This is a genomic window from Massilia aquatica (assembly GCF_011682045.1).
GTDB lineage: Bacteria > Pseudomonadota > Gammaproteobacteria > Burkholderiales > Burkholderiaceae_D > Telluria_A > Telluria_A aquatica.
This window is the reverse complement of record NZ_VVIW01000002.1, coordinates 226,950-342,292: the sequence shown is the minus strand read 5'-3', so window position 1 is coordinate 342,292 and position 115,343 is coordinate 226,950. Positions and strand designations below refer to the sequence as shown.

Here is a 115,343-nt window from a genome sequence, read left to right as displayed (position 1 = left end):
AATATCGGCACGCCGGACGCCACCCTGGCTGCTGCCAAAGAGGCAGCCGTCAGCACGGCCGCGTCGAGCACCGAATGGACCTTCTGCGCCGACGAGAACGGCGAGTGCATCTTCACCGGCAACCAGACCGTGCGCTACGGCGCCGGCACCAGCTTCACCAGCAACAAGTTCGACTGGGCGGCCAGCTGCAATACGACGACCTTCGGCAGCGATCCGGCGCCGGGCGTGGCCAAGCACTGCGAAATCACCAGCAGCTTCGCCTTCTGCGCCAACGAAAACGGCCAGTGCGGCTTCGGCGACACCCAGACCGTGCGCTTCGGCGCCGGCAGCACCTACCTGACGCAAACCGTCACCGGCGGCGCCGCCTGCACCAGCGGCGTGTTCGGCGACCCGCTGCCGGGCAGCGCCAAGCACTGCGACCGCGCGCCCACCACCTGGACCCGCTGCGCCGCTGAAAACGGGCGCTGCAACTTCAGCGGCACGCAGGTGCTGCTGTACGGCGCCAACGGCAGCTTCGTCACCAAGAGCATGACCGGCGGCGCCGACTGCAACAGCGGCGTGTTCGGCGACCCGATCGCCGGCGTGGCCAAGCGCTGCTACCTGCCGGGGGTGCCGATGCCGTCAAGCTCCACCCCGCCGCCGCCCGAGCCGGGCACCTGGAACCAGCGGACCACCTTCAAGATGGTCAACGGCACGCGCGGGCAGTACGCGGACAGCCAGGTCTACTGGGCGATTATCGGCAAGGACTGGGGCAGCGGCAAATACGTGCACGTCGATGCGGGCGGGCGCTTCGTTCCAATGGCGCTGAGCGACAACGGTGCGCTCACCAAGAACGGCAAGCCGTATACCAACTACTTTCACACCCTGGCCCAGCTCAAATCGATCACCATCCCGCCGCTCAATTCGGCGCGCCTGTTCCTGAGCGTCGGCAGTCCGATGTACCTGCAGGTCAACGCGGACGCCAACGGCAACCTTGGTTACGCCGGCGCGAATATCGAAAATCCGTCCGATCCGAACATCGACGTCTACTTCGACTTCATCGAAATGTCGATCGGCGCGACCGACGGCTTCTTTGGCAATACGACCCGGGTCGACCACTTCGGCTTTCCCCTGACACTGCGTCTGCAGGGCCTGGGCGGCTACGACCAGACTGTGGGAGAAACCGAAACGCGCGCGGCCATCTTCTCGCAATTCGTCGCCAGCGTGCCGGACAAGTTCAAGGCCCTGGCCCAGGCGCCGTACGCGCCCTACCGCATCATCGCCCCGGCCCACGCCAGCTTCCAGGGCAATGGCGCCAACGCCGCCTATCTGGACGGCTATATCAACCATATCTGGAACAAGTACACCAGCCAGAAACTGGTCTTCACCAACCAGCAGGGAACGTTTTCCGGCCAGGTGGTGGGCGGCGTGTTCCAGTTCACCGACGGCGCCGGCACCTACAAGGTGCGCAAACCCACCACCGCCATGGCGCTGCTCGGCAACGGCGCGCTGGACGACCCGAGCGGCACCGTCGGCGGCACGCCCGCCTACCACAAGCAGTTGCAGATCCAGGCGCAGCTGTGCGCGGCCCTCAACCGCCATGTGGTGGAAGACCCGGCCCGCTGGAGCGATTCGGCGTATTTCTACCCGGCCGGCCAGCCGGCCAACTGGTATTCCAAGTTCTGGCATGACCACAGCATCAACAGGCTGGCCTACGGCTTCGCCTACGACGACGTGTGGAATTACAGCTCGTCGGTGCACTCCACCGCCCCGACCACGGCCACGGTGACCATCGGCTGGTAAGGCATCCCGGACCGCCGCGCGCGGTCCTTTCTCATTTATTCATCAGGAGTCGACATGAAAAAACTACTGAAATACCTGGGCATGGCCGCCATCGGCGGTGCCATCCTGGCCGGCTGCGGGGGCGGATCATCGGCCGGCGATGCGCCGGGCGCCGCACTGGCGCCACCGGCCGCCGCCGCCGCACCGTTGATGCAAGCCGGCGCCATCGAAGGCAGCGGCACCGATGCCGGATCGTCGGCCGCGCTGGCGCCCTGCGCCGCCGTCACCTGGCAAGCCGGCGTCAATTACCCGCTGGGCACCGTGGTGCTGTACGCGCCGAACGGGCTGTATTACAAGGTGGTGCAGGTGGCCGGCAACGGCAGCGATGGCACCACCCCGACCATCAGCACCTGGTACTGGGCGCAGACCACCTGCGCGCTCCCGGCGGCGAAAAAAATCGTCGGCGGCTACTATCCGAACTGGACGCCCTCCCCGATCCGCATCCGCGACGTCAACGCGCGCTACAACCTGATCTACCTGTTCCATGCGGTTCCGGTGGGCGGCTCGCCCGGCACCACCGGCGCGGTCACCTTCAGTTCGCCCGGCAACGGGCGCGGCGCGGCGACCAACCTGAAAGCCGACATCCAGTACGCGCGCACGACGCAGGGCCGCAAGATCATCTTGTCGGTGGGGGGCGCCGGCAATGGCATGAGTTTTCCGAACCGGACCAAATCGCAGACGTTTGTGAACAGCATCGCCGCCATCCACACGCAATTGGGCGGGATCGACGGCATGGACTGGAATACCTTCGAGGCGGACCAGCGGCCCGATACGGCTGAAATGATCTGGATCAGCCTGGAACTGAAAAAACGCTACCCTGGCTTTATCATCTCGGCGCCGCCGGCGCCCTGGAATGCCATCGACAAGGAGTTCTGCCGCGCCATGGTGGCCGCCGGGGCGATGGATTACGCCGCGCCGCAGTACTACGACGGGCCGGGCCTGAACGATCCGGCGTATGTGGCCGATAACGTGCGGCAGTGGGTCACCCTGCTGGGCGCGAACCGGGTGGTGGTGGGCTTCGGGATCAGTAACGCGGCCAACTACATGAGCCGCGAGCAGGCGGTAAGCGCGTGGAACCAGGTCAAGGCCAACCATCCGGATATTCGCGGTGGCTTCAACTGGCAGATCCACACCGATGAAGAACAGGGCTGGCCGTTCGCCAACCGCGTGGCGCCGCTGATTAACCCATGACCTGACCCAACAGCGGCAAGCCTGCCGGCCCCGGTCAACGGGCCGGCAGTGCCTGTTTTTGCCGGACTGGCGCTCGCCGCAGGTCGACCCGCGACAGCCACCACTGGCCCTGCTGGAACCTGTAGTCGAACGGGCCGCTGCGCGCCACCTTGCCTTGCCTGGCCGCGCCACGCGGGACCGGGAGTGGCAAGACACCCTTGTCGAAGTAGCTCAGGTAGAGCGTGCGCACCAGCAGCGGCAGGCGCGCGTCATTCTCTTTGTACGGCACGCATCCGCCCGTGGTATCGCATACGGTAAGCGGAAACGCCGCAAAGCGCGCAAACGATTGTGCCGACTCGCTTTGGACGAACGCGTTGACCCAGCGCGCCGCCTCGGCGACATCGAGCGCGTTGGCGTTAGCGTAGCGATTTTCGTCCACGATGTAACGGCGCAGGCCGTTTTTGGACGAATACGCACCCTTCTCTTCGTCGATCACGTCGTCGACGCGCCACTGGCCGTTTTCGCGCACCAGCAGATAGCGTACCGCTCGCTGCGACTCCGGCTCGTTGGGGAATACCCGAAAGGTCACGTCCACCGCAGCGGCACCGACGGCCTTGGCCGCAAAACCGGACGAGGCCAAAGTCAGCGCCGGGTCGCGCTCCTGCGTGTGCAAGAACTCGTCGCCGTCAACGTTCCAGCCGCATTTGCTGTCCTGGCGCCGGGTCTTAGCGCAGGCGGCGCGGTTGGCCGCCATCAGAGTCAGCAGGCCGCTCGAATAGAACGATCCACCGTCCACGTGGCGCTTCCTGGCCGCTGCCGGATCGGCAAAGTAATCGCGGTAGAAGGCGCCGATGAAGGCCGCCGGCGCGATATCCGGCGCCGGCGCGGCCGCGCATGGTGCAAGCGTGGCGCCCAGCACAGCCATCAACATCAAACCATGCCGGGCTGCCATCTCAGCGCGCCAGGTGACGGTCGAGCCAATCCTTGACCGTATGATGCCACAGCACCGAGTTGGCCGGTTTCAGCACCCAGTGGTTCTCGTCCGGGAACACCAGCAGCTTGCTTTCCACGCCCTGGCGCTGCAGCGCGGTGAAGGTGCCGAGCGCCTGCGAGGTCGGAATGCGGAAGTCCAGGTCGCCCTGCACCACCAGCATCGGCGTCTTCCAGTTCTTGACGAAATGGACCGGGTTGAACTTTTCGTACAGCGCGGCGTTGTCCACGTAGGTACCCTTGTTTTCCCATTCGGTGAACCAGAGTTCCTCGGTGGCGTAGGCCATGCCGCGCGTGTCGAACACGCCGTCGTGGTTGACCAGGCAACGGAAGCCGTCCGCCCAGTTACCGGCGATCCAGTTCATCATGTAGCCGCCGTACGAAGCACCGAGCGCGCAGCTGCGCTCACGGTCGAGCCACGAGTATTTTTTGACCGCCGCGTCCAGGCCCTTCTTCAGGTCTTCCAGCGGTGCCCCGCCCCAGTCGCCGCTGATCGAATCGGTGAAGCCCTGGCCGTAGCCGGTGGAGCCGTGGAAGTCGATGAACACGGTCGCGTAGCCGGCGCCGGCGTAGGTCTGCGGATTCCAGCGGTAGCTCCACGAATTGCCGAAGCTGCCCTGCGGACCGCCGTGGACCAGGAAGGCCACCGGATACTTCACGCCCGGTTTGGCGTCCCACGGCTTCATCACGTGGCCGTAGACGGTTTCGCCCTTGGCACCGGTGAAGGAAAACTGTTCCGATTCGCCGAAGCGCACGTCGGCCAGCAGTTCGCTGTTCAGCTGGGTCAGCTGGACCGGAGCGCCGCCGTTGACGCTCTTGAACAGCTGCGCGCCCGATTGCAGGTTGGCCTGGGCCATGACCACGGTCTTGCCGCGCGTGTCGAACGCGCTGACGTAGCCCTTCTCGCTCAATGGTACGACCTTGCCGCTGGCGGCGTCGATCGAAAACAGGCGGTGCTGGCCCAGGTCGTCGGCGGTGGCCAGCAGCGCCTTGCCATCGTCGCGCCATTTGTAGTCGCCGATCGAGCGGTCCCAGCTCTCGGCCACGACGCGCTTCTTGCCGCTGGAGACATCCATCAGCACCAGGCGGAAGCGGTCGGCCTCGAAGCCAGGGCGGCTCATGGCCAGATAAGCGAGCGTCTTGCCGTCGGGCGAAAACGCCGGCTTGCTGTCCCAGGCCGGATTGTCGGCGGTCAGGTTGCGCGGCGCGGCGGCGCCGCTGGCCGCAGTTTGATAGATATCGAAATTGGTCGACCAGGCTTCGGTCTTGCCGGCCACGCGCACGTTGAAGACGACGCTCTTGCCGTCCGGGCTGAAGCGGTATTCCTCGCGGTCGCCGAAGGGTTTCGAGGGCACGTCGCCGTCGATGCTGCCCGACAGGCTGACCGGGGCGGCAGTGACCTTGCCGGCGGCGTCGAGCGGGGCCGAGTACAGCACGTTGTTGCGGCCGTCCGACCAGGTATCCCAGTGGCGCACGAACAGGCGGTCGTAGACCTTGCCGCTCGATTTGTTTTTCGTTTTCTCGTCCAGGCGCGTCTTGGTGCAGGCCAGGTCGGTGCAATCGCGGAACACGGCCAGGCTCATGGCCAGGCGGTCGCCGGCCGGCGAGAGGCGGAAGTTATCGACGTCGAGCGGCAGGTCGGTGACCTTGACGGCTTCGCCTCCAGCCACCGGCTGGCGCCACACCTGCGACGAACCCGAGCGCGCCGACAGGAAATAGATGGCGTCGCCCTTGGGCGACCATTCCGGGTCGGTACTGTTCGATTCGCCTTCGGTCAGCCGGACCGGGGTCGGCTTGGCGCTGCGCAGATCGATCATCCACAGCTGGGTGTTGCCGCGGTTCTTCTCCATATTGGTGCTGCGCACCGTGTAGACCACGCGCGAAGCGTCCGGCGAGAGGGCCGGCGCGCCGACCCGTTCCATTTTCACCAGGTCTTCGATGGTGAAACCACGCGGCGCGGCCAGCGCGCTGCCGGCGGCCAGGGTGGCCGCTCCCAATATGAACAAACGTCCCATCATTGCAATGTCCCCAAGAGTCATAAAAGTGCCAGACGATACGAAATGGCCCCGGCATCATACCAAGTTCGTATCGCGAGAGCAGCCGAAAGATGGGGTTTGGGATAGATAGCAAGGCCGATGCCTGTATTGATTGCAAAAATGAAATGTACTATAATGCAACAATAAATGATTATTGGAATACTATGAAATATATCGCGACTGCACTAACGGCACTGGCATTATGCGCGCCGGCCCAGGCCAAGGTTCACGTCTTTGAATTTACGACGACGATTGAATCGGTACGAAACGTGTTTCAACAAACGGAAGAAGGCGTGAGCACTGGTAGCGTGCCCGGCAGCGTGGTCGCGGTCGATCAGCAAGTCGTGGGGCGCTTCTCTTACGATTCAGAGATGGCGTTCGATCCGAATTACAGCACGTATGGACAGCTCCCTGACGCCACCGCGCCGGGGGGGTATACCTACCAACCCGCGCCAGCTACGGCGGATAGGTTGACCTTTACCGTGTACGACAAAGGCGTTCCGACATCGTCCGAGTCACGCGCGCTGAGCCATATCCGTATCGAAAACGACATGTACTCCTGGGATCCATTGGACCGCTTCATGCTGGGCGCAGGCGGATGGCCATTTTCCACCTATATCATCCTCGACAACAGTGCTGGCACGTGGCTGCCGAATGGCGAACTGCCGCTGCGACTCTCGCTTGGCGATGTCAACCGCGCCGAGTTCTCGCATACCTGGCTGCGTACCAGCGACAACGCGCTGATGAGCATGACCGGGCGCCTGCACTCGCTGACCGAAATCGACGTCTCGCCCGTTCCCGAACCGGGCACCTGGGCCATGCTGCTGGGCGGCCTGGGCATCCTGGGCTTCAGCGCTCGCCGCAAGCGCGCCTGAATCGCGCGCGGCAACGCAAAAGCCGCTTTTTTACTTACATCAGCGATTTCCAGTGCATGCGGTCGACGATCTGGAACTGTTCCTGCGATAGCGACCACAACATCAAGCGGCCCGAGCCATCGCGCACGAACGTCATCGACGGCCAACTCATCCGCTTGACTTCGTTCAGCTCCGGCAAGGCGAGCGGCTTGAAGACCGAATAGCTGGCGATCTCACGCAGCTCGCCGTTGGTCAGGCTGGCGATATCGTGGAAGACCACATACCAGAGCTCGACCCGGCGCCCGCCATCATCGAAGGTGCCGCCGAATCCGACTGCCCGGCTGTGCTCATTGTCGATCAGGCGGCCGACGCTGATGCCCGGTTGCGCACCCTGCGATGGCGGCGCCAGCAGCGCCTGCTCCATGAAGTTGACCAGCGAACGGCCCTTTTTGCCGCCGTCGATGGAATTGCGGAAGGCCTCGTCCTTGGTCCGCTGGCGCAGTGCATCACTCTCCTCCGGGCTCAGGTCATGCGCCTGGATATTCTTCTCGATCTGCGCAAACAGCGCCTTCTTGTCGGCGATGAAGCGTACTTTCCACTCGCTGAACTCGCGCGCGTGCGGGGTCGCGTCGAAACCCTTCTGTTGGTACAAGCGTGGCGATACCGGCTGGTCGGAATCGCGCGGCAAGGACGGATCGACGCCGCTTGCGCTTGCCATGGCGGCGCTGGCGCCGAGGACGATGCCGATCGCCAGTCGGGCGAGCACGCGGGAGAATGTTTGCATAGGGATTGTTCTTTGGTAAACCGGGGTCAGAGCTTTAATTAGCAACATTTTTGTTGCTGATTAAAGCTCTGACCCCGGTTGTAGGTGGTTTCTGATTTTGATGGCTCAATCAAGCGCTATCGCAAACATGACTCCGTTTCGCTGTTATCGCTTGATGCCGGTCACTTCGACTTCGACCCGGCGGTTCGGTTGCAGGCAGCCGATCAGCGCGGCACGCGGCGCAACGCCCGTGCAGGCTTCGACCTGGTCCGCTTCGCCCTTGCCTTCGCTGACGATCTCGCCCGCAAAACCTTTGCTCACCAGGTAGGCGCGCACCGTCGCCGCGCGCTTTTCCGACAGCGGCTGGTTGTACGCTTCCGTACCCAGGCGATCGGTGTAGCCGGTCAGCTTGATGCTGGAAACCTGCGCATACACGCCGTCGAGCTTGATCATCATGCTGTCGATGCGCGCGCGGCCCGCAGGCAGCAGATCGGCCACGCCCGATTTGTCGAAACGGAACAGCGCATCGGCCGCCAGGGTCAATTTCTCGACCGACACCACCGGCGCCGCACCTGGCACTGGCGCCACCGCCACCGTCACCGGCGCACCGCCGCAGGCCGCAGCCGAAGCCTGCGCCGCCTGCAGATGGTCTTCGGCGATCTGGATGTACGGGTTGGCATGGCGCCAGCCCTGCTGCTTGAATTCGTTCCCGGCATGCACCAGCTCGACTTCGCCGCAGGCAACCTTCTGCGCCGCGCATGCAAATCCGGCACCGCCCTTGACGCCGCCGAAGCGCGCCCACAAGTCGTCGCGCAGCTTGGCAGCGTCGTTCACCAGCGGGGTCTGGTCGCCCGGATTGGGCGTGGCGCCCGTCTCCAGCGCGCCGACGATGGCGGCGCCCTGCTCCAGTGCCTGCTGCGGGAAAGCCGAACGGTCGTTGCGCGTATATTCGTGCAGCGACACGTCGAGCCAGCATTGCGCCTTCGACAGATAGTAATTGTTGACCGGAACGCCCTTGTCGTTGAGCGCCTTCACGCGCTGCTGCAAGGCCCTGTAGCCAGCCTGGTCGGCCACGATCGCCTGGTCGGAGATGCGCTGCGCCGGGGCATTGAGCGTCTGCGCACAGGCGCCTTGCACGGCCAGGGCCATCACGGCGAACAGCACGGTGCGCGGGCGGGAAATAATGGTTGGTTTCATCGTCATTCTCATTTCAGGAAATTAGCGGGCCAGCGTGCGATTCGCTTCTGGGTCCTTGCCTTTGAATACATTCTCGTCAAACTTGAAGCGCAGGCGCACGAACCATCCCTTGGAGGTGTAGTCCGATGCGCTCAGGTCGCGTTCGCGGAAGCCGCTGACGTTAAACCCGCTTGATAACCACAGGTTCTGCTTGACCAGGTAGCCAACTTCGACCCCGCGCGCATACTGGCTGCTGCCCTTGTTCTGCGGACTGTGCAGGTAGGCGGCGAGCACGCCGATGTCCCAGTTTTCGGTGATGTCGTACACCACGCGACCGGCCGCCATCCACGCGCTGTACTTCTGCTGCCCGAACGGCAGATTGCGCTCGCGGCTGGTCTTGGCGGCCAGGCGGCCGGTGCTCCACCACGGACGGCTCGGATGGTAGTCCAGGTGCGTCGAGACGATGTGGGCGGCGTAGTTCTCGCCATCGGCGCGGGCGCCGTCGCGCACGTTCTTGTACTCGTAGCGCGCCAACCCGTTGAACTGGTTGTGCTCGACCGGACGCCAGGCAAAGCCGAGCTGCGCGCGTTCCTGCAGGCTGTTGGCCAGGGGTTTACCGCTGATGTCGTCGTTGTTGCGCGACAGCAGGGCGTAGTTGCGGGCCAGCACGGTCCAGTCGCGGTCGAGCTTGCGCACGAAGGACAAGGTGTTCAACCACTGGTCCTGCGACTGGTTGCCGATGTCGCCGGGGCTGTCGAACAGGCGGCGCCATTCAAGCTTGGCCGAGGCTTTCCACAGCGGGTTGGCGGTGTAGTCGAGCGCCGTGGCCAGGGCCACGCCTTTTTGCTGGCGGCCGTCGAACACGTGCAGGTATTCGGCGTTGGTGCTGAGCGCCAGACCTTCGGACACGTTCCAGGTATTGCGCGCGCCGCTGGCCAGTTGCAGGTCGCGCCCGTCAGCCCGTTCGGTATCGAGCGCGTCGCGCAGGCGGTATTCCGAGAAAATGCTCGCGCCCGGCAGGTAGGTCGATTCGACACCCGCCACGAAGGCGTTGCTCTTCTCGGCCGGGTTGAGGGCGTAGCGCGATGCCAGGCCGGTCTGGTTTTCGTAGCGTGCATAGGCACGGCTGCGCTCGGACAATTGATACTGGGCACCGAGTTCATAACGCTTCTGGTTGCTGTCCGACACGCCATGTTCAACCACGGCGGTCAGGCTCAGCAAGTCGGTCGCCTTGTACTGGGCGCCGATGGCGACCGTATTGGCGTCCAGCGTGCCGCGCGTACCCGGCGCGGTGGTGGCGCCCACCGGTGCGAAGGTGGTAATCGCCCCGCCGTTGACCGGGCTGATGGCGCTATTGGTGTTACCGAAGCCAAAGAAACCGCCGCTAGGATTCAAGCCGTTGGCGTTCGACACCACGCCGGTGTTGCTGGCCATGCCGACCTGGTTGCGCAGTTCGCCTTCTTCCTTCATGTGTTGCAGCGAAAAGTCGAGGGTCAGGCGCGGATCGGCTTTCCACAGCATGCCGACGCGCACGGCGTCGCGCTGGGCAACAACCTGTTGATCCTTGCTTTGCAGCGCGCTGGCGTAGGCCGTGGTGGTGGACGTGAACCTGGCGCTGACATTCACGCCAGCGTCGCTGTGGCCGGGGCTGATGCCGGCCGCGGTATTGTTGAACTCGTCGTCGGCACGCTGCCAGTAAGCCCGCGCCTCGACCGTTTCGCCCTTGTGCGACACAGCCACGCGCGCCGCCTGGCCCGTTGCCGAACTCGACAACTCGCCAGCCTGCCCGCTCGGGGTGGTAAACACCTGGCCGTTGGCGCTGTAGGTGGTCGATTCGCTCTGGGCGAACTCGGCCACGAAACTGGTCGCTGGCGCCAGTTTCACGGTCGCGTTCACGCTGTGCAGGCGGTACGGCGACTGCGGATTCTTGTCGTCCACCGAGGCCATGCCGACGCTGATGCTGTCGTTCAGGCGGTATTCGCCGTTGATGCCCATGACCCAGAAGTCGTCGCCGCCCTGCTCCACCTCGTAGGTCACGCGGATCGATTGCGGGTCGCCTTCGGGCGTCAAGGATGGCACGGCCTGCTTGAACAGGATGCGGCCCGAAAACGGCTCGAAGCTGTAGTCTTCCAGGCGGCGCATCGGCGTCACTTGCTTGACCAGGTCGGTCTGGTTCTTGTCGCGCACAATCAGTTCGACGCGCTCGGAATTGGTCAGCGCGCCATTGTTGCGCACCGCGAAAGGACCGGAGCTGCCGTTGGCGCGGTATTCTTCAATCACCTGCTTGGCGTTGTCGTGGAAGGCAAAGCCGCCCAGGTTGCCGCGCTTGCCGTCCCAGTTGCCGCGCAGGCCGGTGGCGGTGCGCTGGTACTGGCCGAGCTTGCGCGCTTCCAGGCCCACGTTCGGACCCAGCACCGACGACATATTGCCTTCGCTGGTCGAAAAGTCGCCGTACAGCACATAGCTTTTCTGGTCGTCCACGCGCACGTACAGGCGGCCGGCCGAGCGGGCGTCGAACGCGGTCGTGGCGCTGTCGCCGTAGACCGGGTAGAACTCGTTCGGATTGATGTCGCGCTGCAACTTTTCCTTGGTTTGCTGGTCCGAATCGTAGGCGGCCGTCAACAGCTTGCTGCCGAGGATGGTGCCTTTGACGAAGAATGCGGAACGGGCGCTGCCGTTGGCCTTGCCGCTGTTGAACTGGCGGCTCCAGCGCGTGATGTCTTGCTCAAAACCATCGTTAAAGCGCGCAGGTGCCAGGTCGCCGGCGTTCAGCTTACGCTTGGAAATCACGCCTTCAATCAGGCCCACGGCCAGCATCTGGCGCAGTTCCGGGACAAAGGTGATCACGCCTTGGGTGCTGATCTTGCCGCCGTCCACGCGCAGCAAGACTTCCTGCGCGGCGGCCGGGGCCAGCAGGCGGAACTGCGCCTTGCCGTTACGAACGCGCAGCTGCATGCCGGGCGTGACCTTGTTGGCGTCGCCGTTTTGCGGACCCAGGGCGTCGGTGGCGGCGCCGTCGAGCAGAATGCGGCCGGCCGATGCTTCCAGGGTCAGCAGCACGTCGTCCGCCAGCGGCTGGCCGTCTTCGCCCAGCACCTGCACGCTCACGCGCACAGGCGACTGGCCGTCGGCCGGCACGCCGTCGCGGTCGGTTTCGACCAGGATGCGCGCGACTTTGGCGCTGGCGTCTAACCGCCCGCTCCACAGTTGCGGCGCGGCCATCTGGGCGCGCAGGCCGGCATCAAGCGGGGCCGACGGCAACACCTGCGCACCGGCGTTCGGGAAAGCGCAGGCCACTGCCAGCGCGCCCGCCAGCAGGCGACCGGTGCCGCGGCGTTGAATTTGAAGAAGTTTTTTGTTCGTCATGATGTTCATCTGTGCCAGGCGGGATGGTTGCTTATTGCGCACGGGCTTCTCCCGCGCCGGCAGGGATTGCTCCCTGGCGTGGCTTGACCAGTTCCTGGTTGGCGCTGTCGGTCGCCTGCCGCGGCGCGGCAGGTGCTTTGCTGTCGAACTTCAGGCCTGGCAGGCGCGCAGCTTCCGTTTCCGGAGCACGCGTGCCACCCTGGCTGCGGCGGGCTTTCAACTGCTCGATGACCGGCGCCGAGCACGAACCTTCGGCAAAGTCGGCGCGCAGCAGCTCGCCATTCTTCGCGTCCAGCCAGATGCTGTTGGCGTCGCCCAGGTTGCGGTTGCTGGTCGTCGTCAAACGGCTGCCGCGTGGCAGGGTCAGACTGTCGGCCTTGATCACGTGCGACTTCGGCGTCAAGCCGCAGAAGCTGTACTTGCCTTCCACATCAGTGGTGAACGAGGTGCCGTCTTCCATGTACAGGCGCACACCCGGAATGCCCAGCTCTTCGCTGTCCTGCACCGAGTTACCGTTGCAGTCGACGAATACCTTGCCGGCCACGCAGGCTTGTTCTGTGAACACGCCGCCGGTCAGGCGCACCTTGTACTCGGCGCGGTTGGACGGGTAAGCATCCGGCACCGGCTGGTACGAGCCCGGCGTGACGCAGCCGCTGGCCACGTTGCACGCATACGCAATCGCGCGGTTGATGCCGTCGCCTTGCAGGCTGCCGACGCCGGCACGCAGGCGGTAGGTCAGTACCGCTTGCTTGTTGCTGGCCAAAGGACCCAGGTTGAAGGCCAGTACCGGGCCCACCACCACGGCCGGATCGGCCACCGATTTGCCATCGACCTTGACGGTGCCCGGCACCAGCGAGAAGCCGGCCGGCAGGCTGTCGCGCACGGTTGCCTGCGCCACAGCGGTGCCGCTGGTCTGGCGCACGGTCAAGGTGTACAGCAGGCTTTCGCCGAACTCGAGCTGCTGCTTGTCGCCGGTTTTGGTCAGCGCCAGGCCAGCCGCTTCGACCTTGTCGATCGGCAGGTGGTTATTCACCACCGGCGCACCGTTCGGGCCCACCGTGAACGTGTAGTAATACTGGGTGGTGTCCGCACCGCCCGGCACCAGGCCGACGCACGCGTTCGGCTTGTGCAGGTTGACGCCCGTTGCCGGCGCGTTATTGGACTTCTGTACCAGCCCCACATTGGCGTTGGCCGCAACAAGCAGTGCACCCTGGCACGACGCAATCCTGGCCGATTCGGCCGGCACGTAGCCCACCGGATAGGTGCTGATCGCCAGCTTGTAGGTACCGGCCGGCGCGCCGTTTTGCAGGAAGAACTGGTACACGCCATCAACGCCGGTGGTCTGGTTGACAGCGGCTACGCCGCCCAGCAGATGACGGGCCGGGTCGAAGCCAGCCGGACCGCTCACGCTCACGACCGCGCCACGCACCGGTTGACGCGTTACGCTGTCGTACACCACGCCCGATGGGTTGAGCGGCAGGTTCTGCTCGGTGATGTCGCTGTTGTCCGTCAGGACGATGTCGCGGATCACGCCAGCGGCCGGCTTGCCTGCGTTACCGGCCGAGGTCGGAACGTTCGGCATGCCATTGCCATCCTTGGTGAAGCTGATTTCAAAGCCGGGACCGGTCGGCAAACCGGTGCCTTGGTAGCCAGGGCAACGCAGGTTGTCGAACTGGTAGAAACCGGCCGCATCGCTCTTGACGGTGCAGATTGGTTTACCGTTCTGTGTCAACGTCACGGTCCAGTCCTTCACGCCTTCATGGTCGTTCGGACGGGTGCGGGTGTGGCCGCGGTCCATCCAGACGTAACCACTGATGATCGGGGCCTTGACTTCCGGACCCGGACGCACGCGCTCGCCAAACAGGTTGCCGCCGATCACGCCGTTGTTGGCCGCCAGCTTCTCGCTGGTGACATCGATCTGCGCGATCGTGTTTTGCGACGGCGCGGTGCCGAAGCTGCTGTTGTCCACCACGCCGCCTGCGACGCCGGCGGTTTCCTTGCCATCCATGTACTTCGAGGTCGGCAGGTCGGTTTGCGACTCGACCAGGGTGTAGCGGCCGGGAACCAGGTTCTCGAACACATACTTGCCGTCGGCGCCGGTGACTGCCACGCAGCCCTGCGCGCAGCTCTCGCCCCCCGTCATGGTCACGTGTACGCCCGGCAACGGGGTTTCGCCCGCGTCCATCTGGCCGTTGTTGTTGGCATCCACATACACATAGCCTTCCAGGCGTGCGCGGCGTTCGCCGAACAGGTAGTCCACGCCGTTTTGCGCCACGCCCAGCTTGATCGCGCCGATGCTGTTCTTCGGTGCGCTGGTGTCGAAGCCGCTGTTGTCGACCGTGCCGACAACCGTAGCGTCGATCTTGCCGGCGGTTTCCTTGCCGTCGATATAGGCGGCCGGATGGGTTTCCACCAGGCTGTAGGTATCCGCTGGCAAGCCAACGATCACAAAGCGGCCATCGTCGCCGGTGGTGGCGCGTCCTGCTTCGCCCTTGCTGCCCACCGCGCTGAGCGGCACGCCGGCAATGCCTGGCTCGCCGGCGTCTTGTACGCCGTTATGGTTGTCGTCGCGATACACCACGCCCGCCAGGCTGCCGCCCACTTCGCGGAAATCGTAGTCCTTGGCATCGGTACCGCTGGCGATCACGATGGCCGTGGTCTTGTTCGGACCCGCGTCCAGGGTGCCGCCGGCGGTGCCGACCGCGCTGCCGGTGTTGGTCGGGAACTCGCCATAGCCCGCTGGCTGAGTTTCGACGACGGTGTAGGTGCCCGGAACCAGGTTCTCGAACAGATAGCTGCCGTCGGCGCCGGTCTGGGTGGTGCGTGCGGGAATTGCCACGCCTTTGGCATCGACACCGGTCAGGGTGACGGTCACGCCGGCCAGGGGTTCACCCGGCTCGCGCTTGCCATTCTTGTTGATGTCGACGTACACATGACCGCCGAGTTTGGCCGGACCGACCACCACCACCGGATCGAACTCGCGGAAGTCGTAGCCGAGCGCGTCGCCGCCAGCGGCCGGAATCACGATCGAGGTGACCTTGTTCAGGCCGGCCGCGCCGCCGCCCAGGGTGCCGATCTTGGTGCCGGTGGCGGCATCGAAGTCGGACAGGTTGGATGGCTGGGTTTCGGCCAGATCGTAGCTGCCAGGCGGCAGCAGCGCGAACAGGTAGTTGCCTTTGCCGTCGGTCTGGGTAGTGCGGGTAAATGGCACGCCGTTGGCGTCGATGCCTTTCAGGGTCAGGGTCACGCCGGCGAGCAATTGCTCGCCGCTGTCGCGCTTGCCGTCCCTGTTGGCGTCGACATACACGGTGCCGGCCAGCGAACCGCCCACCGACGTTGCAGCGCGTTCGCCGAACAGGTAGTTCACGCCGGCCGCGCCTGGCGCCAGGGTGATGTTGCCGATGCTGTTTTTCGGTGCATTGATGGTGCCGCCGAGCGAACCTGCCGCATCGACGCCATCGTCCACGCCGCCCGGCTGGGTTTCGACGATGCTGTAGTTACCCGCCATCAGGCCGGTGAAGACAAACGTGCCGTCGGCGCCGGTGACCACGGTGCGTGGGGTCGGGCCGACCAGGCGCACGGTGACGCCAGGGAATGGCGGCTCGCCGCTGTCGCGCAGGCCGTTGCTGTTGGCGTCGAAATACACCGCGCCACGGATGCTGGCGCCGATTTCGCGGAAGTTGTAGTTCACGGCGGCGTCACCCTGCACCAGTTGCAGGCCGCTGATGCTGTTCGGCACGGCTACGCCGGCCGCGACGGCGCCAATGGTGCCTGGCAGCGAGCCGGTATTGCCAGGAAAATCGTTAAAGCCGGCCGGATGGGTTTCGGTCACGCTGTAACCGGCGCCGCTGCCCGGACGCAGCTTGTCGAAACGGTAGCTGCCATCGGCCGCAGTGGTTGTGGTCAGGTTCACGGCCGTGCCGCGATCGTCCGTACCGGTCAGGGTGACGGTCACGCCGGCAATCTGTTCGTCCTTGTCGAGCGCGCTATTCTGGTTGCTGTCTGCATACACCACACCGCTGACGCTGGCCGGCAGCAGTTCGCCGAAGTTGAAGTCGCTGTGGGTCTTTTCCACCGCGTAAGCGATGGTGCCGATCACGTTGGCCACATTGTCGACGCAGGCCGCGCAGGCGACGCCGCCGACATGTCCCTTGCGGGTGATGCCGTCGAGGTAAGCGGCAGGCTGGGTTTCGGTGACGGTGTAGCCGGCGCCGTTGGCGTTGCGCAGGAAGCTGAAGCTGTACGAACCGTCCGGATTGGTGGTGGTCGTGCAGGTCGGCGCGCCGCAGGCGCTGCCGCCGCTGGCCGCCGTGCCGCTCAGAACCAGCGAGACGCCGCCGATGCCGCTTTCGCCGGCATCCATGACGCCATTGTTGTTTTTGTCGGCATACACAAAACCGCTCAGTTTGCCGGTGGCTTCGCCGAACAGGTAGTCGATGCCCTTCTGGCCGGCGGTGAGCACCACGCCATTGAAGGCGCTGTCGCCGATCACGCCCAGGTTGCCGGGCACGGTCGCGCCGGTGCCGAGCGTGTTGGTGGCATCCATGAAATCGACCGGCTGGGTTTCGACGACGCTGTAGCCGCCGCCATTGCTGGCCGGCAGACCGGTGAAGCTGTAGTGACCGTTGGCGTCGGTCTTGCCGACGCAGGTGCTGATGATGGTGCAGACATTCGCGCCGCTCGCGGTGGTGCCCGACAGGGTCACGGTCACGTTCGGCAACGGCGAGTCGGCGCCATTGAAGGTGTCGCTGCGGTCGGCGTCCAGATAGACCTTGCCCGACAGGCTGGCCGTCGATTCGCCGAAGTTGTAGTTGCTGCCGAACTGGCCGGTGCCGATCACGATGGCGCTGAACTTGTCGTTCGACATGCTGCCGCGCACCACGCCATTGACGGTGCCGACCGCGTCGATGCCGTCGGCGTAGTTCGACAGCGGCGCGCTGGCCTGGCTCTGCTCGGTGAGCATGTAGCCGGTGGCGTCGCTCGATGGCAGGCCGGTGAAGCTGTAGCTGCCGTTGGCGTCGGTGAGGATGGTGCACGGGTTCGGCGAAATCGCCACGCACACGCTGGTGCCGGTCGTGGTATTGCCCGACAGGGTGACCGACACGCCCGGAATGCCGGGTTCGCCCGCATCCTTGATGCCATTGTTGTTCAGGTCGGCATACACGGCGCCGCCCAGGCCCTGGCCGGTTTCGCCGAAGTTGTTGTTGACCGCATTCTCGCCGGAAGCGAGCACGACGTTGCTGATGGTGCGCTTGGTCAAGCCCAGTACCGGGGTATTCGGGGCCAGCACGGCGGCGCCGTCATTGCCGCCCTTGCTGCCGATGGTCATGCCGGTGTGGGTCACGCCGGACAAGGTCTGCTGCACCACCTGGTAAGTACCGGGACGCAGGTTGGCGAAGCTGTAGGCACCATTGGCGCCGGTCGGCACGGTGGCGTTCACCGGGCCCAGGTCGTCGGTGCCCGACAGCGTCATGGTCACGCTGGTCACGCCGGCGCTCTCGTCGGTGGCCGGCACGCCGGTCAGGTCGCGCACGGCGTCCTTGTCGAGGTCGATAAACACGTAGCCCGACAGGACCGCCGGTTTGACTTCACCGAACAGGTAGCCGGTGGCGTTGGTGTTGGCAGGCAGGACGATGTTGCCGATCTCGTCGGCCGTGGCGTCGCTGGCGCTGCCGCCAACGGTGCCGGCGGCATCCTTGCCGTCCAGATGCGTGGCCGGCTGGACTTCGGTCACTTTGTAGGTGCCTGGCGTGAGGTTATTGAATGCATAGCCGCCGCCCGCGCTGGTGACGGTGGTGACGTTGCTCACGGTATTGCCGTAGATATCGGTGCCGTCCAGGCGCAGGGTGACGCCGCTGATGCCGGTCTCGCCCGCTGCCTTGGCGGCGTCGTTGTTGCTGTCTTCGTACACGAAGCCGGCGATCGAAGAAGGCTGCACGGCGATGGTGGCGCAGCCGCGGTTGTCGGGCGCGCTGCGCTCGACGTCGCTGGTGCTGGCGGTGCCGCAGTTTTCCACGGCCGGATTGGCGCTGGTGGCGATGACCGGAATGCGCACGGTGGCGGACTTGCCGACTTCCAGCAGGCCGACCGAGCAGCTGATCGTGGCGCCGCCGCTGCAGCTGCCATTGCTCGGCGCTGCGTTGTTGGTGCTCCAGGTCAGGCCGGCGTTGTATGGCGCCGCGTTGTAAGGCGCGGCCGCGCCGCCGGTGTAGACCGTCAGGCCGGCCGGCAGGGCGTCGTTGATGACGGTGCCGTTACTGTTGCCCGGACCGGTGTTGTCCAGGGTCAGGACCCAGAAGAATGGCTGGCGCAATTGCACTGCCGTGGCGGGCGCGTTGGCGTTGCCGTTCCAGGCAAAAGCGGCCTTGGTCAGCTTCAGGTCGACGCGCATCTTGATGGTGGTGCTCTGGTCGGCCGTATTGTTCGGCGTGAGCGCTTCAGGCTCGCGCGACGAGACGGTGACCGTCGACTGGTAGGTGTCGCCCGAGCCGGTTGGCTGGGTAGCGACGCGGAAGTCGAGGTACAGGTCGATGCTGGCGTTGTTGCCCATCAGGATCTGCGAGGTCGGGAAGTTACAGGTGACGCTCATTTGGGCCGGCCCCGTGACCGAGTTGCCGAGCTGGTTACAGTAATTCGAATAGGCTTGACCATCCGGCAACAGTTTGTCGCCGAGGAAGATCATGGTCTTGCCGACAGGCGGCTTCATCACATAGGTCAGCATCACATGGGTGGCGACCGACGGACCGCGATTGGTGATGGTGTTGCGGTAGGTGACGACGTTGTCCGGGAATATGGGATTGCCGCCGGGCACGTAGCCCATCGGATCGACGTTGTCGATGTTGTTGACCAGCAGGTCGAGCGTGGCCGGGGTGACGATCAGCGCATTGGTATCGCTGTTGTTGCCCATGTTGCTCTCGCTGGTGGTGGTGGACACCGTGGCGATGCTGCCGATGGTGCGCGGATTCGGCTGGTTGTCCATGTAGTCCGGACGCATGGTGACGGTGACGGTGCGGGTCGCGCCGGACGCCAGCACGCCGAAAGTGCAATTGAGGGTCTTCGGCGCATTGAAGACGCAGGTGCCGCCATTGCTGGCCACGGACTCGATGTGGGTCATCGAGCCTTCCGGAATCGTGAACACCTGGGTGACCGCGACGCCGTTCGCCGTCGACGGGCCATTGTTGTTGATGGTCAGGACGTAGGTGGCATTGGTGCCGGCCGGAACCGAGCCTGGGGTGACCGTGTTGGTCACGCTCACGTCGGCGATCGGATCGACCTGCACATCGGCGCTGGCGGTATTGTTGGCGGGCAGCGGATCGCCCTGGTCGATCGAACGCACGGTGGCGGTGTTGGTCCAGCGATTGTTCGGCTGGTTGCTGCTGTCGAGCAGCGGACGGGTCACCGTCACCGTGAAGATGGCGGTGCTGCCGAGGGCCATGCTGCCGCCGTTCTGGGTACAGGTGACGGTGGCGCCCGTGGTGCAAGTGAAGGTGGCCGGGCTGGAGCCGCCGCTCTTGGCTGCGACGACGCCCGTCTTGCCTGCGATAAAGCCAGGAATCGGATCGGCCAGCACCACGCCGGTGGCGGCGCCGGGACCGTCGTTGGTCACGGTCATGGTGTAGGTGATGACGTCGGCGTTCCAGTCCAGGCTGGTCGGGCTGGCGTTCTTGGCCAGTCGCAGGTCGACCGACGACGGCGTGACCGTCGAGACCGACGTGGCGCTGGCGCAGTTGTTCGGCTCGACCGGGTCGGTGGCGACGCCACCGGTGTCGGTGTAGACCGCGCAGGCCTGGTTGGTGAGGTTGCCGGTACCGCCGGCGTTGGTGGTCAGGAACAAATCGGGCGAGGTCGTATTCAGCGCCAGCGGGGCGTTCAAGGTACACGTGATGACGTTGCCGACGGGGGCAGCGCAATTCCAGTTGGTGCCGCCGCCGCTGACCCAGGTCTCGCCCGCTTGCAAGGTTTCGACCACTTTGACTTCGTCGGCCAGCGCCGCGCGCGGACCGAGGTTGCGCACACGGATGGTGCTGATCATGTTGCTGCCCTGCGCCACCGGGTTCGGCGACTTGCCTTTGGTCAGGAACAGATCGACGCCATCGGGAACCACGCTCACATTCGCGGAAGCGTTGTTATTGGTGGTGTCGCCGTCCGGCGTGGCGCTGGTGATGTTGGTGATGTTGGTGGCGTCGGTCTGGGCGATGACGGTCGGCGCGGTGGCCGTGATGACGATATCGAACGCCGCGCCGGCCGCGTAGCTCGGACGGGTGCAGCTGACGTTCTGGCCGTTGACGGTGCAGGTCCAGCCGGCGCCGCTGGCGCTGACGATCGCGAAGCCGGCGGGCATGCTGTCGTTGACGGTCACGTTGTTGGCCGTCATCGGACCGAGGTTGCGTGGCGTGAGCGTGAAGCTGAGCGCCTGGCCGCTGCCGACCAGCGCTTTCGACACGGTCTTGCCGATACTCAGGTCGGTGCCGGCGGTGATGATGGTGTTGACCGAGGAGGCATCGTTGCTGTTGTTAAAGTCGGTGGCGCTGCCGCTGATGGTCACCACGCCGGTGGTGGTGATGGTGCCGGTGGTGGTGCCGGTGGCCTTGGTGTTGATGGTAATGACCGGCAAGTCGCCGACGACCGCGCTCGGCCGGGTACATGTCACTACCTGCCCTGCCGCGCCGCATGACCAGCCGGACCCGGCCGCGCTCTGGTAGCTCAGGTTCGGGCTCAGGGTGAAGGTGGCCTTGGTCGCGCCCGCCGTATTCGGACCGTTGTTGGTCAGGTTGGCGGTGTACACCAGGGTGCCGCTGGCCATCAGGCTGCCCGGCGAGCCGGTCAGCACCAGGGCCAGGTCGGCGCCGTTATCGATGGTGGTCAACTGCGACAGCGAGTTGTTGCCGGCGTTGCTGTCCGGATCGCTCGTCGTCACGGCAGTCAGCAGGCTCACTGTCTGGCCGGCTCCCGCCAGGGTGCGCACTGTCAGGTCGATATTCTTGATGTCGGCGGTTCCCGCGCCGGCGCCATCGCCCGCCACCGTGGTGTAGCTGCACGTGACCTTGTTGGCCCCCCCATCGTGCACGCACGCCTGGTCGGTGACCGACACGAAGCTGGTCTGCGAATCGAGCGTGAAGACGATCTTGACGTCGTTGGCGATGTCGCTGGTGTTGTTGGTCACCGACGCCGAATACAGGATCGTGCCGCCGCGCACGGCCGGATCCGGCGTGTCGGTCAGGCGCGATACCAGCATATCGACCGCGGCGGCCTGCAAAGGCAGGCCGAGCAAGGCGAGCGCCGCCACCCGGAGCAGGCAGGCAAACACTGTCGATGATCGGGACTTCAACACGGGTAAGGCACGTTTAAACATGATTGGCTTCATCAATTGAGAATGCGGGCAATAAATCGCCCGCAATGCACGCGGCATCGCTTAATGCGATTGGGAAATTGAACGGGAACGGTGCGGTGGAAAGGCGGACTGCGGAGCTACAACATGGATGCATCGACAACACTTTTCTTGCGCGACGTTATTATATTCATATATACAACATCTTACAAAGTGCTTAATGGAAATGATACAAATATGCAACACCGACAACTGCGTGCACAAGAAATCAACGTTCTGGATATTTTCACAAGAGAATTATTGAAGGGATTTTGCTTCCTCATGGGGTGCGCGGGCGTCGTCTCCAGCGGTGGATGCATGGTGTTTCTCCAGCAAGCCGAAGATCGGCTTATTAGCAAGCCCAGGAGTGAAATATTTGGCAGTGCATCCTTCAGGGATGCTTTGATGCCTGCAACGGCTGATTGTCGGTGCTTGTTTCGCCATAGCATCAAGTAGGTCCGATAATCCGACAACGACCGGTCTTCAGGTGTAAACTATCCACTTCTTGCTTGCATAGCTCGCAGGCCGAGCTGTTAAGCTGCCCTGCTCCCATCTTCGCGCAACTTTTCCCGCCCTCGCCTTGATACAGCAAAGTGCTGTGTTGCCTTTACGTCGGTAACGGGGTAATGCGGCGAGCCGCGGCGCGTGGTGCCATATCATTTATCCCCAGCGTCCCTGCATCCCGTTCCACATCACAAGGCCCAGATGAACCATTCCGATCAGCTCGACGTTACTGCCAATCCCCTGGCCTTTCTGATGGGGGGTGGTGAAATGGGCCGCTTGATCCGGTCGATCGACTGGGCAAAAACCGCCCTGGGGCCGGTTGCGACGTGGCCGCAGAGCCTGCGAACGACGGTCAGCATCTGCCTGGCCTCGGATCTGCCGATCTGCGTCATCTGGGGAGCGGGACTTGTACAGCTCTACAACGATGCCTACCGGGTCATCTGCGGAAGCAAGCATCCGCGCTCAATGGGACAGAATTTCGCGGAATGCTGGAGCGAGGCCTGGCCTGTCATTGGCACAGCGCACGACTCGGCCCTGGCGGGCAACACGGCCTTCCTCGAAAACCAGCAAATTTTCCTGGAACGGCATGGCTACGTCGAGGAGTGTTTCTTTACATTCTCGTTTAGTCCGATTCGTGACGAGGACGGGCGGGTGGGCGGCCTGTTCCACCCGGTTATCGAAATGACTGCCCAAACGCTCAGCGAACGCCGAACCCGGACGCTGCGCGACCTGACTGCGCAGGCCAGCAAAGGAAAGTCGGTCAACGAAGTGCTTTCCTTGTGTGCGCACACGCTCGCGCAATTCGACCTTGACCTGCCCTTTGCCCTGGTATACGCGGTCGGGCCCGACGCCTCGGGACGGTTGGTGCGGGCGGGCGAGCGCAACGCGCAGCCCGGCATGTCGGCCGATGCCGTCGATGTGGCTGCCAATGAAGCAATCCCCTGGCCCCTGGAAGACGTTTATCGTTCCGGCCTGGCGGTAACGGTGGACGATCTTGCCCCAAGAATCGACCTGGCCGCCCTGGGTCCTTACAGGGAGCCGCCCACCCAGGCGCTGGCGCTACCGATTATCGCGCCCGGCACGAGTCGTCCTGTCGCGGTGTTGATCGCCGGCGTCAGTTCGCGCCTGCAACTGGACGAGGCGTACCGCAGCTTCTACGACCTGCTTGTTGCGGCAGTCAACGCGGGCGTGGCCAACGCACGCGCCTATGATGAAGAGCGGCGCCGGGCACAGGCACTGGCAGATCTCGACCGCGCAAAGATCTCGTTCTTCTCCAACGTCAGTCACGAGTTCCGCACCCCGTTGACGCTGATACTCGGCCCCATCGAAGACGCACTTCGGGCGCCGGGGGCGCATCCACCCCAGCTTGGGCCGGAGCAGCTGGAAGTTGTCTACCGCAACGGCCTGCGACTTCAGCGCCTGGTCAACAGCTTGCTGGAGTTTTCAAGGATCGAGGCCGGGAGGGCGCGCGCGGTATTCGAGCCAACCGCGCTGGCCGAGCTCACCGCTGATCTGGCAAGCAACTTTCGCTCGGCCTGCGAAAAGGCCGGCCTGGAACTGCGCGTCGATTGCGCCCCGCTCGGCGAACCCGTGTTCGTCGATCGCGCCATGTGGGAGACCGTGGTTCTTAATCTGTTGTCGAACGCCTTCAAATTCACCTTCGAGGGCAACATTACTGTCGCGCTTCGGCAAACGGAGGGCGCCGCCGAACTGCGCGTGAGCGACACCGGCACGGGCGTTCCCGCAGATGAAGTTCCTCTGCTGTTCGAGCGCTTCCACCGCGTTGAAAGTGCGAGGGGGCGCACGCATGAGGGCAGCGGGATCGGGCTCGCGCTTGTCCACGAGCTGGTCAAGCTGCACGGGGGCACAGTCACCATCGATAGCGAATGGGGGCGAGGGACGACGTTTGCCGTGTCGATTCCCCTTGGCTCGCAGCACCTGCCCGAAGACCAGGTCGGCGATGGAACGGCCGCCGCGCAGCGAACCACGGCGCTCAACGCGTTTGCCGAGGAAGCGTTCAGATGGCTCCCCGACGCCGGAGAGGCGTCCCCTTCCGCCACCGAATTGCCGGCATTGCAAGATCGTTCGGCGGACGATCTCCCGGCACGCCGGCAAGGCGATGAAGAACGCCCCACCGTGCTGATCGCGGACGACAATACCGACATGCGACATTACCTTGTCCGTATGCTGGAGCCGCTTTACCGCACCGTAGCGGTAGCGGACGGCGAAGCGGCGCTGGCCGCCGCCCTGGAGCGCACGCCGGATCTGATCCTGACCGACGTGATGATGCCGCGCCTGGACGGCTTCGGGCTGCTGCAGGCGCTGCGCGCCGACCCGCGCACGGCAAGCGTGCCGGTCATCATGCTCTCGGCGCGTGCCGGGGAAGAGAGCCGCATCGAAGGACTGCAGGAAGGCGCCGGCGACTATCTCGTCAAACCGTTCAGCGGACGGGAACTGCTGGCACGCGTGGCGGCGCACCTCCAGATGGCCCGCATGCGGCGCGACAGTATCGAAGCGATCCGCGCCAGCGAGGCACAGTTCCGGGCGCTTGTCAGTGCCAGTTCGGATGTCGTGTATCGGATGAACGCCGACTGGACCGAGATGCGTCATCTCCAGGGCCGGGAATTCATTGTCGACACCCACGCGCCGAACCGTTCATGGCTCGACAAATACATTCATCCCGACGATCAGCAACGCGTGATGGACGCAATCGGCGAGGCCGTTGATTCCAAGGGCAACTTTGAACTGGAACACCAGGTTGTGCGCGTGGACGGTACCTTGGGATGGACTTTCTCTAGAGCAATTCCACTATTCGACAAGGACGGCACTATCTCCGAGTGGTTCGGCATGGCCAGCGATGTGACAGCGCGCAGGCAGGTGCAGGAGGCGCTGGCGAAAAGCGAACAAAAGTATCGCACCTTGTTCGAGTCGATGGACGAGGGTTACTGCGTGATCGAAATGCTGTTTGATGCGGCAAGCCGGCCCATTGACTTCCGGTACCTGGAGATCAACCCCGCGTTTGACAAGCACACGGGACTGCGCAATGTCCAGGGCAAGCGCATGCAGGAAATTGCGCCGGATGATGACGGACATTGGTGCCACAGCTTCGGACGCGTCGCCGCCACGGGCGAACCGGCCAGCTTTATCCACCATGCTCCCATGCTCGATGGAAGGTGGCTCGACATTTACGCATTCCGCCTGGACGGCCAGGGGACGCCCCGGGTTGCGGTTCTATTCAATGACATCAGCGCCCGCAAGCGCGACGAGGAGGAACGCGAGCGCCTGGTCGCCCGGCTGCGCGAGGAAGACCAGCGCAAGGATGAATTTCTCGCCACGCTCGCCCATGAGCTGCGCAATCCGCTGGCGCCCATTCGCAGCGGCCTGCAAATCATGCGCGTGGCGCAAGGCGACGCAGCTGCTACCGAGCGCGTGCGCGCGATGATGGAGCGCCAGGTGACGCAGATGGTGCACCTGATTGATGACCTGCTGGACTTGAGCCGCATCAGCCATGGAAAGATCGACCTGCGTATCGAGCGCATCGAACTGGCAGCGGCCATTCAGCAGGCCATCGAGGCGAGCCGGCCCGCTATCGCCCAGGCTGATCACGAGTTGCTTATCAAGTTTCCTCCCGACCCTATCTACGTCGATGCCGACCTCACCCGCATGGCCCAGGTATTTTCCAACCTTCTCAACAATGCAGCGAAATTTACGGATCGTGGCGGGCGAATCCGGGTCGCCATGCACGAGGTCGACGGGCAAGCCGTGGTATCGGTCCAGGACAGTGGAATCGGCATCCCTCCCCATATGCTGTCGCACGTGTTTGACATGTTCAAACAGATTGACGGCAGCATGGGACGGTCCAAGGGAGGCTTGGGTATCGGCCTGTTCATCGTCAAGCGCCTGGTCGAGATGCACGGCGGCTCCATCGAGGTCCTCAGCGATGGCAAGGGCAATGGCAGCGAATTCGTGGTGCGCCTGCCTCTGGCGACCTCGCTCGCCGCCCAGCAGCCAGGCACCTTGCCCGAGCCGCACATGCGCGCGCCGCACCACCATATTCTGGTGGTGGACGACAACGCGGATGCCGCCGAAACCTTGAGCATGTTACTTGCCATCATGGGTAACCAGACGCTGACAGCGCACGACGGCCCCAGCGGGCTGGAAATGGCGGCGCAGTTCAAGCCGCAGGTGATTTTTCTGGATATCGGCATGCCTACGCTCAATGGCTACGAAGTTGCCCGCCAAATTCGGCTGCATGCCTGGGGCGCGGACATGGTGCTGATCGCCTTGACCGGGTGGGGCCAGGATGAGGACAAACGGCTGGCACGCGAAGCGGGTTTTAACTTTCACTTGACCAAGCCCGTATTGCCTGCGGACCTGGAAGCGCTGTTGGGGGAAATTACTGCTGGGAAGGCTGGCCGGCCTTCAGATTGAGGCGATCCGGCATGCCCGGCCTATTTTTGCCTTCCAGCAAAAGCGTCCGGATGTCGTTCAGCACCACGCCGGGCTGCAGAAAGGAAGTGGAGTAGATTTCGCGCACCGTACCGCCGCTATCGATCAGATACACCTTGAGCAGATGCGACAAGGTCGGCACCCGCTGCCCCGGCGCGCGCGCGGCGGCCACCGAGACATCCTGGCCGAAGCCGTCCAGGACCGGCGCCAGCTCGGCGCTGGAGCGGCTGGTAAGAAAACGCCACTCCACCCCGCCGTGTTCGCGCGCGTCAATTCCGCCGTAGCTGCGCATGGCCGGCGGCGTGTCGTAGGTAGGATCGAAACTCATGCTCACAAAACGCACCTTGTCGCGCGTGCGCGGTTCCTTGCCCAGGGTTTTCTTCAGGCTGTGCAAGGTCTCGTACGCCAGCGGGCAGCCCTTGGCGTCGGTGCAGTAGGTGTAGATCAGGGAAAACAGCGTGACTTTACCAGTGGTAAATTCCGACAGCCGATGGCGGCTGCCATCGCTGTCGAGGACGATGCCCTCGGGCGCCTTGAGGATGCGCTCGAGCCGGTAGGCGCCGGGCGCCGGCAGTGCGAACGGCGCCGGCGCCGCCGCCGCCAGCGGCCCGAGCACGATCAGCGCCAGCGCGCAGGCGGGCCAGCGAGCCAAGTCAGCGCCCCGCAACGCGCATGGCGGACTGCGGCGCTTCCTGCCCGGCAGCGGCAGCGGCACTGTAGCGGCCGGGAGCGGCGCCAAACTTCATGTGATGCGCGCGGCCGAGTTTGAGTTTGGTGAAGTCGACCTTGAAGGTTTCTTTCAGTTCCTTGCCATCCCACGCGAACAGCTTGACGAACTGCTCGTCGTCGGCGCCCTTCTTGTCCCAGTTGGCCAGCAGCGAGCTGCTCAGGTACACGCGCTTGCCGTCCCAGCTTTGCGAGACCATGTTCACCTGCGAACCGGTGCGCTTGGAGTAGGTTTCCTTCGGCGCTTCCGGATTGCTGATGTCGAAGTAGCGCGTGGTGCCATCCATGAAGGTGTTCACCCACAAGCCCTTGCCATCGGCCGTGATCGACAGGTCGACCGGCAGCGGCACCTTGGCCGGGTCGCCGATCGTGGCCACGTCCCTGGCCTGCCAGGCGCCGGACGCATCTTTCTTGACCAGCCAGATCTTCGAGGTCAGCGCGGTGGCGGTGATGGCCCACTCGTCGCCCTCTTTCAGCGACCAGCGGATTTCGAGCGGCGCGCCGGGCACGTTCAGCACTTTTTCGGGCTGCATCGATTTCAGGTTCCACATGACCATGGTGTTGCCGAACTGCTTCATGGCCGCCGGGTCCTTGATCAGCTTGCCCAAGTCGGTCATGTAGTTGACCGCCCCCGTAAAGCTCGAGGTCAGCATCGCATTCTTGCTCGGGCTGATAGCCACATCGTAGCCGTAGCCGTCGCCGCCCTGGGTGGTCGGCATGTCGTGCTTTGCGATGAAGTCGCCCTTGCTGTTGTAGACCGCCATGCCGGTCACGCCGCCACGGTCCTTGTCGTTCGACAGCGCGCCGATCAGCATGCGGCCCGGCAGCGCGTAGAAGGTGTGCGGGCCGACGTAGCCCGAGCGCCTGGCAAAATCATCGATCGTTTTCACCAGCTTCGGCCTGGCCGGATCGGTGTGCACGTCGAACACGTAAATCTTGCTGTCGTCCAGCCCGCCGGCCCAGAGGAAGCGGCGGTCGTCGGTGAAGCCCATGTGATGGGCCTCGCCGCGCTTGCCGACCGAGACCTGGGCAATCACCTGGCCGAATTTTTTCGAGGCCGGATTGACGTCCAGCGTGACCATCTTGTCGAAGCCGTCGCCCACGCCCTTCACGCCCAGGGTCCAGACGTACAGGTAATCTTCCTGCCCCTTGATCAGGCCCGACATGTACGGCGAATTGCACGTTTCGTCGGCGCGCACCGCCGCGGGAATGCCGCCCACACCGAAGGCGACAGCGGCAAGCAAACTCAAGCGTAAAAATTTACTGGAACCCATTGCTGATCTCCTGATCAAGCTTGTGAAGACGCTAATGTACGCCTGTTTGACCTTGCTCCGCAATGGGTGAAAAATTGTTTGGCTGAGTTTGCGCCAGATCATTATGCGGCCAGCGTTTTACTATATGCGTAAAAGATATCGTCGCGCTTCCAGCCCAGCCCGGTGTACAGGCACTGGGCCGGCAAATTGGTCTTGGCGGTGGTCAGATCGAGCCGCACGGCGCCGTTGCGCAGGGCGTGCGCTTCGGCCGCCAGCATCAGGGCGCGGCCGGCGCCGAACTTGCGCGCCTCGGGCGCCACGAACAGGTCATACAGCGCGTAGATGGGCGCGGCGGCCAGCGAACAGAAGGTCGGGTACATCTGGCAAAAGCCGGCTGGCGCGCCGGTTTCATCTTCGGCCAGGATCAGCACCGATTCGTTGCCCAGCATGCGGTCGAGAATGTACTGGCGCGCCAGGGCCAGGTCCTGGGGCAGTTCGTAGAACTGGCGGTAGGCGTCGAACAAGGCGGCAAGCTGGTCGATGTCGTCCAGCGTCGCCAGCCGGGTGGTGATGTTTTTCATTGTTGGTCTTATCGAAGGTTGATGCGCAATCGGAGCCAGGGTTCCCGGGCTCGCACGCCATCATAACCACGAACGCGCCACCCGTGTTTTTGTTGACGCCCTGCCCCGCCGGCGTCAGTCCAGTGCGCGCAATTGCCAGCCTTCCCCGCTCCACGCCAGGCTGTGCGTCAGTTCCAGATTGGCCAGGAAGCGCGCATCGTGCGACACCACCGCCAGCGCGCCCCGGTATGCTTGCAGCGCAGCTTCGAGCGCCTGCACCGAGGCCAGGTCGAGGTGGTTGGTGGGCTCGTCGAGCAGCAGCAGGCGCGCCGGTTCGCGCCGCCACAGCGCGCACGCCAGCGCCGCCTTGAGCCGCTCGCCGCCGCTCAGGCTCGACAGAGGCGCAGCGGCCTGCGCCGCGCCCAATCCCAGCAAGGCCAGCTTGCTGCGCAGCGCGCTGAGCGGAAGCGCCGACTCCAGCGCTGCCAGGTGATCGAGCACGCTGCGCTCTTGCGCCAGGCACGCACCGGCGTGCTGGCCCAGCCAGGCGTGCGGCGCCAGTGCGCGGCAGGTGCCCGACAGGGGCGCCAGCGCGCCCGCGAACATGCGCAGCAAGCTGGTCTTGCCGCAGCCGTTCGGACCGGTGACGGCAAGGCGCATGGCGCCGCTCACCACCAGGTCGAGCGGCCGGGCGTGCGCGGGATAGGGCGCCAGCGCGGCATCGAGTTCAAGCACGCGGCGCGGCGCAGATGCCCCTCCCTGCGCCAGGATCAGCGCGACCGGTGCGCGTTCGCGCACCCGGCCAGCGGCCTCGCGCAGCGCGCCGTCGAGCGCCTTGCGCGCGGCGCCGTGCCGCTTTGCCTCGCGCCCGGCATGGGCCTCGGCGTCGCTCTTCGACTTGCCGCGCGCGATGGCCGGCATGTTGGCCTGCTGGCCGGCGCGGGCGTTGCGCGAGGCGCGCGCGAGGTTGTCGTCGTGCTGCTGGCGCAACTGGCGCAGGCTGCTTTTGCGTTCGGCACGGGCATGCTCCAGCGCCGCGCCCGCCGCCGCCGCTTCGCTATCGCGCTGCGCCTGATAAAACGCGACATTGCCGCCGTAGCTGCGCAGCGTGCCGGCATCGAGTTCGACGATCCGGTCCATGTCGCCCAGCAGTTCGCGGTCGTGGCTGACCACCAGCGCGCCGCCGCGCCAGGCCTGCAACTGCGCGCCCAGCCAGCGGCGGCCGTCGCGGTCGAGGTGGTTCGACGGCTCGTCCAGCACCAGCCAATCGGCTCCCGACAAAAAGGCCCCGATCAGCGCCACCCGCATCAGTTCACCGCCACTCAGGCCGCCGGCGGCGTCGTCCACATGCAGGCGCGCCAGCCCCGCCGCCGCCAGCGCGGCATGGAAATCGGCACCGATGCGCCAGCGCCCGTCCAGCAGGTCGATATCCGCCGACGCGCCACGGCCGGCCTCGACCCGCTGCAAGGCGGCCAGCAGCGGCGCCAGCCCGGCCACCGCCGCCACGCTGGCGCCGGCCGCCGGCATGACTTCCTGCGCGACAGCGGCCAGCCTGCCCTCGCGCACGACGGCGCCGCTGTCCGGCGCAAGCTGCCCGGCCAGCACGCGCGCCAGCACGCTCTTGCCGGCGCCGTTGGCGCCCACCAGCCCGGTCAGGCCGGGGTGCAAGGTCAGGCTCACATCATCGAGTAAAAGACGGTCGGGCGAGAGCGCGAGCGAAACGCGCCGAAGTGCAATGGTCGCGGCGCACGCCGCGGGAGAATGAATGGCCAGCATAGAGCTCCTGTCAGGATCAAGGTGACGCAACACGAGGCCGGCGCGCAAAGGCGGCCAGGGCAGGTGTTGCGAACGAAGATGAAGGAACTCAGATGGTCATTTGGGGGAGGTACTCCAGGTCAGGACATAATGGCCGCAAAGGATGCGGCCGTCATAGTTTAATGGAAAATCGGCGCGCCTGTCCAGCGACGCACGCGCCCCACCAGCAGGCCCAGCCCGATCAGCAGCAAGGCCATCGCGCCCGGTTCCGGCACCGCCGCACGGTCGCTGCCCAAGGCCACGTTGGTGATGCCGGCCAGGTAGCCCTCGCCCATGCTGCGCAGTTCGAACCCCGTAAAATACTCGCCGCCGGTAGCCTGGAAGCCCAGGAAGTCCAGGCCCGCCAGTCCATCGCGCAGGCTGAGGCCGTCGAAAAGATAGCTGCCCAGGTTGGTCGCCAGGATGACGTCGACGCTGCCGCCGGTGACCGCCGCGTCGAAGCCGAACAGGGTGTAAGGCACATCGGTGGCAATGCTGCCCTCGATCGGCGACCAGTACTCGTTCGACATCACCGGGCGCGACTGGCCGATGGACATGCCGGTGCTTGCGCCCACGATCAGGTTCTCCGCCGAGTTGTACTGCACGCCGCCGCGCGTGAATCCGCCTCCGGGGAAATGATAGCCCGCGCCGAAGTCATCGAAATCGCTGGTCTGGAGGATCTGGCCCGCCTGCGCCATTTCACTACGCTGGTCGAGACGCAGCACGCCCGCGTTGGCGCCGGCGGCGCAGGCGGCCAGCAAGGTGATGGCCAGGGCCGTCTGTTTGAAGCGCTTGAACATGGTGGTTGGTACGGTAAAGTAAACATCAGGCGACGTTAATCGTCAGCGGCCCGCCCAGCGCGCCGTAGCCGTCGTTGTAGAGCAGCCAGGCGCTGTAGGTGCCGGGGGTCAGGCTGTTGCTGTCGAAAGTGACCGTGGCGCCGGCCTGCCCCGCGTACTGCCAGATGGCCGAGCCGCCCGCCCCCGGCGAGGTGCCGGCGCGGTAGATGCCGATCCAGTTCTTGGCGGCCACGCGGCTGGCCGGAATGGCGAACGTGAACACCAGCGGCGCGCCGCGCTTGATGGCCGGCGTGCTGGTGACAAACTGCGTCACGCTCACGGTCACCGCGTCACCCAGGGCGGTGTAGCCGCCCTGGTAAAAATACCAGAGCGCATAGTCGCCCACCGCCAGGTTGGCCGTGCTGAACGACTGCGTGCCATTCGCGGCCGCTACATATGCCCATTGCAGCGCGGGCTGGCCTGCGGCGGGCGTCACGCCCGACGGATACAGGCCGATCCAGTTTTTCGGATCGAGCTTGCCGGCCGGCGCCGCGTAGGTCACGCTCAGGTTCGCCCCGCGCGCCACCACCGACGCGCCAGCCGTCAAGACCACGCGGCGGCGGTTGGCGCCGATAGCCGGATCGGTGCGGCCCGGCGCGCCGTTATCGACGTGGCCGGCCACGCGCCGCAGATATTGCGGATCGGCGTCGCAGCCGATGCTGTAGTCGTACCAGCCGAAGCTGCCGGCCAGCAGGCACTGCACCTGTTGCTGCTGCCCGGCCGCCACCACATAGGTGGACGCGGCGGCGCCGTAGGCGTTGTCGGTCATGGTGAAGGTGCAGGCAGCCGTGCCGCCCGCGTTCGACAGCAGCAGTTGCAAGTTGCCGCCGGCCAGGTCGTAGCTGGCCTGCACTTCCGGCCTGGCGCCGATTGGCGCGGTGCTGCCCGCCAGTTCGCGCAGGAAGCCATTGGGGCCGGTCACGCTCAGGTGATAGCGCGCCCCGCTCCAGTTCCACACTTCGCGCTCGATGCGCTTGCCCGCTTCGACCGTGTAGTACCACGGCCCATCGGTGCGCGCGCCCGAATACACGATGAACGCCGCGCCAGCCTTGCCGCTGTTGACGAACGCCAGTTCGACCTGCTTGCCGGCGCCCGCCGTCGCGTGCGCGCCCAGCACATACGGCAGCGCGCAGGCGTAGCGCGTGCGCGTGACGGTCTTGCACGGCTCCTGCAGCGGCAAGGTTTGCTGCGCCGGCGGGGCCGGATACGGCTTGCCGGACACCAGCGCATACTCGGTCGACTTGGGCACGCTGGCCGGCCACGCGCTGTTGGGGGTCTTGAAATCGAAGGCCGATGTCAAATCGCCGCACACCACGCGCCGCCACGGCGAGATATTTTCCAGGGTGGCGCTGGCGCGGTTCTTTTTCAGGCCGAGCGTGAGCCACTCTTCCAAAAAGCGCAGCTTGGAGGTGTGGTCGAACACCTGCGAACACACGCGCCCACCCCGGCTCCATGGCGAAATGACCAGCATCGGCACGCGCGGGCCGAGGCCCACCGGCACCCCGGCCAGGTTTTCGTCGGCGCCAATGTCAGGCAGCGTGGTGCGGCCCATGCCGGTGTCGAGCGGCGGGATATTCGGCGGCACATGGTCGAAGAAGCCGTCGTTTTCGTCGTACGTGAGCAGGAACACGGTCTTGGACCAGACCACCGGATTGGCCACCAGCGCGGCCAGCAGGCGTGCTGTCAGGTTTTCGCCGGCGTTGGGCGAATTGGGCGAGTGCTCGGTGTAGTCGTTGGGCGCGACGATCCACGACACCCTGGGCAGGCGGTTGTAGCGCACGTCGTCGGCAAAATCGGCCACCAGCGAATCGCCTTTGGTGCCGCGCGAATTGGCTTCGGTCGAGCCGGGTGCCAGGGTGCGGCCCTTTTTGTAGAGGGCGCTGTCGGGCGAGAGGCGGCTGCCGTCCGGGTTCACGCGGAACTGCTTGAAGTAGGCCAGGTAGTTGTCGCCGTAGTTGTCCCATTCCTGATAGACCTTCCAGCTGACGTCGTTCGCTTCCAGCACCTCGGCGTAGGTGCGCCAGGTCGGCGCGCTGGCGCTGGTGGCCGCCGACACATTGTCGTACTTCGGATCGTTGTTGTAGTAGCCGGCCGCGCTGATGTTGTACAGGCTGCCGAGCGAGGTCATGCGCTTGCGGCTGGTGCCCGACAGCGAATAGAAACGGTTCGGATCGGTGGGGCCGAAAATCGAGCAGTGGTAAGCGTCGCAGATGGAAAAGGCGTCCGCCAGCGCGTAGTAGAACGGCAGGTCGCCACGGTCGAAGTAACCCATGCTTTGCGGCGACTTTTTCTTGACCCAGGCATCCCAGCCCTGCCATGTGGCTTGCGAGCCCTTCCACGAATGGTCGGTGCCGAGCGAGAGCGCGCTGGTGTTCTTGGCGTCGAAGTGGAACGGCAGCACGTGGCTGCCGGCGGCGTCCGGCTGGTACCACACCGGTTTGCCGCTCGGCAGCGTGATGGCGCGCGGATCGTCGAAGCCGCGCACGCCCGGAAAGCTGCCGAAGTAGTGATCAAAGGAGCGGTTTTCCTGCATGAAGATGACCACGTGCTCGACATCGGCAATGGTGCCGGTGACGTTATTGGCCGGTACCGCCAGCGCGTCGCGGATCAGGTCGGGAAACAGGGTACTGGCGGCGCCGGCCGAAGCCAGGCTGAGAAAGGTGCGGCGGCTGGTGGACATCGGTGCTCCCGGGATGCGCTGGAAAGTTGTCGATCATATATGTGAAATATGACCACAGCGTGTCAGCGCGTCCCGGCGTTTACACCTGCGCCAGCTCCGCAATGCGGCTGCCGGCCAGCGCCATGACGATGGTTTCCAGCGCGGCCGGCTTGACGACATGGGTATCGAAACCGGCGCGCCGGGTGCGTTCGCGCATGTGCGGGTCGCCCCAGGCCGTCAAGGCCACCACCCGGGTCTGTTTGAATTTCGCCTGCCCGCGCAATGTTGCGGCTACGGTCAGGCCGTCCATGCCCGGCATGCCGATATCAAGAAGGATGGCGTCCGGCTGGAAGCGGTGCGCCACTTCCAGCGCGGACGCGCCGTCGTAGGCGGGCATGGCTTCGTAGCCGCACAAGCCCAGCATTTCTGCAAGAATATCGGCCGCTTCGCGGTTGTCGTCGACCACCAGCACGCGTTTGAGGGGATTTTGCTGCGCCATATGCGCTCCTGACTTGACTGCGATCCGGCGAGTGCCATGGCCGGTGTTGTCAAAGTTCGCGGGGGTGGGGCGAGCGTTGAAGGTGTATGGACCCATGCTACACCAACTCGCCGAGCATTGCCACAAGAAAACATTTCAATAGCGTTCTGACACTCCTATGCACCCCTTGATGGCGCGGTGCGCAAGGCCGCCATCCACAACGCCAACATCAGCTACGTGGTGCAGGCGACGGTGGGCCCACGTGATAGCTTCACTGGGCAGCACCACCCCAACGATGCGCGCCCTTTAAAAAAGATTTGAACTTTTTTTTGAAGCGCCAGGTCTATATGCACTTTCGTGTAATGTGCGACGTAGTCCGGCGATCACGCCCCATCGGCATTTTTCAAAACGCGACGCACGAACATGGACCAGGCATTGACGCCGCTCAGCGGCGATAAGGCAGCATGGCGGCCGCGCCATCCACCTTGGGCAGTGCCGGTGAGATGGAGGCCGGGTTGAATATCGCACCCATACGTATCGAAGTTATCGAGGCCCGCCGCAGCCGCAAAAATGGCGCCATCGTGCTGGCGCGTCCGGTGCCGGTGAAGGTGGCGGCGGCCTGCGGCGCCACCATCGTGCTCGCTCTCGCGCTGTTGCTCATCTTCGGCGAATACAGCAGCAAGGTGCGGGTGACTGGCCAACTGGTCTATGCCGGCGGCGCCATCAAAGCCGTATCCCCCCAATTTGGCCGCATCGTCGCGCGCCATGTGCGTGAGGGCGAGCCGGTCAAGACAGGGCAGGTGCTGTTCGACCTGTCGGCCGAGCGGATGGGCGGCGCCGGCTCGATTGATGCGCGCATTGCCACCTCGCTGGCCATGCGACGCGAACAGATAATGCAGCGACGCGGGGCGACGCTCCAGCAGTTGGCCCTGCGTGCCGCCGCCCTGGCCGATCAGGAGCGGTTGGCGGGATCAGAGATTGCTGCGCATCTTGGCGGCATCGCCATCGGCGACGAACTGGTCAGGAGCGCCCAAGCTTCCGTCGAACGCAACAGTACGCTTGCCCGGCAGGGATTCGTGTCCGTGGCCGGGCTGGCGCAGCATAAAAACAGCCTGAACATCGAGCGCGCCCGGCGCAATGCGCTCATGGTCAACTTGGGCAACGCACGCGCGTCATTGCTCCAGGTGCAGGACGAAAGAGCGTCACTAGGCGCGCGCGAAAAAATCGCGATTGCCGAGGCCGACCAAAGTCTTGCAGCAATAGAACAAGAGGCTGCCGAGCACGAGGGGCGCCGCACGCTACGGGTCACGGCGCCCGCTGCGGGCACCATTACCGCCCTGGGTTACGACGTAGGGCAGTCAGTGCCGGCCGGAACAGTGCTCGCCACCGTCCTTCCAATGGGCAGCGCACTTGAGGCAACGCTGCTGGTTCCCTCGCAAGCGATGCGCATAATTTTTCGGCTATGCGGCCAGGGCCGCTTTAGGTTGTCCCGGAGTGGAGTAATTTCAAGCGGTTTCGTCCGGCCGTGTCGGCTCAGGCATTTTCGCCGTAGCGGTTCTTGTACCAGTTGTCTATAGCTACTTGGATGTCGGGGCATCTACTTTGAGCGTCATCGACGATATCAGCCCCAGTTTCTGGGCAAGTTATCCTAAGCTCCTGTTCAAGCCAGTCCCGAAAATTGGCGGCTGACTCGGGGTGTTCCGGAGGTTCATCCACATTGTCAAATCCAAGCTCATCGTAGCCAATGCCGAACAAGCGCAAGAATGAGCGAAAGTCGGCAGCCAGGACGGCGTTGTTACTTCCCTCTGATCCGAGGTGAACGACCGGTGCGAAAGTGGCGTCTCTGTCATTTAATAACCAGAAAGCAAGTATTGAGCCGTCCGGACCAGCACCGAAATAGGCAAAATTGGATGCCATTACATCATCGTCACCAAACCATGCACGAACCCCACCGAAGTCGTCAGGCCTAAGCTTCATACAGCCACTAATCGGATAGCCGCTGCTGTCCAAGTAGTCACAGACTTGGCGGAGTTCACCAGGAAGGATCGTTCCTTGCGGTACGTTCGCGCAAATACGCTCAAACTTCGTCATAGGAACGGAATGCCTAACGTGAAGCTGTGCGGCTGGCCGCCAGCCGATTAACAATACATTGAGTATACTGTAGTTTGAAGGCAACAAAGCCATTGTGTTTCATAAACACGATTCGGACAGAATAGTACGCAAAGGATTTTCCTTTAACTCTCGCGTCGCTTGTGGTGTTCAGCACATCTCGAACGCCATGCACTGTTCTTCACTGGCACAAGCTCAAAGAAGACCAGTGGGCAATCTTCTGCAACCGGACCGGCTCCTTCGAAGATTGATTTGATTCCCATCATCCAACTAATCGATCGTTGGCCCCCGCCTTGAAAAACAAGCCAACAGGTCTCACTGATCGGATCAACGTCGACAATAGAAGGCATTATTAAAAGAACTTTGCTCGCATGTTCGGCTTCGATTCACTCGACAATACCAGCCATTGAGAAATCGTCGGCTTCTACATCTTCCTGAATACCTTGTTGTTGCCGATAATCCTCAAATCCTTTGATGATTCCGCAGCCGATTCAACATTTGCGCCACGGTTGTTGCCTACAACTCGTCGCGGCCAGTGTTGCCCCTGCCGATCAACTAAGGCGTCGCCGAACCACCTCGCCAGGTGGCGTGTCGCCGCCGGCCCAACAACCGCAGAGAGGCACGTGCGCTGCCCGGCCCACGGCGGCCATGGCGGCCCAAGATGAGATAATGCCAATCTTACCAACCAGACAGGATTGTCAACATGAACACGGCACTGCAAGCACTGTTAAGCGAGATCGAACACTTCGGGCAAGCCAACGACGCCGTCCATGACGAGCGCGGGCGCCGTATGCTCAACATCACGCGCGGCACCGGCGAGTTCCTGGCCCACGTGATCGCTTCGCTCGGCGCGCGCGACATCCTGGAAGTGGGCACCTCGAACGGCTATTCGACGCTGTGGCTGGCCGACGCCGTCGCCACCAGAGGCGGCAAGGTCACCACCATCGAGATGGCGCCCGACAAGGTGGCAATGGCGCGCAAAAATTTTGCGGCAGCGGGCCTGGACGGCGTGATCACCCAGCGCGAAGGCGAAGCCGGACAGGTCCTGGCGCAGGCGCCCGACGGCGCCTACGACCTGGTGTTCCTCGATTCGGAGCGCGCCGCCTATCCCGGCTGGTGGCTTGACCTCAAGCGCATCCTGAGGCCGCACGGCTTGCTTATCGTCGACAACGCCACCTCGCACACAGCCGAGATGGCGCCGTTCGTGCAGGTGGTGAGCGCCGATGGCGCCTTTTCCACCAGCCTGGTCCACGTCGGCAAGGGCGAATTCGTGGCCGGACGCGATGCCGGCCTGGCGCGCCACTGGGCAAACTGGCGCGAAAGCTGACGCCAGCGAGCTACTGCTGCGCACCCTGCTTGCCGGAGCGCAGCTCAGCGCCGCGCTGATCGCGCAGGAACGCGTCGACGATCTCGCGCACCAGCCGCTGCGTGGGCGCGGGCAGGGAAACGATGTCCTTGATCAGGGCCAGGTCGGCGGTCGAGAGCAACGCTTCCGGAATCGTCGACAGCGGCAGGTCGGCGTTTTCGGCGTCGCCATAGCGCAACCAGGCGGCGTGCACGCCGAGCCAGTTGGCGAGGATCAGGATCTTTTCATGGGTGGGAATAGACTCGCCGACGAGCCATTTGCGCCCCGCATGGGGTGTCACGGCCGAGCCATCGGCGCGCAGGTTAAAGGCGCGCACGAACGGCCCCGGCTGGATCGGCAGCCCGGACGCCAGCAACGCCGATTTGAGCCGGTCGCTGAAGTTAACGCGTTCGTCATCGGCAATCATGGAGGTCATGCAATATCGTATCTGAACATGGTGCAAGGGCGCGCACGAATCGCGCACCACAAATTCACGCAGCGCGGGAACCCGGCCCGCCATGCGCTGTCCAAGATGGTAACCACGTCCGCTGCGCCAACTGGTCCGGCTTGCACTACCGCCGTGGCCGATACATTTTTCATCGAGCCGCCGGGCTACCATGACACCCATGCCGACCTCCTTCCCTGCGCCCTATTCTTATGCGGCGATCACCGCTCACTGCGCCGCTCAGATCGCGCAGTTCATGGCCGAGTCGCGCCGCAAGAGCGGCGCCGAAGCATGTTACCGGCGCGAGCGCGCCTACGGTGTCTATATCGGCTGGCGCGCCCTGGTCGGCGGCCATGCCGACCAGGCTCTGTTCTTGCGCGACGATCTGCGTCTCGAAGCCCTGCTGAACTACACGCCGCCGTGTCAGCCATAGCGTGTTACTCGATGCCGGACCGGACGAAAAGCCGGTTTGGCCGAATCCCGCCGCGGATCCGGCCCGCCGTCCCGGCCAACTGGTCGAGCCAGTCGAACACGCGCGGCCACACCAGCAAATGCGCGCCGGTGCCCACCAGCGGGGCGACATGCTGGATCGCCACCCCCACATCGCCCAGGTACGGCAGCAGCACCTTGCGGGCGCTGCCGGCGGCTTGGTGAAAGCCGAGCACGGTGGCGGGTGGCGCCAGCGCGCTCACTGGCCGGTACAAGCTCAGCAGCGGCGCGCGCACCTGGCCCGGATCGAGCCGCTTGCCGTTCAATACCAGGTCACCGCGCATGAAGCTGTTCTGCGCGAACAGCAGAGCGACCGCGTCTTCGAACAGCGCCCGCGCCATGGGCAATTCGTCGAGCGTCCAGCGCTGCACGCGCAGATGGGTCGCGAGCAGCCCGGGAAACGCTGCGCTGGCGGCAAAATCGACTGCGGGAGCGGCGTAGAAAGCGTTTGGCGCGGCGTTGGCGAAGATGGCGCTCAGGAGCGAGCCGGCCAGCGGGCGGTTGCGCTCGGGCGGCAAGGCGGCCAGCACGGCGTTGCCGAGCAGGCGCCGCAACACGGGCGCCATGCCGTCGAAGTTGACGGGTGCTTCGAACAGGGCCAGCGCCGCCACGTGCTCGGGGCGCCAGGCGCTGTGCAGCGCGGCCAGGATGCCGCCCAGCGAATGGCCGAACAGCGACACCTGCACGCAGGCATTCGCACGCTGGATGTGCTTGACGCAGGCGTCGATCAGCGCTCCCGCGTAATCGGCCAGCCCGGGGCCGGCGCTGCCCTGCGGCGGATCGGTCCATTCGATCAGATACACGCCAAAGCCGCGCGCCAGCGCCTGGCGCACCACGCTGCGCTCCGGGGCCAGGTCCCAGATGGTCCAGCGCTTGATGGGCGCCGGCACGATCAGCAGCGGCGGGCGGCGCCGCGTTCCCGCACCGTAGCAGCGCAGCCGCAAACCTGGCGCGCTCAACACCACGCGCGAGGGCGTCAGCAGCGGGCCCAGGCCTGCCAGGTCGAGGGCGTTGCCCCCGCGCTGGCGCAGGCGGTCGATGCTGTCGAACCAGTCCGATGCGCTCATGCTTGCCCTCCTTTCCAAAGAACTTGTCATGGCGCTGGCTTGAGCAGGCCGCGCTGGAACACGTAGTCGGCCACCCGGCGCCCGACCTGATGCCCGCCAGTGCGGTCGAAGTCCCAGTGCACGCCGAGGTAGATGCGGCTGCGGCCGTTGTCGTATTCGGCCTGCGAGAGCGACGCGTAAGCGCGCACCAGGCGCGGACGCACGCTGCCGTCGTTGTCGCGCGTGATACCGTTGAATTCGTCCGAAACGAAGGAAAACGCGATCGCATCGGTCCCGTAAAAGTGCCGCAGGGTCTGGAACAGCGCGCTGCCGAAGCTGGCGTGGCCGGACGGATAGGAGGGAAACGGCGGCGTAAAATCGGGCTCGCTGGTGTTGCTGGCCTGCGCGCCCAGCGGGGTCCAGTGCGGATCGGCGCGGGTGGCGGGGTTGCCGTCACCGAGGCCGGTCGGGCTGGTGCCGGGCGAGGCTTCGCGAATGCCGGTCACCGGGCGCCAGAACTGCTCGGCGTATTTGGTCTTCCACACCACCAGGCAGGTATCGGCCATGGCCACGTTGACCAGCGCCAGCATGCGCGCCATCTGCATGCCGGACAGGTTGCGGCGCGAACCGATGTGCAGCGCGATCTGGTTGTACAGGCGCGGCGCGGCGCCGATCAGCGGCGTGCCCTCGTACGACCAGTAGATACCGGACACGGTTTGCGCCGCCGTGCGCTCGGTGGGCGTGCGCACGCCGTCGCCGCCGAGCCGGCGCACGTCGTCGAAGGCGGCGGCATAGGCCGCGCTGGTCAGGGCCGGCGGCGGCGGCGGGCGGAACTGCTGGAGCGAGGGCAGCACGAACGGGGTCGCAGTGTGCCACAGGGCGCCGAGCGCGCGCGGATCGCGGCTCACGGGATCGGGGCGCCATTTACCCGGCGCATTGCTCGGAAAGAAGCTGACGCCGACCACCAGGTCTTCCGGGCCGCCCTGGGGAGCGTGCATGGCCAGCACGGCGGCGGCGGCGCGGCGGCCGGTCTCGACCCCGTTATCGCGGGCGCGGCCGGGACCAACCCGCAGCATGTCGCGCTGGTATGTTTGCTCGGCGGCGCGCGCCTGCCCGGGATACAGCGCCCGCAGCGCATCGCGCGCCGCCGTGGCCAGCGCGGCGTCGGGCGAACTGTCGGCCGGCGCCTCGGCCATGCCGGTGTAGCTGGGATAGCTGCGCAGCACGGCGTTGAGGGCTTCGAACAGGGCCAGGTGGTAGATCGCCAGCGCCCGGCTGGAGCGCGCCGGGCCGTACTGCTCGTAATAGGGCCGGGCCGAGCCGGGCGGCGGCGGAGTATGGTCGAGCGCGTTGGCGCGCAGCGCCGCTTCGCTCCAGTAGCGCACGGCGAGCATCAGGCTGGCGGGCGGGCGCGTGGCCTCCTGCCAGGACGCGGCGGGGGCGGCCATGCCGGTTTGCGCGTGGGCGGGCAGGAAACAGCAGCCGGACAGGGTGACGAGCAAAGCCAGCCGGACCGTCTTGCGCAGCGGTTTCATGGTGTTCTCCTCGGAAAGTTGGACGCTGCGGACAGCGCGACGACTCCGACGATAGCGCTGCCGGCGGCGCGCGTCCCACGATCCGCTCAAGCCGGCGCGGCCGCCCTCACCGTAAAAATGTTGCCGCATTCACGGAACTTTTTTGCGGCGTATTTGTCAAAGCTAGCTGGATCAACTGCGATTTTCCAACAAACATGCCAGCCGACGTCCCCCAGGCGCGCATCGCGCGCTTTATCCGCTGCAACATGCCTGCCATCCTGCAACACTGGGATGCGTTTGCGCGCAGCATTCCCGCGGCGCGCCACATGCTGCCCGAACGCCTGCGCGACCATGCGGCCGGCATCCTGAACGCCATCGCCCACGACCTCGACCAGCCGCAGTCGCCGTCCGAGCAGGCCGACAAGGCGGGCGGGCGGGCGCCGCCGGGCGCGCACGATACCCAGGCCGAGATGCACGGCGCCGACCGCCTCGGCGCCGGTTTCACCGCCAACGATACCGTGGCCGAATTTCGCGCCTTGCGCGCCAGCGTGATGCGCCTGTGGGCCGACCGCGGCGACGACGGCGCCGAACTCGCCAACGAAGACCTGGTGCGCTTCAACGAAGCCGTCGACCAGGCCCTGAGCGAGTCGCTGCAAGCCTATTTCGTCGAAAAAGAGCACATCACGCACCGCTTCGACACCCTGCTCTCGGCCACCCCCGACCTGCATTTCATTGTCAATGCAAAAGGCGATATTTTGTACGGCAACGAGGCCCTGGCACGCCTGCTCGGCAAGCCGGCCGAGTCGGTCTGCGAGCAGCGCCTGTACGATTTCTGTCCCGTCCATGCCGCCCAGCTCCGGCGCGACCTGCGCGCCGTGGCCGAGACGCGCGCCGTCGGCCGCGGCGAGCTGCGCTGCATCGCCGCCGACGGCGCCGCCCACACCTACCGCTACGTCATCATGCCGGTCCTGGCCGCCGACGGCAGCGTCGATTCGCTCACCGGCACGGCGCGCAATATTTCCGAACTAAAGGCCTCGGAAGCGAAGATCTTGCGCAATGCCTACTACGACAGCCTGACCAGCCTGCCGAACCGCACCCTGTTCCGCGAGCGCCTCGAACACGACGTGCGGCACGCGGCGCGCACCGAGTTCGCGCTGGCGCTGCTGTTCATCGACCTGGACGGCTTCAAGGAAGTCAACGACCGCCTCGGCCACGATGCCGGCGACCTGCTGCTGCAGCAATGCGCGCGCCGCCTGCAGGACTGCGTGCGCGCCACCGACACCGTGGCGCGCATCGGCGGCGACGAATTCACAGTGATCCTCAACGAGGTCAACAAGATCGCCTTCATCGAGGTGCTGGTGTGCGAAATCCTGGCCGAGCTGGCGCGCCCGTTCTTCATCCTCGGCAAGCAGGTGACGGTGTCGGGCAGCATCGGCATCAGCCTGTGCCCGCAGGACGGACGCCAGCCGGACGAGCTGCTGCGCAATGCCGACCAGGCCATGTTCGTGGCCAAGCATGCCGGCCGCAACCGCTTTGCCTACTTCACGCCCGCCATCCGCGATTCGGCCTGGGCCAGGCTGAAAGTGATCGACGAACTGCGCCAGGCGCTGGCGCGGCACGAGCTGCTGGTGTACTACCAGCCCATCGTCGAGCTGGCCACCGAAGCGATCGTCAAGGCCGAGGCGCTGGTGCGCTGGCGCCATCCGGACGGCTCGCTGGTGCTGCCCGAGCGCTTCATCGGGATCGCCGAAGAAACCGGCCTGATCGGTGAAATCGATGCCTGGGTGCTGTCGCAGGCGGTGCCGTGCGCGGTGCGCCTGGGCGAGCTGACCGGCATACCGTTCCAGATCAGCGTCAACAAATCGCCGGTCGAGTTCATGAGCCGGCTGGTGAAAAACACCTGGGATGAGGACCTGGAGCTGCTCGGGCGCGCCGGGCCGCGCATCGCGGTCGAAATCACCGAAGGCGTGCTGCTCGACGATTCGCCCGGCGTGCGCGACAAGCTGGCCCGGCTGCACCAGGCGGGGGTGCAGCTGACCATCGACGACTTCGGCATCGGCTACTCGTCGATGGCTTACCTGAACAAGTTCAAGGTCGACTTCCTGAAAATCGACCAGTCCTTTGTGAAAGACATGCTCACCACCAATCCGAACAACCAGATCTTCGCCGAGACCATCATTGCCATGGCGCACAAGCTGGGCCTGAAGGTGATCGCCGAGGGGGTGGAGACGAGCGCCCAGCGCGACTGGCTGCGCCAGGCCGGCTGCGACTATGCGCAAGGTTTCCTGTTTTCACAGGCGACCAGCGAAGAAGGCTTCGCGCAACTGTTGCGCGAAGCACCGGCGCATTGGGCTTGACCCGACGCGGCCTGGCGCTACCTGGCGTTGCCGGCGGCGGCGATAAAGCGCGTCACCGCATCCGAGGCAACCAGCGCCAGCAAGGCGTCGATATCGATCGGCTTGACCACGTACTGGCCGAAGCCGGCGCCGATGGCGCGCGTGCTCTCTTCCTGCCGCCCATAGCCCGAAATGGCGATGGCGAAGGGAATGTGGGCGCCAGCGGTGCGCCGCAGCTGGGTGATCAGCTCGTAGCCGTTCAGGCCGGGCAAGTTGATGTCGCAGATCAGCACGTCGAACACCTGGGTGCGCGCCAGCGCCAGCCCGGCGATGCCGTCGTAGGCGGCCGTGACGCTATGGCCTTCGCCCAGCAGCAACTGGCCGAGGGTATCGTTGGCGTCCAGGTTGTCTTCGACCAGCAGGATGCGCCGGCTTGGCGGCAAGGCCCCGGGCGCCAGCGCTGCCTGGGCGCCGTCCGCGGCCAGCAGCGGCAGCGAGACGGTGAACACGCTGCCGCGGCCGTGGCCGTCGCTGGCGCCGATGACCTTGCCGCCATGCAGCTCGACAATATTGCGCACCACGTTCAAACCGACCCCCAGTCCGCCTTCGACCCGGACCGTGGCACGGGTGCCGCGTGTAAACAGGTCGAACATGCCGGCCAGCTCATCCTTGTCCATGCCGGCGCCGTTGTCGGCCACCGTGAGCACGGCACGGCCCTCGTGGGCGCGCGCCGCCACCCGGATGATGCCGCCGTCGGCGGTGTACCTGGAGGCATTGGCCAGCAGGTTGGCGAATACCTGTGCCAGGCGCGCCGCATCGCCATGCACCGACAAGTCTTCCGGCAGGTCCATGTGCAGCTGCTGGTGGCGTTCGAGGATGCGCACCTGCACCGTTTGCAGGGCGCGCCGCAGCACCGCGCCCAGCTCCACCGGCGCGCGCGCCAGCACCAGCTGGCCACTGTCGATGCTGGCCGCGTCGAGCAGCTCGTCGAGCAGGCGCGTCAGGTGCTGGAGCTGGCGATGGATAACCGAGTGCAGGTTGAGCAGCCCGGATGACGGCTCGGGCAGCTTGGCCAGCATGATGTTGGCCAGGCTGATGGGCGCCAGCGGATTGCGCAGTTCATGTGCCAGCATGCTGAGAAAATCGTTCTGGCGCTGCTTGGCGCGGGCGGCGTCGTCGCGCAGGCGCGCCAGTTCGGCGTCTTTTTCGGCCAGCAACTGGCGCAAGCCCGCCGCCTCGGCGGCGAGATCGTTGTTCGCTGGTGGGGGCGATCCTGTGGTGCTGTTCTGGTTCGCCATGGCGTCCTTTCGTCGGGCTCCCCCGAAGTATGGCGGCAAAACGCCCTGCGTGTTGACTTAATTCAACAGAACGCCCTCATGCGGGCCGTCTGCCCGGCGGCCAGGGGCGGCCGGTGGACGCCGCGTATGGTATAAAAGGCGCACATCAAAAGCGAACAAGGAACCCACATGGGATGGGCGGCACATTATATTGCAGCACTCAAGGGCGGCCAGAGCGTGCAATTTCGGCCGCGCGGGGCCTCGATGGTCGGACGCATCGCGTCGGGCCAGCTGGTCACCGTGGAACCGATCGGCGCGGTCTTGCCGGTCAAGGACGAGATCGTCCTGTGCAAGGTCAACGGCAACGAATACCTGCATCTGGTCAAGGCGGTCAATGGCAAGCGCTTTCAGATCGGCAACAACCGCGGCGGCATCAACGGCTGGACCACCTTGGTCCAGGTGTTCGGGCGCTGCGTCAAGGTCGAGCCGTAATGAGGCATCAGTGAGCCATCAACGCGCCTCGCAACGCCTGACAACACCCCTCAACATACCGCCGCCAGGCGAGTGGACAAGCGAAAGAAACGGGTGGTCAATGTCAGCCCGCCGTGACAGCAATCCCCGCCGGCGCGACTTGATCACTCATGCGTGGGCAAGCGCCTTTCAGGAACGCCCATCTACCGGACGCTGAGCCCAAGCTTGCAACCGCTCGGCAAAAAAGGGAATCCCAGCGATGCATGCCTGGACGCTTCTGGCCGAAGGTGCCCAACGGACCGGTTTTGTTAAGGGTTATCCGGTGCGCTTTTTCCTCGGCAGGCCCTCGCTACCGCTCCGGACCGCCTTTATTGTTTACCGACCGACCCTGTTGCTTCGGGTCACGCGCACGCCGGTAACACTTTGCCCAGCGAAACGGGACGACTCGGACGGCTAGTAAGACAATAACAAAATACAAAGCAATGTCCAGGAACAAAGCGCCTGGGACCAGCTTGTCCTCGGGGCCGAGTTGGCGCTCCACCGAGGTGCCAGGGGAGTCAAATAAGTATGCTATCGGAAAGCCTCCCTTTAGCTGAGGTTCGTAGCAGAGATCGTCATGACGGGGCCCACACAAGTTGCCATAGGGAGCGAGTTCAGGACCTTTGCGCTGGAGGGAGACCGATAGCAGTGTCAGCGCGATCGCCGACATGAGCGCGAGGCCAGCTAGACCCAACTTACCGCGAGCCGACATATATTCCTCATGTTTCAAGCTGAACTTCAACTGTCCGCTTCCGGCCGAATAGTACCAACGATGCCATACATTCTACATCTCCGGTCGCGGCAGAACAAATTCGCAAGGGCCAGCTGCCGCGCGATCGGTGCCCAGCCTGCCACCGGCGCATAGTTAAGCGCCTACTATGGCGGTGATCATGAACACGAAAACCGCATCGAACCCATCCGGCCGGCCCGTTTGGAACAAAGGCTTGCATTGCGACCAGTTTGCCTGTGTAGCCGGTAGCACCGTACATCAGGACAATTGGGGTCGTGGGATAACGTTCTGAACAGATGATGGCTGCCTGTGTTGCCAACTCTTGTAGACGACTTCGATGCTGTAACCGTCCAGGTCGAAAATATTGGCTGCATAGTAGCGCGGGTCGTAGTGCAGGCGGGCGCCTGGCGCGCCGTTGTCGGCGCCGCCGGCCCGTCGTGCTGCCGCGTAAAAGGCATCGACGGCGGCGGCGCTGTCGGCCACGAAGCCAATGTGGACGGCGCGCGCATCCGCAGTGCCCTCGCGCAGCCAAAAGTAAATGCGGTTAGCGCTGCCGAAGCCTTTCAGGTCCGGATGACCAGGTGGCCCATCAGAACCCTTATAGTCATGGACGTGAGCGATGCCGAGCGGCGCCAGGGCGCGCTCGTAGAAGGCGATTGCGGCCGGCATGTCGGCGACGGAGAGAAACAGGTGGTCCAGCATGGCAGATCCTTGTCAGGTTGTTGATCGTTCAGTGTACTTGCATTGGAATCAACGCCTTTACCAGCTTGCGAAGGGTCCACACCACTCATGGGCGCCTTTGTTGACTAAATGATGTAACCGCCTCCAACTTCAATGGTTTGGGCGTTTACCCAAGCAGTTTCCGGAGACAGCAATGTGGCAATGACACGTGCTACATCTTCCGGTTCGCCGACGCGTCCCAGCGCTGTTTGCCCAGCCAGCATGGCCTCGAATTCATCGTTCAAGCCGCCGCCGAGTTCGGTACGGATTGCGCCGGGCGACACGGCGTTAACCCGGATGCCGCGTGCGCCGAATTCCTTGGCCATGTAGCGTGACAGCACTTCCAGGCCACCTTTACAGGCCGCATAGGGCGCCACGCCGGCAGTGGCCACCCGGGTTGTCGCACTGGTCAGGTTGACGATGGCGGCGCCGCTTGCCAGCAGCGGCAGCAGCGCCTGGGTCAAAAAGAAAGGCCCCTTCAGATGCACGTTCATCAGGCCATCGAACTGCGCTGCGGTCACGGCCTCGATCGGATTGAACAGGCCATAGCCGGCGTTATTGACCAGACCGTGCAGGACCATGGCTTCCCATGTGCTTGCCAGTACCCGGATGACGGCCTCCTTGAAGCGGCCAAAGCTGTCCGCGTCGCCGACGTCGAGTGGCAGCGCCACGGCTTTGCCGCCGGCCGCTTCGATGGCGGCAACTACGCTGTCGGCGGCGGCGGCATTCGTGTTGTAAGTGAGGATGACGCCCATGCCGCGCTTGGCCGCTTCGATGGCGGCAGCGGCGCCGATGCCCCGGCTGCCGCCGGTGATGAGGATGATATTCATGTAAGTCTCCGGTGCTTGAAAGTGAGGCGTTCACTGTACCGGCGCCAAGATGTCGGGGCATACCCAATCCTGCCTGAAACCTGCCTGATCCTGCTTTAGCCTTGCGCGAGAGCCTTCGTTCAGGTCCAATGGATCATGGACAAAAAAATCAATGAACAGATGGATCGTTTGCGCGCGATGGCCTCGCTGAACTGGAATGGCCGCCGGGAGACGGGCATTGCGCGCGTGGCGATGGTGCAGGGAGCAATTCCTGAGCATGAACTGGCGACCGTGTATGAGCCGATGATCAACCTGATCCTGCAGGGCGGTAAATCGATGACAGTGGGCGAGCAGACATTCGACTATGATCCGGCGACCTATTTCGTCATGTCGGTCGAACTCCCGGCGGTGGGCGTCATCCGTCCCGATGCGGCCGGTGCGCCCTACATGGCTGTGGCCCTGACGCTGGTGCCATCCATTCTGGCCGAACTGATCGCGGACCTGCCGCCAGGCTGCGCCGAAAACCGCGGCAACGCCTTTTCGGTCGCGGCCGTGACGTCCGAACTGCTCGATGCCTGGACGCGCATGCTGGACTTGATGACCCATCCTGACGATATCGCCGCATTGGCACCGGCGTACGAGCGCGAAATACTGTACCGCGTCCTGCAAGGGCCGCATGGCGCCATGTTGCGCGCAATCGCCGCGCCCGACAGCGCCATGGCGCGCCTGGCCGCAGCCATCGCATGGATTCGCCGCGATTTCAATCTGCCCCTGCGCATCGAGGACCTGGCGGCCAAGGCCGCGATGAGCGTCTCGGCGTTCCACCGCCATTTCAAGGCGGCGACGTCCTTGAGTCCGGTTCAGTACCAGAAGCGCATCCGCCTGATGCACGCACGCACCCTGATGGTGGCCAAGGGAAGCAGCGTGGCGGCGGCCGCTTACGATGTCGGCTACGAGAGCGCCACCCAGTTCAGCCGGGAATATGCGCGCCTGTTCGGGATGGCGCCGCTGCGTGACGCCGCACGGATGCTGGCCCACACGCGCAATTGCTGATCAGGCGATGTCGCCCGCCAGCCCGCCAAGCAACGCGGCGCACCGCCGATGCGTCAATACCGATCAAATGGAGCCACACATGAGTATTGTCCGAAACACGGCCAGCCTGCGCAAGATCGCCGGCGCTTTTATCGCCGCCACCAATGCCTGTGACGTTGACGCCGTGTTGACACTGTTCGCATCGGATGCAGTAATCGATGACCCGTCGACCGGACACCGTTTCGATGGGCATGCCGGCATTCGCGCTTACATCGGGCAGTTTTTCGTCGGCTATCACACCGTGACGCGATTGATCTCGCTGGAGAACCTCAGCACCGGCCTGGTGCGGGCGCGGGTCGATTTCACTGGCGATTTTGGACACGAAATCGGTTTGCTGGACATCTCTGTCGACGCAGCGGGAACCATCGTACGTATCGACGCCAGTCTCGAGTGAAGCGGCGGCCGATGGCAGCGATGGCTGGCGCAAGGCGGCACCGTGCGCGATCTTGCATCATCGCCGGGACGTCGTCTCTGGTCCGGCCCCTGATTCCGGTCCCGCTGACAAGGAAACAGTGGGAGGAACGCGCGGGGCCTTGAAACGCGCCACATCGCGCGCCGGCGGCATGCCGAACATGCGCGCATATTCACGGCTGAACTGCGATGCGCTTTCATAACCAACGGAAAACGCGACCGAGGCGGCGTTGTGCGGCTCGAACAGCAATTGACGCCGTGCCTTCAGCAGACGCAGCCGCTTTTGATACTGGATCGGCGTCATCGCCGTCACTGCCCGGAAGTGCCGGTAGAACGTCGCAACACTCATCCCCGCCATCGCCGCCAGCGGTTCGACCCGGAACGGTTCGACGACATGCCCGCGAATCCAGTCAATCGCACGGCGCACCTGGGACAGCCGGGTGTCGGGGTGCGCGAGCTGGCGCAGCATGTTGCCCTGCGCTCCCTGCAAGACCCGCAACAGAATCTCGCGCTCGATCATCGGCGCCAGCAATGCGACTTCCCGCGGCGGCCGGCCGATCAGCCGCATCATGCGCAGCCAGGCGTCGATCAGCTCAGGGCCAGCCGCACTCACCATGAACGATTTGCCGTCGCCGGCGTCATCGGTTTCGCCCAGGTCGGCCAGCACCGCCGCGATGACGCCGGGGTCCAGTGCCAGGCTCAGCGCAAGATAGGTCTCGCCGGGCGCATCGCCGCTTACCTGCCCGAGAGCCGGCAAGTCGACCGGGACGACGAAATACGTGGCCGGTACGAAGCGCAGGATCTGCTCGCCGATCGACAGGCTCTTGAACCCTTGCAGGACCAGGTGCACCATCGGATGGTAGACCTGGTCCGAACACGCCTCGGCCCGCACCATCGCCACGCGTGGCAAGCCGGTGGCGGTCCATGTGTCGTCCGCGCGCATGACGATCGCGCGCAGCTCCTTGAGCGCTTTTTCCATGCCCCAATATAGCACCGGCGCCACCGCCGCACCTTCCGATGAGAACAATAGGCAAGCATGCGCGAGGAACCGGCACGTCGGTTGTGGCAGTTGCGCGTACGCTGACGCCTTGTCAACGAGCCCATGTGGTCTCGGACATACATCGCCAGGCGAGAGGAAATACCATGACCACCCAACTGAAACTGCAGGGAAAAATCGCCATCGTGACGGGCGCATCGAGCGGCATCGGCGCCGGCATCGCCAAAGCGATGGGCGCCGAGGGCGCGCTCGTGATCGTCAACTATGCAAGCAGCCAGGGCGGCGCTGATGCGGTCGTCGCATCGATTTGCGCAGCGGGCGGCAGCGCCGTCGCCATCCGGGCCGACATGAGTCATGCCGCCGACGTGGCGCGCATGTTCGACCAGGTCAAGGCTGACCACGGCAAGGTGGACGTGCTGGTCAACAATGCCGGCGTCGCCGTCTTTGAAATGATCGATGGCCTGACCGAGGAGGCCTTCCACAAGCAGTTCAACGTCAACGTGCTGGGCTACTTCCTGGCCATTCGCGAAGCCGTGAAACACTTTCCGGACACGGGCGGCAGCATCATCAACATCAGCTCGATCCTCAGCACCGATCCGTACCTGGCATCGAGCGTCTACGCCGCAACCAAGGGCGCGGTTGACACGATGACCTTGGCGCTGGCGCGGGAGCTCGGAGCGCGCAAGATCCGCGTCAATTCGATCTTGCCAGGCCATACGAATACGCCTGCTACCAATGGCAACTTCGCCGGCGACCTGGGTGAGAAGATCCTGGCCGGCACCCCATTGGGACGCTTCGGCGAGCCCGAAGATATCGCACCGGTAGCCGTCTTCCTCGCTTCCGAAGACGCGCACTGGGTGACCGGCGAATCGCTGCGCGCAGCAGGTGGCGTACGCGGCGTCGGCTATTGACTCAGACCACCACGCTCGCCAGCGGATCATGCCCGCGCTCCTGCGCGTGCAGCAAGGCCAGGTCGAGTGCCTCCATGAACTCGGCGATCTGGATCGGCTTGGTCAGATAGTGGAAAAAACCCGCTTCCAGGCCGCGTGCGATATCGCGCGGCATGGCGTTGGCCGACAGCGCCAGCACCGGAATCTGCGCCGTCTCGGGGTAGCCGCGCAGCAGGCGCAGGGCGCCGAAACCGCTCAGGGTGGGCAGGTTGATGTCCATCAGGATCACGGCGGGCTGGTAGGCGCGCGCCAGGGCGATGCCCAGGTGGGCGTCGATGGCGGTGAGCAGCTTGAATTCCGGACGCCGCTCCATTAGTTGCTCGACCAGCAGCAGGTTGGCGGGATTGTCTTCCACATACAGCAAGGTGTGCTGGGCGGCGCCGGACGCCGGACGCGCGCGCGCCAGTGCGGCCGCGTCGGCCACCGACAGCGGCGCCGGCTGGGCCGGGGCCGCGCAGGACGCAAATTCGACCCAGAAACGCGAACCGCGTCCCGGCTCGCTTTCGACCCCGATCGTTCCACCCATCAATTCGACCAGTTGCTTGGTGACCACCAGGCCGATGCCGGTACCCTCCTCCACCCCGTTTTCCCGGCCCAGCCGGTTAAACGGCTGGAACAGTTGCGCCACCTGCTCGCGCCCCAGTCCGGCGCCGGTATCGGTTACCGCGACCCGCACCATGCCGCCCGGGCGCGAGGAACAGGCCACATGCACCGACCCTTCGACACTGTTGTACTTGATGGCGTTCGACAGCAGGTTGATCAGCACCTGCTTGACGCGCACCCGGTCGGCGTGGATGTAGAACGGCGTGCCGGGCGTGGGAAACAGCAGGAAGATGCCGCGCGCATTCGCCTGCGGCCCGACCAGCTCGTTGCAATCGTCGAGCACGTCGGTGAGCGACATCGGCTCGGTCGACATCGACACCTTGCCCGACTCGATCTGGGCCAGGTCGAGGATTTCATTGATCAGGCGCAGCAGATACCAGCCACCCTTGAGGATCTGGTTGATCGAGCGCTGCTGCTTGAGCGTGGGCGGCGGATCTTCCGAGGCCATCAGCTGGGCGAAGCCGAGCACGCCGTTGAGCGGAGTGCGCAGTTCGTGGCTCATGCTCGACAGGAAGTCGGATTTGGCCTGGTTGGCCTTTTCGGCGACGGCGCGCGCGGCGACCAGTTCGACATTATTGGCCTGCAAGGTTTGTTCGAACTGCTGGCGTTCGGTGACGTCGCGCGCGGCGGCAAACACGCCGCGCAGATTGCGGTCGCGGTCGTAAAAGGTGGTGGCGTTGTAGGACACCACGGTTTGCCTGCCGTCGCGGGCGCGCGCGGTCAGCTCGTAGTTGGTGACCTTGCCGGCCGCCAGCACCCGCTTGATACCGGCTTCGGCGCGCGCCGAATCGGTAAAGTAATTCTTGAACGGCGCGCCGATCAGTTCATCGCGGGTGCAGCCGGTCAGCGCTTCCATCTGCTGGTTGACATCGCTGATGATGCCGTGCGGATCGGTCGTCATCAGCGCGTCGATATTCGATTCGATCAGCGAGCGGGTGTAGAACTGCTGGTCGCGCAGGCTCTGGTCGAGCAGCGCCTGTTCCGCCTCGACCCGCTTGCGCGCGGTATTGTCGGTGCCGATCAGCAGGTAGCCGATGATGGCGCCCTCGGCGTCGCGCAGGGCGGTCACCGACACCAGCGCCGGGAAGCGGCTGCCATCCTTGCGGATGTAGGTCAGCTCGTAGATGTCTTCGATCCCGCGCGAGGCCTTGAACACCAGCGCTTCGAAACCGGGCGCGATCGGCGTGTCCAGTTCGTCGCTGAGGCTGGCGGCGCGCGCCACCACTTCGTCCGGCTCGGAAATATCGGCCGGGGTGATGCGGTCGATGACGTCGGCGGCGGCGTAACCGAGCATTTTTTCGGCGCCGACGTTGAAAATCTGGATCACGCCGCGCGCGTCGGTGGCGATGCTGGAAAAATTGGCGCTGTTGAAGATGGCGGCCTGCAAGGCCCCGGCCCGCACCAGCGCCTGTTCGGCATTCTTGCGCGCGGTGTTGTCGGTGCCAATCAGCAAGTAGCCGATGATGGCGCCGCCGGCGTCGCGCAGGGCCGTGACCGACACCACGGCCGGCTGGCGGTTGCCGTTCTTGCAGATATAGGTCAGCTCGTAAATATCTTCGATGCCGCGCGAGGCCTTGAACACCAGCGCCTCGAAGCCGGGCGCGATCGGTGTGTCGAGCTCGGCGCTCAGGGCGGCGGCGCGCGCGATCACTTCTTGCGGATCGGAAAACGCGGCCGGGGTGATCAGGTCGACCACGTCGGCCGCCGCATAGCCCAGCATGCGCTCGGCGCCGACGTTGAAGATCTGGATCACGCCCTGGGCGTCGGTGGCGATGCTGGAAAAATTGGCGCTGTTAAAAATCGCGTCCTGCAGCGCTTCCGACTTGATCAGGCGCTGCACCGGCACGCGCCGGCTGTCGGGCTCGTGCTTGAAACCGCGCAGCACGACGCGCGCCGGCCGGTTGCACAGCCACAGGCAGAGCGGGGCCAGCAGCGCGGCCGCGCCGAACACCAGCGCCAGCGGGATCGAGCGGCTCGGACTGGCCAGGGCCAGCGCCCCGGTGGTGTACAGGGTCAGCAGCGCGAGCACCAGGCCGGCAAGCGCCAGCTGGCGCGGCCACGCGGGATGAAGAGTCAACATGATAAAACCTTGAGTAACGACAATGAGCGCAAAACCCGGCCCAGCAAGGTTGCGGCGAAGCCGCGCAGATGTGTGACGGCGCCGCGACCTAGCCTGGACGCGCGGCGGCGGCGATGAAGCGGGTGACGGCGCTCGATGCCACCAGCGCCAGCAGGGCGTCGGCGTCGAGCGGCTTGACCAGGTACTGGCCGAAGCCGGCCGCGATGGCGCGCGTGCGGTCTTCCACCTGCCCGTAGCCGGAAATGGCGATGGCGAAGGGAATGTGCGCGCCCGAGGTCTTGCGCAATTGCGTGATCAGCTGGTAGCCGTCCAGCCCGGGCAAGCCGATGTCGCAGATCAGCACGTCGAAGGCGCGGGCGCGCGCCTGCGCCAGCCCGGTCACGCCGTCGTAGACCGAGGTCACCAGATGGCCCTCGCCCTGGAGCAGTCGGGTGAGCGTTTCGTTGGCGTCCAGATTGTCTTCGACCAGCAGGATGCGGCGGCTGGCGGCCACCGCATTCGGCCGCGGCAACGCCGCCGCCACCGCGGCGCCGTCCGCGAGCGGCAAGGTCACGGTAAACACGCTGCCCAGGCCCAGGCCATCGCTGCTGCCGGTCACCTTGCCTCCGTGCAGCTCGACGATGTTGCGCACCACGTTCAGGCCGACCCCGAGGCCGCCTTCGGCGCGCGCCAGCGCGCGCGGTCCCTGGGTGAACAGGTCGAACACGCTGGCCAGCACATCCGGATCCATGCCGGCGCCGTTGTCGCTCACGGTGACCAGCGCAACGCCGTCGTGCGCGCGCGCGGCCACCCGGATCAGGCCATGGTCGCCGGTGTACTTGGAGGCGTTGACCAGCAGGTTGGCGAACACCTGGGCCAGGCGCACCGCGTCGCCATCGACGATCAGCTCTTCGGGCAGGTCGAGCTGCACCTGCTGATGCCGTTCCTGCAGCCGCACCTGGACCGTTTGCACAGAACGGCGCAACAGATCGACCAGCGGCATCGGGTGGCGCAGCAGCGAAATCTTGCCGCTGCTGATGCGCGCCGCGTCGAGCAGGTCGTCCAGCAGCCGGGTCAGGTGCAAGACCTGGCGGTGGATGATCGCGTGCAGGTTCAGCAGTTCGATGGACGGGTCGGGCAGGCGCACCAGCATGGCATTGGCCAGGCTGATGGGCGCGAGCGGATTGCGCAGCTCGTGCGCAAGCATGGCCAGAAATTCGTTCTGGCGCCGGTGCGCGCCCTCGGCCGCGTCGCGCGGCTTGCGTGCGTCGAGCGTGGCCAGCACCAGGTTGCCGTTGGCCTCGCGCAGCTCATCGCCCTGGGTCGCCTGCACCACGGCGGCGGCGCGCAGGGCGGCCACCTCGCCGGACAGTTGCGCCAGCATGGCGCGCAAGGTGGCGGGGTCGGCGCAATCGTCCGGCGGCGCCGCGTCAACGGTGGGCGTCAAGGCCGGCGATCCTTCGGTATTGTCGTCAATCGCCACGGCGTCCCCTATCTTGGCGGCAAGATTGCCGCCGCGCAGCCGGACAACAGGCCGCTGTACGGCACCGCGCGCGGCTCGATGCGCAGGCCGCCGGCGTCGATCGTGTAGCGGCGCAGGTCGGTGCTGTGCGCGCTGCCGCGCACCTTGACCACGGTGATCACCTTGGCCAGGGTGCCGTCGAGCTCCACGTAGCGCATGGCGACGATGGCGTCGGCCAGGAAACCGGTGTCGGCCTGGCTGAAACGCAGCTCGGTGAAGCGGTCGTCCAGGCCCATGGTCACCACCACCGTCACGCCGAGGCGCGCCAGTCCGGCCAGGATGCGGAACACTGAGGACCGGTAGTCACTCTGGAACTCGGGCGCCAGGTACAGGCTGACCTCGGACAAGGAATCGATCACGACGCGGGTGGCGCCGCTGCGTTCGACAGCGGCGATCAGGTCGTCGAGCACTTCCTCGACCGACAGGTCGAGCGAGCGGCTCTGGACCAGGATCACGTCATCGTTGCGGATCAGGGTATCGAGTTCGGCGTTGCGCAAGTGCGCCGCGTCTTTCTGGAAGCAGGCGATCACGCCGCGTTCGCCCTGGCGCGCGCCCTCGGCCAGGAACGCCGTGCCGAGGATGGTCTTGCCCGAGCCGGACGGACCGACCACCATCGCCGCATGCCCGCGCGGCAGGCCGCCCCCGAGCATGGCGTCGAGTTCGGCGCTGCCCATGGCAATCCGCACCAAGGGGCCGGCCCGATGCGGGGCGAGCGCCAGCGGCGGCAGCATGCGCGGATAGATCTTGACGCCGTGCTCGTCGATGCGGAAGGTATGCGAGCCCAGCAAATGGGCCTGGCCGCGCATCTTGACCACGCGCATCTTGCGCACCGAGGAATTGGCAACCACATCGTTCGTCAGCGAGAGCATGCCGTCGGCCACCGTCATGATCGGATTGGCCTCGATCTCGGCGTTGGCGTATTCGCCGATGAGGAAGGTGGTTGCCTGCCAGCTGGTCATGCGGGTGCCGAGTTCCTGGATGAAATACTGAAGGTCGCTCACGCCCTCGTTGCCGTTTTTCGCCGTCTGCACCACCGAGCGGAACGAATCGACGAACACCAGGCCGGGCGAAAACGCCTCGACTTCGCGCGTGATACGTTCGAGCACGCCGCTGAAGTCGCCCGCGCGCAAGTCGTCGGCCAGGTTGACGTAGCGGATGCTGTCGTCGACCTTGTCGATATCGAAAAACCGGTACTGCTGCTGGTAGCGCAGCATTTTCAGGGGCGGCTCGCCGAGCACGGTGAAGAACAGGGCTTTTTTGTGCGGGCCGGCCAGCGCGAACATGATCTGGTGCGCCAGCGTGGTTTTGCCGCTCCCCGGCGAGCCGGCGATGACGTTGAAGGAAAACTCGCTCAGGCCGCCGCCCAGCAAGGTATCGAGCCCGGGCACGCCGGTTGGCTGGAGGCCCAGCTGCACTTTGAGGTTCATGTACTCTTTCCGCCGGACCGCTGGGCCCATGCTGTATTCATCAGACGGACCGTGAGGGCCTCGCCTATCAGGCCCGACAGCAGCCTGGTAAAACTCTGGAGCAGCGCCCGGTTGAAGGTGTCGGCCGCCTGCGCGTCCATGGTGGCCAGCTCACTGGCCAGGCGCTCGAGCAACTGTGCGCTCGAACGCAGGTCGCCTCTGGCCGGGTGGGCGGGCAGATCGGGAAAGGACACGTGCCGGGCGCGGGCAACCATGGCGCACAGCGCGGCTTCCCCTATCAAGGGGCTGAGGTGATTTGCCAGCCGCTCCCAGGCGCGCAAGGCAAGCTCGTTGGCTGCGCCATCGCCTTGCGGCGGCGCGGCAAGCACCTCGTCGATCAGTTTTTGCCGCATCGCGTCGCTGGTTTCCATCAAAGGGCCAAGTAAGTAGTGGTTATGTGCACATTTACAACTGGGCGTAGCGCAGTATGGACGCTTATCGGTTTTGGCGCAGGTTTAATTAAGTTTCATATGCTAGCTTCATAAATACAACATTCTGTTGCTCGGGCGTACGGTATGGGCTGCGCAGATGCTGTGTGCTACGCTAGGACGGGCACCCGGATGCCCGCCCGGCGGCAATGTGTGCAGTGTGCGCATGCGGTGCCATGGCGGCGGCGCGACGGGATTGCCTTCACGATTGACTGAAAGGACTCCCCATGAACCGTCTTCCCCCTGCACAGCAAGCGCTTGCCAGCGCCATCCTTTCCGGCGCGGCCGACCTGACCCTGGCATCGATCCGCGACGACGGCACCCCGCACGCGTCCACGGTCAGCTTCGCCGCCGACGGCCTGGTACTGTACGTCGCCATTGCGCTCGACAGCCACAAGGCGCACGACCTGCGCACCCATCCGCGCGTGGCGCTGACCGTCAACGCGCCGTACCGCACCTGGAACGAGATCCGGGGCATGTCGGTCGACGCGGTGGCCGAGATGATCCACGAACCGGTCGAAGCGCAGCGCGCGGCGTCGGCCCTGCTGGCAAAGTTTCCCGCGTTTGCGCAGGTGGTGGCCGATACCAGCGCGCTGCCATGGCCGGGCATGCTGTTTGTGCGGATCACGCCGCTGACTGTGTCCCTGCTCGACTACACCCAGGGATTCGGCCACACGGAAACCTTCAACCTGCGCGCGGATGGCGCCGAGCGCGTGGCGTGACCACCCCGGTGTCAGGTCAGACATCCGGACACGAGCCCAGTTGACCCCGGCGGTGGATGGCGGGGCCGATCAGGGCGTTTTTTTGGCCGGGCTGAGCTGTGGAAACAGCTTGCCGAAAATGCCGTTCAAGACCTGGTCCGCGCCCATGTCTTCGGCGGCGTTGGCCACCACCAGCGCGCCGCTGCCCTGCTCGGGAAACAGCACCGCGATGGCGAGCCAGTTGCCGTCCGAGCCCTGGTGCACCAGCGCCGGCCCCGCGCGCCCGGCAATCGACGCTTGCACGCCCCAGTCCAGGCCGGCCGGACTGCCCGGCTGCGCTGTCTGCATCAGCTTGTAGGACGCGGGCGTGAGCAGCTTGCCCTTGCCCTGGCTTCCGGCCAGCTGGTCGAGATTGAAGCGCGCCCAGTCGGCCAGGCTCATGTGCAGAAATCCCGCCGGCGCGAACATGGCCGGCGCGCCGTCGTCGAACTTGACCATCTTGAGCATCGGCTTGCCATGCTGGTGGCCGCGATTCTGGCCGTCGCCCGTGTTGCCGAAACCGACGCGCGCCATCGCCAGCGGCGCGAACACTTCCTTGCGCATCAGCACTTCGTAGCTCTCGCCGGTGACTTTTTCGGCGACCGCGGCGGCGATCAGGAAGCCGGTATTGCTGTAAGCGAAGGCGGTGCCGGGCGCGACCTCGGGCTTGTCCTTGAGCGCTGCGGCAATGTAGGCCAGGCGCTGCGGTCCGGTCGGCCCCTTGTCGCTGAAGAAGTGTTCGGCGCCCTTGAGGTCGAGCAGGTCGCGCGGCAGGCCGGCGCGGTGCGACAGCAGTTGCAATAGCGTGAGCTGGCGGTAATCGGGCAGCATGCCGGCGGCCAGCTCGGGCAGCATCTTCTCGAGCGGCGCGTCCCAGGCCAGCACGCCGCGCTCGGCCAGGCGCGCGATCAGGGCGACGGTCATGACCTTGCCGGTCGAGCCGATCAGCCAGACATCGTCGGCCCCGGCGCGCTGCGGCTGGTCGTTGCGCCGCCTGCCCTGCACCGTTCGGGCGGCAATGGCGCCGTCGCGCATGATCACCGCGCCCACCGCCGGCACCTTGCTGCCGGCCATGGCTGCCTTGACGATGGCGTCGAGCTGGTCGGGGGCGGCCAGGGCGCTGGCCGTGCTGGCGAGGGTCAGTGCGGCGATAACTGCAATTCGGCGAAACAGCATGAGAGACTCCGGGATCAAGCTTACGGTGATGGACACTGCCTGCAGCGCAGGATGAGCTTGCAGAATACGTTGACTGCCGAAAAACAGGCGGGATCTTGCGACAGGCGGTGCATTGGGTGGAATGGAGCGTCGATACCGGGCTGCGGCAAATCATGCCGCGGACCAATGGCGCAGGCCGCCATCGGTTAAACTTCGGACATGAAAAATTTTGAACTGCGGCGCGACCGCTATGACGTCTTCCGCCAATTCGCCAATCCCCTCGTGAATATCAGCCTGACCCTGGAACTGCCCGACTTCCGGCCGTTCTGCAAGCAGCGCCAGCTGCCGCCATTTCATTTCTTCCTGTATTGCGTACTGTCGGCGATTGAAACGATCGACAATTTCATGTACCGCATCCATGAGAATGAAGTGATCAGGATCGATGATTTTATCGGCTCGTACACGGTGATCAACGGCGATAACAATCTGAATTTCGCGCGCTTCACGCGCAGTCCGGATCTGCTTGAATTCATCGCCCGCAGCGTGCGCGCCGGCCGTGAAGCGACGGCCAGCCGCGCCCTGATCAATACCAGCGCCGACCTGACGCCACGCCAGGCCAGGGATAATGTTTTTATCACCTGCATGCCGTGGTTCGACATGCGCGCGATCGAACATCCGGTTTTTTGCCACCGCGACAGCGACATTCCCTCGCTGGCCTGGGGCAAGTTCAGCGCGCCGGCGGGCGAGAAGATGACCTTGCCGTTCTCGGTGCAGGCGCATCACGGCTTTGTCGACGGCTTCCATGTGCATTTGCTGGCGCAGGCGATTGCCGGGCGGGTGGCCGAGGTGATGGCCGCGCATGCGCGGACATAACGGGCTAGTTAATATTGGGTCGGAGCATGCATTTACTCCTGATTGCAGCGAAGGAGGTCCATTCCTTGTCTACTTGTCCGGCGCAGTCGACTTTATATAACGTCGTCTCTGCCTGAAGCTGCTCGTAAATTCCCGGCACCGCTTCGCGATTGTGGGCATAGAAAGTGAATGTCTTGTAGCGGATGCCCTGCCCAGAGGTCACCCGCCATATTAACTCTGAGCATGAAGAAGTTGCCAGGATCCTTGGTATTTATGAATCAAAAAGAATAAGATGCGCGCAGATTGCATGTCGAACTTACAAGTCCGGCTGCACTCGCCCTCACTTAGCGGTTCCAACCTGGAGAATGCCTGATGAAGCGTGCACACATTGCCGTACTACAACTGACTTGCCTGGCCATGATCGGCCACACCGGCGCGGCTGGCGCCGCCACCATTACCGTCGGCCCCGGACAGTCGATCCAGAACGCGGTTAACACGGCGATCGCCGGCGACACCGTGCGCGTGCTGGCCGGAACCTACAAGCAAAAGGTGAAGCTGGCGGACAAGAACGGCAACGCGGGCAACTTCATCACTGTCAAGGCCGATGCCGGCGTGATACTCAGCGGAACCGGGCTGGTGCCGAGCGACCGCGAAGGCTTGATCACGATTACCAATTCGAACTACGTGCGCGTGGAAGGCTTCGACGTCGCCGACTTCATCACCGGCGCCTCGGCAACGCCGGTCGGCATCCTGGTCGAAGGCAAGGGATCGAACATTCAGATCGTCAACAACAAGATTCACAACATCAAGCACACCAGCACCTGCAAGGAGCCGTGCCTGGTCGGCGCGCACGGGCTGGCCGTGTTCGGTACGCACGCGAGCGGCATCACCGATCTGCTGGTGGAAGGCAACGAGGTGTACCAGAACGTGCTGCAGTCGAGCGAAGCGCTGGTGATCAACGGCAACGTCGACCGCTTCGAAGTGCTGTCGAACAATGTGCACGACAATAACAATATCGGTTTCGACTTCATCGGTTACGAAGGCGAATGCAGCGGCTGCGGCGAAAACGACCGGGTCCGCAACGGCATGGTGCGCGGCAATACAGCCAAGAACAATTCGAGCAAGCGCAATCCCTGGTACGCCAACGTCGGTTCGGCCGGCGGATTTTATGTCGATGGCGGCCGCAACATCATTTTCGACCGCAATATTTCGACGGGCAACGACATCGGCTTCGAGTTCGCCAGCGAGCACAAGGGCAAGGCCACCGAAGATATCCTGATGATGAATAACTTCATCTTCAACAACCGCGAAGCGGGCTTGTCGCTGGGCGGCTATTCCACCTCGGCGGGGGCATCGCGCCGCATCCAGGTGCACAACAATTCCTTCTACAAGAACCAGGGCTGGGGTACCGAACTGCTGTTCCAGTACAAGGTCACCGACAGCCGCTTCAGCAATAACATCTTCTTCGGCGAAAACAGCGCGGAAGAAGCGTATGAAATCTCCGGTAGCGGCCACGGCAACAACGTGTGGGGCAAGAATATCTGGTGGGGAACCAGCACGGACGCGTCCTCGCTGCCCGGCACCAAGCTGATTGCCGATCCGAAGTACGTGGCGCCCGCCACCGGCAACCTCCGGCTGCAGGCCGCCTCGCCCGCCATCAATGCCGGTGCCGTCACGGCGGCGGTGACGGGCTGGACCTCGCCGCTGTGGACGCGCTACTTTCCGTCCGGGCTGATTGCGGTCAACGGCGTGGCCGATATCAACGGGCAAGCGCGTAGCGAAGGCGCGATCGATCTGGGAGCGGACGAATTCGGCACTGCTCCTGTCCCGGCCGGGGCCCCGCGCTAAACCCCGCCGTGCAGGTGGCCAGCGGTTACAATCACGCCACCTGCATGGAGAGAAGATGAAACCGACCTGGACGCTGTGCCTTCTGGCGCTGGCCCTGCCGCCAGCGATGGCAACCGACATTGCCTCGCCGTCCGGCGGATGGAACCGCTCGGGCCTGGTGGACAAGAGCGGGCAAGCCACCGTGGCCTATCCGAATTCCCCGATCGACCGTGGCGCCCAGAGCAAGCGCAGCATGATCAAGGGACGTATTGCGGCGGCTGGCGGCAAGCGCGCGCCGCACCAGCTGGTGGTCAACGGCAATCCGCTGCGCCTGATGACCGACGAGCAGGGCCACTACGCGCGCCCCTACCTGTTCGGCGCGGGCTCGAACAGCGTCGAAGTCAAGTCGCCAGAGGGCAAGTCGCTGCGGCGCGTGCAGTTCTATGAAACCAACTCGGGCCGCCCCCTGCCCGGCCTGCGCGTGATCTGCGCCTGGGACGACACCGAAGCCGAAATCGACCTGCACATCGTCACGCCCGATGGCCAGCATGCCTACTTCGGCCACCCGGTGCTGACCAACGGCGGCGGCCTGGATGTGGACAGCGTGGACGGCCCCGGTCCCGAGATGTACACCATGACCGCGCCCTTGCGCGGTAACTATCATGTGTACATCAATTACTGGGGCAAGCTGGGCGCGAACGGCTACCACTTCGACGAATCGAAGCGCCAGATGGACATGATCACCGCGCGCGTGACCCTGGTGTACAACGAAAACACCCCACGCGAAAAACGCGAAGAGTTCGTGGTACCGATGCGCAGCATCGGTGAATTGACGCTGGTTAAGTCGTTCGCCTTCTGAGACCTGGCCTGCCCTATACTCGCAGTTTCTTTACCTAAGACAATCATTTATGTGGAAACGCGCGTATCAGCGCTGGACCGGTGCGTTCGGCGAAGCAATTGCCTGCCTGGGCATGGCCATGCGCGACGCGCGCCACGCCGGCCTGTGGTGGCGCGCGGCGCTGTGGTGCCCGGTGCCGACCCTTATCTGGCTCTGGCTGTTTTACCAAAACAGCGCCTTTTTTATCAAACTGGCAAGCCGAGCCAGCATGTTCGCGATGTTCGGCGGACTGACCCTGATGGACGGTGGCCTTGGCATGGGCGGCGGTGGCGGCGGGCAAGGCAAAATCATGGTCGACATCACGCGTTGGGTGCGCGACCTGGTCAAATTCATCATGGACCTCGGATTATTCCTGCAGTTTCTTGTGGTCGCACTGGCCATGGCGGGCTTCTTCTATGCGCTGCTGTTCGCATTCGCCAACCTGACCACGGCCTGCCTGCCCCTGCGCTGGCTTTTCCTGCGGCGCGCCCAGCGGGTCGCCCAGGTCCGCTATGCCGGATGGCAGCCGAGGCCCTTGCCCGCTCTGCCGCCCCGCAGCGCCTGGCAATGGACGAGCAAGGTGCTCAAGCACCTGCTGTCCCTGATCGTTCCCGGCTGGTCGCTGTACGTGGTGGTGCGCTTCGTGCTCGAATGTAACGTGGGGCTGATGTACTTTCTTGCCGCCGAGGGCGTGCTCGATGCGCAGCAGCGGCGCGCGCTGATGCACGCCCAGCGCCCCGCCATCACCATGCTGGGGCTGATGCTGTGCGTGCTGATGCTCATTCCATTCATCAACCTGCTGATCCCGGCGCTGCTGTGCAGCAGCGTCTGCCACTTGCAGCGGCGCGGGTGGATCGATCCCACCCAAGCGCCGCCAACGCTTACCGCTTGATTTCAGTGCCCAGCAACACCAGGAACTGGGCCAGCCATTGCGGATGGGCGGGCCACGCGGGCGCGGTGACGAAATTGCCGTCCGTTACAGCCTGGTCGACCTCGATCTGGGCATACTCGCCGCCGGCCATGCGCACTTCTGGCGAGCAGGCTGGATAGGCCGAAATGCGCTTGCCCCGAATCACGTCGGCGGCCGCCAGCAATTGCGCGCCGTGGCAGACGGCGGCGATCGGCTTGTTGGCCTGCGCAAACTCGCGCACCAGGTCGATTACACGCTGGTCCAGGCGCAGGTATTCGGGGGCGCGCCCGCCGGCGATCATCAGGGCGTCGTAATTGCCGGCCCTGGCGTCATCGAAGCTGGCGTTGAGCGCGAACAGGTGGCCCGGTTTTTCGGTGTAGGTCTGGTCGCCTTCGAAATCGTGGATCGCGGTCTTGATCTTGTCGCCGGCCTGCTTGCCCGGACAGACGGCGTGCACCGTGTGCCCCACCATCTGCAGCGCCTGGAACGGCACCATGGTTTCGTAATCTTCCGCAAAATCTCCCGTCAGAAACAAAATCTTCTTTCCGGCCATGCTTTTCTCCTTGGTGGGGGGTGAGATGATTCCTTGCCAGTTGAATAATACGCTGGAATCGGCCATCGGCGCTGCCCGTCAGGTGCACTGCCACAGATAGCCGATGGTCCGGCACGGCTGGCACTGGAACACGTAGCAGATTCCGCCGCTGCCCCACAGCCAGGATTCGTCCTCGTCCGTGGTGGGCAACTCCGAGTCGAGCTGCATGGCGAAATGCATGGTGCGCGCGCAGGTCGGGCAATCGGGATACTCGGGCGACTGGACCCAGACCGGCGCGCCGCCGACGCGGTGCAGGTTTCCGCTTCCCCACTGCTGCCAGGTCCAGCGCGCCGGCGTCGGCGCCAGCCGCACCTCGGTCGCAGCCAGCGCATTGGCGGGGAATCGCGGCGTCACCGTGCCGTGGTGGAGCGGGCTCGGCAGACCATCGTCGCCATGCCGGTAAAACAGCAGGTCGCGCTCCCAGCCCAGGCACGACAGGCACACTTCCAGCGACAGGGTGGCCTCGCCTGACGCCGTGGCGCCAAAAATAGCATGTTCCGGCAGCGTGAGCAGATGATGCAACTGCCCGGCGCATAGCCCGCAGACGGTGCTGCCGGCGCCGCCGAAGCGGTGCAAGGACCCATCGTCGGGCAAGGTCCAGGTGGGGTGCTGCGCACCCGGTGCCGGATCGGCGCTGCCGCCGTACATATAATTTTCAGGAAAAATCAGATGGGCGCAAGGCGCGCCATACAGGCGCTGCCCCGGTCCGTCGTGATCGACGCCGCGCAGGTACAGGGAAAACGGGTATGTCAACGCCAGGGTGGCATGTGCGTGGGCCGCGATCGCCAAGGCGTCGGGGCGGCGCGTTTCGACGAGGCACTCGAATGCCTTGCGGCGCGCTTCCGCGTCGCCCGATACCAGTTTTTCATTCAGGAATGCGACGTCTTCTTCCTGCGCCGCGCGCCACGGCCTGTTTTCCGCTGTCCAGCCACGGTTCGGTGCCAGTTCGAACAGGCGGCCAAGCTGAGGTTGCAGCGCAGGGCCGATCTGCAGGCTCGCTTCCTGCAGTACCTCGTCGCATATCTCGCGCATGGCTGGCGACGGTTGCTGTTCGAGGGCGTCCAGGGCGCGCACAGCCAGGCGGGCAAAGGCCGTCGCCGGTATCACACACAGCACCTCCTCGATCATGTTGCTGGCGCCGCGTGGCAAGCTCAGCAGCGTAACGTCGGCGAGCGCGTCGAGCTCCTCGGCTGAGGCGTCGCGCAGGAACTTCTGCAACTGCGCATGTCTGGCTGCATAATCACCTGCCTTGAAGGCCTGGATCAGGTCGAGGGCGCGCAAGCGGTTCGCGTTGGGGTGCGCATCGTCGGTCATCGTGGTTCTCCATCGTTATCTGCGGTTCAAGCCATACGGTCAAGCCATGCCTGCTGCCGCGATCATACGCGTCAATCCGCATGGCCGCGGCAAGCGGCGCCACATGAAGCAAACTGCTACAGTAAAATACGATATTCAATCCACAGCGAGAATCCCATGACCCATCCAGTGACGTCGCCAACCAGCGACAAGCTCTCCCCAAGCGAACTCGCGGCGTACGCCGACCGCGTGTGGGATGAAGAAATCGTTCCGGCCCTGGTCAGTTACATCGCCGTGCCGGCCAAAAGCCCCGCTTTCGATGCCAACTGGGAAGCCAACGGCTACCTCGACCGGGTCGTGCGCGATGCCGAGGAGTGGATCAAGAGCAAGAAAATCCCCGGCCTGAAACTCGAAATACTGCGCGCGCCGGGCCGCTCGCCCGTGATCTTCTTCGAAGTGCCCGCCACCAAGGCGGACTCGAACGACACCATTCTGATTTACGGCCACCTCGACAAGCAGCCCGAATTCGACGGCTGGCGCGGCGACCTGGGGCCATGGACGCCCAAATACGAAAACGGCAAGCTGTACGGACGCGGCGGGGCCGACGACGGCTACGCAGTGTATGCCTCGCTGACCGCCGTCATGGCGCTCGACCGCCAGAACATTCCGCGCCCGCGCTGCGTGGGCCTGATCGAAACCTGCGAAGAAAGCGGCTCCTACGACCTGCCGCCCTATCTCGACATGCTGGGCGAGCGCCTGGGCCAGGTGTCGCTGGTGGTGTGCCTGGACTCGGGCGCGGGCAACTACGACCAGCTGTGGCTGACCACCTCGCTGCGCGGCATGGTCTCGGGCACGCTCAAGGTCGACGTGCTGACCGAAGGCATCCACTCGGGCGCGCATTCCGGCGTGGTGCCGTCGAGTTTCCGCATCCTGCGCCACCTGCTCGACCGCCTGGAAGACGCCAAGACCGGGCGTCTGCTGCCGGAAAGCTTCCATTGCGAGATTCCGCACGTGCGCATCGAGGAAGCGAAAGCCACCGCCGCCATCCTGAAAGAAGAAGTCTACAAGCGCATGCCGTGGGCCTGCGGCGCCGACGGCGGCTCGGTGCTGCCGGTGACGACCGACCCGCTCGAAGCAATCCTCAACCGCACCTGGCGCCCGACCCTGTCGGTGGTGGGCGCGGAAGGGTTTCCGGAGTTCGCCAATGCCGGCAACGTGCTGCGGCCCTACTCCGCCTTTAAACTGTCGCTGCGCATTCCGCCTCTGCTCGACGGCAACGCAGCCGCGCTGCAACTCAAGACCCTGCTGGAAGATAACGCGCCCTACAATGCGCGCGTCACCTTCGTGCCCGATGGCACGCCGGGTTCGTACGGCGCCAGCGGCTGGAATACGCCGGAACTGAGCCCGTGGCTGTCGAACGCGGTGAACGCCGCCAGCGAAAGCCACTTCGGCACGCCGGTCGGCTATCTGGGTGAAGGCGGCACCATTCCGCTGATGGGTTTGCTGCAAAAGAGCTTCCCGAAAGCGCAGATGATGGTGTGCGGCGTACTCGGTCCGAAAAGCAATGCGCACGGTCCGAACGAGTTCCTGCATGTGCCCTACGGTAAGCGCCTGACGGCGGCCGTGGCGCAGGTGATCGCGGCGCACCCGTAACCCCGGTGGCGCGCCGGCGCTGGGCGGGCGCGCCTTGTTTCCCATAACAAACAAGGATTTTGCATGCCATCTGACGACCATTTGCCGCTTGAGAATTTGAATGACCTCGATGACAGCTGGACCATTGCCGAAGGCACCCACGGCGACGGCCCGATGCTGGTCAGGATCAACACCTCGGCCAAGCGCTGGGCCGGGCATCCGGAGCTCGGCATCCGCGTCGGCTTCGCGATTCCGCTGAATCATCCGAACCCGGGCGGCTTGCCAGACGCGGAAGAAAACCGCGTCGTGGGCGAGCTGGAAGACCGCATCCGCGAACTGCTTCAAGCCGGCGGGCCGGTGGTTCACGCACTGGCGATCACGACTGGCACGTTCAAGGAATTCGTGTTCTACCTCAAGAACGGCGAATGCATCGGACCGGTTCACGAACAGCTGCGCGCCGAGGTGAGCTCGCACCAGATCCAGTGCATGGCCTATCGCGACCCGGAGTGGGACGTGTACGCGTCGTTTTCGACCGAGTAGGCGCCGCCCCGCCGAGAAGACGGTTGATCATTGTTTGCTCCTGATTGTCGAACAAGAGAAAACAGCGCAACCGGCACGCCATGGCGACGCTCCGGCCAGGCCGCGACTTTTCATGTCAGACGAGCTGCGTGCGCGCTTGAATCGGCGTTATCGCAGAACTGGGATGGAATGATCCTTCCATCGGCGCTCCAGCGTTGTCGTCCAGGGCCAGCTCGGCGCTGATTTTCTGCGCGAGCTGCGGCATGTCGGGGCGAATCGCTTCGATCAGTTCGCTCAGGGACGAACCGCATCCAAAGATCAGCACGTCGCCCGGGCTGCACATGCGCAGCGCGAACCGGATCGCTTCATGCGCGTCCAGCCTGCAATGGAGCCGGCCCGGCTCGGGCGACGCGCTCGCGGCGCCTTCCGAAATCAGGCGCGCCGTTTCGCCGGCCGGCCGCCCGCGGCTTTCGGACTCGTAGACCACCACCGTGTCGAAGCCCGCCGCGCAGACCTGGCCGATCTCGCGCAGGTCGCGGTCGCGCCGGTCGCCTGGCGCCGACACCACGCCCACGATCTGGCCCGCCGCCATGCCGCGCGCCATCTCGGACAAGGCGCCGTAGGCCGCGCAGTTATGCGCGAAGTCGACCACCACCTGCACCCCGCCAATATCGAACACGTTCGAGCGCAAGGGATTGTTCTTGCCGTCCGAGACAAAGCTCGACAGGCCGGCCACGATGGCGTCGTTGCCGAAGCCGGCGGCGGCCAGCGCGGCGGCGGCCGCGAGCGCGTTGGCCACGTTGTAGCGCGCCACGCCGTTCATCGATACCGGCATCGCGCGTTCGTCGAGCAGGCGCTGTTCGGCGCCGCCGCTGGCCAGCACCACGCAGCGCTGGCGCAGGAACACCGCGCGCCCGCCGTCGGCCAAATGCTGGCGCAACACCGGGTGGCCGGCGTCGAGCGAAAAATACAGGATCTCGACCCCGGGCGCGAGGCGGCGCGCCATGTCCACGCACAGCGGGTCGTGCGCGTTGAGCACCACGGCGCGCGAGGCGCTGCGGGCCACTACTTCCTTGACCATGGCCAGTTCTTCCAGCGTGTCCACGCCGTCCAGGCCCAGGTGGTCGGCCGACACATTGAGCACCACGCTCACGTCGCAGCGGTCGAACGCCAGGCCGCGCTTGAGGATGCCGCCGCGCGCCGATTCGAGCACCGCCAGGTCGACATCGGGCGCGCTGAGCAGCGAAAGAGCCGAATGGTAGCCCGTGCAGTCGCCTTCCATGGTCAGCTCGCCGTTAATGTACACGCCTTCGGTGGTGGTCATGCCGGTGGACAAACCGGTCAGGCGTGCGGCGTGTTCGATCAGGCGCGTGGTCGTGGTCTTGCCGTTGGTGCCGGTGACGGCGATCAAGGGAATGCGCCCGTCGCCGGCGCCGAACATCGATTCGACGATGGCGTCGCCGGCGTCGCGCGGCGTGCCGGCCGACGGATACTGGTGCATGCGGATGCCGGGCGCGGCATTGACTTCGATGATGCCGCCACCCTGCGCGGCCAACGGCCGGGAAATGTCGTCGCACACGATGTCGATGCCGGCCACGTCCAGGCCAATGGTTTTGGCGGCGCGGATGCAGATCTGCACGGTGGAGCGCGGCAGCAGGTCGGTTACGTCTTCGGCGGTGCCGCCGGTCGACAGATTGGCGTTGCCGCGCAGTTCGACCACGCTGCCGGCGGCAGGCACCGAGCCGGCATCCATACCCTGCTTGCGCAATACGTCCAGGGCGATGTCGTCGAGCGGGATTTTGGTCAGAATGTTGGTGTGGCCCTCGCCGCGCGCCGGACTGCTGTTTTCCATGTCGACCAGCTGGCCGACGGTCGAGACGCCATCGCCGGTGACGTGCGGCGGCCGCCGCCACGAAGCAGCGGCAACCTTGTTGCCGGTGACCAGCACGCGGTAGTCGCGTCCCGTCAGGAAGCGTTCCACGATCACGCTGCGCCCATGTTCACGGGCATGCGCGAACGCCGTGCGCACTTCATCGTCCGTGCCGCAGCGGGTGGTGACGCCCTTGCCCTGGTTGGCGTCGAGCGGCTTGACCGTGACCGGGCCGCCGATGCGGCCGGCCACGCGCACGGCCTCCTCGACCGTGCGCACGGTCTCGCCTTCCGGCACCGGCAGGCCGGCCTGCTCAAGCAGGGTCTTGGTCAGTTGCTTGTCGCTGGCGATATCGACGGCGATGTAACCGGTGCTGCCGGTGACGGTCGCCTGCAAGCGCTTCTGGCGGCTGCCCCAGCCAAGCTGGAACAGGTTGGCGGTGTCCGTCATGCGGATCAGCGGAATGCCGCGCCGCCGGGCCGCGGCCAGCACCGCGCCGGTGCTGGTGCCGATGGCGCAGTCGGCCACGGTGTCCTTCAGTTCGGCCAGGGCGGCTTGCACGTCCAGATTGGTCTGATTGACCAGCGCATCGAGCAGGCGCAGGGCCAGGTCCAGGGCCTGCGAAGCGACGCGCTCGAACTGGTAGCTGCACACCACGCGGCATTGGCCGGGATCCTTGCGCACGGCGCGCTTTTCCACGCTGCCGACCTCGCTGCCGGCCAGGCTTTGAAGCTCCACGGTCAGGTGTCCGAGCAGCTCGCCCAGATCGCCCTCGGCCAACTCACTGCGGGGGCGCAGCGACGGCAGCAGTGACGCCAGGCGCTCGTGCAGGCCGGCAATGGCGGCCGGCTCGACGCCGGCCAGCGGCCCCGGATCGACCAGGGTCAGCATGCAAGGGGTGTCGGCAAACAGGTTGGGGCCGCGCAGGAAGCGTTGGCGCTCGATGGTCATCATGGTGGTTCTCGTTGTTATGGTTGAGTAATGGCGTCGAAAAAATCTTGAAAAGTCGGGGGTATGCGGGTGTCGCGGCCGGCATCGGCATCGGCATCGGCATCGAAACAGGTTCCGGCCGGCAGCAGGTGCAGGCGCACGTCGATCAGCCGGGGTACCTCGCCGTGGTCGAGCGTATCGATATTGCTGATCATGTTCAGGCCGTCGACCAGGGTCACCGCGCCGTCGCCGATCACTTCGATCCCCCGGCCGGGACTGATCAACAGCGCGGTGTCTTCGTCGAGCCCGATACCGTACAGGTCGGGACGCTCGGCGATGATCGACAGCAGGCGCGGCAGACGTTTGCGCTGGGCGAAATGCTGGTCGAAAACGATGCGTTCGACCAGGCCCAGGCCGGCGCCTAGGCGAATCGCGCCCTTTTCCGGCTCCAGCTCGGCTTTGCCTTCGGCCAGCATGAAGCGCGACATGGCGGAAGCCCCGGCGCTGGTGCCGGCAATGCAGGCGCCTCGGGCGTACGCGGCGGCAATCTCGCTGTGGACAGGCGTGCCGCCGGTCATCTGGAGCAGGCGCTTCTGGTCGCCGCCGGTCATGAAGATGCCTTTCGCTTCGCGGATGCGCGCGAGCAGTTTTTCGCTGGCGGCTTCCTTGGGGGAGTCAAGGTGTACATGCGAAAGACGCGTCACGTTCAGTTCGGCGAAGGCGGCGCGGTACATGGCGAAGACCTCGTCGCCGATCGCGCTGGCGGCCGTCATCACGGCGATCGGCTGGTCGGCGCCGCCGCACAGGTCGACGAAGCGGGTGAGCACGCGCATATCGTGCTCGCGGTCTTCGCTGCCGCCGACGATGAGCAGGTGGCCCTGGGCGGCTGCGGCGCGCGACTTATCCATGGCGCACCAGCGCCTGCGGCATCGCTTGATTGCTCAACGCGCCCGCCTCGGTGCGGCTGACCGCAATCAGGCCGATGGCGACGTCGTCCGGGAACAAGCCAATGGCGCGGCGCAGCGCCTCGTCGAGCGCGGTACCGGCGGCAATCCAGTGGTACACCGTGCTGGCCAGCATATGGCGCATGATGTGTTCACCGATGCCGGTAGCGGCCACCGCGCCGTGCGGACCGGCGTAGAAGCCGCTGCCAACGATCGGGGTGTCGCCCACGCGCCCGAGCAGGGAGGGCGCCGAGCCACCGGTGGAGCCGGCCACGGCGAAGTGGCCATCCCGGTCGCGCACCACCGCGCCGACCGTGTCGCAGCCGGTCTTGCCGGCAAAGGCCGGCGAACAAGCGTAGTTCCAGAAGGTGGCAAAATCCTTGTTGTCGACACCGGGCATGGCCTGGTCATCGCCGGCGAGCTGGTCGAGCATCTTTTGATGCGCGCGCCGCGCCTTGGCGCTGGCCTCGTGGTAATGCGCGTGGCCCATGGCCCGCGCGAAGCGCTCGGCACCCTCCCCGCCCAGCAGGCAGTGCGGCGTGCGGGCCACGTCGCGCGCGACCAGCACCGGGTTCCTGACCGCCCGCAGTCCGGCCACGGCGCCGAGGCGGCCGCGGGTGTCCATCACGCAGGCGTCCATCTCGATGGTGGTCCCGTCCAGGCCCAGCGCGGCCCCAGTGCCGGCATTGAAGCGGCCGTCGTTTTCCATGGAAAGGACGGCCGCGATGGCGGCGTCAAGTGCGTCGCCCTCCTGCTCGAGTTGCACGCGCGCGGCCTGCACCGCCTGGGCACAGCCGTCGTCGAGATCGCGTCCGGCACCAGCGCCACCGTGAACCACGATGGCGCTGGCGGAGTCAATTGCATTCATGGCGTCCTTGGTCATTGGTTAATGTTCATCTGTTGAGCATTATGCAAATGACAAACGGCTGAGCGAAGTGGACGATGACGCGTGCGCGTGTAAGAAATTTCCCACAGGCTATCTGGTCAGCATGAGGTCGCGCCAACCCGGGGCGCTTGCGGGTACGCCGCTCAGGCGGGATGCTCGCGGTCGGCGCCGATGCGCAAGCGCGTATCGGCCAGGTACTCGTGCGGCGGAATCTCCAGGTTGACGGGCGCCGGGACGTTCCTGAACACGCGTCCGGCCAGATCGAAACGCGAACCGTGGCAGGGGCAGTAAAAGCCGCCGGTCCAGTCGCCGCCCAGGTCGGCGGGCGCCACCTCGGGGCGGTACACGGGAACGCAGCCGAGATGGGTGCAAATGCCGGTCGCGACCAGGAAGGCCGGGCGGATTGAGCGCGTGGCGTTGCGGGCGTAGGGCGGCTGCTGGGCGTGCCGCGAGCGCGGATCGGCCAGGCGCGCATCATCCTCGCGCAGCTGGGCGATCATGCGCTCGGTCCGGTGCAGTATCCACACCGGCCGGCCGCGCCACTCGGTGGTGAGCAGCGTACCGGGCGCGATCTGGCCGATATCGACCTCGGCCGGCGCACCGGCGGCCCGCGCCGCCTTGCTCGGCGCGAGGCTGCGCAGGAAGGGAATGGCGGCGCCAGCGAGCACCACGCCGCCGCTTGCGCCGGTCGCCCGCAGCAGCCATTTCCGGCGCAGCGGATTAGCAGGATCGTCATCGAGCATCGACTCTCCTTCGTTGCGGCGATTCATGCCGGCTTGCGCAGGCTTATTTCAGCCAGGCGCCGAGCTGTTGCCTGATCCGGTCGAACCAGCCGACGCCCGACTTGCCGCCCGCCGTTTTCTTTTCGAGTTCATCGATCTGCTGATACATCGGCTTGTAATCCTTTTTGTCGCCGTAGCCGAGCAATTCGGCGATCCGCAACTGGTCGCGCGCGGCCGCGATGCTCTGCGCCAGCTTGAGGTTGTCTTCCTTGCTGCGGTTGGCCTTCTCCGACAGCGCCTGGGCCGCCTTGATCTGCTCTTCCGCGCGCAGCTTGGGCAAGGGCACGATGTCGGTCGTGACCACCAGCGTACCGAGCATGGTGCGCAGCGCGGTCTTCGCTTCCTCGGTCTTGCCGGCGTCGATGAGCGGCGTAATCGCCTTGATCGCGTCCGGAAAGGTTTCAAGCGGAATATTGAGCGTGCGGAACTCGACTTCGCTCGCCAGGCCCTGCATCAGCTGGCGCGCCTTTTGCACTTCGCCGTCGCGCAGGCGGTCGCGCACTTCTTTCACGGCGGCCTTGATGGTGTCGTCCTTCGCCAGCAGATCATGCGTGACCACATCGGTGCGCACCGGCGCGAGCGCCAGCCTGGGACTGCGCGCCAGGATCAGCTCGAGCGTGCCGGTGGCCGATGCCAGCGCCGAGAGCGCATCGCGGGTGCGCTTTTCGTCGAGCGCCTTGAGCGCCTGTTCGGTTTCGGCGATGGCCGCCTGGGCTTCAGCCACCAGTTCGCGCTGCTTTTGCTGGGCCGCGTCGGCGGTGCGCTTGTCTACCTGCGGCTGCACCGACTGGCTGGCCGGCGGCTGCGGCTCGGGCTTTTTGGGCGGTGCCTGGTTGGCGGCGTACATATAAAAAGGAATTAACAGCCCCGCGACCAGCGTTGAAGCGCGCAAGGCAGTACGGTTGTGCGAGTTCATTCTGTTCTCCTGTTCCGGCATCATCGGCGAAGCGGCGGCTTGCCGTCTCTGGTCTACATTGGACCGCGACAGCGCCCGGCGGTTCCGGCCCCGCGCAATGTATTTTTGGCAAACGCGTGTATAAAATGGTGCAGGCGTCCGCACCGCAACCCTATCTAGTAAGGCAGGCAATGAAGCGTTTCGAGTTTGACGATGGCAGCTCCAGCAAGTTCTGGGAAATCGAACAGGATGGTTGCGATGTGCATGTCCGTTACGGCAAAATCGGCACGGCCGGGCAAGCCCAGACCAAGACCCACGCCGATGCCACCAAGGCAGGCACCGCGATGGAGAAGCTGGTCCGCGAAAAGACCGGCAAAGGGTACGTCGAGGCCGGCGCGGGAATGCCTGTCGTCTCAGCGGCGCCAGCCAGCATCGCGCCGGAGGGCGCCGGCCTGCTGGCCGGACCGCAGCGGCAGTTGAGCGTGCAAGCCGAGCTGGCGGACCCCGCCGACCTGCCGCCGGTGCTGGTCAATCCACCCTGGCTGGCCGCCGCCAGGCCGGCCCACGCGGTGCTGACCCTTGCGCCGCTGGCGCTGCCCGAACGCGAACAATGGCAGCCGGGCTGCCGCGCAGCGTGGCTCGCGCTCGACGACGACTTCGCCAAGCAGCTCGACGCTGCCCGCAGCGACCCACTGGCGCTGGCGTGGCTGTCCGGGTTTCGCGACAGTCCGCAGCGCGAACAGATTGCCGCCTTGCTGGGCGGCGCCGATAGCGATCGCCTGATCGCGCTGGCGCGCGAGCACCGCAGCATCCCGACCCGCTACATGCTCGATGGGCGCGGCATCGCCAACCTGCCCGCGCCGCTCGGCCTGGCCCTGTGGAACGCGCTCGGGTGCGACGACGTGAGCAACCCGGGCTATGCCGTGGCGCGCTTCGGCCTGGACGCCCTGCCCTCCGTGGTGACGCTGTGCCGCGCTTCGCCGTACGGTGCCCTGGGGCTCGCACTGCCCTTCGGCGCGGTGGTGCTGGCGCAGCCGATGGCGCGCAGCTTCGCCAGCAAAAATAGATGGGCGCGCGAGAACGCCCGGGAATGGCTGCTGGCGCACCCGGAGCACGCCGCCTGCGGCTTGATCTGCGTGGCGGTCGGCAAAACCTGCCCGGCGCGCGCACACGCCATCGTCACGCTGCGCATGCTCGCGCACGAAGGCCAGTGCGCGTTGCTGCTCGAAGTCGCCGCGCGCTATCCGCAAGCGGACGTGGCGGCGGCGCTGGCCGACCTGCTCGACCCGTACCAGCTGTTCCCGGCCAAACCAAGCGCCTTTCCAGGCTTCTGGCAACCCGCCGGATGGCGCCGGCCGCTGCTGGCGCACAACGGCAAGGCGCTGCCCGACAGCGCGATCGAACAACTTGGCTGCATGCTGCGTTTTCCAAGCGACGATGGCGTGTACGCCGGCATCGCCGACGTCAAGAAAGCCTGCACGGCGCAGTCGCTGGCTGACTTTGCGTGGGATATTTTCCTGGCGTGGGTGGGCGCCGGCGGCCCGCCCAAGGAAGGCTGGGGGATGGGCGCGCTCGGCCTGATCGGCAATGACGACAGTGCGCGCAAGCTAACTCCTTATCTGCGCGGCTGGCCCGGGGAGAGTCAGCACCAGCGCGCCGTGGCCGGGCTGGACGTGCTGGCCGCCATCGGCAGCGACACCGCGCTGACGCTCCTGAACGGCATTGCGCAGAAGGTCAAGTTCAAGGCCTTGCAGGATCGCGCGCGCGAGAAAATCGCGCAGATCGCCGACGCCCGCGGCCTCGGCGTGGAAGAACTGGAAGACCGCCTCGCGCCCGACCTGGGACTGGACGACGACGGCACGCTGCTGCTCGACTTCGGGCCGCGCCAGTTCCGCGTCGGCTTCGACGAAGCGCTTAAACCGTTCGTGCGCGACGGCGCCAAGCTGCGCCTGGCGGACTTGCCGAAGCCGAACAAGGCCGACCACAAGGACCTGTCGGCGGCGGCGGTGGAGCGCTTCAAGGCGCTCAAGAAGGATGCGCGTACCATCGCCACCCAGCAGGTGCGCCGCCTGGAAGCGGCCATGTGCGCGCAGCGGCGCTGGAGCATGGAGGTGTTCGGGCAGTGCCTGGCCGGGCATCCGCTAGTGCGCCATCTGGTGCAGCGGCTGGTGTGGGGCGTGTACGGGAGCGAGGCGAATCTGCTGGCGTGCTTCCGGGTCGCTGTCGATGGCGGCTGGACCGATGCGGCCGATGCGCCGTTCGCGCTGCCCGAGGGTGATGGACTGCGCATCGGCATTGTGCATGCGCTGGACGTGGCTGCGGCCGATGCGGCGGCGTTCGGCCAGCTGTTCGCGGACTATGAACTGGTGCAGCCGTTCGCGCAGATCGGGCGCGATGTGTATATGGCCAGCGCGGCCGATCTTGCGGCCGGCAGCTTCGAGCGCTGGGTTGGCGTGGTGGTGCCGAGCGGCCGCGTTCTGGCGCTGGAAAACCAGGGCTGGCGGCGCGGCCGCGCGTGGGATGGCGGCGCGATCTGGAATGTCAACAAGCCGCTCGGCGGTGGACGCGCGGCCCAGCTGGATCTGAGTCCGGGATTGATGGCGAATAATCCGGAGGAATTTGCGGAGCAGAGGCTTGGCAGGCTGATTGTGGGGGCGACGGACCGGCACGGGGAAGTGCCGGTTGCGGCCAGTCTGGCCACGCTCGATGCCATCGCCATCAGTGAATTGATACGCGACATGGGCAGGCTGCATTCCTGACGAACCCCGAGCCCGGCCAAGGCCCGGGGCTCGTACGGTCATTGCGTGACAGCGCGTGCGGTGACTGTTCCACTAAAAATCGAGGAACTGTACAGGTAAGCGAACCAGCACCCCAGGCCATCGGCTCCGATTTGCAACAACTGGAGATACCCGCGTGCAGCAGCGCCGTTGAGAGAACGGAAAGCCTGGTCCCATTCGCACCGAAATTGTAGTGCGAAATAGGCGAAGGCGAAGACCAGTACTACCCCCGGTACGCCCGAGTTGCTCATCCACGATAAAACACGGTTAGTCCATCCTGCTGGAACGCGCGCAATTTGCCGATTTCCGGCTCGACAATCGATACTCAACAAGATACCGCATAGCGTTGGTACGGCAAACGCTGCCAACAGGTGTTCAAGCGCGGCCCTCCATTCAAAACCCAAGGCGTAAGTTATCGTTTCTCGAAAAAAATTCCCTTGGCCGCCACGAAGGTAGAGCGCGAAGAAGATAAGCAGGCAGCAGAACAAAACGGTGTGAAGTTTGCGCATTTGAAAGTAGTCCCATAAAGGTGAGTAAAGTGAGTTGATGACAACAGGTCGGCGATTCTCAGGCTTCGTTGCCCTTGAATTCTTCCGTCCTGTTACATATAGACACCGGCTCTTCAAAAAATGTTCACTTGACGAAAAAATTTATTTATTGTGATTTCACCAACAGCGAATCAGCTTTGAGCGAATCAAAGCGGAAATGAAAAAACCCGCCGAAGCGGGTTTTAGGAATACTGGCGGAGATGGTGAGATTCGAACTCACGATACAGGTTACCCCATATGCGTCCTTAGCAGGGACGTGCCTTCGGCCACTCGGCCACATCTCCATTCTGGCCTACACAGTCTTGCTAAGCCAGAAGACCAAGATCATACCGGATTCCCGCAGCGCCGAACAGGGCCGCAGCGCCCTCCGCAGCGAAAAATTTGCTCTTTTCTCTCTGTAAACCGGCCAACAAATGCAAAAAACCCGCAGCCTCGTAAAGAGAACTGCGGGTTTCTTGTCAGTCCAGGCACAACCTGGACAGGATTCTGGCGGAGATGGTGAGATTCGAACTCACGATACAGGTTACCCCATATGCGTCCTTAGCAGGGACGTGCCTTCGGCCACTCGGCCACATCTCCATTCCGCCCAGTAGTTTCACCAGATCAGAAGACCAAGATCATACCGGCTGGGCGTGGATTTTGCAATGATCCGCGCCCATTTTCCGGAAATATTATTCTTTTTCCAAATCGAAGGCCTTGTGCAGGGCGCGCACGGCCAGTTCCATGTACTTTTCGTCGATCAGCACCGAGATCTTGATCTCCGAGGTCGAGATCATCAGGATGTTGATGCCCTCTTCCGACAAGGTGCGGAACATCTGCGAGGCCACGCCCACGTGGCTGCGCATGCCCACGCCCACGACCGATACTTTCGAGACCTTGGCGTCGCCCACAATATTGGCCGCGCCGATCTCGCCCTTGACGCCTTCGAGCACGCCCATCGCCTTGGCGTACTCGCCGCGCGTGACCGTGAAGGTGAAGTCGGTCTTGCCTTCAACCGACTGGTTCTGGATGATCATGTCGACTTCGATGTTGGCGTCTGCCACCGGTCCCAGGATGTGATACGCCACACCCGGCTTGTCCGGCACGCCCAGGACGGTGATTTTGGCCTCATCGCGGTTGAAGGCGATGCCGGAAATGACGGCTTGTTCCATATTTGTATCTTCCTCAAAGGAAATCAGGGTGCCCGAGTTGGCTTCTTCTTCGAGCGGCATCAGGGGATCGGTCAGCGACGACAGGACGCGCGTTGGCACGCGGTAATTGCCCGCAAATTCGACGGAGCGGCTCTGCAGCACTTTCGAGCCGAGCGAAGCGAGCTCCAGCATTTCTTCAAACGTAATCGTGTTCAGGCGCCGCGCTTCCGACACCACGCGCGGATCGGTCGTGTACACGCCGTCAACGTCGGTGTAGATCAGGCATTCTTCGGCCTTCATCGCCGCCGCGATCGCCACGGCCGAGGTATCCGAACCGCCGCGGCCGAGGGTGGCAATGTTGCCGTTCGCGTCCACGCCCTGGAAACCGGTGATGATCACGATTTTGCCGGCGGCAAGGTCGGCCTTGACCTTGGTGTCGTCGATCGACTCGATGCGCGCCTTGGTAAAGGCCGAGTCGGTCTTGATCGCCACTTGCCAGCCGGCGTACGAGACAGCCGGCTTGCCGATCGCCAGCAAGGCCATCGCCAGCAAGCCCACGGAAACCTGTTCACCGGTGGCGGCAATCATGTCCAGCTCGCGCGGATCAGGCTGTTCCATCAGTTGTTTGGCCAGGCCGATCAGGCGATTGGTTTCGCCCGACATCGCCGACGGCACAACAATGATCTGGTGCCCCGCGTCATGCCACTTGGCGACGCGTGCCGCTACGTTCTTGATGCGGTCGGTCGAGCCCATCGACGTTCCGCCATATTTGTGGACGATTAAAGCCATAAGAGTGAAGTTTCCGCTCGGTTAAATGAAAAAGGAGGGCTTTACTCTACATGCTGCGGTGCAAAAAAACAAGGCAGCCTGTGGACAAATTTATACGTTATTGGTATATAGAAATAACGTTTTCGCATAGTTATCAGGCGTTGCGCGCTTCCCAGCGCAGGCGGATCAAGGGGGCGGAAGCGTCCCCGAAGTGATGGCAATCCATGCCGATCCCCGCAGCGAACAGCAGATCCTTGCCGCTGCTCACGACCGGCAGGCGCTCGCGCTCCCAGGCGGGCACGTTGCAGGCCTGGTAGTGGTATTTGAGCGGGCGCGTGGGGCGGTTGGCCGCCGGTTTCAAGCGCTCGCCACCCTTGCGGAAGTCGATCTGCAAGGCTTGCGCGCGCAGCCAGGCGCTGTCGAAGCCCTGCTCCGCCTGCTCGAAATGCAGTACACCGCCGTAGGCCGGGAACGCCATGCTCGCTTCGCCGTTCCAGGTGAAGCGCTCGCCTTCCTTGACAAACACACCTTCGTCGTCGGGATCGCGCTGGCCGGCCAGGTCGGCCAGCTTGGGCGTGATGTACAAACGGTCGCGGTGGCGCCGGACGTGGCAGTCGGGGTGCGTCACCAGCAGCTGCGCGTCGTGGCGCGCTTCGACCAGCTGGGTCACCATTTCGGTCAGCCACGCGGTCGAGGGCATGCGCAGCGCGCGCAGGCCGAACCAGTAGCGCAGCATGTTGTAGGCGCGGTCCAGGCTCATTGCGCGCAGCTTGGCGACATCGATGCAGTCGTCGACCAGGCAGCCTGCCAGGTCTTGCACGGCCAGTTCGTTCAAAAGGCGCTGGGCCGACTGCGCGTGCGCGGCGCTGCGGGCAAAACGCTCCTGGTAGCCCGGAAAGGCCGTGGCCAGCGCCGGCATCACCTGATGGCGCAAGGCGTTGCGGGCGTAGCGCGGGTGGGTGTTCGATTCGTCTTCGACCCAGGCAAGCGCATAGGCGGCGACATACGCTTCGAGCTGCTGGCGCGAGACCGGCAGCAAGGGGCGCGCCATCACCAGGTCCGGGTTGCCCAGCAGTTCGGGGGCGGCGTTGGCCGCGTCCATGCCCGATAAACCCGCCGTGCCGGAGCCGCGCAGCAGTTGCAGCAGTACGGTTTCGGCCTGGTCGTCGAGATGGTGGGCGGTCAGCATCAGGCGCACGCCATGTTCGCGGCACATGTCGCCCAGGGCCGCGTAGCGCAGCTTGCGGGCGGCCGCTTCCACGCCGGACCTGGATTTTTGCAGCACCACGCGGCGCGCGGCGAAGGTCACGCCGAGCGCCGCGCAGGCCGCTTCGCAATGCGCCAGCCAGGCATCGGCGTTGGGGCTGATGCCGTGGTGGATGTGGAAGGCAAACAGGGGAACATCGTTGGCCGACGCGTACTGCGCCGCCAGGTGCAGCAGGGCCGAGGAATCGAGCCCGCCGCTGTAGGCGATCGCCACGGAGGGACGGTCGCCTTGTCCACGCAACGCGTCAAGCGCCTGCGCAAACTGCGCTGCAAGCGCTGCGTTGGTGGTCTGGTTCACTCTTCGGCCGGGGTCGTTTCTTTGAATTTGCCGTAGCTCATCAACTTGTTGTGACGCGCTTCGAGCAGGTCTTTGGTTTTCATGCCCTGGAACTGGCGCAGGGTGTCGGCCAGCGCGCGCTTGAGCATGACGGCCATGTTCTTCGGATCGCGGTGGGCGCCGCCCAGCGGCTCGTTGATGATCTTGTCGATCAGGCCCATGGCCTTGAGGCGGTGCGCGGTCAGGCCCAGCGCATCGGCGGCGTCGGAGGCGCGCTCGGATGTCTTCCAGAGGATCGAGGCGCAGCCTTCGGGCGAGATCACCGAGTAGGTCGCGTACTGGAGCATGAGAACAGCATCCCCCACGGCAATGGCCAGCGCGCCGCCGGAGCCGCCTTCGCCGATGATGGTGGCGATCAGCGGTACTTTCAGCTCGGCCATGACGTACAGGTTGTGGCCGATGGCTTCGGACTGGCCGCGCTCTTCGGCGTCGATGCCGGGGAACGCACCGGGCGTGTCGACGAAGGTGAAGATCGGCAGGCCGAATTTTTCGGCCAGCTTCATCAGGCGCATGGCCTTGCGGTAGCCTTCCGGCTTGGGCATGCCGAAGTTGCGCAGGGCGCGCTCTTTGGTGTCGCGCCCCTTCTGGTGGCCGATGACCATGCACGACTGGCCGTTGAAGCGGGCCAGGCCGCCGACGATCGACAGGTCGTCCGCGTAGGAGCGGTCGCCGTGCAGTTCGTGGAAGTCGGTAAAGATTTCGTTCACGTAGTCCATGGTGTACGGACGTTGTGGATGGCGCGCAATCTGCGACACCTGCCATGGCGTGAGCTTGGCGTAAATATCTTTGGTCAGTTGCTGGCTCTTCTTGGCCAGGCGGTCGATTTCTTCGGAGATGTCGACAGCCGAATCGTCCTGGACGAAGCGCAGCTCTTCAATTTTGGAATCGAGCTCTGCAATTGGCTGCTCAAAATTGAGGAAAGTTGTTTTAATCATTGTACCTCCGGGTAAATTCTGGCCGCAGCATACCCCACCGCACGGCCGCTACAGGCGCTATTCTACCGGAACCGGATCGAGGCTACGCCACAAATACCACGTAGCGACCGTTCTCCACGGTTCCCAATTGGCCGAGACCTCGCGCGCATCGCTACGGGATACAGGTTCGCCGGAAAAGTAGTTCTGGCTGATGCCCTGGATCAAACCTGGATCGTCGAGCGGCAAGACATTCGGCCGCAGCAGATTAAATATCAGGAACATCTCGGCGGTCCAGCGTCCGATGCCGCGAATCTGCACCAGTTCGGCGATGACGGCTTCGTCATCCATGTCGGCCCACTGGTTGGCGTGCACGCGCTTGGCCTTGAAATGGTCGGCCAGGTCGAGGATGTATTCGGTCTTGCGCTTGGACAGGCCGCAGGCCGACAGTTGCTCGGCGCCAGCCTTGATGACCTGGGCCGGCGTGATCTTGGGACACGCCAGCAACAGCTTGTTCCAGGCGGCGTCAGCGGCCTTGGTGGTGACCTGCTGGCCGACCACCGAACGCGCCAGGGTCGTAAACGGATCGCCGTGGCCGACCAGGTGCAGGTCGCCGAACTGCGGGATCAGTTTTTTCATGATGCGGTCGCGCTTCATGAGTTCGATCTTGGCCTGCTCCCAGTACGCGGGCACATCCAGCGGCGGCGGGGTGGTCGCCGCCGGTTCCTTGGTTGGCGCCATCATGCACGGCGCCAGTTGGTCGTGCCGTCCGGCTTGTCTTCGAGGACAATGCCGGCCGCCAGCAACTCGGCGCGGATGGCGTCGGATTCGGCGAAGTTGCGCGCCTTCTTGGCTTCGCCGCGGCGCGCGATGGCGGCCACGATGGCGGCCTCAATCATGGCGCCCTCTTCCACGCCGCCTTGCAGGAAGGCTTGCGGAGCGCGTTCGAGCAGGCCCAGCACGGCGGCCAGCGCCTTGAACTGGCGCGCCTGGGCGAGCGACTTGCTTTTGTTCAGTTCCGTGACCAGATCGAACAGCACGGCAACCGCGATCGGCGTGTTGAAGTCGTCGTCCATCGCTTCGCGGAAGCGGATGGCGTGGGCTTCGTTCCAGTCGACCTCGACTGCTTCAAGACCGAGTTCGATACCCGACAAGGCCGTGTACAGGCGCGTCAGCGCCGCCTTGGCGTCGTCCAGGTTATCGGTGCCGTAATTGAGCGGACTGCGGTAGTGCCCGCGCAGGATGAAGAAGCGGATCACCTCGGCATCGTACAGCTTGAGCACGTCGCGGATCGTGAAGAAGTTGTTGAGCGACTTGGACATCTTCTCGGCGACCTTGGTCGCTTCGTCGACCACGCGCACGAAGCCGTTGTGGACCCAGTAATTGGCCATCGGATGGCCAAACGCGCCTTCGGACTGGGCGATCTCGTTCTCGTGGTGCGGGAACTGCAGGTCGGCGCCGCCGCCGTGGATGTCGAAATGCTGGCCGAGCGTTGCGCACGACATGGCCGAGCATTCGATATGCCAGCCCGGACGGCCGCTGCCCCAGGTCGAGTCCCATTTGACTTCGTCCGGCTCGGACTCCTTGGAGGCCTTCCAGAGCACGAAGTCGAGCGGATCGCGCTTGCCGGTATTGACGTCGACCCGTTCGCCCGCGCGCAGGTCGTCCAGCGACTTGCCGGACAGCTTGCCGTAGCCGGGGAAATTGCGCACCGCAAAATTGACGTCGCCGTCCTCGGACTTGTAGGCCAGGCCCTTCTGTTCCAGCTGGGCGATGATCGACAGCATCTGCGGCACATACTGGGTCGCGTGCGGCACCACGTCGGGCGGCAGGATGCCGAGCGCGGCGGTGTCTTCGTCCATGTACTTTTCGAAGCGCGAGGTCAGCGAGAAAATCGACTCGCCGTTCTCGACGGCGCGCTTGATGATCTTGTCTTCGATGTCGGTGATGTTGCGCACGTAGGTGACCTGGTAGCCCGACACCTTGAGCCAGCGGTAAATGACGTCGAACGCCATCATCATGCGCGCATGGCCGATATGGCAGTAGTCGTAGATGGTCATCCCGCACACGTACATGCCGACTTTACCTGGCTCGATGGGGGTGAATACCTGCTTTTCACGCGCAAGCGTGTTGTAGATCTTTAATTGGCTCATCAGATTCTTACTCGTTACAGCGCGCGCCGCGCTCGGGCAAAACGACAACCGGGCGCGATCGCCGCGGTGGGCGCGCGCCGGTCAGGCGTGGTTTGCATCGAGATCGTCGGAGCCCTCTGTCTTGTTCTTCTTTGATAGAATGGGACGTTCTGTACAAAGTATAGCATTGTTAAAATCCCGGCTGGCCGCATATGGATCAGGTTTATTTTTGCGGTAAAGGCTTGACAGCCTCTCCTCCATATAACAACAAGCACTTCACGTCAAGGATTCTAAATGCAAGATTCGTTATTGTTCCGCATGCCCTTTGCCTCCCGCCCCCTGCTGGCGCGCTTTCTCGCCCTCTTCGCCGGCCTCACCCTCAGCACCGCCGTGCTGGCGAGCGAAACGCCGCAGGTCTCGCTGAAAACCTCCATGGGCGAGATCGTGCTCGAACTCGACCAGGAAAAAGCGCCGAAAACCGTCGCCAATTTTCTGCAATACGTTAAAAGCGGACATTACAAGGGCTTGATTTTCCACCGCGTGATTAACGACTTCATGATCCAGGGCGGCGGCATGGATGAAAAAATGCTGCCGCGCCGCACCAACAAGCCGGTCCAGAACGAAGCCAAGAACGGCTTGCTGAACGTGCCCTACTCCATCGCCATGGCGCGCACGCAAGATCCGAATTCGGCCACCTCGCAATTTTTCATCAACGTCGCCGAAAATACCAATCTCGACTATCCGGGGCGCGACGGCTTCGGCTACACCGTGTTCGGCAAGGTCATTTCCGGCCAGGAAGTGGTCGACAAGATCAAGGGCGTCATGGTCGACGACGTGCGCGGCAACCAGAACGTGCCGGTCACGCCGATCGTCATCAAGTCCGCCACCATCGTCAAGCCCTGAATTTTCACTGTTGCCGTAAAATAGCGGCGCCGTAACCAATCACCCAACCAAGAGGAATCACACATGGCCATTCTCATCACCACCAACATGGGCAACATCACCGCCGAGCTGGACGCCGAAAAAGCGCCTAAAACGGTTGCCAACTTCCTCGATTACGTGGCCAAAGGCCATTACAGCAACACCATTTTCCACCGCGTCATCGCCGACTTCATGATCCAGGGCGGCGGCATGGAGCCGAACATGCGCCAGAAGCCAGCCGACCAGACCGTCGAAAACGAAGCCAGCAACGGCCTCAAGAACGATACCTACACCCTGGCGATGGCCCGCACCTCGGCCCCGCATTCGGCCTCGGCGCAGTTCTTCATCAACGTCAAGAACAACAGCTTCCTCGACTATCCAGGCCAGGACGGCTTCGGCTACGCCGTGTTCGGCAAAGTTACCGAAGGCAAGGAAGTGGTCGATGCGATCCGCAAGGTCAAGACCAAGAGCGGCGACGTGCCTCTCGAGCCAGTGATCATCGAAAAAATCGAAGTCATCTAAGCCAGGCAGAGCAAAAAGCATGATGCGCGAGCAAACCCCACCGGCAGCGGCCCAATGACCCTGCCTGCGCGAACGCTCGCGCTGTTTATTTCAGACCTGCATCTGCAGGAAGCGCATGCGCGCACCGTGGATGCCTTCTTCGCTTTCCTGGAAGAACGCGCGATGGCGGCGCGCGCACTGTATATCCTCGGCGACCTGTTCGAATACTGGGCCGGCGACGACGATCTCGACGCGCCCCTGCACCACCGCATCGCAGCAGGCATCCGCGCCGTCAGCGACGCCGGCATTCCGGTCTACTGGATCGCCGGTAACCGCGACTTTTTAGTGGGCCAGGCCTTTGCCGACGCCGCCGGCATGCAATTGCTGGACGAGCCGCACAGTGCCGAGATTGGCGGGCAGAAAATTGTTGTCGTGCATGGCGATGCCCAATGCACCGACGACGTCAAGTACATGGCATTTCGCCAGCAGGTGCGCCAGCCGGCCTGGCAGGCGCAGTTCCTGGCCATGCCGCTGGCGCAGCGCAAGGCGATCATCGCCAACCTGCGCGAAGGCAGCAAGGAAGCGCACAGCACCAAGACCATGGACATCATGGATGTCACGCCGCAGGCGATCGACGCGCTGTTCGCCGCCACCGGCACGAACGTGCTGATCCACGGCCACACGCACCGCCCGGCCTTGCACGAGCACGGCGGCAAGCGCCGCTACGTGCTGCCCGACTGGGAGCCCGATGCCGAACCGCCGCGCGGCGGCTGGATCGCCATCGGCGAGGGCGGCGTCATCACGCGCCACGACCTGGACGGCAAAGTCATCGGCTGAGAGCGGCCGGCAACACCGCTCTGTCCGGTCAAAGCCGGCCGAATACCAGGCTGGCGTTCACGCCGCCGAAACCGAAGCCGTTCGACATGGCATAGTCCGTCGCAATCTTGCGCGCGGATCCGCTGACGATGTCGATCCCTTGCGCGGCCGGATCCGGCTGCTCCAGGTTCAATGTCGGCGGCGCCATCTGGTCGCGCAGCGCCAGCACGGTGAAGATCGCTTCCACCCCGCCAGCGGCCCCCAGCAAATGCCCGGTGGCCGACTTGGTGGCCGAGACGGCGGGACCGCGCCCGGCGCCAAAAATCGCCTTGATGGCGGCCAGCTCGCTGGCGTCGCCCACCGGGGTGGAGGTCGCATGCGCGTTCACGTGCCCGATGTCTTCCGGCGACAACCCGGCTTGCCGGATCGCCAGTTCCATGGCGCGCCGTCCGCCGGCCCCATCCTCGGGCGGCGAGGTCATGTGATAGGCGTCGGCGCTGGTGCCATAGCCCAGCAGTTCGGCAATCGGCGTGGCGCCGCGGCGCCGCGCGTGCTCCAGTTCTTCGATGACCAGCATGCCGGCGCCCTCCCCCATCACAAAACCGTCGCGCGCCAGATCGAATGGCCGCGATGCCCTGGCCGGGTCGTCATTGAAGCCGGTGGACATGGTCCTGGCAGCGGCAAACGCCCCGAAACTGACGCGGTCGATGCAGGCCTCGGCGCCACCGCACACGGCGATATCGGCCTCGCCCGAGCGAATCAGGCGCGCGGCGTCGCCGATGGCCTGGGCACTGGCGGCGCACGCGGTCACCGGCGCCCCGAGCGGGCCACGAAAGCCGTGGCGGATCGAAATGTGACCGGCGGCCATATTGGCCAGGAAACTGGGGACGGTGAATGGCGACAGCCGCTTCGGCCCGCGCCCATCGGTGGTCCGCACGGCCTCCACGATGGCGCCGAATCCGCCCACGCCCGAGCCGACAATGGTGGCCGTGCGTTCGCGCGCGCTGTCGGTGCCGGGCTGCCAGCCGGCTTGCCGCAAGGCCTCCTGCGCGGCGGCCATGGCAAACAGGGTGAAGCGGTCCATTTTCTTGTGGTCCTTGGGCTCGACAGCGACGGCCGGATCGAATCCCCATGGGCGCTCCGGGGTCAGGTCCGGCACCACGCCGGCGACCTTGGCTGCGATTGATTCCGTCATGTCCTCGGGCAGCGCCAGCAATCCCGATTGCCCGTCCAGAAGACGGCGCCAGACGGTCTCGACTCCGCAGCCCAGGGGCGACACGATGCCCATGCCAGTAACGACAATACGTCTTGTACTCAAACCAGACTCCTCGTTTAACAATGAAAATATGCAGACAGGATTGGCAAAATACGCCATGCGGCGGCACGCGCGCAGGGAAGCGCGGCGCTGGAATCTGGCGCTCAGTATAGGGCGATGCCAGAGGAAAGATTGGCACATCGCGCCAACGAATATGCAAAATACGCCATAATGATGGACTATGAAGCTATCCTGGCAAAGTGCCCTGACCGTCTCGTCCCACTTCCTGCACGGGATGCTGCACTGCGTGCGCACCCGTCATGGCGCCAAGGTGGCGGCACAGGTCCTCGCGAGCGCCGCGATCCCGCACTCGCTTCTCGACCAGCCCGATGCACGGCTGACGCGCCAGCAATACGTTGCGCTGTACCGGACAGTGGCGGCCTCGCTCGACGACGAAATGCTGGGATTGTGGTCGCGGCCGATTCGCACCGGCACGCTGAAATACCTCATGCTCAGCCTGCTGGATGCGCCGACGGTGCTGGTCGCCTTGAATCGTTTCGTGCGCTTCTGGAATCTGCTGCTCGACGATTACCGGCTGCAGATTTCAACCAAAAACAATCTGGTACGGCTGGCGCTCGTGGAAAGAACGGCTGGCACGCACGTCACGCCGCTTGGGCACGAGTTGATGATGAAGCTCATTCACGGCATCGCCTCCTGGCTGCTGGGCAGGGAGATCATCCTGCACGCGGTCGAATTCCGCTTCGCCAGGCCCAGGCATGTGGAGGACTATGCCTTTCTCTACCCCGGCGAAGTACGCTTCGATGCCGGCATGACGAGCATCTACTTCGCCTACCAGGACTGCGCCGGGGCGTTCAAACGCGAGAAACACGAACTATGGGCATTCCTGAAACGCGCGCCGGAAGACTGGACCTTCAGCACGCTGCAGCGCGCCTCGATGGCGGCCAGGACACGGGAATATCTTGAGCAAAACATGGCGCAGCGGCTGACCATACAGGGCCTGGCGCAGGGCTTGCATACCTCGGTGCGCACGATCAACCGCCGATTGGCCGGGGAAGGCACCCATTTCCAGTCGGTGAAAGATGGCCTGCGGCGCGATATTGCCGTTCATCGGCTCACGAACTCCAACACCAGCGTGGCGGCGCTGGCCTTCGACCTGGGCTTTTCCGACGCCACAGGCTTTTGCCGCGCATTCAAACATTGGACCGGTAGCAGCCCTTCCGACTATCGCAAGGGTAGCCGCCAGGGCGAGTGACGGCTCAGTCGGCCGGCAGCGGCGCCTGCACCACCGCGTACGAAGTCACGCCGATCAGCATGCCACTGCCGATGGCGATCCCGCCCGGCACCGGCTTGCCCCAGGCCAGCGCCGGGGTCGAGACGGTGCCGTCCGGCTTGACCTTGCGCAGCAAGCCCTGCCCGCTCAGGTACATATCGCCATTCGGCGCGAACGCCATCTCGGTATTGCCGTGGAAACCCAGCATGGCGTTGCCGGCCGGGCCATCGAGGTCGCCCATCCAGAACGGCGAACCGGCGAAGCGGCTCAGGGTGCCGGCCTTGTTCAATTTGTAGATGGCCACGCTGGCCGCGTCGGCCACGTACAGATTGCCCGGGCGGTCGTAGGCGATACTGGCCGGACGCAGGGACCTGTCGTCCAGGCCGTCGCGGCCGTAGCCGACATCGACGATCAGCTCGGTCACCTTGCCCGATGGCGACACCTGGCGTACCGCGGCGGAGCCGGCGATGGCCAGGTTTTCTTCGGCATCGACGGCGATATCGAGGACATCGTTGGTTTGCGGCGTGTACGACTGCACGATCGTGGTCGCGCCGCGCTCGATCCTGACGATATGGTCGTTGTCGGCCACGTAGACGGCGCCGTTCGGGCTGATCGCAATGCTGTAGGGCTGACTGAAGGTCGCGCCCTTCATGCCGTTGCCGGCAAACACGCTGACCGTGCCGTCGGGGCTGACCATGCGCACCAGGTTGGTGGCGTGGTCGGCAATGTACAGATTGCCGGCCGCATCGGCCGCCGTACCGTCTTGCCGGTTCAAGCGCGCCGAGGTGCCCTTGCCGTCCACGCTGCCGCTGGCCACCGCTGTCGCGGCCGAGGTAGTGACGACGCCAGCCGGAGTCACGATGCGGATCGACGGCGCGCCACTGTCGAGCGCAACGATATTGCCCGAGGCCGCCATGAGCAGCGGGCCGAGATAAGAAAAGCGGGCATTGGCGCCGCTGCCGTCGCGCACCGCGCCGCCGGCGCTGTTGCCGGCCACGGTGGTGACCACCCCGCCGGGAGTGACCTTGCGCAACAGGTCGACATCGCTGACATAAATGTCGCCAGCCGCATCGGCCACCATGGCGCGCGGCGCCACCAGCACGGCCCCGGCGCCGACCCCGTCGCGCGCCGAGCCGGAATTTCCACCTGCAACAAAGGTCGCGACGCCGCCGGCGATGCGGTAAATCCGGGTGAATTCGGACACATACAGCGTTCCGTCGCTGGTGACGGCAATCCGGCTCGGGCGCCGCATTTCCCGCTGTTCGGCCGGATTGCGGGTCCACGTCACGCGGCTGACCACGCCGGCTGGCGTGACGCGCCGGATGCCGGCGTATTCCAGCACGAGGTAGTCGCCATTGACATCGAGCGCGATCTCGGCCGGACGGTCGAAAAACGCTTGCGCACCGGCGCCGTCGCCACTGCCAATGCGCCCGGTGCCGGACTGGCAGACCGCCTCGACCGTCCCGGCCAGGGTGCTGACCACGCCGGCCGGCGTGATCTTGCGCAGGGTATTGTTGCAGGTGTCGGTCACGATCAGATCGCCGGCGCGATCGACGATCAGGCGCGACAGGTGATTGAAATTGAAGCTGGCCGCGCTGCCGGCGCCGTCGTCGCTGCCGTAGCGGGCGATCGAACCGGCCAGCACCGACATCGCGCCAGACGGCGTGAGTTTGAAGATGACCTGCTTGGCGCGGTCGAGCACGTAGGTGTTGCCGGCCTTGTCGATCGCCATGCCGTTCGGAATCTGCAGCACGGTTTCCTTGCCGGCCCGTACGGACTGCATGCAGGTGATGCCGAGCGCGGCCATGTCAGCGTCGCCGGTGGCCACGTAGTCGGTCACGCCGGGGCCGCATTTGGCGGCGACGGGCTTGACGTCCGGGGTCGGCGCCGGTGTGCCCGGCGCGGGACTTGAACCGCCCGATCCGCCGCCGCAGGCCGTGAACAACACGCAGGAAAGCAAGGCGGCGCTGCGGCGCAAGGCGGTGCTCAAGGGAAACGGCAAGTCATGTGGCATAGGATCGGCGGGAAAGCGGGAGGAGCGTCAATATACCCGCCAAGCCGCGTCCGAAGCAAGCGCTGCGGGGCGGCAGCGCATGCGCCCTCACCCTCGCCCCGTTCAAGCGTTGCCGACAAACCGCCGCTGCGCCGCCGGTTTGCCGGGCTCGCCTTATCGCGGCAGCGGTGCGAAGACCACCGCGTGGCCCGCCATTCCCATCAGCTTGCCATTACCGTAGGAAACGCTGCCGATATTCGCCAGCCCCCACGCCAGCGCCGGCGTCGAGATCGTGCCGTCGGGCGCGATCTTGCGTACCTTGCCGTTACCGCTCAAATACATATCGCCATCCGGCGCAAACGCCATTTGCGGGCCAGAGTAAAATCCGATCAGCCCGGTACGCGCTGGTCCGTCGCGCTGGCCAGTGGCGTTCGGCGTCCCCGCAAACAGGGTAAACGCGCCGCTCTTGCCCCCCTTGAGGATCACGCCATGATCGAGATCGGCCAGGTACAGATTGCCGTTGCGGTCGAATGCGACGCTGGCAGCCCAGATACCAGAAACGCTGCGGCGCTCTTCCATTGCCTGCGGCGCCACATCCTTGTAGTCGATGCGGCGCACGATCTTGCCGTCGGCTGACATCAGGATGACTTCCGAATACGCCGCCAGCGCAAGATTGCCATCCGCGTCGACGGCGATGTGGGTGACGTTCCCGATCCTTTCCGATGAAATGGTGCGCATGACGCCGCCCTCGAACTTGAGCACGCGCTGGCCGTCGGCTACGTACACCGCATCCCTGGCGTCAACGGCAACGGCGGTCGGATAGTACAGCGCGTCGGCGCGCAAGGCGGTTGCGCTCGCCTCGTTCCTGGTGCCGGGAATGCCCGCAAACACCGTGGCCGCGCCGTCCGGGCCGACCCTGCGCACCACGGCGCGGTCCGGCTCCGCCAGGTAGAAATTGCCCTTCGAGTCGACCGCGCTTTGTCCGATGCCGCCAAAGCGCGCGAGCGCGCCGACACCGTCCTGCTCACCGGCTGCCAGCGGCGTGGCGGCCAGCGTGCTGACCGCGCCCTGTGGCGAGAGCTGGCGCACGGCGTCGGCCCCGACATCGACCATGGTCAGCACGCCCTGTGCATCGAACGCCATGCTGCCAACCGTATTGAAGGTGGCGCTGGCCACGCTCCCATCGCGCGCGACCAAGGGGCCGACGTGGTTTCCCGCCACCGTCGTGACCAGGCCGTCCGGCGTCATCTTGCGCACCGCGCCGCCCTGGGTGATGTACAGATTGCCGGACGCATCGAGCGCGAGTCCGTTGATTCTCGAAAAGCCGGCGGCGGCGCCCTGCCCGTCACGCGAACCGTTAGCGGGAGGGCCGCCGGCGATGAAGCGCGCTACGCCATTGGTGATGCGGTAGATGCGGGAGGCGTCGCTGGCATACACGACGCCATCCTTGCCGGTCGCGATGTTGGTCGCACGCCCGAGTTGCGACGTGGAAGCACTGTCAATGGCCCACTTGATCGCGCTCACTTGTCCTGCCGGGGTAATGCGCTGCACGATCGCATCGGCCGAGAGCACCAGGTAATCGCCATTCGCGTCGAGCGCGATACCGCCCGGCCGGCTCAGCGTGCCGCGCGTGTCGCCGCTGTAGATATACGCCTGCGACGTGTAGGGAATGCAGTTGGCGCGTTGTGTGCCCGCCACCGTCGAAACCAGCCCTTCCGGCGTGATGCGGCGCACCGTATTGTTGCAGGTATCGGTGACGATCAGGTTACCCGCTGCATCGACCATGGCGCGCGATTCGTAGTTGAAACTGAAGCTGGCCTTGTCGCCCTGGCCGTCGGCGAAACCGTGCACCATGCGCGAGCCGGCCAGGGTCGTCATGCCGCCCTGCGGCGTGATCTTGTGGATCAGCTGGGTCGAGGCATCGATGACCAGGATATTGCCGGCCTTGTCCATGGCCATGCCGATCGGGAACTGCAGCTCCGATTGCACACCGGCCAGCACGTTAGCCGATGGCGCCGCGCCCGGCGCTGGCGTCACCGGGCCGGGCGTCGCCGGTACCGGGCTGGCGGGAGCCGACCCACCCGAGCCGCCGCCGCACGCGCCAAGCGCGGACGCGATCAGGATTGCCACAGCGCACAGGATGGAGGAGGAACGACGGGGAAACGGGTGGACGCGCTCGGAATGCATGGTCGGCTTCTCGTGAATGGGAAAGTCGGTCAATATACGCATATTCATATGGCAATCAAAATTTAATTCAGGAAATCTGCTTGCTTGCTGATACCTTGTTGTATTTATTGCTTAGCAATCCCGGCAACACGATGTCGACCTGATTGATGAGCAAACTATTTACTTAGGACTCTTAATTTAATTCCTGGGCGTGTTAAGATGCCTCCATGGACATCAAACTAGAAACGCCGTGGGACGGCACACCGGATATTTCAGCGCGCATCGTGGTGGCGATCAGCCGCGTGTCGAGCGTGCTGCGCGCCGGCATGTGGGAGTTCGCCACGGCGGAAAACCTCAATCCGACCCAGGCCGAGATTTTGCAACTGCTGAAAGACCGCAGCACGGGCGTGCGCCTGTCGTGGCTGGCCGCGCAGTTGTCGGTGTCGCCTGCCAGCGCCAGCGATTCGGTCACAGCCCTGGTCGCCAAGGGCCTGGTGCGCAAAGCCCGTGCCGAGGACGATGGCCGCGCCAGCGCACTGTGGCTGACCGGGCAGGGCAAGGCGATGGTCGAGAAAATGATGTCGGCCCTGGGTTTTGCCGACGATGCCGCCGCCGCGCTCGACGCCGAGGTCAAGGACCAGTTGCTGGTCGGCCTGTTCAAGCTGATCGCGCAGTTGCAAAAGAGCGAGCGCTTCCCTGCCCTGCGCGCTTGCCTGTCGTGCCGCTTTTTCGAGGCCAACGTCAATCCCGGCAGCGCCGCGCCGCATCACTGCGCCCTGGTCAAGGCGCCCCTGCCGATTGCATTTTTGCGCATCGATTGCGCCGAGCATCAAGCGACCGACCCGGCGACGGAACGGCGCAACTGGGAAGCGTTCGCCTGAACTTTTTTTTGCTTTAAATAGTTAGGACTCCTACCGAGAAGCGAGCAAGGCCGCGCTTCTCATTTCCTCAACCGGCCTGTTTATAAAGGAAACACCATGTCCCGTATCGCCCTCCTCACCCGCGAGCAAGCCCCTGCCAACGCCGCTCCCCTGCTCGACCAGGTCCAGGCCGCCTTTGGCGCCACCCCGAACATGTTCCGCGCCGTCGCCAATTCGCCGGCGGCGCTGGCCAGCATGTGGGCCGCCTTCGGCGCGCTCGGCGGCGGCACGCTCGGCGCCAGGCTCGGCGAACAGATCGCGGTCGCCATTGCCGACCTGAACCACTGCGAATACTGCCTCGCCGCCCACACCATGCTTGGACGCAAGGCCGGCGCCAGCGCGCAAGAGATGAGCGCGGCCCAGGCCGGCCAGTCGGACGACCCGAAAAGCGCCGCCGCCCTGCGCTTTTCCGTGGCCATGGTCAGGGAGCGTGGCCAGGTCGACGCCGCCGAAGTCGACGCGCTGCGCCGGGCGGGATTCAACGATGGCGAGATGATGGAAATCATGGCCCACATCGCGCTCAACCTGTTCACCAATTACGTGAATGTCGCCTTTGCGGTACCGGTCGACTTCCCGCAAGTGAAGTTGCGCGCCAAATGATGGGCGCCGCCGCACCCGAATTCGAGGTCAGCGCCTGGGTGGGCGCAGCCGGACCGGTCAGCCTTGCCGCTTTGCGCGGCAAGGTGGTGGCGGTGTACGCGTTCCAGATGCTGTGCCCGGGCTGCGTGTCGCACGGCATTCCGCAGGCGAAGCGGATCGGGCGCACCTTCACCCGCGACGAGGTGGAAGTGCTGGGACTGCACACTGTGTTCGAGCACCACGCCGCCATGGGCCGCCCGGCGCTGGAAGCGTTTATCCACGAATACCGGATCGACTTCCCGGTCGGCATCGACCAGCCGTCGGAGCACGGCCCGGTGCCGCGGACGATGGCGCGCTACCAGCTGCGCGGCACGCCGACCCTGCTGCTGTTCGACCGCCACGGCGTGCTGCGCCACGCGCTGCCCGGCATGGTGGACGACATGCGGGCCGGCGCGCTGATTGCCGCGCTGGTGGCCGAATCGGTGGCCGACACCGGGACGCAGCCGCACTGCGACGACGGCGCCTGCCGACTTTAAACAACCATCTTGCATTGGAAAAGAAATGAAATCCGTCATACCAGCACTTGCCGCCACGATCCTGTGTGCGGCACTCCCGGCTTGCGCCCACCAGGGCCACACCGGCGGCATCCACAGCGCGCCGGCGAAAGCCGTCAATGCGCCGTTCGACATCATCCATACCAGGATCGCCAGGGAAGGCAACATGGCGGTGTTCCACATTGCCGTGTCGGGCAAGGCGGGCCAGTCGCGGCCTTCCGCGACCGGCAAGCTGGCCGGCAGCAGCGTGTTTTCGTACGTCTGGCCGACGTCGCTCGATCCGTCCGTGGCCGGGTTCGACAAGGGCGCCGGCATCCTCGCGTTCGCAGTGACCTCGCATCCCGATTTCGACGACACGCCCCTGTACGACGAGAATGGCGACGGTGATCTGAAAAACGATGGGGATCTGTGGCATTCGCACTGGGTGGTGCTCGAACCCGACGATGCCTGCGGCAAGGGCGCGCTGAAAGTGGTCGACATTCCGGCCGGCGCAGCGCCCAGGTTGCCGACAACCTGGCCCGGCCTGCCGCTGCTGATCGACAGCCCTGGCTACAGCCCGGTATTCAAGGGAACGACCCTGGAAGTGCGGGTGCCGTTCGAGGATGTGGGCGTGCTGGCCGACGCCAGTTTCGACGGCGTGACGGCGGCGCTGCGCGTCAACGCCAGCGTGCACAGCCCGCTGCTATGCGTGGCGAATGTGTTCAAGGTCGCATCAGGCACCTTGAGCCTGCCGGGCAAGGTCGGCAAATAAGCGCTCCGGCGCGCTCCCGCAGACGGGCGGCGCGCCGCGTGCCAGGTCCTCAGTTGGGCGGCAACACTGTCTGCATGACAGCACCGACCGTCATGCCGTACAGTTTTCCATTGCTGTAGACCATGCTGTAGATATCCGCATTGCCCCACCCCAACTGCGGGGTCGACAGCCAGCCGTCCGGACTGATCTTGCGCACCTTGCCGTGCCCGCTCATATACAGATCGCCATTCGGCGCGAAGCTCATCTGCACCGTGGAGTAAAAGCCCAGCGCCGTCGAGCGCGCGGGACCATCGGCACTGCCATGCTGTCCCGGCACGCCGGCAAATACCGACAGCACGTCCTGCTTGTCGAGCTTGAGAATGGTCTTGCTGACGACGTCGGCAATGTACAGGTTGCCCGCCGCGTCCAGCGTCAGGCCGGTCGGATTGAATCCGTCCGACGCATCCGTCAGGCCGGTGGCTTTGAGCATGCGCTGCACGTCGACCAGCACGCTGACCTGGCCCGATGGCGTGATCCTGACCACTTTTTCCGGCATCGTGGCCAGCACGTTGCCCTGCGCATCGATGCGCATCTCCACGATCCGCGGCAAGGCCGTCGAGGGTGTGATCGCGGTCATTTTACCGTCCACGATCTTGCCGATCCAGCCCGTGTCAGCCACGTACACGGCACCGGCCGCGTCCAGCGCGACCGCCCTCGGAAAGCCGAACAGGATCGGATCGAGGCTGGGGCTGCGCGAACCGCGCGTACCGGCGAACGTCGTGACGACGCCTTCCGGACCAATCTTGCGCACGACCCGATAATTGGAATCGGCGAGGTACAGGTTGCCGGCGGCGTCGACCGACAGGCGCATGGTGTACAGGAAGCTCGCATTCGAGCGCGCACCGTCGCTGCTGCCGATGTAGTACGGCGTTGCCGCCGAAGTTGTCACCACGCCCGACCTGGTAATGGTCTGTAACACATCATCGTCGCCCAGGCGTGCGATATTTCCTGCCGGATCGAATGCCAGCATGCCTGCGTAAGCAAGGCGGGGGCCGGTGCCATAGCCCGGCGGTCCGATATTCGAGTCCGCGCCACCGGCCAGGGTAGTGACCAGGCCAGCGGGCGTCATCTTGCGCACCATTCCGACATCCGAAAGATACAGGTCGCCGGATGCATCGACCTTCATCGAGGACAGAGCGCTGAACACCGCGGACCTGCCCATGCCATCGCTCATTGGCCTCACATCGCCGCCGTCGCCCGCCAGCAGGGTCGCCACGCCGCCCGCGATGGTGTAGACGTTGCTGTAGTCGGCGGCGTACAGCGTGCCATCTTTTCCCATTGCCACGAGATGCGGCTGGTTCAGCGGCGCCGCACTGCCGGCCGGGCTGGTCCAGCGCACGGTGGTGACGACGCCGGCCGGGGTCACGCGGCGATAGCGCGCGCCCTGCTCCAGCACCAGATAGTCGCCGTTGGTCGCCAGCGCCAGTTCGAACGGCTGGTCGAACAGCGCCGCCGCGCCGGCGCCGTCGCGGATGTCGATCGCTTTGTCGTTGTAGACGCAGACCCGGCGCGGCGTGCCGGCGATGGTGCTGACCACGCCCGCCGGCGTGATCTTGCGCAGCGTGTTGTTACAGGTATCGGTGAGGATCAGGTTTCCGGCGCCATCGACGATCATGCGCGAGCGACGGTCGAAATGAAAACTGGCGGCGCCGGCGTTACCATCCTGGGCCCCGAACACACTGGCCGAACCGGCAAATGTGGAGATAACGCCGGCCGGCGTCATCTTGAGCACGACCTGGCGCCCCACATCCATGATGAAGGCATTGCCCGACTTGTCCATCGCCATGCCGGCCGAGGTGTGCAGCGGCACCGCTGTTCCGGCCAGGATGAGCGGGAAACAGTTGACCCTGATGTTGCTCACGGCGCCCTTGCCGACCGTACCGGCGCCATCGGTGACGCTGCAGGAACGCCCCGCCGGCGCGGTCACGGCGACCGCATACGGCGTCCCTTCGCGTCCACGCTGGCGAAACTGAAACGTGCCATCGCGGTCCACCACGACGCTGTCGCCACCGTTCGCCAGCGACAGCGGGACGCCCCACTCCAGGCCGGCGACCGTGCCGCCGATCTCGTAACCCTGGCCGCTTGCCGGCGGCGCCGGGTCCGGGGTAACAGGTGCCGGCGTGGCCGGCGCGGGATTGCCGCCACCGCCACCGCCGCCGCAGGCGGCCAGCGCGGCGCACAGTGCCAGCGAAAGTGAATGGTTCAGGATGACCTTGCGGCCCGATGTGGAAGGTATGGTTTTCATGAAGGAGACGAACGGGGAGGCAAGTTGGTGGGAAGACCGCGATCACGGGAGTAACAACGGCTGCAGCGCGCATGCGCATTGCCGCCGGTACGGCACGACACCCGTTTGGTGCAATTGCAAAGACCGGGAATATAACAGAAACACTATGGAATATTTACAGTAGGAAAATATTATCTCTAATTTTATTTCACATGCATACGCCTATAGCGTGGAGAACTGGTGTTATAGTTAACTACATCACCACCGCATTACCTCACCAACAGGGAGGAAACATGCCTCACCAGTCAACATCACATCCGCGGGAGGGCCGTCCATGACGATCGGCTGGAACGACAACACGCCCATCTATCGCCAGCTCAAGGAAAAAGTCGTCGGCATGATGCTCGACGGCGCCCTCAAAGCCGGCGACGCCCTGCCCTCGGTGCGCCAGGTCGCGGCCGAGTACCAGCTCAATCCGATCACCGTCTCGCGCGCCTACCAGGAACTGGTGGACGAGCAACTTGTGGAAAAACGAAGGGGAATTGGCATGTACGTCACCGAAGGCGCGAGCGAAAAATTGCTCGCCAGCGAACGCGAGCGCTTCATGCGCGAAGAATGGCCGGCCATGCTCGAACGCATCCGCCGCCTCGGCCTGGACCTGGGCCAGTTGCTGCACCCGCAAGACGGAGGCCAGTCATGAGCACCGTCCTCAGCGCCCGCAATCTGAACAAGCGCTACGGCAAGTCGGTGGCGCTCGACAATATCAGCTTCGACATTCCCGCCGGCCGCATCGTCGGCCTGATCGGCCCCAACGGGTCGGGCAAGACCACCACCCTCAAAGCCGTGCTCGGCCTGACCGATGTGGCCGGCGAGCTGTCGGTGCTCGGCTTCGACCCGCGCACCGAGCGCGACGCGCTGATGCAGCAGGTCTCCTTTATTGCCGACGTGGCCATCCTGCCGCGCTGGCTGCGCGTGTCCGAGGCGATCGACTTCGTCGAAGGCGTGCATCCGCGCTTTGACCGCGCCAAGGCCGAGCGCTACCTGGCCGCGACCAAGCTCACGCCGGCGATGAAGGTCAAGACCATGTCCAAGGGCATGATCGTGCAACTGCACCTGGCGCTGGTGATGGCCATCGACGCCAAACTGCTGGTGCTCGACGAGCCGACCCTGGGCCTGGACATCATTTACCGCAAGCAGTTCTATCAAAACCTGCTGGAAGACTATTTTGACGCGGACAAGACCATCATCATCACCACCCATCAGGTCGAGGAAGTCGAACATATCCTCACCGACCTGCTGTTCATCCGCGACGGCAAGATCGTGCTGTCGGCCTCGATGGACGAGGTCGGCGAGCGCTTCATCGAAGTGATGGTCGCGCCCGACAAGCTGGGCGCCGCCAATGCGCTGCAGCCGATCGACCAGCGCAGCGTGTTCGGCAAGTCGGTGATGCTGTTCGACGGCGTGGCGCGCGAACAGTTGGCTATCCTCGGCGAAACGCGCAACCCCAGCGTCGCCGATTTGTTTGTCGCCACCATGAAAGGAAGCTACGCATGAACACAATGACATGGTTGCTCAAGCGCGAGTTCTGGGAGCACAAGGGATCGTTTTTCTGGGCGCCGCTCATTCTCGGCATGGTGATGGTGACGGTGAGCGGCATCACCGTCATCTATGGCCTGAGTCAGGGCCAGGTGCCGCTGACGATGCGGATCAACGGAGAAATACAAAGCCTGCAAGCCATGTTCGCCGGCATGTCGCCGGACGACTACCGGCAAGCGGTCGGCATCCTGTTGAACATTTGCCTGGGCGCCGGGCTGCCGCTGCTGGCAATGCTGGCCGTGACCACGTTCTTCTACTGCCTGGGCGCCCTGCACGACGAGCGGCGCGACCGCAGCATCCTGTTCTGGAAATCGCTGCCGCTGTCGGACACCCACACGGTGCTGTCGAAAGTGCTGATGGCGACCGTGGCCGCGCCGCTGATCGTGATCGGCATCAGCCTGGCCACCTCGTTCGCATTGATGCTCGTGATCGGCACGGCGGCGCTGTTTCACGGCGCAAACGTGTTCGGCGCCATCCTCGGCAACCCGGCGTTCTACATGCTGCCGCTGCAAGCGCTCGGTGTGCTGCCGGTGTACGTGCTGTGCGCGCTGCCGACGGTCGGCTGGCTGCTCATGGTATCGAGCTGGGCCAGGTCGAAGGTATTCCTGTGGGCGGTCGGCTTGCCTGTGATCGCGCTGATGCTGGTGAAATGGGTGGATTACGTGCTGGGAATGAACTCGGCGGCGGCCTGGCTGGCCACCAACGTGGCCGGACGCATGCTGCTGGGACTGGTGCCGGGCAGCTGGCTGTTCGGGCACAACCGGGCCGGCGCCGTGCTGCGCGAACCGGGCATGGATGTGCTATCGCAAGCCTTGCCGGTGCTGACCACGCCGGGCGTGTGGGTCGGCGCGGCGGCGGGCGCCCTGATGATCTATGCGGCGATTCGCTTGCGCCGCTTCAAGGACGAAGGCTGATGCTGCAAGCAGGTTCCGCCAGCGGCGGAACCGGTAGCGCGCTTACTCGAACTGCGTTTTAAAGGCCAGGAACTGCAGTTTGAGGTCGTCGACCTCGGCCCGCAGCGCCGCCACTTCCTGCTCCAGCTGCGCCACCCTGCTGCCCTGGGCCGGCGCGCTGACCACGCCGAACGAGGACTCCTGCTGCGCCAGTGCCGCGTCGCCACCGAGGAGCTGCCCGTAGCGCGGCTCCTTGGTGCCCGGCGCCAGCGCCAGGCGCGCCACGATCGGCGGATACTTGTCGATCAAAAACTGCAGGCACGCCTCGACATCGGCCACCGACTTGAATTCGTGCAGGCGCCCGCTACGGGTGCGGATTTCACCGGCGGTCTGCAAGCCGCGCAGCATCAGGATGGTCAGCACGGCCAGCTTGTCCTGCTCGAGCGACCATTTGATGCGCATGCGGTGCTCGTACTTGGTCACGCGCGCGCCAGCCTGGGTGATACCGTTGACGAACTTGCGCTGCATCAGGCGTTGCAGCACGTCCTGCACGGTTTCGTCGGACAGCTGCATCACCGGGTCGCGGCTCGAGAGCTGGTTGCAGCCGTTGGTGATGGCATTGAGCGACATCGGATAGTTGTCGGGCGTGAGGCCTTCCTTCTCGGCCAGCACCGCCAGCACGCGGATTTCGAACGGGTCCAGCAAGGCAGCGCCGTCGGCGCCGCCCGTTGATTCTTGTGTCGTACCTTCTAGTGTCATGCGTGTGTCCTTACTCGACCAGTTTATTGAGCTTTACCGAATCCAATTTATCACACTCGGGCGTGCTCGGGCAGGCGATTCCCGCCGACTTCATCAGCGCCATCAGGCGGTCGAGCTGTTCATCCTGGCGCGCCGCGTGATTGATCAGCCCGTGCAAGGCTTTCGACAGCGGATCGTCGCCGTTCGGGGTCACGCCGTAGGCCGAGAACAGATGCGAACTGGCGCGCGTATCGACCTCTTTCTGGACGATGTGGGCCGGATTGCCGACCGCCGTCGCGCCGGCCGGCACCGGCTTGATCACCACCGCGTTCGAGCCGACCTTGGCGTATTCGCCCACGGTAAACGAGCCGAGCACCTTGGCGCCGGCGCCGATGATGACGCCGCGTTCCAGGGTCGGATGGCGCTTGGTGCCGCTGTTGAGCGAGGTGCCCCCCAGGGTCACGCCCTGGTAGATGGTGCAGTCGTCGCCGACGATGGCGGTTTCGCCGATGACCACGCCGAAGCCATGGTCGATGAACACGCGCCGTCCGATGGTGGCGCCGGGATGAATCTCGATGCCGGTCAGGATGCGCGCCAGGTACGAGATGAAACGCCCGATCCATTTCAGATTGCGGCTCCAGCAAGCCTGCGCCCAGCGATGCATCATGATGGCCTGAAAGCCAGGATAACAAGTAAACACTTCCCATCCGTTACGGGCGGCCGGGTCGCGTTCTATGATGCTCTTGATATCTTCGCGCAGGTGTAAAAACATAAACAGGGACGTGGGAACAGTTGCGATACAGGCATGGTAGCGTATCCGCCCGCCTCCCGCTTATGTGTGGTCAATTTGCCCGCTTCGCATACAGCTGATTACGGGAAAGCACATTTCGCGACGATAACTAAGGTGCAATGTTACCTGCGCGATGAACGAGGGAAGTTGACGATATTGCCGCGTACACAAACGGCAACAGTCCTTGCAGCTAAAGCAAAGACAGCACGACCAAAATGGAAATTTGCAGGCAGGGAGGATTGGCACGCCGGCACGGAGTTACCGGGCCGGCGTGCCGGATATCAGCCTTCGCGCGCGATGCGCTGGCGGCGTGCTTCGTACAGGCAGACGCCCGACGCCACCGACACGTTCAGGCTCTCGACCGAGCCGAACATGGGAATACCGACCAGCACGTCGCAGGTTTCGCGGGTCAGGCGGCGCATGCCCTCGCCTTCCGAACCCATGACGAGCGCGGCCGGACCGGAGAAGTCCGCTTCATACAAGCCCTTGTCCGCATCGTCGGTGGTGCCGATCAGCAGGATGTCGCGCTCTTTCAATTCGCGCATGGTGCGCGCCAGGTTGGTGACCGTGATGTACGGCACGGTTTCGGCGGCGCCGCTGGCAACCTTGGCGGCGGTAGCGTTCAGGCCAACCGCGCGGTCCTTCGGCACGATGACCGCATGCGCGCCGACACCGTCGGCCACGCGCAGGCAGGCGCCCAGGTTGTGCGGATCGGTGATGCCGTCGAGGATCAGCAGCAGCGGCGGACCTTCGATCGCATCGAGCAGCTCATCCAGGTTGCGCGCCAGCGCCAGTTGGCTGGCGAAGGCGATCACGCCCTGGTGGCGCCGGGTTCCGACGATCTTGTCGAGACGGGCCGAATCGACCGGCATGACGCGCACGCCCAATGCCTTGGCATTGGCGACGAGATCGTGCATGCGGCGATCCTGGCGGGTCGCATCGACAAAAATTTCTTCCACCGACGAGGCCTCGTGACGCAGACGCGAGGTCACCGCGTGGAACCCGAAAATCATTTTATTCTTCATGTGTTATCGCTTGCTCTTATTCGTTTTGCTTGTTGATTTGGTGCTGGAATTGCTGGTGCCCGCCGGTTTTGCGGAACGGCTGGTGGACTTGCCTGCGGTTGAACCGGACTTGCTGCGCTTTGGCTTGGCGCCCGGCGCTTCCGCGCCGACGCTCTCGTCGAGTTCGTAACGCGAAGCGGTGTTGCCTCCCCCGTTGTTTGCGCCGCCGCCCGACGAGCGGCCCTGTTTGCCCGACTTGGCCGGCTTGGCGTCGAGCGCCTTGTGGGCCGCGCTCTTTGGTTTGCCCGCGCCGCTGTCTGCCTGCACGCTGGCGCCGGCCAGGACCAGGTCGATCTTGCGTGCTTCGAGGTCGACGCGCGAGACCTGCACGGTCACGCGGTCGGTCAGCTGATAGCGCTTGCCGGTGCGTTCGCCGCGCAGTTCGTGGCGCGCGTCGTCGTACTGGAAGTAATCGGTACCCAGTTCGGTGATGTGCACCAGGCCTTCGACGAACAGCGCGTCGAGCTGGACAAAAATGCCGAAGGTCGTCACGCCCGAGACCACGCCGGTGAATTCTTCACCGAGCTTGTCCTTGATGAAGTAGCACTTGAGCCAGGCTTCGACGTCGCGCGAGGCTTCGTCGGCGCGGCGTTCGTTGGCCGAACAGTGCACGCCCAGGGCGTCCCAGATGGTCAGGTCTTTTTCGTTCTTTTGCTTGCCATCGGCCTTGTCTTTGGCCTGCTGCTTGCGCGTGGCGTTCGACAAGGTGGTGTTCAAACCGGCCAGGTCGATGCCTTTCGGCTCGTATTTCTTGCCGAGCAAAATGGCCTTGATGGCGCGGTGCGTCAGCAAGTCGGGATAGCGGCGGATCGGGCTGGTGAAGTGGGCATACGCCTCGTACGCCAGGCCGAAATGGCCGATATTGTCGGGGCTGTAGACCGCTTGCTGCATCGAACGCAGCAGCATGGTTTGCAGCAGCGACGCGTCCGGACGGTCCTTGATCTGCTTCATCAGTTCGGCATAATCGTTGGCGGCCGGCTTGTCGCCGCCGTTGAGATTGAGGCCAACCTGCTTCAGAAACGTACGCACTTGCGTCAGCTTTTCCTTGGTCGGCGACGCGTGGATGCGGTAGGTGCCCGGATGCTTGTGGCGGATCAAGAGGTCGGCCGCGCAGACGTTGGCCGCCAGCATGCATTCCTCGATGACCTTGTGGGCGTCGTTGCGGGTGCGTGGAATGATCTTTTCGATCTTGCCCAGCGCATTGCAGACGATATAGGTTTCGGTGGTTTCGAAGTCGATCGCACCGCGTACCTGGCGCGCCTTGTGCAGCGCGTGGTACACATCGTACAGGTTGAGCAGGTGCGGCACGATGGCTGGACGGCGCGCCGCTTCAGGACCGGCGGTGTTGCCGAGAATATCGGCCACTTCGTTATAGGTCAGGCGCGCAGCCGAGTGGATCACGGCCGGATAGAACTGGTAGGCCTTGATCTCGCCCTTGTCCGAAATGACCGCGTCGCACACCAGGGTCAGGCGGTCGACGGCCGGATTGAGCGAACACAGGCCGTTCGAGAGCTTCTCGGGCAGCATCGGAATCACGCGGCGCGGGAAGTACACCGAGGTGCTGCGTTCGAGCGCGTCGACATCGAGCGCATCGTTCGGCTTGACGTAATGGGACACGTCGGCGATCGCCACGATCAGGCGGAAGCAGTTGGCCTTGCCGACCTTGACCGGCTCGCAATAGACCGCATCGTCGAAGTCGCGCGCGTCTTCGCCGTCAATGGTCACCAGCGGCACGTCGCGCAGGTCGACCCGGTCTTGCAGGTCGGCTTCGCGCACTTCGCCGGGCAGCTTGGCGGCCGACTTGAGCGCGGCGGCGGAGAAAATATGCGGCACGCCGAACTTGCGCACGGCAATTTCGATTTCCATGCCGGGATCGTCCAGGTCGCCGAGCACTTCGACCACACGGCCGGCCGGCTGCTTGAAGCGCGACGGCTGCTCGCTCAGCTCGACGCTGACGATCTGCCCCGCCTTGGCCTTGCCGGGCGAACCGGCAACCAGGATATCCTGGCCGATGCGCTTGTCTTCGGGAGCGACGATCCAGACGCCGTTCTCGTTGAGCAGGCGGCCGATCACATGACTGTTGGCGCGCGTGACGACTTCGACGATGGTGCCTTCCTGGCGGCCGCGGCGATCGGTTCCTGTGACTTTGGCGAGCACACGGTCGCCATGCAGGACTTTCTGCATTTCTTTGTCTGACAGGAACAGGTCTTCGCCCGGTTCGTCGGGGATGACGAAGCCGAAACCGTCGCGGTGCGCGCTGACCTTGCCGGCGATGAAGCCGGAATGGTCGGCCAGGCCGTAATTGCCATCGGCGTCGGCGTGGATCTGGCCGTCTCGCTGCATGGCATTCAGACGCCTGGTTAACACCTCCAGCGCGGCTGGCTTGACCTTGAGCGTGCGGGCGATGGCTTCAAGATCAAGCGTCGTGCCCGCGTTGCGGAAAATGCCGAGAATGTCCTCGCGGCTGGGAATGGTATGAGTAATTTGGTTCAAATGTTTTTCTATATTTGTTTTTGGCAGTTAGCGCGGGAAACGTCTGGCCGCGTGACTGACACAGTGATGATTGACACGGTGATAGGCGTAGTGTAACGGAGGTCGGTCCGATTCGCCTAACGAAGCGTGCTTTGAAAGATTCTTCGGTCAGGGCTGTGACATTTCCAAATCTTCGGCTATAATTTCGGTCTTTCGCGGAAACACAACGTTGAAGCGGGAGAAAAATGCAGCATATTCGCATGGTGTTGAGCGAAAAGAGTAACGAAAGTTAGTCTGGCGCAAAACTCCGAAAGCGAGTATGATAGCAGAAGTCGGCGGCAACGCCGGATGGCAGCAAAAGAAGTGCAGTAACAGTAGTAAATTTGCAGCAATGCCCACGTGGCGGAATTGGTAGACGCGCATGGTTCAGGTCCATGTGCCGCGAGGTGTGGGGGTTCGAGTCCCTCCGTGGGCACCACTCTCCAGATGTTTTGGCGAGTACCAGGTAGTAAATAGTTGCAGTAGCGTAGTAGCTGTATCAATGCCCACGTGGCGGAATTGGTAGACGCGCATGGTTCAGGTCCATGTGCCGCGAGGTGTGGGGGTTCGAGTCCCTCCGTGGGCACCACTCTACCGGGTTAGTCTATTCCCGCAGAATTCCAGAAGCGCCGCAGTCCTTGCATAAAGGCTGCGGCGTTTTGCGTTGTGCGGCCGGTTTTATGCAAGCCACATCATCCCCATCCAGAAAGTCGCCATGATTGATCGTTTGCCCGGCCGCATACTCGCCGTTTTTGCCTTGTCCCTTTCCGCCTTGACCCTCTGCGGCGCCGTCCATGCCGACCCGGTTGACGACATCGTCAACGCCGAAATGGCGCGCCAGCGCATTCCCGGCGCCGCCATCGCCATCGTCAAGGAGGGAAAAATCATCAAGCAAGCCGGTTACGGCATGGCCAACCTGGAGCACCAGGTGGCTGTGACGCCCGATACCGTGTTCCAATCCGGCTCGCTGGGCAAACAATTTACCGCCGCGCTGGTCCTGTTGCTGGCGTCCGACGGCAAACTCAAGCTCGACGATCCGATTTCGCGCCATTTACCTGGCACGCCGCCGGCCTGGAAAAAGATCACGGTGCGCCATTTGCTCAATCACACGGCCGGTTTGCGCGATCCCGACGATATCATCAAGCTGAATCAGGATTACACCGATGCGCAATTGCAACGCGCAGGCGCCAGGCTGGCGCTCCAGTCGGCGCCGGGGACGAAATGGGCGTACAGCAATTATGGCTACCAGTTGCTGGGCATCCTGTGCACGCGCGTGGGCGGAAAACACTACGGCGAACAGCTGCGCAAGCGCATCTTTGAACCGGCAGGCATGCAGGCACGCATCATCAGCGAGCGCGATATCGTGCCGCACCGCGCCGCCGGCTACGACCTGGTCGGGGACGAATTCAAGAACCAGGAATGGGTCTCGCCCACGCTCAATACCACCGCCGACGGCAGCCTGTACCTGACTGTGCGCGACCTGGCCAAATGGCACATCGCGCTCGACGGCGACAGCGTGCTGGGCGCGGCGATCAAGCAAGCCATGTGGACGCCCACCACGCTCAAGGACGGCAGCACGAAAGCCTACGGTTTCGGCTGGGAGACCTGGCCCACGCTCGGGCGGACTTCGGTCTGGCACGACGGCGCGTGGCAGGGATTTACCACGCAGGCCACGCGCTTCGTCGACGATGGTCTGACGGTCATCGTGCTGACCAACCGCTCCGAGACCGACATCGCCTTTCTGCTGGAAGTGGTCGCGGAACACTACCTGGGAGAGCCGCCGCTCTAACGTTCAATGCGATAATACGGGCGACTTCCGATCGTCGCCTGTGCAGCCATGCCACCCAAACTTCCTTATCGTACGCCCTACTACCATCCGGACGACGCCTCGTACCTGCTGTTCGAAGCCGGATCGGCGTTTTACCTGAGTTTGTCGGACAAGAGCGTCTGCCGCGTCCTGGAGCGCTTCAACAGAGCAGGCCGCGACTATCAAAAATTTGTCGCCGCGTACCCGGATATATGCTGCGAACCGCTTGCGCCGTTCTATCTGTACCGCAAAGCGACGGGCATGCTGGACGAGCACCTGCTGTGCGACCTGCTGTTCTCGGGCGCCTGGCAGGAAGCCAACTGGGGGGCCTGGCTGGCTGCGCTGGCGCCGCAGCCGATGTACGCGGCGCACCTGAGCCGGCGCCTGCCCACGCTTGCGCACGGAAGAACTGTCCTGCGGCTGGCGCTTGGCGCTTGCGGCGAAACGCTGCCGCAGGAACTCGAAGCATGCTCCGCCGCGCTCGACGAAGTCAGGGAGACGCTGGCGCGTTTGCCCGCACAGCCTGCGCCCCTTCGCCTGTATCCCTCACCTGAGCACCTGCGTGCCTGCCATCGCGAGCGCCTTGCGATAAGCGCCGCATACCGTGCAGGTGGCCTGGAGGCAGCCAAACCGCTGATCGGTCAAGGCCTCGCGGGGTACTACAACATGACCCATGCCGAATGGCTGGCCGCCGGGGCACCCGAGGCGCCCACGGTTCCCCATCTGCGCCAATTGCGCCATCGCGTGCTGCCGCGCTTCTGATGAGCACGCGGCACGCTTGACTTGCGGCGCCAACAGGCTATGCTCGCTCTGGCATATGACAACTTCCCGCAAATCCGCTGTGGCCTTTCTTCTCGCCTGCGCAAGCGCAGCGCTGCTGGCCGCGCCCGCGCCCTGGTTCACATGGCGCAGCAAAACCGATGGCAAGCAGGTGTGCCACCAGACCCCGCTCGGACCGGGCTGGGAAAAAGTCGACGGTCCCTATCGAGATAGCCATTGCATGAAGTTGCTTATTGCTAAATAATAGATAAAAAACATAGAGGAGAAGCTTGAAGGTTGAGGGTTGCCAGTACATCCATTCACACTGAGGAGAAGTCCATGTTTACGAATCCCGAACAATTTGCATCCGCCACCAAGACGCTGTTTGAACTCCAGATGATGACTTTTAAAGCCCTCACCAGCAAGGCGGTGCAAGGCGTGGAACAGGTTGTCTCGCTGAACATGACGACTGCAAAAAATTCGGTAGCCGGCTCGATGGCGCTGGGCAAGGAAATGAGCCAGGCCAAGGACCCGAAAGCAGCAATGGACGCCGCTGCCGCCCACGCCAAGCCGATGGCCGGCGCGGTGCAGTACGGCGAGCAGCTCAAGGTAATCATCGACGACATCCACAGCGAATTCACGCAGGCCGCCGACGCCCATATCGCCGAAGCCAAGAGCACCCTCACGGCGCTGATCTACGACGTGACCCAGAATGTCAAGCCGGGCTCCGAAAACGCCGTCGAAATCATCAAGACCGCGATCGACAACGCCTTCCAGGGCTACGAGCAGGTCACCAAGGCCACGCGCCAGGCCGTGCAGGTGGTGGAAGACCAGATCGCCAAGGCCACCGCGCAGGTCGCGCCCGATGAGAAAAACGCCGCCTAGGCGCCCTTTCTTCCTGGCCGCATGAAAAAACCGCCGTGCCCGGCAATCCGGTACGGCGGTTTTTTTACGTCCGGAAAGCGTCGCGTCAAGCCATCGCGCCGCCGCAAACGATGATAACCAGCACCAGCAAGGTAATGCGCTTGCGCGTGGCGAGGCGGTCGACGGCCCGGTGTGCAAATTGTCTCACGATGTTCTCCCAGAGGTTCCGCAGCCTGCGCCACGGCGGTTGCTATTGCCGGTGGTGATGCGGATCAGACCACCTTGTTGGTCGCCAGGTCCCAGCCGCCCGAGGTATTGCCGCCCGTGCCGCCGCCGACCTTTTGCTGGGTGTATTTCCACTTCACCTTGGAATACTTCAGCCCCAGCTGTTCGCTCATGATGTCGCCCTCGGTCACGGACGGGCTGACGGTGCCGATCAGGACGTTTTCCAGTTCCATTTCAAAATACTTGATGCGTTCGCCCTGGCCGTCGGCGCGCATGAATTCCAGCTTGGCTTTCGGCAGCGTCTTGCCGGACGAGCAGTTCTGCAGCAACAGCGGCGTGGCCAGGTCGGCCAGCTTGGCGATGAACAGCTCGCTGTGTTCGCAGCGCTCGGCGGTATGGCCGCCGCTGGTCGACGCGGTGGCCGATTTGGGCTGCGACACGCCCCACGACACCGACTGGCATTCGATCCAGTCCTTGTGCAGGTTGTCGGTCGATTCGCCCTTGATGCCGTCGATTTGCAAGTAAACGTCGATTGCCATGGTGGTCTCCGTGAGTGAGGGATCGGACGCGAGATATTGAACGCGAAGGACATTATCGGAGCCCCACAGCGGACGACGATTGCGCATGATCAAGCTCAGTCCAGTTCGCCTGACGTGTTGCCAAATCCGGGCACGATTGCGTTGGATCAAACAAGGGCACGCACCAGCCTGGAAGCACGACAAATATCATGAAGGTGCCTCATGGAATTGTTTCTAATCGGAATGCATCCTCACTTTCAGGGAGTCGTCCGTGTCCATTTCCGCCCAGAGTTCTTATTCCAGCATCAAGCCCGACCTGCGCCAGGGCAACCGGCGTTCGTCCGATATCGAACAGCAAGCCTACGCCGCCGTCGGGCGCAGGTTCGCCACCGGCGCTTCCAGCAGGGTGCGCTATGTGCGCATTGTGCTTGGCGCGGCGGCATGCATCACGGTCGTGATGCTGGTCACCCTGGTGGCGCTGCTGACGTACGACAACATCAACTCGCCGCATGCGCTCAAGGTCGCCGCTCCCGCCAAGGCCGAGCCCCAGCCGGGCACCGCTGGCCTGGCGCTGGCGGCGGGTGCCAAGCCGGTCGTGATCATCGATGAAAAAGAGGAAGCCCCGGTGCGCCCGGTCGTCGCTGCGGCGCCGGTGCCACCGCTGGTGCTGCTGTCGGCGGCGGAAATCAAGCCTTCGGCGCCGCCGGCTCCGGCTCCGGCTCCGGCTCCGGCTCCGGCTCCGGCAAGGATGGTGACGGCAATCAAGACGCCGCTCAAGCAGCGCGAGCACGCCAAACCGAACGCGGCCGGCAAGCAGGCCGCCCTGAAAGCGGCAAAACCTGCACGCGCGGGCGCACGCAAGGAGCTGCGCAACGAGCCGCGCAAAGTCGCGCCCTCCCCCGTAAAACGCAAGGCGGCGCTGGCATCCATGGCGGCCCCGGCACGGCAAAGGGCCGACGGCGGCGCGCTGGGCACGCTGCTGTCGTACGCCAGCGTCCAGCGACGCTACCTGGCCCAACCGCTGCCAATGCTGGCGACGCGCCATGCGACACGCCGGCGCCACCTGTCCGAGCCCTGAAAACCACGCCGAGGCGAATTTGCTGGGGTTTGCCGGCCACTGACGATATACTGTACATAATTACAGGGTTTGGTCGATGGTCCGCAGCACGATGCGCAAAGTTCTTGAGAATGAGTTCTACTACCTGGATAATTTCCATCAGGTACTGGAATGGATTGCCGGGCGTTACAACGACTTGCTGACCGATGAGGAACGCTTGTTCATCGCCACGTTCCCGTCGCTGCCGCAAGCCTCGCGCGCGCTGCTGGTGCGCATGGTCATGCGCAAAGGCACGGTTTTCCGCTCCAGCAAGCTCAACTACGCCGAAATCGGCTGCGCGGTCGAGGCCGCGCGCCATCTGCTGCCCACCGGCTGGGTGCATGCCGACCCGGTGCTCTCGCTCGACGAGGTGTTCGAGCTGCTGCTCAAGGCCGAAATCAGCGCCATTTTCAGCTTGTCGCCGCACGAAAAGAGCGCGCGCAAGGGCGACCAGCTGGCCGCCCTGCGCGATGCCTTCGGCGACGCGCGCGCGTTTTCGGCCTGGTACCGCGACTCGCCCGACACCGCCTACAGCATCACCGTCAAAGACCTGTGCGACCGCCTGCGCCTGATCTTCTTCGGCAACCTGCGCCAGGACTGGACCGAATTCGTCCTGTCCGACCTGGGCTTGTTCCAGTACGAAAAGGTGGAGTTTTCAGCGTCTTCGCGCGGCTTTCGCACGCGCCGCGACGTCGACGACTATCTGGCCCTACACCAGTGCAAGGAGCGCTTTCGCGCCGGCGAAGCGCTCGACGAGGTGCTGCCGACCCTGCCGCGCGAGCGCTTCGAGAACGAATGGATCGACAGCCGGCGCGAACGGCTGATGTTCCAGATCGCGCAACACGTGGAAAAGCAGAAGGACTGGGGCCAGGCCTTCGAGCTGTACGCCTGCTGCAATTATCCCGGTGCGCGCGGCCGTGCCATCCGCGTGCTGGAAAAGCACGCGCGCTACGCCGAGGCGCACGCCCTGCTCGAACGGGCCCAGGCCGCGCCCGAGAGCGACGCCGAGCGCCAGCAACTGCTGCGCATCGCCCCGCGCCTGCGCCGCCAGCTCGGGCACCAGCCGCTGCCGTCGCGGCGCAATCCGGCGGTGCTGCGGCTCGACCTGTCGCTGCCGATGCCCTCAGAGGCGAACTGGTGGGTAGAAGGCATCGTGCGCGACCACCTGGCCAGCGCCGACGCGCCCGTGTTCTACGTCGAGAACGCGCTGATCAATTCCCTGTTCGGGCTGCTGTGCTGGGGCCCGGTCTTCAGCGCCATTCCCGGCGCGTTTTTCCACCCGTTCCACCGTGGCCCGGCCGACCTGCACAGCGCCGATTTCTACCGCCGGCGCGAGCGCGAGTTCCGCGCCTGCCTCGATCAGCTCGACGACGGCCGCTACCGGGACACCATTCGCGCCAACTACGACAGCAAGCGCGGCATCGTCTCGCCGTTCGTGGCCTGGGAAGCGCTCGGCGCCGGGCTGCTGGAAATGGCGCTGGACTGCATCCCCGCCGAGCACCTGAAGAAATGGTGCGAACGCATCCTGCTCGACATCAGGGCCAACCGCAACGGCTTTCCCGACCTGATCCAGTTCTGGCCGGCCGAGCGACGCTACAACATGATCGAAGTTAAAGGCCCGGGCGACCGCCTGCAAGACAACCAGCTGCGCTGGATCGACTACTGCGCCGCGCACCAGATGCCGGTGTCGGTCTGCTATCTGCAGTGGGCGGAGCCCGTCGCGTGAGCTATGTCGTCGCCGTGCGCGCCCTGTGCGAATTTAGCGCCAAAGAGGGCGACCTCGATCTGCGCTTCACGCCCTCGCCCACCGCCCAGGAAGGCATCGCCGGGCACGCCGTGGTGGCCGAGCGGCGCGGTCCCGGCTACCAGAAAGAAGTCAGCCTGTCGGGCGAGTACGGCCCGCTGCTGGTGCGCGGCCGGGCCGACGGCTACGACCCGGCCCAGAACCTGATCGAAGAAATCAAGACCTTCCGCGGCGACCTCGATCGCATGCCGGCCAACCACCGCCACCTGCACTGGGCCCAGGTGCGGGTGTACGGCCACCTGCTGTGCGCCCAGCTCGATCTGGAGCAGGTGTCGCTGGCGCTGGTCTACTTCGATATCGGCAAGCAGACCGAAACGGTGCTGCGCGAGACCCGCAGCGCGCTTGATTTGCGCGCCATGTTCGCCGGCCTGTGCGAACGCTTCGTGGCGTGGGCCGCGCAGGAGCTGGCGCACCGCGAGGCGCGCGACGCGGCGCTGGGCGCACTGCGCTTTCCGCATCCGGCGTTTCGCCCGGGCCAGCGCGACCTGGCCGAAACCATCTTCCGCGCCAACAGCAGCGCGCGCTGCGTGCTGGCGCAGGCGCCCACCGGCATCGGCAAGACCGTCGGCACCCTGTTCCCGGTACTGAAAGCGGCGCCGCTGCACCGGCTCGACAAGGTGTTCTACCTGGCCGCAAAGACGCCGGGACGCAAGCTGGCGCTCGACGCGGCCGAAGCGATCAAGCGCAGCGCGCCTGGCATGCCGCTGCGCGTGCTGGAACTGGTCGCGCGCGACAAGGCATGCGAGCATCCCGACAAAGCCTGCCACGGCGATTCGTGTCCGCTGGCGAAAGGCTTCTACGATCGCCTGCCGGCGGCGCGCAGTGCGGCGCGCGAGGTGGCGCTGCTGGGCCGCGAAGGCTTGCGCGAGGTCGCGCTGGCGCACCAGGTCTGTCCATACTATCTGGGCAGCGAAATGGCGCGCTGGAGCGACGTGGTGGTGGGGGACTACAACTACTACTTCGACATGGGCGCCATGCTGTACGCTCTGGCGCTGGCCAACCAGTGGAGGGTCAGCGTGCTGGTGGACGAAGCGCACAATATGGTCTCGCGCGCGCGCAAGATGTATTCGGCCGACCTGGAACGCGGCGCCTTGCGCTCGGCGCGCGCGGTGGCGCCCGCGCACCTGAAAAAGGCGCTCGACAAGGTGGGACGCAACTGGCCCTCGAAAGATGGCGCCGATTACGAGGTGCTGGACGCACCGCCCGAAAAACTGCTCGATGCGCTGCAAAGCGCGTCGAGCGCGATCACCGACTACCTGGCCGAACATTCCGGGCCGATGGAGCCGGACCTGCAGCGCTTTTACTTCAACGCCCTGCACTTCGCGCGCCTGGCCGAGACCTTTGGCGAGCATTCGATGGTCGACTGCACGCGCGATGGCGCGCACGCATCCACGCTGGCGATCCGCAATATCGTGCCGGCACCGTTCCTGAAACCCCGCTTTGCACTGGCCCATGCGACGGCCCTGTTTTCGGCCACGCTCAGTCCCTGGAACTACTACAGCGACGCGCTTGGCCTGCCGCCCGATACAGCGTGGGTCGACATCGACTCGCCCTTTGTGGCGGACCAGTTAAGCGTGCATGTGGTGCGCGATATCTCGACGCGCTTCACGCACCGGGCCAGGTCGGTGGCGCCGATTGCGGCGCTGATCGCGCGCCAGTATGCGCAGGCGCCGGGCAATTACCTGGCGTTTTTCAGCAGCTTCGATTACCTGGAGCAGGTGGCCGAACGGGTCGAGCGCGATTATCCCGACATTCCCGTGTTCCGCCAGCCGCGCCGCATGCTTGAAACCGAGCGCGATACGTTCCTGGGGCGCTTCACGCTCGAGAGCCGCGGGGTCGGGTTTGCAGTGCTGGGCGGCGCGTTCGGCGAAGGGATCGACCTGCCGGGGGCGCGCCTGATCGGGGCGTTTATCGCCACGCTGGGGCTACCGCAAATGAACCCGGTCAATGAGCAGATCCGCCAGCGCATGCAGGCCACCTTCGGGGCGGGCTACGACTACACGTATTTGTATCCGGGCATGCAGAAGGTGGTGCAGGCGGCCGGCCGCGTGATCCGCACGGAGGGCGACCGTGGGGTGGTGTACCTGATCGACGACCGCTTTGCGCAGCCCGAGGTGCGCGACCTGCTGCCGCGCTGGTGGCATGTGGACCAGGCGGGATGAAACCCGTCGTCAGCCAATCAGGGCCATGAGCTTCTGGTAACCGCTGCGGCTGACCGGAATGCGGGTGGCGTCCCTGAGGATCGCGCAGTGGCTGTCGCGGCCCTGCTCGATGCGGTCGATGGCGCCCAGATTGAGCATCCAGGAGCGGTGAACGCGCACGAACACTGCCGGGTCCAGCTGGCTTTCGAGTTCCGCCAGCCGCTGGTTCTTTAAATAGTGCTTGCCGCCGGCGCTGATGCGCACGTAATCGTCCTGCGCTTCGATATACTC

Annotated in this window: 88 protein-coding genes and 4 tRNA genes (2 of these 92 cut by a window edge); 41 read left to right on the top strand and 51 right to left on the bottom strand. The window is 64.5% G+C overall.

Going from position 1 to position 115,343, the window contains the following annotated elements; genetic code table 11:
- Positions 1–1,782 carry the 3' portion of a glycoside hydrolase family 64 protein gene (locus F1609_RS34440; RefSeq protein WP_229421641.1) on the top strand. 135 nt of this gene lie to the left of the window's left edge, so 1,782 of the gene's 1,917 nt are visible here — the last part of the coding sequence; its start codon lies off the left edge, out of view; the stop codon is at positions 1,780–1,782.
- Positions 1,783–1,836: 54 nt separating this feature from the next.
- Entirely contained in the window at positions 1,837–3,012 is a 1,176-nt protein-coding gene (locus F1609_RS04515) for a glycoside hydrolase family 18 protein (RefSeq protein WP_229421640.1), read from the top strand.
- 34 nt (positions 3,013–3,046) lie between these two features.
- Here the strand turns inward: F1609_RS04515 and F1609_RS04510 are convergent, their stop codons facing one another.
- Positions 3,047–3,922: a DUF3828 domain-containing protein gene (locus F1609_RS04510; RefSeq protein WP_167075105.1), complete on the bottom strand. Its 876-nt coding sequence runs from the start codon at positions 3,920–3,922 to the stop codon at positions 3,047–3,049.
- A gap of 22 nt (positions 3,923–3,944) precedes the next feature.
- Entirely contained in the window at positions 3,945–5,999 is a 2,055-nt protein-coding gene (locus F1609_RS04505) for a S9 family peptidase (protein WP_167075103.1), read from the bottom strand.
- A 182-nt stretch (positions 6,000–6,181) separates the two neighbouring features.
- On the opposite strand from F1609_RS04505, the gene F1609_RS04500 reads away from it, so the two are divergent.
- Positions 6,182–6,892 (top strand): PEPxxWA-CTERM sorting domain-containing protein, encoded by a 711-nt coding sequence (locus tag F1609_RS04500; protein ID WP_229421639.1) that lies wholly within the window; start codon positions 6,182–6,184, stop codon positions 6,890–6,892.
- 34 nt (positions 6,893–6,926) lie between these two features.
- Here the strand turns inward: F1609_RS04500 and F1609_RS04495 are convergent, their stop codons facing one another.
- The 4 genes from F1609_RS04495 to F1609_RS04480 all read right to left on the bottom strand — a co-directional run bounded on the left by F1609_RS04495 (position 6,927) and on the right by F1609_RS04480 (position 21,528).
- The gene (locus F1609_RS04495; protein ID WP_167075101.1) at positions 6,927–7,655 is read right to left on the bottom strand and encodes a hypothetical protein; all 729 of its coding nucleotides are present in this window, start codon (positions 7,653–7,655) and stop codon (positions 6,927–6,929) included.
- A 144-nt stretch (positions 7,656–7,799) separates the two neighbouring features.
- Positions 7,800–8,831: an OmpA family protein gene (locus tag F1609_RS04490; protein ID WP_167075099.1), complete on the bottom strand. Its 1,032-nt coding sequence runs from the start codon at positions 8,829–8,831 to the stop codon at positions 7,800–7,802.
- Positions 8,832–8,852: 21 nt separating this feature from the next.
- Positions 8,853–12,176: a hypothetical protein gene (locus tag F1609_RS04485; RefSeq protein WP_167075097.1), complete on the bottom strand. Its 3,324-nt coding sequence runs from the start codon at positions 12,174–12,176 to the stop codon at positions 8,853–8,855.
- A gap of 31 nt (positions 12,177–12,207) precedes the next feature.
- Positions 12,208–21,528 (bottom strand): SdrD B-like domain-containing protein, encoded by a 9,321-nt coding sequence (locus F1609_RS04480; RefSeq protein ID WP_167075095.1) that lies wholly within the window; start codon positions 21,526–21,528, stop codon positions 12,208–12,210.
- 123 nt (positions 21,529–21,651) lie between these two features.
- On the opposite strand from F1609_RS04480, the gene F1609_RS04475 reads away from it, so the two are divergent.
- Positions 21,652–21,999: a hypothetical protein gene (locus tag F1609_RS04475; protein ID WP_167075093.1), complete on the top strand. Its 348-nt coding sequence runs from the start codon at positions 21,652–21,654 to the stop codon at positions 21,997–21,999.
- Positions 22,000–22,248: 249 nt separating this feature from the next.
- Positions 22,249–26,478 (top strand): ATP-binding protein, encoded by a 4,230-nt coding sequence (locus tag F1609_RS04470; RefSeq protein WP_167075091.1) that lies wholly within the window; start codon positions 22,249–22,251, stop codon positions 26,476–26,478.
- On the opposite strand, the gene F1609_RS04465 is transcribed toward F1609_RS04470, so the two are convergent.
- From F1609_RS04465 to F1609_RS04435, 7 genes are all read right to left on the bottom strand, one after another.
- On the bottom strand, positions 26,444–27,148 hold the full coding sequence (locus F1609_RS04465; RefSeq protein WP_167075089.1) for an SCO family protein: 705 nt from the start codon (positions 27,146–27,148) through the stop codon (positions 26,444–26,446). The genes F1609_RS04470 and F1609_RS04465 overlap by 35 nt on opposite strands.
- A gap of 1 nt (position 27,149) precedes the next feature.
- The gene (gene mtoX, locus F1609_RS04460; RefSeq protein WP_167075087.1) at positions 27,150–28,496 is read right to left on the bottom strand and encodes a methanethiol oxidase; all 1,347 of its coding nucleotides are present in this window, start codon (positions 28,494–28,496) and stop codon (positions 27,150–27,152) included.
- A 101-nt stretch (positions 28,497–28,597) separates the two neighbouring features.
- Positions 28,598–29,056, bottom strand: a complete 459-nt coding sequence (locus F1609_RS04455) for a GNAT family N-acetyltransferase (protein WP_167075085.1) — start codon at positions 29,054–29,056, stop codon at positions 28,598–28,600.
- A 114-nt stretch (positions 29,057–29,170) separates the two neighbouring features.
- On the bottom strand, positions 29,171–30,802 hold the full coding sequence (locus tag F1609_RS04450; protein ID WP_441294929.1) for an ATP-binding cassette domain-containing protein: 1,632 nt from the start codon (positions 30,800–30,802) through the stop codon (positions 29,171–29,173).
- Between the two features lie 167 nt (positions 30,803–30,969).
- Positions 30,970–31,629: a PEP-CTERM sorting domain-containing protein gene (locus F1609_RS04445; protein WP_167075081.1), complete on the bottom strand. Its 660-nt coding sequence runs from the start codon at positions 31,627–31,629 to the stop codon at positions 30,970–30,972.
- 25 nt (positions 31,630–31,654) lie between these two features.
- A complete protein-coding gene (locus F1609_RS04440; RefSeq protein WP_167075079.1) occupies positions 31,655–34,348 on the bottom strand; it encodes a phosphocholine-specific phospholipase C in 2,694 nt (897 codons plus the stop codon).
- Between the two features lie 79 nt (positions 34,349–34,427).
- On the bottom strand, positions 34,428–34,826 hold the full coding sequence (locus F1609_RS04435; protein WP_167075077.1) for a response regulator: 399 nt from the start codon (positions 34,824–34,826) through the stop codon (positions 34,428–34,430).
- Between the two features lie 494 nt (positions 34,827–35,320).
- Between F1609_RS04435 and F1609_RS04430 the strand changes: the two genes are divergently transcribed.
- Positions 35,321–36,382, top strand: coding sequence for an HlyD family secretion protein (locus F1609_RS04430; RefSeq protein ID WP_167075075.1), 1,062 nt, complete (start codon positions 35,321–35,323; stop codon positions 36,380–36,382).
- Here F1609_RS04430 and F1609_RS04425 read toward each other — a convergent pair.
- Positions 36,339–36,989 (bottom strand): hypothetical protein, encoded by a 651-nt coding sequence (locus tag F1609_RS04425; RefSeq protein WP_167075073.1) that lies wholly within the window; start codon positions 36,987–36,989, stop codon positions 36,339–36,341. The genes F1609_RS04430 and F1609_RS04425 overlap by 44 nt on opposite strands.
- 628 nt (positions 36,990–37,617) lie before the next feature.
- Here F1609_RS04425 and F1609_RS04420 point away from each other — a divergent pair.
- On the top strand, positions 37,618–38,241 hold the full coding sequence (locus tag F1609_RS04420; RefSeq protein WP_167075071.1) for an O-methyltransferase: 624 nt from the start codon (positions 37,618–37,620) through the stop codon (positions 38,239–38,241).
- Positions 38,242–38,251: 10 nt separating this feature from the next.
- Here the strand turns inward: F1609_RS04420 and F1609_RS04415 are convergent, their stop codons facing one another.
- On the bottom strand, positions 38,252–38,887 hold the full coding sequence (locus tag F1609_RS04415) for a hypothetical protein (protein ID WP_167075069.1): 636 nt from the start codon (positions 38,885–38,887) through the stop codon (positions 38,252–38,254).
- On the opposite strand from F1609_RS04415, the gene F1609_RS04410 reads away from it, so the two are divergent.
- Positions 38,886–39,137, top strand: a complete 252-nt coding sequence (locus F1609_RS04410) for a hypothetical protein (protein WP_167075067.1) — start codon at positions 38,886–38,888, stop codon at positions 39,135–39,137. The two genes, F1609_RS04415 and F1609_RS04410, sit on opposite strands and share 2 nt — an antisense overlap.
- 4 nt (positions 39,138–39,141) lie before the next feature.
- Here the strand turns inward: F1609_RS04410 and F1609_RS04405 are convergent, their stop codons facing one another.
- Both F1609_RS04405 and F1609_RS04400 read right to left on the bottom strand, forming a co-directional pair.
- Positions 39,142–40,260 carry a polyhydroxyalkanoate synthase family protein gene (locus tag F1609_RS04405; protein ID WP_167075065.1) on the bottom strand — a complete coding sequence of 373 codons (1,119 nt, stop codon included), beginning with the start codon at positions 40,258–40,260 and terminating at the stop codon, positions 39,142–39,144.
- Between the two features lie 26 nt (positions 40,261–40,286).
- Complete coding sequence (locus tag F1609_RS04400) at positions 40,287–41,774, bottom strand: vanadium-dependent haloperoxidase (RefSeq protein WP_167075063.1); 1,488 nt, start codon at positions 41,772–41,774, stop codon at positions 40,287–40,289.
- A 194-nt stretch (positions 41,775–41,968) separates the two neighbouring features.
- Here F1609_RS04400 and F1609_RS04395 point away from each other — a divergent pair, with 194 nt between their 5' ends.
- Positions 41,969–44,110: a putative bifunctional diguanylate cyclase/phosphodiesterase gene (locus F1609_RS04395; RefSeq protein WP_167075061.1), complete on the top strand. Its 2,142-nt coding sequence runs from the start codon at positions 41,969–41,971 to the stop codon at positions 44,108–44,110.
- A gap of 17 nt (positions 44,111–44,127) precedes the next feature.
- On the opposite strand, the gene F1609_RS04390 is transcribed toward F1609_RS04395, so the two are convergent.
- The gene (locus F1609_RS04390) at positions 44,128–45,387 is read right to left on the bottom strand and encodes a hybrid sensor histidine kinase/response regulator (protein ID WP_167075059.1); all 1,260 of its coding nucleotides are present in this window, start codon (positions 45,385–45,387) and stop codon (positions 44,128–44,130) included.
- A 168-nt stretch (positions 45,388–45,555) separates the two neighbouring features.
- Here F1609_RS04390 and F1609_RS04385 point away from each other — a divergent pair, with 168 nt between their 5' ends.
- Positions 45,556–45,858 carry a hypothetical protein gene (locus F1609_RS04385; RefSeq protein ID WP_167075057.1) on the top strand — a complete coding sequence of 101 codons (303 nt, stop codon included), beginning with the start codon at positions 45,556–45,558 and terminating at the stop codon, positions 45,856–45,858.
- A 1,006-nt stretch (positions 45,859–46,864) separates the two neighbouring features.
- Here the strand turns inward: F1609_RS04385 and F1609_RS04380 are convergent.
- Positions 46,865–47,308: a VOC family protein gene (locus F1609_RS04380; protein WP_167075055.1), complete on the bottom strand. Its 444-nt coding sequence runs from the start codon at positions 47,306–47,308 to the stop codon at positions 46,865–46,867.
- 104 nt (positions 47,309–47,412) lie between these two features.
- Complete coding sequence (locus tag F1609_RS04375; RefSeq protein ID WP_167075053.1) at positions 47,413–48,156, bottom strand: SDR family NAD(P)-dependent oxidoreductase; 744 nt, start codon at positions 48,154–48,156, stop codon at positions 47,413–47,415.
- A 135-nt stretch (positions 48,157–48,291) separates the two neighbouring features.
- Between F1609_RS04375 and F1609_RS04370 the strand changes: the two genes are divergently transcribed.
- Both F1609_RS04370 and F1609_RS04365 read left to right on the top strand, forming a co-directional pair.
- Positions 48,292–49,188, top strand: coding sequence for an AraC family transcriptional regulator (locus F1609_RS04370; RefSeq protein WP_229421637.1), 897 nt, complete (start codon positions 48,292–48,294; stop codon positions 49,186–49,188).
- Between the two features lie 79 nt (positions 49,189–49,267).
- Entirely contained in the window at positions 49,268–49,621 is a 354-nt protein-coding gene (locus F1609_RS04365; protein ID WP_167075051.1) for a YybH family protein, read from the top strand.
- Between the two features lie 57 nt (positions 49,622–49,678).
- Here F1609_RS04365 and F1609_RS04360 read toward each other — a convergent pair whose 3' ends face one another.
- On the bottom strand, positions 49,679–50,617 hold the full coding sequence (locus tag F1609_RS04360; RefSeq protein WP_167075049.1) for an AraC family transcriptional regulator: 939 nt from the start codon (positions 50,615–50,617) through the stop codon (positions 49,679–49,681).
- 164 nt (positions 50,618–50,781) lie between these two features.
- On the opposite strand from F1609_RS04360, the gene F1609_RS04355 reads away from it, so the two are divergent.
- Positions 50,782–51,546, top strand: a complete 765-nt coding sequence (locus F1609_RS04355; RefSeq protein WP_196785395.1) for an SDR family NAD(P)-dependent oxidoreductase — start codon at positions 50,782–50,784, stop codon at positions 51,544–51,546.
- Position 51,547: 1 nt separating this feature from the next.
- Here F1609_RS04355 and F1609_RS04350 read toward each other — a convergent pair whose 3' ends face one another.
- The 4 genes from F1609_RS04350 to F1609_RS04335 all read right to left on the bottom strand — a co-directional run bounded on the left by F1609_RS04350 (position 51,548) and on the right by F1609_RS04335 (position 57,606).
- Positions 51,548–54,268, bottom strand: a complete 2,721-nt coding sequence (locus F1609_RS04350; RefSeq protein WP_167075047.1) for a PAS domain-containing hybrid sensor histidine kinase/response regulator — start codon at positions 54,266–54,268, stop codon at positions 51,548–51,550.
- An 88-nt stretch (positions 54,269–54,356) separates the two neighbouring features.
- A complete protein-coding gene (locus F1609_RS04345) occupies positions 54,357–55,730 on the bottom strand; it encodes a hybrid sensor histidine kinase/response regulator (protein ID WP_370661592.1) in 1,374 nt (457 codons plus the stop codon).
- A gap of 8 nt (positions 55,731–55,738) precedes the next feature.
- Positions 55,739–57,196 (bottom strand): ATPase domain-containing protein, encoded by a 1,458-nt coding sequence (locus F1609_RS04340; protein WP_167075045.1) that lies wholly within the window; start codon positions 57,194–57,196, stop codon positions 55,739–55,741.
- The gene (locus tag F1609_RS04335) at positions 57,193–57,606 is read right to left on the bottom strand and encodes a hypothetical protein (RefSeq protein WP_167075043.1); all 414 of its coding nucleotides are present in this window, start codon (positions 57,604–57,606) and stop codon (positions 57,193–57,195) included. Before F1609_RS04335 ends, F1609_RS04340 begins: the two co-directional genes overlap by 4 nt.
- Before the next feature lie 284 nt (positions 57,607–57,890).
- On the opposite strand from F1609_RS04335, the gene F1609_RS04330 reads away from it, so the two are divergent.
- Positions 57,891–58,385 (top strand): pyridoxamine 5'-phosphate oxidase family protein, encoded by a 495-nt coding sequence (locus F1609_RS04330; RefSeq protein WP_167075041.1) that lies wholly within the window; start codon positions 57,891–57,893, stop codon positions 58,383–58,385.
- Positions 58,386–58,454: 69 nt separating this feature from the next.
- Here the strand turns inward: F1609_RS04330 and F1609_RS04325 are convergent, their stop codons facing one another.
- Positions 58,455–59,579 (bottom strand): serine hydrolase domain-containing protein, encoded by a 1,125-nt coding sequence (locus tag F1609_RS04325; protein WP_167075039.1) that lies wholly within the window; start codon positions 59,577–59,579, stop codon positions 58,455–58,457.
- A gap of 198 nt (positions 59,580–59,777) precedes the next feature.
- Between F1609_RS04325 and F1609_RS04320 the strand changes: the two genes are divergently transcribed.
- The 4 genes from F1609_RS04320 (at position 59,778) to F1609_RS04305 (ending at position 64,006) form a co-directional block, all read left to right on the top strand.
- Positions 59,778–60,431 (top strand): CatA-like O-acetyltransferase, encoded by a 654-nt coding sequence (locus F1609_RS04320; protein ID WP_167075037.1) that lies wholly within the window; start codon positions 59,778–59,780, stop codon positions 60,429–60,431.
- A gap of 351 nt (positions 60,432–60,782) precedes the next feature.
- A complete protein-coding gene (locus tag F1609_RS04315) occupies positions 60,783–62,258 on the top strand; it encodes a right-handed parallel beta-helix repeat-containing protein (RefSeq protein ID WP_167075035.1) in 1,476 nt (491 codons plus the stop codon).
- A gap of 55 nt (positions 62,259–62,313) precedes the next feature.
- Positions 62,314–63,096 carry a YfaP family protein gene (locus F1609_RS04310; protein ID WP_167075033.1) on the top strand — a complete coding sequence of 261 codons (783 nt, stop codon included), beginning with the start codon at positions 62,314–62,316 and terminating at the stop codon, positions 63,094–63,096.
- 118 nt (positions 63,097–63,214) lie between these two features.
- Positions 63,215–64,006 (top strand): hypothetical protein, encoded by a 792-nt coding sequence (locus tag F1609_RS04305; protein ID WP_167075031.1) that lies wholly within the window; start codon positions 63,215–63,217, stop codon positions 64,004–64,006.
- Here the strand turns inward: F1609_RS04305 and F1609_RS04300 are convergent.
- Positions 63,996–64,577 carry a DJ-1/PfpI family protein gene (locus tag F1609_RS04300; RefSeq protein WP_167075029.1) on the bottom strand — a complete coding sequence of 194 codons (582 nt, stop codon included), beginning with the start codon at positions 64,575–64,577 and terminating at the stop codon, positions 63,996–63,998. The genes F1609_RS04305 and F1609_RS04300 overlap by 11 nt on opposite strands.
- Positions 64,578–64,655: 78 nt before the next feature.
- Positions 64,656–65,930, bottom strand: a complete 1,275-nt coding sequence (locus F1609_RS04295) for a DUF1963 domain-containing protein (RefSeq protein WP_167075028.1) — start codon at positions 65,928–65,930, stop codon at positions 64,656–64,658.
- Positions 65,931–66,086: 156 nt separating this feature from the next.
- Between F1609_RS04295 and F1609_RS04290 the strand changes: the two genes are divergently transcribed.
- Entirely contained in the window at positions 66,087–67,562 is a 1,476-nt protein-coding gene (locus F1609_RS04290) for a M20 family metallopeptidase (protein WP_167075025.1), read from the top strand.
- A gap of 63 nt (positions 67,563–67,625) precedes the next feature.
- A complete protein-coding gene (locus F1609_RS04285; protein ID WP_167075023.1) occupies positions 67,626–68,081 on the top strand; it encodes a DUF695 domain-containing protein in 456 nt (151 codons plus the stop codon).
- Between the two features lie 115 nt (positions 68,082–68,196).
- Here the strand turns inward: F1609_RS04285 and cphA are convergent, their stop codons facing one another.
- From cphA to F1609_RS04260, 5 genes are all read right to left on the bottom strand, one after another.
- On the bottom strand, positions 68,197–70,884 hold the full coding sequence (gene cphA, locus F1609_RS04280) for a cyanophycin synthetase (protein ID WP_308609337.1): 2,688 nt from the start codon (positions 70,882–70,884) through the stop codon (positions 68,197–68,199).
- Between the two features lie 14 nt (positions 70,885–70,898).
- A complete protein-coding gene (locus F1609_RS04275; RefSeq protein ID WP_167075021.1) occupies positions 70,899–71,768 on the bottom strand; it encodes a cyanophycinase in 870 nt (289 codons plus the stop codon).
- Entirely contained in the window at positions 71,761–72,672 is a 912-nt protein-coding gene (locus F1609_RS04270) for an isoaspartyl peptidase/L-asparaginase (RefSeq protein ID WP_167075019.1), read from the bottom strand. The genes F1609_RS04275 and F1609_RS04270 overlap by 8 nt, the downstream gene beginning before the upstream one ends.
- Positions 72,673–72,833: 161 nt before the next feature.
- Positions 72,834–73,460, bottom strand: a complete 627-nt coding sequence (petA, locus tag F1609_RS04265) for a ubiquinol-cytochrome c reductase iron-sulfur subunit (protein WP_167075017.1) — start codon at positions 73,458–73,460, stop codon at positions 72,834–72,836.
- Positions 73,461–73,476: 16 nt separating this feature from the next.
- Complete coding sequence (locus F1609_RS04260; RefSeq protein ID WP_167075015.1) at positions 73,477–74,388, bottom strand: YfdX family protein; 912 nt, start codon at positions 74,386–74,388, stop codon at positions 73,477–73,479.
- A gap of 170 nt (positions 74,389–74,558) precedes the next feature.
- Here F1609_RS04260 and F1609_RS04255 point away from each other — a divergent pair, with 170 nt between their 5' ends.
- Positions 74,559–77,126 carry a WGR and DUF4132 domain-containing protein gene (locus F1609_RS04255; protein WP_167075013.1) on the top strand — a complete coding sequence of 856 codons (2,568 nt, stop codon included), beginning with the start codon at positions 74,559–74,561 and terminating at the stop codon, positions 77,124–77,126.
- A 38-nt stretch (positions 77,127–77,164) separates the two neighbouring features.
- Here the strand turns inward: F1609_RS04255 and F1609_RS04250 are convergent, their stop codons facing one another.
- The 8 genes from F1609_RS04250 to cysS form a co-directional block, all read right to left on the bottom strand.
- On the bottom strand, positions 77,165–77,653 hold the full coding sequence (locus F1609_RS04250) for a hypothetical protein (RefSeq protein WP_167075011.1): 489 nt from the start codon (positions 77,651–77,653) through the stop codon (positions 77,165–77,167).
- A 231-nt stretch (positions 77,654–77,884) separates the two neighbouring features.
- Positions 77,885–77,976 (bottom strand) — tRNA-Ser (locus F1609_RS04245).
- Positions 77,977–78,179: 203 nt separating this feature from the next.
- Positions 78,180–78,271, bottom strand: a tRNA-Ser gene (locus tag F1609_RS04240).
- Between the two features lie 92 nt (positions 78,272–78,363).
- The gene (locus F1609_RS04235; RefSeq protein WP_167075008.1) at positions 78,364–79,611 is read right to left on the bottom strand and encodes an aspartate kinase; all 1,248 of its coding nucleotides are present in this window, start codon (positions 79,609–79,611) and stop codon (positions 78,364–78,366) included.
- Between the two features lie 133 nt (positions 79,612–79,744).
- The gene (gene tilS / locus F1609_RS04230; protein ID WP_167075006.1) at positions 79,745–81,154 is read right to left on the bottom strand and encodes a tRNA lysidine(34) synthetase TilS; all 1,410 of its coding nucleotides are present in this window, start codon (positions 81,152–81,154) and stop codon (positions 79,745–79,747) included.
- Complete coding sequence (locus F1609_RS04225; RefSeq protein WP_126073185.1) at positions 81,151–82,128, bottom strand: acetyl-CoA carboxylase carboxyltransferase subunit alpha; 978 nt, start codon at positions 82,126–82,128, stop codon at positions 81,151–81,153. The genes tilS and F1609_RS04225 overlap by 4 nt, the downstream gene beginning before the upstream one ends.
- Positions 82,129–82,185: 57 nt before the next feature.
- Positions 82,186–82,845, bottom strand: a complete 660-nt coding sequence (locus tag F1609_RS04220) for a DNA-3-methyladenine glycosylase family protein (RefSeq protein ID WP_167075570.1) — start codon at positions 82,843–82,845, stop codon at positions 82,186–82,188.
- Positions 82,845–84,257 carry a cysteine--tRNA ligase gene (gene cysS, locus F1609_RS04215; RefSeq protein ID WP_167075004.1) on the bottom strand — a complete coding sequence of 471 codons (1,413 nt, stop codon included), beginning with the start codon at positions 84,255–84,257 and terminating at the stop codon, positions 82,845–82,847. Before cysS ends, F1609_RS04220 begins: the two co-directional genes overlap by 1 nt.
- 273 nt (positions 84,258–84,530) lie before the next feature.
- Between cysS and F1609_RS04210 the strand changes: the two genes are divergently transcribed.
- From F1609_RS04210 to F1609_RS04200, 3 genes are all read left to right on the top strand, one after another.
- A complete protein-coding gene (locus F1609_RS04210) occupies positions 84,531–85,139 on the top strand; it encodes a peptidylprolyl isomerase (RefSeq protein ID WP_167075002.1) in 609 nt (202 codons plus the stop codon).
- 63 nt (positions 85,140–85,202) lie between these two features.
- Entirely contained in the window at positions 85,203–85,679 is a 477-nt protein-coding gene (locus F1609_RS04205; RefSeq protein WP_166898629.1) for a peptidylprolyl isomerase, read from the top strand.
- Between the two features lie 54 nt (positions 85,680–85,733).
- Entirely contained in the window at positions 85,734–86,495 is a 762-nt protein-coding gene (locus F1609_RS04200) for a UDP-2,3-diacylglucosamine diphosphatase (RefSeq protein WP_167075000.1), read from the top strand.
- Positions 86,496–86,523: 28 nt separating this feature from the next.
- Here the strand turns inward: F1609_RS04200 and fabF are convergent, their stop codons facing one another.
- A complete protein-coding gene (fabF, locus tag F1609_RS04195; RefSeq protein WP_167074998.1) occupies positions 86,524–87,792 on the bottom strand; it encodes a beta-ketoacyl-ACP synthase II in 1,269 nt (422 codons plus the stop codon).
- 178 nt (positions 87,793–87,970) lie between these two features.
- Between fabF and F1609_RS04190 the strand changes: the two genes are divergently transcribed.
- Positions 87,971–89,002, top strand: coding sequence for an AraC family transcriptional regulator (locus tag F1609_RS04190; RefSeq protein ID WP_167074995.1), 1,032 nt, complete (start codon positions 87,971–87,973; stop codon positions 89,000–89,002).
- A 4-nt stretch (positions 89,003–89,006) separates the two neighbouring features.
- Here the strand turns inward: F1609_RS04190 and F1609_RS04185 are convergent, their stop codons facing one another.
- Positions 89,007–91,034, bottom strand: a complete 2,028-nt coding sequence (locus F1609_RS04185) for an NHL repeat-containing protein (protein ID WP_167074993.1) — start codon at positions 91,032–91,034, stop codon at positions 89,007–89,009.
- 153 nt (positions 91,035–91,187) lie between these two features.
- Entirely contained in the window at positions 91,188–93,200 is a 2,013-nt protein-coding gene (locus F1609_RS04180) for an NHL repeat-containing protein (RefSeq protein WP_167074991.1), read from the bottom strand.
- Positions 93,201–93,406: 206 nt separating this feature from the next.
- Between F1609_RS04180 and F1609_RS04175 the strand changes: the two genes are divergently transcribed.
- The 4 genes from F1609_RS04175 to F1609_RS04160 all read left to right on the top strand — a co-directional run bounded on the left by F1609_RS04175 (position 93,407) and on the right by F1609_RS04160 (position 95,983).
- Positions 93,407–94,060 (top strand): MarR family winged helix-turn-helix transcriptional regulator, encoded by a 654-nt coding sequence (locus tag F1609_RS04175; RefSeq protein WP_167074989.1) that lies wholly within the window; start codon positions 93,407–93,409, stop codon positions 94,058–94,060.
- A 96-nt stretch (positions 94,061–94,156) separates the two neighbouring features.
- Entirely contained in the window at positions 94,157–94,699 is a 543-nt protein-coding gene (locus F1609_RS04170; RefSeq protein ID WP_167074987.1) for a carboxymuconolactone decarboxylase family protein, read from the top strand.
- Positions 94,699–95,214 (top strand): peroxiredoxin family protein, encoded by a 516-nt coding sequence (locus F1609_RS04165; RefSeq protein WP_167075569.1) that lies wholly within the window; start codon positions 94,699–94,701, stop codon positions 95,212–95,214. The genes F1609_RS04170 and F1609_RS04165 overlap by 1 nt, the downstream gene beginning before the upstream one ends.
- Positions 95,215–95,239: 25 nt before the next feature.
- Positions 95,240–95,983, top strand: coding sequence for a hypothetical protein (locus F1609_RS04160; RefSeq protein ID WP_167074985.1), 744 nt, complete (start codon positions 95,240–95,242; stop codon positions 95,981–95,983).
- Between the two features lie 49 nt (positions 95,984–96,032).
- On the opposite strand, the gene F1609_RS04155 is transcribed toward F1609_RS04160, so the two are convergent.
- Positions 96,033–98,267, bottom strand: coding sequence for an NHL repeat-containing protein (locus F1609_RS04155; RefSeq protein ID WP_167074587.1), 2,235 nt, complete (start codon positions 98,265–98,267; stop codon positions 96,033–96,035).
- 313 nt (positions 98,268–98,580) lie between these two features.
- On the opposite strand from F1609_RS04155, the gene F1609_RS04150 reads away from it, so the two are divergent.
- From F1609_RS04150 to F1609_RS04140, 3 genes are read left to right on the top strand one after another with little or no spacing between them, the layout of a single operon-like run.
- Positions 98,581–98,946, top strand: coding sequence for a GntR family transcriptional regulator (locus F1609_RS04150; protein ID WP_167074983.1), 366 nt, complete (start codon positions 98,581–98,583; stop codon positions 98,944–98,946).
- Positions 98,943–99,800: an ABC transporter ATP-binding protein gene (locus F1609_RS04145; protein WP_167074981.1), complete on the top strand. Its 858-nt coding sequence runs from the start codon at positions 98,943–98,945 to the stop codon at positions 99,798–99,800. Before F1609_RS04150 ends, F1609_RS04145 begins: the two co-directional genes overlap by 4 nt.
- Positions 99,797–100,756, top strand: a complete 960-nt coding sequence (locus F1609_RS04140; protein ID WP_167074979.1) for a hypothetical protein — start codon at positions 99,797–99,799, stop codon at positions 100,754–100,756. Before F1609_RS04145 ends, F1609_RS04140 begins: the two co-directional genes overlap by 4 nt.
- 42 nt (positions 100,757–100,798) lie before the next feature.
- On the opposite strand, the gene F1609_RS04135 is transcribed toward F1609_RS04140, so the two are convergent.
- The 4 genes from F1609_RS04135 to rnr all read right to left on the bottom strand — a co-directional run bounded on the left by F1609_RS04135 (position 100,799) and on the right by rnr (position 105,820).
- A complete protein-coding gene (locus F1609_RS04135) occupies positions 100,799–101,494 on the bottom strand; it encodes a YceH family protein (protein ID WP_167074977.1) in 696 nt (231 codons plus the stop codon).
- 10 nt (positions 101,495–101,504) lie between these two features.
- Positions 101,505–102,245 carry a serine O-acetyltransferase gene (gene cysE / locus F1609_RS04130; RefSeq protein ID WP_167074975.1) on the bottom strand — a complete coding sequence of 247 codons (741 nt, stop codon included), beginning with the start codon at positions 102,243–102,245 and terminating at the stop codon, positions 101,505–101,507.
- Between the two features lie 299 nt (positions 102,246–102,544).
- A complete protein-coding gene (gene rlmB / locus F1609_RS04125) occupies positions 102,545–103,288 on the bottom strand; it encodes a 23S rRNA (guanosine(2251)-2'-O)-methyltransferase RlmB (RefSeq protein ID WP_099880211.1) in 744 nt (247 codons plus the stop codon).
- A 3-nt stretch (positions 103,289–103,291) separates the two neighbouring features.
- A complete protein-coding gene (gene rnr, locus F1609_RS04120) occupies positions 103,292–105,820 on the bottom strand; it encodes a ribonuclease R (RefSeq protein ID WP_167074973.1) in 2,529 nt (842 codons plus the stop codon).
- Positions 105,821–106,192: 372 nt separating this feature from the next.
- Here rnr and F1609_RS04115 point away from each other — a divergent pair.
- From F1609_RS04115 to phaP, 6 genes are all read left to right on the top strand, one after another.
- Positions 106,193–106,277: transfer RNA gene (locus F1609_RS04115), tRNA-Leu, on the top strand.
- Between the two features lie 65 nt (positions 106,278–106,342).
- Positions 106,343–106,427 (top strand) — tRNA-Leu (locus F1609_RS04110).
- A gap of 126 nt (positions 106,428–106,553) precedes the next feature.
- Entirely contained in the window at positions 106,554–107,627 is a 1,074-nt protein-coding gene (locus tag F1609_RS04105; RefSeq protein WP_167074971.1) for a serine hydrolase domain-containing protein, read from the top strand.
- Positions 107,628–107,675: 48 nt separating this feature from the next.
- Entirely contained in the window at positions 107,676–108,407 is a 732-nt protein-coding gene (locus F1609_RS04100; protein ID WP_167074970.1) for a hypothetical protein, read from the top strand.
- Positions 108,408–108,462: 55 nt separating this feature from the next.
- Positions 108,463–108,669, top strand: a complete 207-nt coding sequence (locus F1609_RS04095) for a hypothetical protein (protein ID WP_167074968.1) — start codon at positions 108,463–108,465, stop codon at positions 108,667–108,669.
- A 74-nt stretch (positions 108,670–108,743) separates the two neighbouring features.
- The gene (gene phaP / locus F1609_RS04090; protein ID WP_167074966.1) at positions 108,744–109,289 is read left to right on the top strand and encodes a TIGR01841 family phasin; all 546 of its coding nucleotides are present in this window, start codon (positions 108,744–108,746) and stop codon (positions 109,287–109,289) included.
- Positions 109,290–109,540: 251 nt separating this feature from the next.
- Here phaP and F1609_RS04085 read toward each other — a convergent pair whose 3' ends face one another.
- Entirely contained in the window at positions 109,541–110,032 is a 492-nt protein-coding gene (locus F1609_RS04085) for an Hcp family type VI secretion system effector (RefSeq protein WP_167074964.1), read from the bottom strand.
- 250 nt (positions 110,033–110,282) lie between these two features.
- Here F1609_RS04085 and F1609_RS04080 point away from each other — a divergent pair, with 250 nt between their 5' ends.
- The 3 genes from F1609_RS04080 to F1609_RS04070 all read left to right on the top strand — a co-directional run bounded on the left by F1609_RS04080 (position 110,283) and on the right by F1609_RS04070 (position 115,073).
- Positions 110,283–111,089: a hypothetical protein gene (locus tag F1609_RS04080; protein WP_167074962.1), complete on the top strand. Its 807-nt coding sequence runs from the start codon at positions 110,283–110,285 to the stop codon at positions 111,087–111,089.
- Positions 111,090–111,180: 91 nt separating this feature from the next.
- A complete protein-coding gene (locus F1609_RS04075; RefSeq protein WP_167074960.1) occupies positions 111,181–112,833 on the top strand; it encodes a VRR-NUC domain-containing protein in 1,653 nt (550 codons plus the stop codon).
- Entirely contained in the window at positions 112,830–115,073 is a 2,244-nt protein-coding gene (locus tag F1609_RS04070) for an ATP-dependent DNA helicase (protein ID WP_167074958.1), read from the top strand. The genes F1609_RS04075 and F1609_RS04070 overlap by 4 nt, the downstream gene beginning before the upstream one ends.
- A 9-nt stretch (positions 115,074–115,082) precedes the next feature.
- Here the strand turns inward: F1609_RS04070 and F1609_RS04065 are convergent, their stop codons facing one another.
- Positions 115,083–115,343, bottom strand: the end of a protein-coding gene (locus F1609_RS04065; protein ID WP_167074956.1) for a LytR/AlgR family response regulator transcription factor. The gene runs 462 nt beyond the window's last position; 261 of the gene's 723 nt are visible here — the last part of the coding sequence; its start codon lies beyond the right edge, outside the window; its stop codon occupies positions 115,083–115,085.

Excerpts from the sequence above, each read along its gene's own strand:
- F1609_RS04375 (WP_167075053.1), bottom strand. The coding sequence starts at position 48,156 with ATGAATATCATCCTCATCACCGGCGGCAGCCGGGGCATCGGCGCCGCT.
- F1609_RS04320 (WP_167075037.1), top strand. The coding sequence starts at position 59,778 with ATGAAAAATTTTGAACTGCGGCGCGACCGCTATGACGTCTTCCGCCAA.
- F1609_RS04315 (WP_167075035.1), top strand. The coding sequence starts at position 60,783 with ATGAAGCGTGCACACATTGCCGTACTACAACTGACTTGCCTGGCCATG.
- F1609_RS04085 (WP_167074964.1), bottom strand. The coding sequence starts at position 110,032 with ATGGCAATCGACGTTTACTTGCAAATCGACGGCATCAAGGGCGAATCG.
- F1609_RS04445 (WP_167075081.1), bottom strand. The coding sequence starts at position 31,629 with ATGTTCAAGCGCTTCAAACAGACGGCCCTGGCCATCACCTTGCTGGCC.
- F1609_RS04485 (WP_167075097.1), bottom strand. The coding sequence starts at position 12,176 with ATGACGAACAAAAAACTTCTTCAAATTCAACGCCGCGGCACCGGTCGC.
- F1609_RS04435 (WP_167075077.1), bottom strand. The coding sequence starts at position 34,826 with ATGGCGCAGCAAAATCCCCTCAAACGCGTGCTGGTGGTCGACGACAAC.
- F1609_RS04285 (WP_167075023.1), top strand. The coding sequence starts at position 67,626 with ATGCCATCTGACGACCATTTGCCGCTTGAGAATTTGAATGACCTCGAT.
- F1609_RS04415 (WP_167075069.1), bottom strand. The coding sequence starts at position 38,887 with ATGGGTGTCATGGTAGCCCGGCGGCTCGATGAAAAATGTATCGGCCAC.
- F1609_RS04210 (WP_167075002.1), top strand. The coding sequence starts at position 84,531 with ATGCAAGATTCGTTATTGTTCCGCATGCCCTTTGCCTCCCGCCCCCTG.
- F1609_RS04360 (WP_167075049.1), bottom strand. The coding sequence starts at position 50,617 with ATGGAAAAAGCGCTCAAGGAGCTGCGCGCGATCGTCATGCGCGCGGAC.
- F1609_RS04170 (WP_167074987.1), top strand. The coding sequence starts at position 94,157 with ATGTCCCGTATCGCCCTCCTCACCCGCGAGCAAGCCCCTGCCAACGCC.
- F1609_RS04470 (WP_167075091.1), top strand. The coding sequence starts at position 22,249 with ATGAACCATTCCGATCAGCTCGACGTTACTGCCAATCCCCTGGCCTTT.
- F1609_RS04155 (WP_167074587.1), bottom strand. The coding sequence starts at position 98,267 with ATGAAAACCATACCTTCCACATCGGGCCGCAAGGTCATCCTGAACCAT.
- F1609_RS04105 (WP_167074971.1), top strand. The coding sequence starts at position 106,554 with ATGATTGATCGTTTGCCCGGCCGCATACTCGCCGTTTTTGCCTTGTCC.
- cysS (WP_167075004.1), bottom strand. The coding sequence starts at position 84,257 with ATGAGCCAATTAAAGATCTACAACACGCTTGCGCGTGAAAAGCAGGTA.
- F1609_RS04330 (WP_167075041.1), top strand. The coding sequence starts at position 57,891 with ATGAACCGTCTTCCCCCTGCACAGCAAGCGCTTGCCAGCGCCATCCTT.
- F1609_RS04385 (WP_167075057.1), top strand. The coding sequence starts at position 45,556 with ATGGGATGGGCGGCACATTATATTGCAGCACTCAAGGGCGGCCAGAGC.
- F1609_RS04220 (WP_167075570.1), bottom strand. The coding sequence starts at position 82,845 with ATGGCGCCAACCAAGGAACCGGCGGCGACCACCCCGCCGCCGCTGGAT.
- F1609_RS04305 (WP_167075031.1), top strand. The coding sequence starts at position 63,215 with ATGCGCGACGCGCGCCACGCCGGCCTGTGGTGGCGCGCGGCGCTGTGG.
- F1609_RS04335 (WP_167075043.1), bottom strand. The coding sequence starts at position 57,606 with ATGGAAACCAGCGACGCGATGCGGCAAAAACTGATCGACGAGGTGCTT.
- F1609_RS04325 (WP_167075039.1), bottom strand. The coding sequence starts at position 59,579 with ATGCTGTTTCGCCGAATTGCAGTTATCGCCGCACTGACCCTCGCCAGC.
- F1609_RS04480 (WP_167075095.1), bottom strand. The coding sequence starts at position 21,528 with ATGTTTAAACGTGCCTTACCCGTGTTGAAGTCCCGATCATCGACAGTG.
- F1609_RS04490 (WP_167075099.1), bottom strand. The coding sequence starts at position 8,831 with ATGAAACCAACCATTATTTCCCGCCCGCGCACCGTGCTGTTCGCCGTG.
- F1609_RS04180 (WP_167074991.1), bottom strand. The coding sequence starts at position 93,200 with ATGCATTCCGAGCGCGTCCACCCGTTTCCCCGTCGTTCCTCCTCCATC.
- F1609_RS04510 (WP_167075105.1), bottom strand. The coding sequence starts at position 3,922 with ATGTTGATGGCTGTGCTGGGCGCCACGCTTGCACCATGCGCGGCCGCG.
- F1609_RS04295 (WP_167075028.1), bottom strand. The coding sequence starts at position 65,930 with ATGACCGACGATGCGCACCCCAACGCGAACCGCTTGCGCGCCCTCGAC.
- F1609_RS04365 (WP_167075051.1), top strand. The coding sequence starts at position 49,268 with ATGAGTATTGTCCGAAACACGGCCAGCCTGCGCAAGATCGCCGGCGCT.
- F1609_RS04310 (WP_167075033.1), top strand. The coding sequence starts at position 62,314 with ATGAAACCGACCTGGACGCTGTGCCTTCTGGCGCTGGCCCTGCCGCCA.
- F1609_RS04185 (WP_167074993.1), bottom strand. The coding sequence starts at position 91,034 with ATGCCACATGACTTGCCGTTTCCCTTGAGCACCGCCTTGCGCCGCAGC.
- F1609_RS04350 (WP_167075047.1), bottom strand. The coding sequence starts at position 54,268 with ATGTTGACTCTTCATCCCGCGTGGCCGCGCCAGCTGGCGCTTGCCGGC.
- F1609_RS04290 (WP_167075025.1), top strand. The coding sequence starts at position 66,087 with ATGACCCATCCAGTGACGTCGCCAACCAGCGACAAGCTCTCCCCAAGC.
- F1609_RS04400 (WP_167075063.1), bottom strand. The coding sequence starts at position 41,774 with ATGAAACCGCTGCGCAAGACGGTCCGGCTGGCTTTGCTCGTCACCCTG.
- F1609_RS04475 (WP_167075093.1), top strand. The coding sequence starts at position 21,652 with ATGGATGCATCGACAACACTTTTCTTGCGCGACGTTATTATATTCATA.
- F1609_RS04410 (WP_167075067.1), top strand. The coding sequence starts at position 38,886 with ATGCCGACCTCCTTCCCTGCGCCCTATTCTTATGCGGCGATCACCGCT.
- F1609_RS04395 (WP_167075061.1), top strand. The coding sequence starts at position 41,969 with ATGCCAGCCGACGTCCCCCAGGCGCGCATCGCGCGCTTTATCCGCTGC.
- F1609_RS04355 (WP_196785395.1), top strand. The coding sequence starts at position 50,782 with ATGACCACCCAACTGAAACTGCAGGGAAAAATCGCCATCGTGACGGGC.
- F1609_RS04160 (WP_167074985.1), top strand. The coding sequence starts at position 95,240 with ATGAAATCCGTCATACCAGCACTTGCCGCCACGATCCTGTGTGCGGCA.
- F1609_RS04275 (WP_167075021.1), bottom strand. The coding sequence starts at position 71,768 with ATGGATAAGTCGCGCGCCGCAGCCGCCCAGGGCCACCTGCTCATCGTC.
- F1609_RS04405 (WP_167075065.1), bottom strand. The coding sequence starts at position 40,260 with ATGAGCGCATCGGACTGGTTCGACAGCATCGACCGCCTGCGCCAGCGC.
- F1609_RS04455 (WP_167075085.1), bottom strand. The coding sequence starts at position 29,056 with ATGAAAAACATCACCACCCGGCTGGCGACGCTGGACGACATCGACCAG.
- F1609_RS04340 (WP_167075045.1), bottom strand. The coding sequence starts at position 57,196 with ATGAACCTCAAAGTGCAGCTGGGCCTCCAGCCAACCGGCGTGCCCGGG.
- F1609_RS04380 (WP_167075055.1), bottom strand. The coding sequence starts at position 47,308 with ATGCTGGACCACCTGTTTCTCTCCGTCGCCGACATGCCGGCCGCAATC.
- F1609_RS04150 (WP_167074983.1), top strand. The coding sequence starts at position 98,581 with ATGACGATCGGCTGGAACGACAACACGCCCATCTATCGCCAGCTCAAG.
- phaP (WP_167074966.1), top strand. The coding sequence starts at position 108,744 with ATGTTTACGAATCCCGAACAATTTGCATCCGCCACCAAGACGCTGTTT.
- F1609_RS04515 (WP_229421640.1), top strand. The coding sequence starts at position 1,837 with ATGAAAAAACTACTGAAATACCTGGGCATGGCCGCCATCGGCGGTGCC.
- F1609_RS04140 (WP_167074979.1), top strand. The coding sequence starts at position 99,797 with ATGAACACAATGACATGGTTGCTCAAGCGCGAGTTCTGGGAGCACAAG.
- F1609_RS04235 (WP_167075008.1), bottom strand. The coding sequence starts at position 79,611 with ATGGCTTTAATCGTCCACAAATATGGCGGAACGTCGATGGGCTCGACC.
- F1609_RS04200 (WP_167075000.1), top strand. The coding sequence starts at position 85,734 with ATGACCCTGCCTGCGCGAACGCTCGCGCTGTTTATTTCAGACCTGCAT.
- F1609_RS04420 (WP_167075071.1), top strand. The coding sequence starts at position 37,618 with ATGAACACGGCACTGCAAGCACTGTTAAGCGAGATCGAACACTTCGGG.
- F1609_RS04370 (WP_229421637.1), top strand. The coding sequence starts at position 48,292 with ATGGACAAAAAAATCAATGAACAGATGGATCGTTTGCGCGCGATGGCC.
- F1609_RS04095 (WP_167074968.1), top strand. The coding sequence starts at position 108,463 with ATGACAACTTCCCGCAAATCCGCTGTGGCCTTTCTTCTCGCCTGCGCA.
- F1609_RS04425 (WP_167075073.1), bottom strand. The coding sequence starts at position 36,989 with ATGGCTTTGTTGCCTTCAAACTACAGTATACTCAATGTATTGTTAATC.
- F1609_RS04225 (WP_126073185.1), bottom strand. The coding sequence starts at position 82,128 with ATGATTAAAACAACTTTCCTCAATTTTGAGCAGCCAATTGCAGAGCTC.
- F1609_RS04505 (WP_167075103.1), bottom strand. The coding sequence starts at position 5,999 with ATGATGGGACGTTTGTTCATATTGGGAGCGGCCACCCTGGCCGCCGGC.
- F1609_RS04135 (WP_167074977.1), bottom strand. The coding sequence starts at position 101,494 with ATGACACTAGAAGGTACGACACAAGAATCAACGGGCGGCGCCGACGGC.
- mtoX (WP_167075087.1), bottom strand. The coding sequence starts at position 28,496 with ATGGGTTCCAGTAAATTTTTACGCTTGAGTTTGCTTGCCGCTGTCGCC.
- cphA (WP_308609337.1), bottom strand. The coding sequence starts at position 70,884 with ATGATGACCATCGAGCGCCAACGCTTCCTGCGCGGCCCCAACCTGTTT.
- F1609_RS04500 (WP_229421639.1), top strand. The coding sequence starts at position 6,182 with ATGAAATATATCGCGACTGCACTAACGGCACTGGCATTATGCGCGCCG.
- F1609_RS04075 (WP_167074960.1), top strand. The coding sequence starts at position 111,181 with ATGCGCAAAGTTCTTGAGAATGAGTTCTACTACCTGGATAATTTCCAT.
- F1609_RS04255 (WP_167075013.1), top strand. The coding sequence starts at position 74,559 with ATGAAGCGTTTCGAGTTTGACGATGGCAGCTCCAGCAAGTTCTGGGAA.
- F1609_RS04270 (WP_167075019.1), bottom strand. The coding sequence starts at position 72,672 with ATGAATGCAATTGACTCCGCCAGCGCCATCGTGGTTCACGGTGGCGCT.
- F1609_RS04260 (WP_167075015.1), bottom strand. The coding sequence starts at position 74,388 with ATGAACTCGCACAACCGTACTGCCTTGCGCGCTTCAACGCTGGTCGCG.
- F1609_RS04390 (WP_167075059.1), bottom strand. The coding sequence starts at position 45,387 with ATGGCGAACCAGAACAGCACCACAGGATCGCCCCCACCAGCGAACAAC.
- petA (WP_167075017.1), bottom strand. The coding sequence starts at position 73,460 with ATGAATCGCCGCAACGAAGGAGAGTCGATGCTCGATGACGATCCTGCT.
- F1609_RS04495 (WP_167075101.1), bottom strand. The coding sequence starts at position 7,655 with ATGCAAACATTCTCCCGCGTGCTCGCCCGACTGGCGATCGGCATCGTC.
- F1609_RS04250 (WP_167075011.1), bottom strand. The coding sequence starts at position 77,653 with ATGCGCAAACTTCACACCGTTTTGTTCTGCTGCCTGCTTATCTTCTTC.
- F1609_RS04100 (WP_167074970.1), top strand. The coding sequence starts at position 107,676 with ATGCCACCCAAACTTCCTTATCGTACGCCCTACTACCATCCGGACGAC.
- F1609_RS04145 (WP_167074981.1), top strand. The coding sequence starts at position 98,943 with ATGAGCACCGTCCTCAGCGCCCGCAATCTGAACAAGCGCTACGGCAAG.
- rlmB (WP_099880211.1), bottom strand. The coding sequence starts at position 103,288 with ATGAAGAATAAAATGATTTTCGGGTTCCACGCGGTGACCTCGCGTCTG.
- F1609_RS04440 (WP_167075079.1), bottom strand. The coding sequence starts at position 34,348 with ATGTCCACCAGCCGCCGCACCTTTCTCAGCCTGGCTTCGGCCGGCGCC.
- cysE (WP_167074975.1), bottom strand. The coding sequence starts at position 102,245 with ATGTTTTTACACCTGCGCGAAGATATCAAGAGCATCATAGAACGCGAC.
- F1609_RS04300 (WP_167075029.1), bottom strand. The coding sequence starts at position 64,577 with ATGGCCGGAAAGAAGATTTTGTTTCTGACGGGAGATTTTGCGGAAGAT.
- F1609_RS04205 (WP_166898629.1), top strand. The coding sequence starts at position 85,203 with ATGGCCATTCTCATCACCACCAACATGGGCAACATCACCGCCGAGCTG.
- F1609_RS04175 (WP_167074989.1), top strand. The coding sequence starts at position 93,407 with ATGGACATCAAACTAGAAACGCCGTGGGACGGCACACCGGATATTTCA.
- F1609_RS04190 (WP_167074995.1), top strand. The coding sequence starts at position 87,971 with ATGAAGCTATCCTGGCAAAGTGCCCTGACCGTCTCGTCCCACTTCCTG.
- F1609_RS04165 (WP_167075569.1), top strand. The coding sequence starts at position 94,699 with ATGGGCGCCGCCGCACCCGAATTCGAGGTCAGCGCCTGGGTGGGCGCA.